Source organism: Paenibacillus sp. J31R98, from assembly GCF_056269245.1.
In genome coordinates this window covers 346,029-461,371 of sequence record NZ_JBWDNO010000003.1, presented here as the reverse complement: position 1 = coordinate 461,371, position 115,343 = coordinate 346,029, and the positions used below count along the sequence as shown (strand labels likewise).

Here is a 115,343-nt window from a genome sequence, read left to right as displayed (position 1 = left end):
CTGGATTTGTTCCTCAGAGCGCTGATCTGCACCTTCATTCGAAGAATCCTTTTCCTCATCCTTCGCTCGCCGCGCCCATTGGCCGGCATTACCGCTAAGCAAATGCAGCTGAAGCACCTCTTGGAACGATAAGCCTTTCTTCTTGCCAACACGCGCCATCGCGCTGCGAATCTGGGCAATGAGCGCCGGATCAAGCGGCACCCATTCGCCGCGGAACCGGACGAGCCGCTCGCCGCGGGCGACAAGCTCGGCGAATTCGTCCTCGGTCAGATCGCTGTCGCCAATCGCAATGCGCCAGTCGAAATCAATGAGCGAATCGAGCCCGAACAGCGAGCCACCGCCGCCGCCCTTGCCGCCCTTCTGTTCACCCTCGCCGGAGCGGACCTTCGCTCGCAGGCGCGGTTTACGCTTGCTGGCTGCTTCCCACCAGCCGGGAAGCAGTACTTGCCAGCCAGCCGCAAGCAGCCGCTGGCTGTCCTCGCTCAAGAACTGCCATGCCTCGGCATCGCTGAGCGGGCTGTTCAACAAATCGCTGCCGCCACCAGCGAGCCGCGCTGCAGGCAAATTCGCCTGCAGCTGCGACAGCCACGCGGCGGAACGCTCATGCACGTGCGCCGACCATGTCGCCGGCCACGAACCAAGCGCTTCGCCGGCGAGCGTCAGCCGCGCCGGCGCAAGCATGGATGGCTCGTGCCGATCCTGCAGCACGAGCTGAAGACGCCAAGCCTCGCTGGCGCCGCCGTCTTCTTCTAGAGCCGGCTCCAGCAGCTGCAGCAGCGGCCGGAACGGCGCCGTGTCCGCCTTCCAGCCGATAGCGACTAGCCATGTGCGCGCGTCCATGCCGGCCGCTGCAATACCGCCGCGCTCCCGCGCGAACAGCAGCGGATAATCGCGGCGCAAATCCGCGGACGCTTCCTCGCTGCCGAAGTAGCGCTCGAACACGGCGGCGGAGTACGCCGCGCGAAGCCCGTCAGCGAAGCTGCCATCTTCTTCGCTGCTGCTGTTCCCGCCATCGTCACTCCAGCTCCCGCCATCATCATGCTCGCTGCCGTAGCCACCGCTACGCTGCCCTGCTATTCCGACCTTGCCGCGCACATCTAGTACCTTGCGCAGCTTCGCAGCCGCAGCGGATTCAAGCGCACTCTCGTCCCAACTCCACGCCAGCTTTCCTTTGCGGTAAGCGGCAAAGCTCGGGACGAAGGAACGCGCGTCGATGCTCGCAGCCACAAGCGGCGCGAGATCCGCGAGTTTCGCCGCGTCGCCATCCCATACCCATTCGATATGCGTGAGCAAATGCCGCTCGGCGAAGAAGGGAATGACCTGCTCTGAAGGGAGGACGACAAGCTCCAGCTCCTGCACTTTCTCGATCTCCAGCTCGGTGCCGTAGAAGGAGGGCTCATGCCAAGCGAACAGCCGCTGCTTCACCACCATGCCAGGCACATACCCGCCTGACGCGTTGGTCCCGTAGATGAGCGCATCGCCATGCTCGGTCAGACTCACTTGAATATTCAACGTGTCCGTATATGAACTCATGGCAGCAGATCTCCTCTCCGCAGTTCTTCCTGCAATGCCCGAAGGCGGCTATGACGGGAGGCGAAGGCCGTAATGAATTGCTCCCAGCGCGGCTCTTGCTTCTGCTTGCGATACAACTTAAGCAATCGCTTCAGCAGCTTCACCGCTGCTTTGTAGCTGTCGCGATTCTTCAGCAGCACGTAGCGCTCCACGGCCTGATGGTAGAAGGGGAGCAGCAGCTCCGGCGCATCCTTCTCAATCGGCTTCAGCATCGTAGCTCGGAAGTCGAGCGGCTCGCGGCCGCTGCTCATATGGTAGTCGATCCACTGGCGCCACTTGCCGTGCGCAACGAGTGCTTCCTCATAGAGCTTGCGCGAATAAGGCAGCATTGACGCAAGCGTCGTCCACATGCGCGGCTCCGCATCCGGCACATGCGTCAGTACGGCACCCCAATAATCGCCATAGGTGCCGTCGAGTTCATCTGTGCGGAAGCTGCCGAGCATCGGGCCGAGCTCTACGAGCCAGTTGGCCAGCCTCGACCAAGCCTGCTCTTGCGAGAGTGCCTCGAACAGCAGCGTAGCCTGTCCTGGCAGCAGCATGCCCGCATCTCGAAGAAGCTTCCATGCTTCCTCATCTTGCTCCAAATATAAGTACATTAAGCTTTGGGCAAACGTCCACGGCAGCTTGGACAGTGCATTGCCCATCTCTGCTTTTGCCGCCTCTAGCTGCCGCAGCTCTTCCTCAATTAACCCGCGCCGCGTCCCAGCGAGATTCGGCTTCAGCCAGTGCCGCCAGCAGGCGTGATACAGCTTGGAGAAGCAGTTCAAGCTCTTATCTTCTTTCAGCATCTGCTCACGCAAGTACGCGAGCGTTTCCGTGATGCGAGGCCATAGCTCCGACTCTTCCGCAATAGAGAGCTTCTGAGCGAATCCGCGCATCGTCACTTCCAGCAGCTCATCCATGGCGAGCTGGGTGTGGTAGCCCATGAACAAGCCCGAATGGCGCCAATCCTCCTGCGCAGGCTTGACCAGCTTCTCCAGCGCAAACAAATGCGCGTGCAGCTCGTACAGCTGATCCATGAGTAGCGATAACGGAGGCTTAAGCTCATGAATCGCCGTCAAAATCTCCCTCGCTTCATGCATAGACCTCGCATGCTGGTTGATCGGCCCGAGCGCACGAGCGAACAACTGATGCCACGCGGATACCTCCATCTTCTCCAATTCATCTGCTGTGACCGATGGTTTGGCAGGTTTCATCGGACCCGCGACATTCTTCCCGCCGCTGCTCGCCTTGCCAGCCGTACTCCCAGCGCGTACCGCCGTAGCCGCATTCACGAGAGCGGGAACTGGCCGCTCTTGCAGCGCAGCATATTGAAGCAGTGCAGCAGTCATATGCTTGCAGCCCTTGCTCGCCGGACAGGTGCAGGAGCGCTGCTCTAGCCCCGGCAGCTCCAACGACACCGAGTAATGCTCGCCGCCTTCAACCACAGCCTTCAACAGATCCGCCTGCGGCATCGTTACGCTAAGGACAGCACCTTGCTTATAATATTGAAATCCTCGTTTTATCGTCAGGTCGTCAAAATATCTCGCAACTTGCTCCAGCAGCAGCTGCCACTGTGCATCGTCAATCGTATATTCCAGATTCATCATCATCGTTCGTCGTATCTCCTATGAGCGATAATTACAGCTTGCTCTCTATTATATCAGCTTTGTGATGGACAGATGGAACTAATGTTCGCCATTTATTGAAATCCGAACGATTGTCCTTTCGTGCTCCTCATAGTTCGGGAATTTTCGTTAAAATCATACAAAAACCATTGACACTGTGTGCATTAACCATTAATCTAGTAAAGGTTTTGCCTAACTAAATAATCTGCCAAGCATGTTCGTATATCCTCAATAATATGGTTTGAGGGTTTCTACAAGGAGCCGAAGAATCCTAACTACGAGCACAGGATACGTCTATACGTGTACCCCTGTGCCCGAGGTTAGGTTTTTTTATTTGGGGGATGCTAATTTTACTTGAATTGGATACAGGAGGCGCATTACTTCAATGGACAAGCTGTTTAAGCTGAAAGAAAGAGGGACGACGGTTGGCACCGAAGTCATTGCCGGCATTACGACGTTCTTGACGATGGTGTACATTGTCATTGTGAACCCGGGCATTCTGAGCGAGGCTGGCATGGATTTTCACGGCGTATTCATAGCGACGGTGCTTGCTAGCGTAACGGCTACGCTTATTATGGGTCTATTCTCGAACTATCCGATTGTACTCGCTCCCGGTATGGGGCTGAACGCTTATTTTGCCTACACGGTCGTTGGCGGAAGCGGATTCTCTTGGCAGGTTGCGCTTGGCGCTGTCTTCATTGGGGGCGTGCTGTTCGTTCTGCTGTCGCTCACTCCATTCCGATATATGCTGCTAGATGCGATTCCATCGAGTCTCAAGCATGCGATTACAGCGGGGATCGGTCTGTTCATTACATTCATCGGCTTGCAAAATGCGAAGGTTATCGTAGCTTCCCCAGCAACGCTGCTTACACTAGGCGATCTTACGGAGCCTATGACACTGCTTACCGTCGTCGGCCTTATCGTATCTCTCATTCTTATGGCATATGGGGTTAAAGGCTTTCTGTTCGTTGGCATGCTCATTACAGCAATAATTGCTTATTTCTCCGGTCAGCTGCATATGCCGGATACTATTGTCTCCCTGCCTAGCGGCTTGAATGCAACGGCGTTCCAGCTTGATATCGGCAGCGTGTTTACGCAAGGCCTGTACTCGGTTATATTCACCTTCCTGCTGATTACGCTATTCGATACGACGGGCACGATGCTCGGCGTTGCAGAGCAGGCGGGGCTGCTCAAGGACAACAAATTCCCACGCTCCCAAGGCGCATTGCTAGCTGATGCTGTGGGCACTTCTGTCGGCGCGCTGCTCGGCACAAGCCCGACTTCGGCTTATATCGAATCGAGCGCAGGGGTAGCGGTTGGCGGACGGACAGGCCTTACGGCTGTCGTTGTCAGCGTGCTGCTTGCCGCAACCTTGTTCTTCTCGCCGATTATTTCTGTGCTGGCGAGCATTCCTGCGATTACGGCTCCGGCGCTTATTATTGTTGGATTCTTGATGCTGAACGTGCTGCGGAAGATTGACTGGAGCGATCTTGAAGAAGCGTTCCCGGCATTCCTGATCGTCGTTCTTATGCCGCTGACCTATAGCATCGCAACAGGCATTGGCATCGGCTTCATCGTCTATCCGGTACTGAAGCTCGTTCGCGGCAAAGCGAGAGACGTGCATCCGATCTTCTATCTGTTCGCCGTCTTGTTCTTTATTCAGATCGTTTTCTTCAGCCATTAATAATTGTAAATAAAGTGTGAGTAAAATTTGTGCAAGATGTATACATTTCCGTGAAAAAATCTAACAATTGCTTGTTATACTGACGAAGCAGCTAAGAAAAGTAACCGCCACGCGGGTTAGAAGTCAGCCAGCATGAACAACGTCGTTGGATGAGGCGAATGGAAAAGTTCAAACAACAAGATCGACACCATCATTCATTCGCCCTATCCATCTGCGTGGCGGTTACAGCATACTGAAGACACCTAGAGGATTTACGAAACTTTCGTCGAATAAACAGTCAAATAACGAATTGACGATAAACCCGAATATACCAAGCAGGTGCCTAACATCATGTTGATTTGGATTGTTATAGTGCTCACTTTCATAAGTTTACTTACAGCGGCTCTCATGTGGAGCCGCTTTTATCACGTTCAGGCCAAGCTCAGATCCATGCAGCTGGAGTATACGGATTTGCTGCGCAGTCAGCAGGGGATTACGTTTAAAGTGAAGAAGATTAACGGGGAATACCGTTACCTAATGTTTGAAGGCAAGCTGTACTACATGCTAGGCCTGACGCAAGCTGATGTCGGCAAGCGAATGGAAGATTTGATTCCGCCGCATCGGCAAGACTATATTCGCGACATCTACGACCGCGCATGGGCGGGAGAGGTCGTGCAGTATGAATCCGGCTTGAATGGGCTTACGTACCTGAACAGTATTACGCCGGTTATCGAGAACGGCGAAACGGTCGAATTGATCGGCGCAGGCAGCGATATTACCGAGCGCAAGAAAGCGGAGCAGGCGCTACTGGAGAGCGAGTCCCGCTACCGCCAGCTGGTTGAGCTGTCTCCGGATGCCATCTTCGTTGTTACGAACCGGCAGATTGTGTTTATGAACAAGAAGGCGATGACGGTGCTCGGCGGTTCCAGCCTGGAAGACTTCTTGGCAAGGCCGATTCACGAGAACGTCCATCGTGAATTTCGGAGCAGAGCAAGGCAGCATCTTCAGCAAGTCCTTGATACGAAGGGTGTGCTAAGCCCATACGAGAGTAGATATATGAAGCTAAGCGGCGAGCCGATCGACGTAGAAGTTACGGCGGCTTATATGTTGTACCAAGACGCACCTTCGGTTATTATTATTTTCCGCGATATTACGGAGCGTAAGGCGGCAGAGCAGCAATTGCAGGAGTCGAATATGCAGCTGATGAAGCTCGTGTCGCTTGATGGTTTGACCGGCATTGCGAACCGCAGATTCTTCGATGAAATGATGGAGAAGGAGTGGGATCTCGCCGTGCAGGGAGGGCTTCCGCTATCGATCATCCTGTGCGACATCGATTATTTTAAAGCGTATAATGATACTTATGGTCATCAAGAAGGCGACAGCTGCTTGAAGCTGACGGCAGATATGCTCGATAAGATAGCCCAGCCGCTGGGCGGATACGCAGCCCGGTATGGCGGGGAAGAATTTATTATTTTGCTGCCAGAGACGGGTGCAGAAGATGCTGCAGGTATCGGCGTCCGGTTGTGCGAGGCAGTGAAGGCGCTTGAGATTCCGCACCGTGCATCACTTGTCAGCCCTGTCGTTACCATTAGTGCAGGCGTAACATCCTTCACGCCATCGGCTGGCGACGAACTGGATATGCTGATTCGGCAGGCGGACACCGCTCTCTATCAGGCTAAGCAATCGGGCCGAAACCGGATGCAATTGTGCGATGTATTATTGATGAAAGAAGGTGTCTAATGGCGAAGCAGAAATTCTATGTCGTCTGGGTCGGACGCAAACCAGGCGTATATACAAGCTGGGCAGATTGCCAGCTGCAGACAAACGGGTTCGACGATGCGAAGTTCAAGTCGTACGAGAGCCGCTCGGCCGCAGAAGAAGCGTATCAGGGCGGCTGGAAGAAGCATTGGGGACAAGGCAGCTCAGGCGCTAGTGCTGGTGCTGGTGCTGGTGGTAGCGGGGGCGGTAATTCGGGCGGCAAGAGCTCCTTCTACAAGCGCAAGTCTCCGTCCGCTGAAGAGATCGGCGAGATTGACTACGACAGCATCTCCGTCGATGTGGGTACGAATGGCAATCCAGGTCCGGTTGAGTACAAAGGCGTTGATACGCAAACCGGCGAAGTGATTTTCGCTGTGGGGCCAATTTCGAAAGGGACGAATAATCTCGGTGAATTCCTCGCTATCGTCCATGGGCTCGCGTATCTGAAGAAGCTTGGCAGCAATAAGACTGTCTACAGCGATTCGGTCAATGCGCTCAAGTGGGTGAGAGAGAAGGGTGTCTCCTCCACGCTCGTCCGCGACGAGTCCACCACCGAAATCTGGCTTATGGTCGATCGCGCCGTCCGCTGGCTGCAAACCAATACGTACTCGAACAAAGTGCTGAAATGGCAAACGAAGCATTGGGGCGAGATTAAAGCGGATTACGGACGAAAGTAGGGCATGGCGATGATGGAAATAACCGAGCAGCAATGGCTGGAGCGGGCAGCTGCTTCGCAGGGCAAGGAGGCGGTGTTCTTCTTTACGCCGCTGTGCGGGACGTGCAAGGTTGGGCTGCGCATGCTCGAGATTGCAGAGGCGACTGGAATTTCGACCCCGGTCTTGTTGATTAATATTAACTACGCGCCGCTATTGCGTGAGAAGTGGAAGGTTGCGAGTGTCCCGTGCTTGGTGCTGACCGAAGCGGGCGAGCCTATTCATATGGAATACGCCATGCAGTCCGTCGATACGCTGTATCGGCTGCTAAAGTGAAGAATGAATTCGAGGATTAAAGAAGGTAAGGTTACGGCTGCTAAGTAATAGCAGCCTTTTTGCGTTTTGGCGGTGAAAAAAAAGAGGCGCACGATGTGCACCTCCCAGATTAAAGTGGCTATTTGGTGTTAAGAGAGCTTAATGATGGTCAGCGCCGCACCAGCGGCTCCACTGATTAATGTTGCGGCTCCCAGCAAGCCGAAGAATTGAAGTGTGATTGTCGTGCCCGCGGTGAGCGACAAGATGACCATATTATTAAATTCTGACAAGGATAGGACTGGCGCGACGATAGAAGGCGTGGACGGAGTACCGTTAATTAGGAGTCGCGTGCTGAGTAGGAGCGCTGCGGTTAGATTAGCCTGGTAGGAGATCATGTACGTACCGGCTGACGGAACGGTAAACGTATCGTTGGCGCCATTTACAGTAATGCCACCGTTTAATAACTGGTTGTTCGGCAAAGGAACGTTGGTGCCGCCTAGAACAACGGCGACAATCCCGCCGCCGGTGTTGGCGGCAAAGCTGTTAATGTTGGTGAAAACCGTGCCAGTAGCGCCTGTTACCCCAGTAACACCAGTGGCCCCAGTGACGCCAGTAGCGCCGGTTGAGCCAGTAGCTCCAGCCGTGCCAGTGCTACCTGTAGCGCCAGTCGCGCCAGTCGCCCCATTAGCACCTGTTGCGCCGGCAGCGGCAAGCAGCAAGTAATCCGCTGAAGATCCCGGTGTACCTGTTGGAGCGGCTATCAAAGCAATATAGGTGCTGCCGCCTGAAGTAACGACTTGACCGGCAGGATAGGTTGGAGCGTTAGCAGGGTTGAATGCTGTGATGCCTTCAAGTCCAACGCCTGTGGCGCCGGTAGCTCCGGTAACGCCAGTAGTACCAGTGGCGCCAGTCGAACCGGTTGTTCCAGTCGAACCGGTGCTACCAGTAGCGCCGGTTGAGCCAGTAGCTCCAGCCGTGCCAGTGCTACCCGTAGCGCCAGTCGCCCCATTAGCACCTGTTGCGCCGGCGGCGGCAAGCAGCAAGTAATCCGCTGAAGATCCCGGTGTACCTGTTGGAGCAGGGACCAAAGCAATATAGGTGCTGCCATCGGAAGTAACGACTTGGCCGGCAGGGTAGGTCGGAGCGTTGGCAGGGTTGAAAGCTGTGATGCCTTCAAGTCCAGCACCTGTGGAGCCGGTCGAACCGGTTACACCAGTAGTACCAGTGGCGCCAGTCGAACCGGTTGTTCCAGTCGAACCGGTGCTACCAGTAGCGCCGGTTGAGCCAGTAGCTCCAGCCGTGCCAGTGCTACCCGTAGCGCCAGTCGCCCCATTAGCACCTGTTGCGCCGGCGGCGGCAAGCAGCAAGTAATCCGCTGAAGATCCCGGTGTACCCGTTGGAGCAGCGATCAAGGCAATATAGGTGCTGCCGCCTGAAGTAACGACTTGACCGGCAGGATAGGTTGGAGCGTTAGCAGGGTTGAATGCTGTGATGCCTTCGAGTCCAGCACCTGTGGAGCCGGTCGAACCAGTTACACCAGTTGCTCCGGTAGCCCCGGCAGCGGACAGTAACAGATAATCCGGAGAAGATCCCGGTGTGCCAGTCGGAGCAGCAATCAAGGCGATGTAAGTGCTGCCGTCTGAAGTAACGACTTGACCGGCAGGGTAAGTCGGAGCATTGGCAGGGTTGAAAGCAGTGATGCCTTCAAGTCCAGTGCCTGTCGCTCCAGTAGCCCCGGTAGCGCCCGTGGCACCTGTAGCACCTGTTAATCCTGTCGTTCCGGAAGCGCCAGTGCTTCCAGTTGTACCGGTATTTCCTGTAGCACCGGTTATTCCAGTCCCCGTAGCACCTGTACTTCCAGTCGCTCCGGCAGCGGACAGCAACAGATAGTCCGGAGAAGATCCCGGCGTGCCAGTCGGAGCAGCGATCAAAGCAATATAGGTGCTGCCTTCGGAAGTAACGACTTGACCGGCAGGGTAGGTCGGAGCATTGGCAGGATTGAAGGCCGTAATGCCTTCAAGTCCAGCGCCAGTCGAGCCCGTAGCCCCTGTAGCGCCAGTGGCACCCGTAGCCCCTGTACTTCCAGTCGCTCCGGCAGCGGACAGTAACAGATAGTCCGGAGAAGATTCAGGTGTGCCAGTTGGAGCAGCAATCAAGGCGATATAAGTGCTGCCGTCTGAAGTAACGACTTGACCAGCAGGGTAGGTCGGAGCGTTGGCAGGATTGAAAGCTGTAATGCCTTCAAGTCCAGCGCCTGTCGAGCCCGTAGCCCCATTAGCGCCCGTAGCTCCAGTTACGCCTGCGTCACCGGTTGAGCCAGTAGCCCCGGTACCTCCAGTAGATCCAGTCGCTCCGGCAGCGGACAGTAATAGATAATCAGGCGAAGTTCCCGGCGTACCAGTTGGAGCATCAATCAAGGCAATATAGGTGCTACCATCGGAAGTAACGACCTGGCCGGCAGGGTAAGTAGGTGCATTGGCTGGGTTAAAGGCAGTGATACCTGTGAGACCTACGCCAGTAGCGCCAGTGTCTCCAGTAGCCCCCGTCGCGCCAGCGCCTGTCGCACCAGTGGCACCCGTAGCCCCATCGGCGCCAGTACTACCAGTTGCTCCGGTCGTTCCAACTCCGGTCGCGCCAGTGGCACCAGTCTCTCCCGTCGAACCAGTAGATCCAGTCGCTCCATCAGCCCCAGTACTGCCCGGTGCTCCGGTCGTTCCAACTCCGGTCGCCCCCGTGGCACCAGTCTCTCCCGTCGAACCAGTCGATCCGGTCGCCCCATCGGCGCCAGTACTGCCCGTTGCTCCGGTCGTTCCAGCACCGGTCGCACCCGTGGCGCCAGGTAATCCCGTTGCCCCAGTCGAGCCAATCGCGCCATCAGCGCCAGGTAATCCCGTTGCTCCGGTCGTTCCAGCTCCAGTAGCGCCCGTGGCACCAGTCTCTCCCGTCGCGCCGGTAGATCCAGTCGCGCCATCAGCGCCAGTGCTTCCCGGTGCTCCTGTCGTACCAACTCCGGTCGCCCCCGTGGCGCCAGTGTCTCCCGTCGCGCCGGTAGAGCCAATCGCGCCATCAGCGCCAGTACTACCCGTAGCTCCGGTCGTTCCAGCTCCAGTAGCGCCCGTGGCGCCAGTCTCGCCGGTCGCCCCAGTCGAACCAGTCGCGCCATCAGCGCCAGTGCTTCCCGCTGCTCCGGTCGTTCCAGCTCCGGTAGCGCCCGTGGCACCAGTCTCTCCCGTCGAACCAGTCGAGCCCGTCGAGCCCGTCGCGCCATCAGCGCCAGTACTGCCCGGTGCTCCTGTCGTACCAACTCCGGTCGCCCCCGTGGCGCCAGTGTCTCCCGTCGCGCCGGTAGAGCCAGTCGCGCCATCAGCGCCAGTGCTACCCGTAGCTCCGGTCGTTCCAGCTCCGGTAGCGCCCGTGGCACCAGTCTCTCCCGTCGAACCAGTCGAGCCCGTCGCGCCATCAGCGCCAGTACTGCCCGGTGCTCCTGTCGTACCAACTCCGGTCGCCCCCGTGGCGCCAGTGTCTCCCGTCGCGCCGGTGTCTCCAGTCGCTCCATCAGCGCCAGTGTTCCCCGTCGCCCCTGTCGTTCCAGCTCCAGTCGCTCCCGTCGAACCCGTCGCCCCTGTTGAACCAGTAGCTCCATCCGATCCCGTGTTGCCTGTTGCTCCAGTTGTCCCTGCTCCCGTTGCGCCAGTCAATCCGGTCGCCCCTGTGGTGCCAGGCACCCCCGTATTACCCGTGGCCCCAGCCGAACCCGTGCCGCCCGTTACCCCAACTCCCGTTGCGCCAGTTGTCCCCGTCGCGCCTCTCAATCCAGTCGCACCCGTGGAACCTGCGGTTCCTGTTGCTCCAGGAGCGCCTGTTGCACCTGTGCTTCCGGCGCCGCCCGTCGAGCCTGTCGAACCATTCGCGCCGGAAGCTGCAATTAGCAGGTAGTCCGGCGATGATCCCGGCGTGCCGCTTGGACTAGCCACCAAAGCAACGTACGTGCTGCCGGCATACGTGACTGACTGCCCCAGAGGGTAAGTCGGCGCACTAGCAGGATTGAAAGTCGTAATGCCTTCGAAGCCGGCTCCTGTCGGACCGATCGGCCCCTGTGCGCCAGCGGAACCCGCGGGTCCAGCTGCCCCGGCTGCCCCGGCCGGCCCGACAGGACCAATCGCCCCAGGAGGTCCGGCTGCGCCAGGCGTCCCCGGGGAACCTGCAGGACCGGCTGGCCCTGGTGGTCCGGGAGGACCGACCGAACCTAACTGGGAGCCAAGCAATGCGAAGATAGCCGCAAGCTGCTGCTCATTCGCGCGGATTAGCGAGACCAGCGCGTCTTTATCAGAAGGCAGTATCGCGAACAGCAGAATGACGCTGCCCAGCAGGTTCAGTAGATCTGTGCTGATTACTGCGGTGCCAAGCGGAGAGAACGGAGAGGATTCCACGAGCGTGATTTCGTTCTCGAGCAGGGCAAGCAGCGCGGCCTGCTCCGAGCGAGTGAAATCAATGTCCAGAACCAGCGCTCGAAGCTCGTACAGCAGTCCGTCCAGCTGCCTGATCCCGCTCGGCGAAGGAGCGGCAAGCACGGAGGACAACAGTCCGGCTAACTGGCCGAGCAGCTGCTTCATTTTGTTCAATTGAGCCTGATTGACCGGGATGGACGAATTGTTGTTCGATGAGCGCGGATTGCGGTTAGACTGTGAATCGGATGAATTACCGTTCTCATTATCGGGCATGTGTCACACTCCTCTAACTGGTTGCTGTCTGTATTGCGGACGGTGCAAGCTCGTTCTCTTGCCAGTCGACAAGATGAGGGACGCCAAGAATGGAATCGTACTGCTCTTGCCAGCCGTATTTGGCTTCAGGGTCGAGCTCAGCGTAGCGCGCTGCCTTGAGCAGTCTATCGGACTCTCTTGCCCAGCCCCAGTGCTTCAACCTCAATGGCGACAGATGAGGCGACGGGTCAAAAATATTATTCGGGAATCGTCCGCAATGCTGCCTTGCTTCATTCCACTGGTAAGGGAAACCGGGCGTGTACCTGGCGAGAAAAGGGCGGTATGTATTATGCGCCTGCCAGTACTGGTCATCGCGGTATTGGCGCTCGTTCCAGAAGTCGTACAGCCTGAACAAATAGCAGCTCGCCAGCGGATTTGCCAGCATTGCAGCGATTTCATGAGCGAATCTGTCTTCAAAATATTCATCTGCATCGAGGTTCAAAATCCATTCCGGACGAAGCTGGACCGTCGCGTCCCACTGCTGTCGCCGCAGCTCGATCTCGTTCGCGAATCGCGAGACTTCGTTGCGCACGTAGAAGAGCGGGATGCCGTCAAGCCGCTCGTGAATAATAGCCGAGGTGGCGTCCGTGCTGCCATCGTCGATGATGACCGCCGCATCGATATACTCGCGGTGCCGCAGCAGCGCCTCGTCCAGATAGCGGCCTTCTTCATTGCGCGCTGTCATAGAGAGCACAAGCTTTGGTCCGGCATTTTTGACGAAGAAGTACGGCACACGGAGGGGCTCTTGTTCTTGAGAGGCTGTGGTGCGGAAGTATTGCAAGGCTTTCGTCAAATCCGTATCGCGATAGATATGGAACGCAGGATAGCGGGTATCGACGGACAACCCGATGCCAAGCGAAGCTGCGCGCACGCAAAAATGCCGATCTTCACCCCACAGGGACAAATTCGGAATGGTTCGAAAAGAAATGGGAGCCACAAGCGCTTCGCGACTAATTAGTGTGCAAGCTCCTAAGCCACCGACGTCATAGACGCCCGGCAAGCGAAGCATCGTAAGAAGCTTTAGCTGCTCTTGCTGCACTTCGGGAGAATCTTTGTCCGTCTGCCACGGCCAGTAATGATCCTTCAGCCATACCTGCGGCAGCTCTGTGCCGCCCGGTTGCCATCGTGTCCAGAAGATCTCAGAGATGATCGATTTTTCCGCTTCCAGAAGCGATTCCACCGTCTCGGGATGGAGCAGCAGATCCGAGTCTACGAGGAATAAAGCGTCGTACTGCTCTTCCCTTGCGATCTGGATGAAGTGGTCCTTCCAAACCGCGACTTTGCCGATGAGTTCATCGTTCCAATAATGCGTGACCTCGTCCCTCTTATAATCAGAAGACGTCTTATTGCCGGCGATGAGCCTGACGGTTGACGAGCCTTGGGCATGAACGGCTTCTGTGAATTGGGTTAACATCACGCTGGCGGCATCTTCGTTGTCATCGATAAATACGTAATCCGCTTGCCAAGTGGTTTGGCGCAGCCTCTCAAGCGACTGAAGGAATAGCGCTAGAATTTCTGGCTTCTGACGAATGGGGCTGCCGATGAGAATGCGCCGAACGCTCAAACACATCACCCTCTCCAAATAATGGAATATTGATCTTTATGAGCCATAGAGTAGTAATATTCGTGGGGTTTATATGGAGAGGAGCGCGTCAATCGTGATTGCGATCAGTTTATGTCTCATTGTAAAAGATGAAGAGGACGTTATTGCCAGATGCTTGGATTCTGTAAAGGAAGCCGTGGATGAAATCGTTATCGTGGATACGGGCTCGACTGATGCTACCAAGGATATTGCAGCGGCGTACACGGATGCGATCTATGATTTCGAGTGGATTGAAGATTTTGCGGCAGCCCGCAATTACGCATTCAGCAAGGCGACCTCAGCTTACATTCTGTGGCTGGATGCCGACGATGTATTACTGGAACAGGATTTGAAGAAGCTGCTCGAGTTGAAAAGCACGCTGTCGCCCGATGTAGACACGGTGTCGATGGAGTATCACCTGGCGAAGGACGAGTATGGCGCTGTGACAAGCTCTCTGAGAAGAAACCGTCTCGTGAAGCGCGAGCGCGGATTCCGCTGGATTGGCGCCGTCCACGAGTACTTGGAGGTGTACGGCGCCTCGTACGCTTCGGACATCGCGGTTACACACGCCAGTCTCCGGCATGACAGCGACCGGAATTTGCGTATCTACGAGCAACGGCTCGCAAGAGGAGAGAAGTTCAGCGCCAGAGACCAGTTCTACTACGCTAATGAGCTGAGCGATCACTCCCGCCACGAGCAAGCGATTATGTATTACAGCCGGTTTCTGCTATCCGGTGAAGGCTGGGTGGAAGACAATATTTCCGCCTGCGGGAAGATAGCGGACAGCTACGCCGCGCTCGGTGCGGACGACTTGTCGCTCGAGTATGCGCTGAGGTCGTTCAAGTACGGGAACCCGCGGCCAGACTTCTGCTGCCGCATCGGCTATTGGCATTTGCAGAAGGGCTCTTATGCAATTGCCGCGTATTGGTACGAATCAGCGCTCAATGCGCCGAAGCCAGAGCAATCCTGGGCGCTGCATAACAATGCGTGCGCAACTTGGCTGCCCCACCTGCAGCTGTGCGTCTGCTATGACAAGCTCGGTGATCTCGCAAGAGCTTTCGTGCACAATGAGCGCGCTCGCGCTTATCGGCCTGCTGACGCCGCAGTCTTACATAACAAAGGCTATTTGGAAGAGGCGTTGAAAGCGAAGGCGAGCGAGATTGCAGAGTATGCTCAGCAAATAGATACGCCAGTTTAATGGTAAAAATATACAATTTCTAAATCATGGTTGACCTTTACATCTTGAAAAGCGTCCCTTCGTACTCGAAGGGACGCTTTATTTTTGCGTGAACCATATATAAATCTAACACTTATAAATAACTTTACTAACGGCTCTATGATAAATTGGTAATATACTGATTCCTCAGACCTACAACTATAGCCGCAGACGTGGTACGAATGGAGGCAAGTTGACGTTGACGTTGACGCCAAGCTTTAAACCCTTCCTGTTTATTCTAATTATCTCGACGGTGCTTGTGGCAGGCATCAGCCTTTATTCCTACTCGCAGTCCAAAGCGATTTTGAAGGAAAGAATGACGCTTGCTACCCAGCAGACGATCATGCAAACGGTTGATGAGCTTAATCTTATGCTTCGCACCTACGAAGACCTCACTTATAACGTGATTACAGACGCCGGAATTTTAAACAATCTTCAAATCTACGGCGACGTGAATGGCGACCAGTTTGATCGCTTTAATGCCGCTAATCAGATCAAGTCGATCCTCTCCGTGCGGTTCTTCAGCAAAGCCGATATTAAAGATGTACATCTATTTCCGATCGATAGTCCGGTTAAAGAGATTTCGACGGTTGGCCCTTCTGAATCAAGGCTTGCCTATGTGAATAGCGATTGGTACAAGCAGGCGAGTACCGGGGATGGACGCAACGTCTGGCTCGAAACAAGACGGACAGGGTTTATGGGAAGCGGGCAGCCTTCCATTGCGATTAGCCGCATTTTAACGCTGCCGACCGGCATGAAGTTTATTCTATTCGTTGAAATCAGCGTACAAGATATCAATAGCACGCTTGCTGAAGCCCATCTTGGCAAAACCGGCGAAATGGTGCTGTTAAATGATGCGAACCAGCTGCTCAGCCTGTCGCGTCAAAGCGTAACCGGCGATAAATACCGGCTTCCTCTGCTTGTGCCGGATAAGGCGGATCACACAAAGTCGAAGTATTTGATGCGGAAAGCTGAAACTCGAATGGACGGCAAACAACAGCTGGTCGTTACTGGCAAGCTGGCCTCGACAGGCTGGACGGTTGCGGCGGTTGTACCGGTGAACGAGCTGATTCAGGATACAGCGAAGCTCCGCAACACCATGCTGTTCAGTATAATTCTCATTGGTATCGCGACATTCCTGATCAATTACTTGTATCAGCGCAGACGAAGCAGTGCGGCGATCCGCTATATGGCCTATCACGATCACTTGACTGATCTGGCGAACCGCAAGCTGTTTAATGAGCTGCTGGATCGAGAAGTTGCCGTATCGAAGCAGCAAGGGATGCGTTTTGCCGTGCTCTTCATCGACTTGGACAGGCTCAAGCTCATTAACGATACGTTCGGGCACGGAGCAGGCGATAAGCTGCTTGTCGAAATTGCAACGAAGCTGAAACGGCAGCTTCCGGCGGCTTATACGGCAGCAAGGTTCGGCGGCGATGAATTTCTCATCTTGATGCCGAACATTAGAGAGCTAGCTCAGGTTGAAGAAGTTATTCGCGAGCTTGCCGCCCTCATCCAGCAGCCGATATTTTATCAGGACAAAGAGCTGTACTGCTCTGCAAGCATCGGCGTCAGCATGTATCCGCAGGATGGCGAAGATGGACAGTCGCTCATCAAGAACGCCGATATGGCGATGTACAGCGTGAAGGAAAGCGGCCGAAGCAGTCACCGCTTCTACGACAGTGCAATGGACAAGAAGTCGTACGGCAAGTTTGAGCTGGAGCGCGATTTGCGCAAAGCGCTGGAACGTGAGCAGCTGCTGCTCGTCTATCAGCCACAGGTTCATCTGGAATCTGGAACAATCGTGGGCGTGGAAGCGCTCGTTCGTTGGCAGCATCATCAGCAGGGAATGATTTCACCGGCTGATTTTGTCCCTATTGCCGAAGAAACTCGCCTCATCATCCCGATCGGCGAATGGATTCTGTACACCGCCTGCAGGCAAAATAAAGCTTGGCAAGATGCTGGTCTGCCTCCGGTTCATGTCTCGGTTAACCTGTCGATTCATCAATTCCAGAGTCCTGGCATCGTTGATAATGTTGCTCGCATCCTGAGCGAGACGGGGCTTGAGCCACAATGGTTGGAGCTCGAGATTACCGAGTCTATCGCGATGCATGATGTAGAGCAAGTTATTCGAACGCTGCAAGGCTTATCGGACTTAGGAGTCAAAATATCCATTGATGATTTTGGCACCGGCTACTCCTCACTCAGTTATTTGAAGAATTTCCCGATTGAACGCCTGAAGGTGGACAAGTCCTTCCTTGATAATATGATTGGAAGTCCGAAGGAAATTGCCATTGTCGGGTCCATTATTGTCATGTCGCACAGCCTTGGCCTTAAAGTAACGGCTGAAGGTGTAGAGAAAGTGGAGCAGGTGCAATTGCTTCGTGAACTGAGCTGTGACGACGCGCAAGGATATTATTTTAGCCGTCCGCTGTTGCCTGACGATTGTGCGAAACGATTAGCCGAGAATGCAATTTATGCGAGCAGGGGGTAGGCGTCAATGGGAGCAACTGCAAGAGGAGGAAAGAAGCTTCTGTATGGTTTGCTAGTGGTGACCGTGATTATGGCGACAGGCTGCAGCGCGCAAGATGCCCAGTCAACGAACGGCAGCACGGGGGGCGATGTCCAGGTGGATAGCGGCAGTGTGGGAGAGGGAGATATAAAGCTGCGAATGATGGAGAGCTTGCCGAATACGCAGCGAACGTTAATCCTGAAGTCGCTCATCTCACAGTTCGAGCAGGAGAATCCAACGATTCAAGTGGAGCTGATCTCACCGCCTTTCGATCAGGCGGATGAGACCATAGAGACGATGCTGTCCACGAAGCAAGATCTTGACGTGGTCGAAGTCCGTGAAGTGAACGTTGCGGACTATGTGAACAAGCATTATGTCGAACCGCTCGATACATACACCGCCAACTGGCAAGATTATGCCACAGTGCAGCAAGCTCCACTTAGCGTAGGGAGCGTGAATGGCAAGTTGTATTTTCTGGCGAATGGACTCTATGAGCGCCAGCTCTACTATCGCAAGGACTGGTTTGAGCAGGCGAATATGAAACCGCCGTCTACCTGGGAGGAGTTCTACAACGCCGCTGTGAAGATGACGGATAGCGTACGTAATCGTTACGGCTACTCCTTCCGCGGCGCAAAGGGTGCAAACGGCGTCTTCGAAAGCATGATTCGAACCTACAACGGAACGGCTACGAATTTGGAGGACGGCGCTTTTCTAGGCAGCGGCGCCACGATCTACTCTTCGCCGGCAGCGGAAGAGGCGCTAACGCTCTATAAGAAACTGTACGAGAACGCTTCGCCGAAGGAATCCGTTTATTGGGGATTTGATCAAGAGGTGAAGTCTTTCACATCCGGACAGACGGCAATGCTGCTGCAGGACAATGATGTCATTCCAACGCTGCAGGCTGAGATGAAGCCAGGCACATGGGCAGCCGTTCCGATGCCGAAAGGTCCGAGCGGCAAGTCGCTGATCACGGTCGGCACTGCAGGTTGGGGGATTCCGTCAGCCTCCTCCCATAAGGACGCGGCATGGAAGCTGATCGCATTCTTGTCGAGCCCAGACCAGAATACGGCATTCTGCAAGAAATACGGGCTAGTGCCGATCCATACGACAGCTGCGATGGACCCTTACTTTATGACGGGCCCTTATAAGACGCTTATTGATATGACTAATGATCCGGATACCTATGTGTTCTATCAAAGACCGATTAAATACCCCGGCAATAGTGAGTGGTCCAAAGTGTCAACGACAACGGAGCAGAAGATGCTGCTTGGCAAAGCCACAGTGAAGGAGACGCTTGCGGAGTGGGATGCGTTCTGGAAGGAACAGCAGCGGTTGATGCAAGGCAAATAAATGGCAGGACATAGAGTTCAGTTGGGCAGTTCTATCCGGAAGGATGGAGCTGCTCTTTTTTGTCGAAAAAGTAGGCATTGACACAATATGGGAAAAGGGAGTAGCATAGGTGCCATGTTCATGCAGTAACCGTTTACATCTTAATGTGATAGGGAGAGAGCAGCGACTTGTATAACTTTAACGGCCTTGATATGGGGATTGGCAACTTAGCACGTTTGTCGAATGCGCAGACAAGATCAATCAGTCCGGAGAACTTTTCAGGGCAACCTGGCAAAGGCGGCATGGCAACAGAAGGAACAGGCGCGAACTGTGCGCGAGACTTAGGCTTAGGCTGGAAGGTATCGCCCTCTGTGGAGATTGAGCCTGGCTCCATCTTGGATATGGCTGAAATTGAAGGTCCTGGCGCAATTCAGCATATTTGGCTGACCTGCTTCCCGGGCTCGTGGCGCAATATGATTATCCGCTTCTACTGGGACCATGAAGAGACGCCTTCGGTTGAAGTGCCGGTTGGGGATTTCTTCTGCAATGGCTGGCAAGAGCGCTGCAATGTGAATTCGTTCCCGATTGCGGTTAATCCGGCAGGCGGGATGAATAGCTATTGGCAGATGCCATTCCGCAAGCATGCTCGCGTAACAATGGAGAATACATCGAAGACCGATAAAGCGGTATTGTACTATCAAGTCGACTATACGCTTACAGAAGTGCCGGAGGATATGGCTTATTTCCACGCACAGTGGAGAAGAAGCAAACCGGTTGCGTATAAAGATGTGCATACTTTAATTGACGGCGTAACAGGCAAAGGCCACTACGTCGGAACATACCTCGCATGGCAGGTGAACAACACCGGCTGGTGGGGCGAGGGCGAGATCAAGTTCTACATGGATGGCGATACCGAGTTCCCGACGATATGCGGCACGGGGACGGAAGACTACTTCGGCGGCGCATGGAACTGGGAGCATCCGCAAGGTCAATACGGTGTGTACTCGACACCGTTCCTCGGCATGCACCAAGTCATTAAGCCAGACGGCTTGTACCGGAGCCAGCAGCGCTTCGGCATGTACCGCTGGCATGTGCAGGACCCGATTCGCTTCGAGAAAGAGCTGCGCGTGACCATTCAAGATCTTGGCTGGCGCTCGGGCGGACGCTACCTGCCGCAACAGAGCGACATCGCATCGACGACGTTCTGGTACCAGGCGGAGCCGCACGCGCCATTCCCGGAACTTCCGGGCAATGATGAGCGTGAAGTGATCTAGGCTTTGGACAAGAGATAAGCGGATCAGCAGATTAATTGGACAAGCAGAGGCAGATAGAGTAGATAGAGCAGGGCCGACTCTTTAGGAAGTCGGCTCTGTTTCGTAGTACATTCTGCGCGGCTTCGGCGCTGGCGGAGTGATGAAGGAAAGAGCAGCTCTCTGGGCGGCGAAAAAGCGGTAATCGCGTGATGAGAGAGGGAAAAGCCTCTCTCAGAGTTCGAAAGCAGCGGAATAGGCGGGTTAGCTGGATCGAGAGAGGTAAAAGCCGCTCTCGTGAGGCGGAACAGCGGAAATAGTGTGATGAGAGAGGGAAAAGCCTCTCTTAGAGTGCGAAAGCGGCGGAATAGGCCGGTTAGCTGGTGTCGAGAGAGGAAAAAGCCTCTCTCAGGAGCCGAAAAAGCGGTAATCGTGTGATGAGAGAGGAAAAAGCCGCTCTCGGTGTGCGAAAACAGCGGTAAAGGCCGTTTAGTTAGATGGGGGCGGTGGTGAGAGCACACATATGTTCTTTCAGCCAACTTTTGGCGCGTTTTGGATGCTGAGAGCACATATGTGTTCTCTCACGCGGGATCAGGAGTAAAATGTGAAGGTTTTCTGGACTGAGAGCACGTATATGTGCTCTCGGCTTCGCTTTGATGTGTTTTCTGCGCTGAGAGCACATATGTGTTCTCGCACGCGGTATCAGGAGTAAAATGTAAGGTTTTTTTGGACTGAGAGCACGTGTATGTGCTCTCAGCTTCGGCTCTCGCGCGAATCGTGCGCTGAGAGCACATATGTGTTCTCTCACGCATGACCTCGAGTAACATGCGAAGGTCTTCCCGACTGAGCACCTACATCGCTTCTCCACTTCTCGCCGTGCATTCACCTAGCCAAGCCGACTCTCTAAGGGTCGGCTCTTTTTCATTACCTACGCAGTCGTTTAACGCCGTTATAGATGGACCACAAACCAACGGCGCAATAGAGCACCGTGCGAACAGTGCTTACAAATGGCGGGATGAACACAATTGTGATACACACCAACCCTAGAAGAATCATGATATACGCGTAGATTTTGATACCCACTTCGAATACACTCCCTTGCTCAATTACGATCTTTAGACGAAACATGCTATGATAAGTTTACCCTAATCCTTGGAAAAGTGGGAGATGTTTCGATGCCTGTACGCCGACGTTCAAAAGGGTTCGTATGGTTCGTATTATTCGTGGTGTATGCGGCGCTCGTGACCGCTTATGTTTGGTACACGTCGCCTAATAATGTGCCTTCTTCGTATGCCGGAACAGCAGCTGATCCGTCTACGTTCTTCTCGAGCAAGCAGCTCGCGGATAGCGCGAAGCTGAACGCGATGCGCAATTGGATTTTCTTCATCAGCGCGCCGTGGGAATGGCTCATCTATGTATTTCTGCTGTTCGGCGGGCTCGCTCGATATTGGCGGGATGCGCTGCAGCGGAGCGGATTGCCGCTTGTCATCAGGTTTCCGCTCTATGTCCTGCTGGTGGAAGCCGCAGCGTTCTTGCTCTACTTGCCGCTGCGAGCGCTTAGCTTTGCCTTGTCCAAGTCCTATGGGATCTCAACACAGCCGTGGCTCGGCTGGCTTCGGGATAAGATCGTTGCCTTCGGCGTCGGCTACCTCACCATGCTCGCTGTTACGGCGGTCGCGTTCTGGATCATGTCGCGCAGAGGCCGCTGGTGGCTGAAGCTGTGGCTGATTTCCGTGCCTTTTACCGTATTCATGATGTACGTGCAGCCGGTTATGATCGACCCGCTTTACAATCACTTCACGCGTCTGTCCGATCCGCAGCTGGAACATAAGATTCTAACGCTCGCTACCAAATCTGACATTCCCGCAAGCCGAGTCTATGAAGTGGATATGTCCGCCAAAACAAACGCAATCAACGCCTACGTCACCGGCATTGGCTCGTCCTTGCGAATCGTGCTGTGGGATACGACGCTGAAGCAGCTGAATGAGCAAGAGATTCTGCTCATCATGGCGCATGAGATGGGGCATTATGCGATGCACCATCTCGAATGGAGCGCACTCGGCGCGGTCGGCTCGTCGCTGGTGATGATTGTCATTGGCGGCTGGATCTACATCTGGTCGATCCGCCGCTTCGGGGACCGGCTCGGTATTCGCAGCCGCTCGGATATGAACGCGCTGCCACTGCTGCTGCTCATCGTATCGCTGCTGTCGTTCGCATCGCTTCCGCTGAGCAACTATGTGTCTCGCCAAGCGGAAGCGGCGGCGGATGCGTATGCGATGAAGCTGCTGAACACCGCCGATGGGTCCATCTCGATGCAGCAGAAGACTGCGCTCGTTACGCTGAGCGACATGAATCCGCCGCTGCTCGTTCACTGGTTCCGCGATACGCATCCGAGCGATATGCAGCGAATTATCGCGGCGATGGAGTTCGCGAAGACGCATCCTGGCAAAGGAGCAACTGCAGGTGAATAGCGTAGCTGCGAGAGGGGAAATATCGCTGTATCTACTCAGCGGACTTGCAACGGCACCGCTGTTTATGGAGAGCTTCCGCGCCGCCTTGCATGGCTTGCTGGAGCGGGAAGGGTACGAGGTGACGGCATCGGAGATGCTGTCCCCGTATGGGGATTGGTTCCGCAAGGTCGTGCCGCAGATTTGGGAGATTGGCCGAGATATGCGGCTGAATCCGCGCAAGACGCGGCGCTCGATTGGCGGCAGGCGCGCAGTGGCGGCAATTGGCGAGAGCAGACGCCGCCTCGGGTTCCCTGCGTCAGGCGGCGAAGGCCGAACGATTATCGTCGGCCACAGCGGCGGCGGTGTCGCAGCCGTGCATGCTGCGATGCAGCTGATAGAGCAGGACGGTGGCGACGCGCGAAGTCCGCTCGTCGTCATGATCGGTTCGCCGCGCTGCCGCATTCCGGCGCAGCTGCGCCAGTCGGTGTTGTACGTCTATGCGACTCCGGCGGAGGCTAGAGCTGGAGCGGCTGGCGAGCAGATTGCGGATGCGATCTGCAAGCTAGGCTCCTTCGGCGGCTGGGGTGGTGGCCGCAGGGATCATGCAGGAGCTGGTGGCGTTCGCCGTCGTTCGCTGCTTGGCTGGAACGATAACAAGCACGGTCCGGATGGCGCTTGCGGTGTGCCGATTATGGGGAAGCATGCAGATTACTTTCGCGAGCAGGCTCCGTACGTCAACGGAATGGGGCTCTCGAACCAGTGGCTGACGCTGCATGCGGTGTGGGAATGGCTGCGACATAAAATATAACTTGCCGCTGGCTAGTAATTTTGCTATTTTGCATAGTAGTAGATGAAGCCATTATTGGTAAGCCGATTAGGAGGATTTGGGGAGCATGTTGATTGGAGCAGTAGAAGCGGGTGGAACAAAGTTCGTTTGTGGAATTGGAAGCGAGGACGGCGTTATTCAAGATCGGGTGAGCTTCCCGACAGAGCAGCCGGAGAAGACGATTGCTAATGTCATTAACTATTTCCGTGATAAAAAGGTTGAAGCCATCGGTATCGGCTCGTTCGGACCGATTAACATTGATCCGTCAAGCCCGCAGTACGGCTATGTGACGACAACGCCTAAGCCGGGCTGGGGCAACTATCCCGTGTTGCCGGAGCTGCGCAAAGTATTCGACGTGCCGTTCGGCTGGGATACGGATGTTAACGCGGCGGCTCTTGGTGAAGCAACTTGGGGCGCGGCGGCAGGACTCGATAGCTGCTTGTACTACACAGTCGGTACCGGTATCGGCGTAGGCGTCTATGCAGAGGGCAAAATGGTGCATGGTCTCGTACATCCGGAAGGCGGGCATGTGCTGACACGCCGTCATCCGGAAGATACGTTCGAAGGCTTCTGCCCGTATCACGGCGACTGCTTGGAAGGCATGGCGGCTGGACCTGCGCTTGAGCGCAGATGGAAAGTGAAAGGCAGCGAGCTTGGCGTCGATCACCCGGCTTGGGAGATGGAAGCATTCTATCTCGGACAAGCGGTTGCGAACGCGATTCTGCTATTGTCGCCGAAGAAGATCATTCTTGGCGGCGGCGTGATGCACCAAGAGCAGCTATTCCCGCTCATCCACGCGGAAGTGCGCAACAACTTGAAGGGCTACGTCAGCGCTGAAGCTGTGCTGGACGGCATCAGCAGCTACATCGTGCCGCCAGGCCTCGGCGATAATGCCGGCTTGTGCGGTTCGCTCGCGCTCGGGCTGCGTGCTCTGCAAGAAGCGAAGTAAATAATTAAGGCTATAAATAAAATGAAGATGACTTCTGTTTATAACAGGAGTCATCTTTTTTTATTTGGAGCTTGCCGATACTGCTTCGGGCTGACGCCATAATACGCTGTGAAATGGCGCGTGAACGGGTGAATGGACGGGTAGCCGAGCTTGTCGGCAATGGCGGTCACGCTGAGATCGCTCTCTTGCAGCAGGTGCATAGCGCGTTTCATCCACAGCCGGTGCTGATAGGTTTTCGGCGTCATGCCTGTCTCGCGCAAGAATAACTCGTGAAAATAAGTCCGCTTCAAGCCGCAAAGCGTCCACCACTGCTCGACCGTCTCGCGCCGCTCCGGATTCATCTCGAGCTGCTCTAACAGTCGCACGATTCGATAGTCGCGCGGCTGGCGAGTACGGCAAGCATTATGCCAACTGAGCATCCACGCGTACAGCAGGCTGTTGACCGTTTCACTGCGATAGTGGAGCAGCTCATTGTACAGCTTCACGATATGAAGGAAGGCATCGTACAGATGCGGGTATGGCTGCAGCGAGAAGACGCCTGGCAGTGAATCCAGCTCGTCGCATGGCTCTGACGCCGGTTGTTCATGCAGCCGGAACGGCTGCGGTGCATAAATAAAAGTGCGATGAAGCGAGATCGGCTCACGGTTATCCCACATATCGCAATACAGGTTATGAGATGCAAGTGGATGCTCCGGCGATATGTGGAACGCGTGCGGTTGACCGGGACGTAGAAAGATGAGCGTCCGCTTCTCGATGGGATACCGTACACCCTCGATTTCCATTTCGCCAGGTCCGTCTGTGAAGAGATGGAAGGCGTAGACGCTGCACACGCGCAGCCCTTCATTCGAACTGCCATCGTATAAGTAAGGCATGGAATCGCCGACGAATGGCGTCAGCTCCGCTAAAGTTCTCATATCGTAATCCTCCATAATTAGGGCAATGTTACCGGATGAATCGTCAACTTTTTGGATGGGTGAACAAATACGAAATATAGGGTCCATGATACGATAAATTCATAAGGAAAAGAAGAACCGCAGTGAAATTCGATAGTCCGCATTAGAATCAGAGCGGATCAATCAGCAACAAGTGATTCATTCATCCCTACGCCAAGAAGGAGCTTCCTAATGATTATTACAAAAGTTGAGACATTCGTGCTTCATGTGCCGATTACGCCGCCAATTACCGATGCGATTAACGTTGCCACGCACTGGGGGCTGTCCGGTGTACGCATTTATACGGATGAGGGTATCACGGGCTACGGATATACAGGCACATGCGCGCATGGGGACGATATGATCGTTGATACCATTGAGCGCTATTACGCACCGGAGTTAATTGGGAAAGACCCGTTCATGGTCAAAGAGTTATGGGATACGATGCGCTTCGGCAAGATGCACTGGATCGGACGTGCAGGCATTACCCATATGGCGCTGGCTGCTGTTGATATTGCGCTGTGGGACATTATGTCCAAGGCGGCGAACAAGCCGCTGTGGCAGTACCTCGGCGGACATAAGAGCAAAGGGATCAAAGCCTACAATACGAACGGCGGCTGGCTTAACTGGTCGAAGGATCGGCTGCTTAAGGATGTAACGGATATTGTGGAGCAGGGCTTTACCGGCGTCAAAATCAAAGTCGGCAAGCCGGACCCGCGCGAGGACTATGACCGTGTCAAAGCGGTGCGCCAAGCGATCGGCGATGACGTCATCTTCATGATCGACGTGAATCAGCAGTGGAACATCAATACCGCGATGACATGGGGCAAGCGGCTGGAAGAGTTCGACTTGTTCTGGCTGGAGGAACCGCTGAACCCGGACGATATTATGGGGCATAAGAAGCTTGCCGACGAGCTGAATGTGCCGATTGCGCTTGGCGAGCATGTCTATACGAAGTATGCGTTCCGCGATTACATTCATCAAGGAGCGCTTGAATATTGCCAAGTTGACGTCACCCGGGTCGCAGGCGTTACAGAGTGGCTGCAAGTAGCAGGTCTTGCTGCTGCATACGATGTGCCGGTCTGCCCGCATGTCGGCGATATGGGGCAGATCCATCAGCATCTGGTGGCGGCGACTCCCGGCGCGATTATGCTGGAGTACATTCCTTGGATTCGCCATATCTTCGAGGAGCCGGCAACGGTGAAGAACGGCCTCTATATATTGCCGCAAATGCCGGGGGCATCAACGACGATTATTCCAAAATATTTTGACGAATACAGGGTGCGATAGGAGGAGAACGATTCGATGAAGCTTCGATATGAGGGACCGGCACCGGGCTGGAAGCAAGGGCTGCCGCTCGGCAATGGCCGGCTGGGTGCAGTCGTCTATGGCGACGGCGCGAGCGAGACATGGTGTATCACGGAATTGACCTACTGGTCGGGCAAACAGGAGTCTCCGGTGACGGCGTCGCAGGGGAAGAGCGATGTAGCTGCCATGCGGGAGCTGTTCTACGCGGGCAATTACACAGAAGGCGAAGAGATGGCAAGCCGACTGCTGCAGGCAGAGAAGCGCAATTTCGGCACGAACCTGTCGCTATGCGATGTGAGCTTGTCGTTCGAAGGTGGCTATCAGGGAGACACGATGACCCGGGAGCTGAATTTGGAAGAGGCTGTTTTTCGCGCAGTAAGTGCGTCAGGCGGGGATTCACGCTTCATCCGTGAAACAATTGCTTCGCATCCGAGCAATGTCATCGCTTCACATATTCGGCGCGAAGGCGAAAGCGAAGGAGCGGATGGCATCTCCTTCACGCTTCGGCTCGAAGGACGGACAGAACGGTTCGAGGTTCGCGCGGCAGGGGGCGATATGCTTGCATTCGAGAGCCAAGCCATCGAAACGATGCATAGCGACGGTACTTGCGGTGTGCGGTGCCACGGAGCGGTTCATGTCGTCGCGGCAGGCGGAGCGGTAGCCGTGCAGGACGGTGCTATAGTTGTGGATGGCGCCGATGAGGCTTGGATTTATTTTGCAGCGGAGACGGATTACCGCCGTGAAGATGCTGCCTGGGAGCAGGAAGCTGCAAGCCGGGTGAAGCAGGCCGCCGAGCAGGGTTATGCTTCAATTCGCGAGGCGCATATTGCCGATCACCGGCAATTGTACGGAAGAGTTGAAGTCGACTTCGGCGATTCCGGCGCTTCGGTATTGCCAATCGATGAGCGGGTTCGGCTGCTCCGAGCCGGCGGTGACGATCCGCAGCTGTTCGCGCTGTTCTTCCAATACGGCCGGTATTTGATGATTGCCGGATCACGTGGCGATTCGCCGCTTCCGATGCATTTGCAAGGGATATGGAATGACGGCGAAGCGAACCGGATGGCATGGAGCTGCGATTATCATCTCGATGTGAACAGCGAGATGAATTACTATCCGACAGAAGCGGCTAATCTGGCGGAATGCCATCTGCCTCTCATGCGCTACATTGAGCAGCTGGCGGAAGCGGGGCGGGAAACAGCGCGCAGCTACTATGGCTGCGATGGATGGACAGCTCATGTATTCTCGAACGCATGGGGATTCACGGAGCCGGGCTGGCATTATTCGTGGGGACTTAATGTAACGGGCGGCTTATGGATTGCGAATCAGCTGCGTGAGCATTATGAGTATGGACGAAGCGATTCCTTCTTGCGGCAGACAGCCTATCCGGTGCTGATGGAAGCAGCACTGTTCTTCCTCGATTACATGACGGTACATCCGAAGTACGGCTTTCTAGTGACAGGTCCGTCGAACTCACCTGAGAATAGCTTCTACGCCAACGGTTCACAGGATCGTTCCTACGCGCTGTCGATGGGGCCGACAATGGATCAGTCGCTCGTACGCGATCTATTCGCTTTCTGCGTGGAAGCAAGCGAACGCCTTGGCGTAGATGAACCGCTTCGCGAGCGTCTACGACAGGCGATCGAGCTGCTGCCGCCGCTGCAAATTGGCGGCAATGGCCAGCTGCAGGAGTGGCTGGAGGATTACGGCGAGGCGCAGCCTGACCATCGCCATCTCTCGCATCTGTACGCGTTGTATCCGGGCAATCAGATTACGCCGCAAGGAACGCCTGAGCTGAGCGAAGCGGCAAGACGTACGCTTACGATGCGGATGCGCGGCGAAGGACTCGAAGATGTGGAGTTTACGCTTGCGTTGTTCGCGGCTAACTTCGCAAGGCTGCATGATGGGAATCGTGCGTACGATCAGCTCGTGTACCTCATCGGAGAGCTGTGCTTTGACAATTTGCTCACGTACTCCAAGGCGGGCATTGCCGGAGCCGAGACGAATATTTTCGTAGCGGACGGCAACTTCGGCGCAGCTGCGGCAGTTACGGAGATGCTTCTGCAAAGCCATGCGGATGAAATTCACTTGCTCCCGGCGTTACCGCAACAATGGCATACAGGTCGCATAACCGGACTCCGCGCCAGAGGTAATGCCGAGGTTGATATCGTATGGCTGAATGGCGAGCTGAGCGAAGCAACGATTCGTGCGCATGCACAGCTAACGACAGTGGTGCGGTACGGTGAACGCATCGTGCCGATAACGCTTGCTGCTGGCGATAGCTGCCGGCTTGAGCGCAGCGCGTTCGCCGCAGAGAAGCAGATCGGGTAGATTCACAGGAGGCAACCGCAGCGATGGATGCTAGCGGTTGCCTTTCCTTTTTGGTGTATTACATTCCGCGAAAGCAGAGGCTATAATGAGTGTGAGATACGGAAAAAGCGGGGGGACGACATGTGAACAGGCATTCCAGAATTTTTCGCAGCTTCTTGATTTCATATATCGTGATCCTCATTATTCCGAGTCTCGCGGGTTACATGTCTTATCGGACATCCATTGCCGTGACGCAATCCATCTCCATTGAGAATAGCGTAACTCTGCTTCAGAAGAGCCAGCAAATGCTGGAACGGCGAATGGCCGAGGTAGAAGGCTTCACGAGACAGCTCGCGCTCAATCAGGACCTGTACGTACTGATGAACCAAAAGAAGCGCAGCGGCAGCGACGACGGCAATGTATACGACATTTGGAAAATCATGAAAGAGGTTATGGTCTTCAGCCAAACGAATGATTTTCTGAAAAACTATTATATCTATCTGCGCAATTACAATGTTGTGCTGACGCCGGGATCCGCTTATTTCAGACCGGAGCATTACTACGATAGCGCGCACTATACCAATATGAATATGCTGCAGTGGAAGAGCCTCATTATGGATAATACGCACAGCCGCGAAGTGCTGCCGCTGAAGCCATTCTCTTTGAACGGGAATCAGACTTCCGCCATCTCCTATATGCAATCGCTTCCACTGGACAGCTTTGGCGAACAAGCGCCGGCTACGGTCGTCGTCCTCATCGATCAGAAGACGATAGCAAGTCTCTTATCCGGGGTACAGGAGCGCTATGGCGGCTGGACTTATGTCAGCAATGCACAAGGTGATGCTATCAGCATGCTTGGCATCGAAGAGAAAGATGCATCCGCGATGAATGCGGACCACGTGTTCAATAAGGACAAGCAGAGCCAATTCTACAAGAATGATCTTGTTATTACGATTCGTTCTGCTTCTACCGGATGGATATATCGGGCAGGTATTCCCCGTTCGGCGCTGATGGAGAATGCGAACTATATTAAGTACATCTCTTGGTCCGTTACCGGCGCCGCGCTCATTATCGGCTTGGTTGTAGGTTGGTTTCTGTCACACCGCAACAGCGCGCCGATCAATCGGCTGCTCGGGGTCATGCGGGAGCAGTTTGGCAAGGACGAGCCTATTGGCCGCAACGAATATGACTTCCTCCAAGGGAATATCTCGACCATTATTACGAGCAATCGAGTGCTGGAAGAAGAGCTCAAGCGGCAGCTGCCACTTATACGCGATGCATTCCTGAAGCGGCTGATTGCGGGCGAGTTCCAGACGCAGGAAGAGATTCAGGCCGCTGCCTCACAGGCGGATATGGGCTTGTCGCTTCGCGAAGGCTACGTCGGCATTCTCCACATTCACGGGTATGCGGGACTCGATTCAGTCGAGATCTTGAACGAGCTGAGCGCGGCAAGATTATTGCTAAAGCAAAGCTTGCGGGACGTCGACAGCCGGATTCTCATGACGGATCTGGGCTCGGATCGCGTCGTTGCGATATTCCCGGCTGCTCAAGAGAAAATGGACGATCTGGCGAGCCGGACGAATATTGAGCAGATGCTGGAGCCATTCGCGGCATTGATGTTCAGCGAATACAAAATTACCGTGACAGGCTCATTCGGCGATCCGTTCGCCTCCGACATGGAAGTGAGCCGTTCGTACGAGCAGGCAAAGGAAACGATGGGCTACGCCGATTATATGCAGCGCAAAGGTTTTCTCTGGTACGCCAACATACGCCAGGAAAGCGCGACCTATTATTACCCGCTCGATATGGAGCTGCGCCTCATTAGTACCGTTCGCGCCGGGGAAGAGGCAGAGGCGAAGCGTATTGTGGAGTCGGTCATGCAGCAAAATACGGAAGATCGCGAGCTGTCGCCGGAGATGGCGAACCAGCTGATCGTCGAGCTGAAGGGGACGCTGCTGAAGCTGCTTGATCAGAAGGCGTTCGCCGAGTCTGAACAATTCGAGGAAGTGAAGAACCGCGTGCTGGAAATTCAGTTAACGGGCACCATTGAAGCGGTTCGGAGCGAGCTCGATCGGATCATTGAAGCGATGTGCGGCATGATTACGAGCAAGAAGAACGATCTGCATATTAAGACGGTTGAGCAAATCAAACAATTTATCGCGGCGCAATATGGGGATTCGGAGCTGACGCTTTACCGCATTGCGGAGCAGGCGGAACGGCCGGAGAAATATATTTCGCAGCTGTTCAAAGAAGTGACGGGCACGAATTTATCTGATCATCTGGAGAAGGTGCGGATGGACCGTGCAGCAGAGCTGCTGCAGGATAAGTCGTTTACGGTGGACGAAATCGCGCTGCAGGTTGGCTACAACAGCTCGCATTCTTTCCGCCGCGCCTTCAAGCGTGTTATGGGTGTAGCTCCGAGCGCATACCGGCAATCATTAGACTAAGAGCACGAAGGGAGCGAGCATGCTGATGAAGCTTCGCCTGATCATATGGATGCTCATGAGCGGCATGCTGCTTGGCGCATGCTCCTCGCAGGCTCCGAAGCAGCAGACGCCGCAGCAAGCAAGCACGAACATTACGGTTTTTGCACAGCAGGACAGCGGGCAGAATTTGCAGACCAACGCATTCTCGGCCTATCTCGAACGAAAGTACGACGTTCATTTCAATTGGGAGACGATTCCCTATGAAGGAGCGAAGGAGAAGCGGCAAATTTCGCTTGCGAGCGGCAGCTATGCCGATACGTATATACTTACCGCTTACATCGATCAATTCACCAAGGCGGAGGTGCTGCGCTACGGCAAGCAGGGGATATTCCTGCCGCTGAACGATCTGATCGACAAGTACGCGCCTCATATTAAAGCAGCGTTCAAGCAGAATGCAGCGCTAAAGGAGCTTAATGTCGCGCCGGATGGCAACATCTATGGACTCGTCAGCTATAGCGAATGCTTCCACTGCTCCTATCCGAACAAAATGTGGCTCAACAAGGTATGGCTGGACAAGCTGAACCTGACGATGCCGAAGACGCTGGACGAATTCAAGCAGGTGCTTCAAGCGTTCAAGACAGAGGACCCGAACGGAAACGGTCTTGCGGACGAAATTCCGCTAAGCGGCTCGACCGAGAACTTCGGCGTTCATCTTATTCCGTTTCTGATGAACGGATTTATATATGACGATGACCGCAATTATCTGGCCTTGTCCGGCGGAAGAGTCGATACGGTAGCGAACAAGCAGGCATGGAAGGAAGGGCTCGCTTATATTAAGTCGCTCTATGATGACGGTCTAATTGACCCAGGCGCCTTCACGCAGAATTCGGAAGCCTATAAACGGCTTGGAGATAATGAAGCAGACGTCATTCTCGGAGCAGGTGCTGCGATGCATCCGGATATCTTCGCTTCGGATGCGACGGGGAGCAATCGTTCGCGCAACTACGCGCCTGTGCCGCCACTGAAGGGGCCTCATGCTGCTTACGCCGTTCATGATGAAGGCGGCATAAGTCCCGGGGCTAAGTTTGTCATTACGAATAAGGCAACACGGGAAGCGCAAATTGCCCTTATCCGAATGGTTGACTATATGTACACGCCAGAGGGACAGCTTCACGCGGAGTCTGGTGACGAGGGCGTCGGCTGGCGCAAGCCTCTGCCAGGCGAGCTCGCGCTTAACAAGGAAGCCGTCCCAGTGAAGGCCGGCATTCCGTCAACTCCAGGCAAGCCGAACAATTCCGGCTGGATCGGCACGGCTCATTTCTACATGCCGAAGTCATATCGGGACACCTGGGTGCAGGATACCGATATGTACGCGCCGAACGGCTATGAGCGAAGGCTGCAGGCAGCCACGGAGTTGTACGCCGGCAAGGAGCCGAAGGAGCTGTTCCCGGCGTGGGCGATATGGGTGAACGAGGCCGATGCACAGCGGGCAAGCGTGCTGGAGACGAATTTGAAGAACTATATCGATCAGAACACGCTTGAATTCATTACCGGCTCGAAGAGCCTGAGCACCGATTGGGACAGCTATGTTAGAGGGCTGAGCGAAATGGGGCTGTCCGATTATTTAGCCATCATGCAGCAAGGCTATGATGATTATTTGCATAACCGTACCCAATAAATGAGAATCCCGAGCCGCAAGCGGCGGCCGGGGTTCTTTTTTTGGCCTATATAGCGGAAAATGGCCGTTCTGCGGGCAATTGTCCGCCTCAAAACGGGGCAAATGTACGCCAAAAACCGCAAGTGTACCTATGCCGGGAGCAGCCCAAACCACTATGATCGGTCATGTGGTAAGCGTTATCATACAGCGCTTAAAGGCATCTGGGAGGGATTGGATTGAACGTGGAAATCGCAGTTGAACAACAGACAGGGGCGGCATTAAAGAGAAAGAAAAGAAGCCTGTCCAGCGCAGCGGCGAGAAGCTTTGCGAAGCATTGGCAGCTCTACTTGGTCGTCATACCGCCGCTATTGTACTTTATTATTTTCAAGTATTATCCGATGCTGAATGCGGTTCTGGCCTTCAAGGACTATAACGTCATTAAAGGCATTTGGGGCAGCCAATGGGTCGGCATGAAGAACTTTAAGCTGTTCTTCGATAACCCGATCTTCTGGGACTTGATCAGAAACACCATATATCTGAGCGGTTATCTGCTGCTCGCGGGATTTCCGATTCCGATTGCACTTGCTCTTATGCTGAATGAAGTGCGCAGCGGCAGGTTCAAGCGGTTCGTGCAGCTCGTGACGTTCGCGCCTTATTTCATCTCGACTGTCGTGATGGTGTCGATCATTATGCTGTTTCTGGCGCCGCGGCTCGGATTCGTCAATGTGCTGATGAATCATCTAGGCATGGACTCCATTAACTTCCTCGGTGTGCCGGACATGTTCAGATCGATCTATGTATGGTCGGATATTTGGCAGACGGCAGGCTATTCCGCCGTTATTTATTTGGCAGCGCTTGCAGGCATTGACCCTACCTTGTACGAGGCGGCGAAGGTAGACGGCGCGTCTCGGTTTCAGAAAATATGGCATGTAGATTTACCCGGAATTCTTCCTACGATCACCATCGTCCTCATTCTGAATGTGGGCAACATTATGGCGGTCGGCTTTGAGAAGGTGTATTTGCTGCAAAATCCGCTTAATCTCGTGAATTCCGAAATTATTTCAACGTACGTGTACAGCATCGGCTTGCTGAACGCCAACTACAGCTTCGCAACGGCGGTCGGCCTGTTCAACTCGGTGATCAATCTGGTGCTGCTCGTGATGGTCAACGGTTTGGCCAAACGGTTCTCGAATAACAGTCTGTGGTAGAAGGAGCTAGAAACGTATGTCTTCAATGAGAACAACGATAAGAGAATCGGCTGGCGATAGGCTGTTCATGATCGTCATCTATACAATACTGACTCTGGTGCTGATTGCCGTCATCTATCCGCTTATATATATCGTGAGCAGCTCGATCAGCAGCCCGGCGGCGGTCACTTCCGGCAAGGTGTGGCTGTGGCCCGTGGACATTTCGTTCAAAGGCTTCGAGACGCTGCTTCATACTCCGCAAATCGTGACAGGGTACGGCAATTCGCTGTTCTATACGGCGGCAGGCACGTTCATCAGCGTGGCGCTTACCGTCATGATTGCATATCCCCTGTCTCGCAAAACCTTCTTCGGGCGTAGCGGGATCATGATGATTATTACGTTTACGATGATTTTCAGCGGCGGGCTTATTCCGACTTATATGGTTGTCAGAGCGCTGCATCTGATTGATACGCGCTGGGCGCTGCTCATTCCGAACGCCATCTGGGTATGGCAGGTCATTATTGCGAGATCGTTCTTCATGTCATCGATTCCGGAAGAGCTGATTGAAGCGAGTGAAATTGATGGCTGCAGCGATTTGCGCTTCATGCGCAGCGTCGTTATTCCGCTGTCCAAACCGATCATCGCGGTGCTCGTGCTCATGTATGCGGTCGGGCAATGGAATGCGTACTTCGATGCGCTCATCTACTTGAAATCCGCTAACCTGTTCCCGCTGCAGCTCATTCTGCGCAGCATTATTATTCAGAACAACAGCTCCGGCGTCATGGACGCGATGAAGTTGGTGGAGCGTCAGCAGCTTGCTGAATTGCTCAAATATGCGCTTATCGTCGTAGCTACGCTTCCGGTGCTGATTATTTATCCATTCGTACAGAGGTTCTTCGTGCAAGGGATGCTCGTCGGGTCTGTAAAAGGATAAGGGCGCCCGTCTGTCGGATGTTTCTTGAGAGGGGAGATAGGTATGTAGTGTGGGGGTTAAGCAGCACTTCTAACTAACGATAAAAAAAGGGAGCGATTAAAGTTGAAAAAGAGAATGGGAAGCATCGCCGCAACACTCGTCACCTTCAGTATGATATTGGCTGCATGCGGAAGCAACAATGCAGCGAACTCGAACAATACGGCATCCAATGATGGAGCGACCGGGACGAATACAGAGGCATCATCGAACAGCGGAGGCAATGCGGAAGCTTCAAGCGAACCGGTTCCTGTTAAAGTGTTTACGATTCAAGAAACAGGGATCGACCTGCCTACCAATAAATTCACAGCATTTGTAGAAGACAAATTCAAGATGAAAATCGACTGGGAGCTGAATCCATCAGATGGCGCCAAAGAGAAGCGCCAAATCTCGCTCGCGAGCGGCGATTACCCAGATGCTTATATGCTGCCAGCTTATATCGATCAATTCTCACAGGCGGATGTGCTGAAGTATGGCAAACAGGGCGTTCTGCAGCCGCTGAATGATCTGATTGACCAATATGCGCCGAACATCAAAGCTGCGCTGGAGTCAGACCCAGAAATGAAAGCGTTTAATACAGCACCGGACGGCAATATCTATGGCCTTGTCGCATATTCGCAGTGCTTCCACTGCTCGTATCCGAATAAAATGTGGCTGAACACAAAGTGGCTCGATAAGCTTGGCTTGCAAATGCCGAAGACGACGGAAGACTTCAAGAAGGTGCTGGAAGCGTTCAAGACGAAGGATCCGAACGGCAACGGCAAAGCGGATGAAGTGCCGCTGAGCGGTTCGATCGAAGACTTCGGCGTACGCGTGATTCCGTTCCTGATGAACGGCTTCGTATACGACGATGATCGCAATTACTTGAACCTGAGCGGAGGTAAGGTAGAATCGGCCGCAGTTAAGCCGGAATGGAAAGAAGGGCTTGCATACATCAAATCGCTGTATGACGAGAAGCTGATCGATCCGGGTGCATTCACGCAGAATGCGGAGGCGTTCAAAAAAATCGGTGAGAATGGTGCTGCACAAATTCTCGGCGCAGGCGCGGGCATGCACCCTGCGATCTTCGTCAATATCGACAAAGGCAACAAATACTCAGCCGATTATAATCCAGTTCCACCGCTCCAAGGACCACATGCTCAATTTGCTACGCATGATGGCGGCGGCGTAGCGCCTGGCGCGAAGTTCGTCATTACGAACAAAGCAAGCAAAGAAGCGCAAATTGCTTTAATTAAGCTGGTTGATTATATGTTCACGCCAGAAGGCCAAACGAATGGCGCATCAGGTATGGAGGGCATCGATTGGGAGAAAGCTGGCCCGAATGATGTAGCGCTTGGCGAAGGCGTGAAGGCAGCATTCAAGCCAATTCCGGCGAAGGAAGGCGATGCTCCTCACAATGCAGGCTGGAGCGGCGTTGCCCACTTCTATATGCCAAAAGCTTACCGCGACAGCTTCGTATCGGCGACGGATATCTATGATGCATCAGGCTACGAGCGCCGTCTGTACAACGCAACGTTGTTGTATCAAGGCAAGGAGCCGCAAGAGCTGTTCCCAGCTTGGTCGGTATGGATTGATCCGTCTGACATGGATGAAGCAAGCATGCTGCAAACGAATATCAAAAACTACATCGAGCAGAATGCGCTTCAGTTCATTACAGGCAACAAGGATCTGAGCAAGGACTGGGATGCGTATGTGCAAGGCTTGAAAGACTTGAAGCTGGACCGTTACCTTGAAATTCTACAAAAAGCGTACGATTCTTCCAACAAATAAGCAGCATGGAAGTGCTGGGCGCTCTGGTTAGCCAGAGCGTCTTTTGCTTGCCTGTGAGGCAGGGGTTGGTAACGACGGGAACAGTTGAGATCGTAACTGAAAGGGCAATTAACACGAAGGGAAGTGAAGCTGTTGCTGGATGCTAGACATATTGCGATGCGATCGGGTCTGCCGCGACTTGCAGCCAAGCTGCTTCGGGGCGGCGAAGTGATTACGGTTGCTTATTTGGGCGGTTCAATCACGGAAGGAGCAGGTGCTTCCCGGCAGGACGAGACGAGCTGGCGAGCACTTACCGGTCAGTATTTGGTCGAACAATACCCTCATTCCTCGTTTACTTTCATCAACGCAGGAGTTGGCGGTACGAACTCAACCTTGGGGGCTCATCGCCTGCATGCGCATGTGCTGAGTCAGGGCAAGATCGACCTGTTGTTCGTAGAGTTTAGCGTCAATGATGGGGAGGACCGAGAAGAGTCCATCCGAGGAATGGAAGGGATCGTACGGCAGTGCCGTCGCCACTCTCCTTGGACGGAGCTATGCTTTGTATATACGGCAGCGGACAAAAACCTGTCGGACACGCTGCCGTTTAATATCGCGGTACATGAGGAAGTCGCAGCGTATTACAATATCCCATCGGTTAACTTTGCCGGTGGCGTTCAGGATCGAATTAATGCCGGAGTTGTTACATGGGAAGCGCTGGCGCCTGACCGTGTCCATCCGAATGACGAAGGGTATGCATTATATGCGTCCTATGTACAGGCGTTTCTGGAACAAGCGGTTCGTGCTGCAGGTGCAGGAGATACGGCTTCGAATGGACTGGATCTACTGGAACAGTCGTATTCTCGCCCGCTGGACGAAGGGAATTATGAGTTCGCTATGATGTTCGATTGCGATACTACTGACATTGACATTGCATCCCGTGAATTCGTTCAGCAAGAGCTTGGTGAAGATGAGCCGCTCATGAACTGGCGTTATGGGACGGGACATCTCGCAGCGAAGGGGAACGAGGGTGAGCAGCTGTCTTTTGCCGTGGAGGGGCGCATTGCGGGTATTGTGCTGCTGCATGGGCCGGACAGCGGCATCCTGGAATATTCGCTGGATAACGGCAAGAGCTTCACCGTCGTTAACGTATTCGACGAATGGTGCCTGCTCGCGTATCGGCCGATTCTGGTAGTGTTTCCGGCTCAGCAAGACCGCTCCTTGCAGCAAGTCCTTATCCGCTGCACGGGCAGGAAGGACGAGCGGAGCAAAGGCGCGGGAATTCGGGTGCTGAAGCTAATGAGCTCTTAATTCGAAAGAAGCCTCCTTCCCATGAGTGGGAAAGGAGGCTTTGTTGTGAGTCATAAGAGCCATTCGACGCTAAATAGCGTGCGTGGCAACCATTAGCGCGTGCGATGGAGCCCAGCGGTTCAGCGGTTCAATGTACCACTATTGCACATGCCTACTCCGTCAGCGACCGCACATACCGCAGCGCTGCGCCTGAGAGCTCATCCCACTGAGCTGCATGGGCATTCGGCACGCGAAGCCAGCCCCTCATCTGCTTGCCCGGGGACGGCTCGAACGTTGCTGCGCCTTCGAGCGCAGCGGCATGGTTGCCCTCCGGCAGCTTGAATACCATGTCATCCTTATAGAACATGGCGAATGCCTTCTTGTTGATCTTCAAACATTTGGCGCCAAACATGCTGCCCTTCACGACACCGTCCGTGTGGCCGAGGTGGTCGCCGATTTCTTGATAACGCTGCTCATGCTGTGACATCCTTAGAAAGCAGCCTCCTCATTGTACGTTACGGCTTGCTAACAAGCTGCTTGCCGCTGTAGTTCTGGATAGTAACCGTATAGCCTTGCGGTACAGTTAGCCGGTAGTTCAGCTCATCCCCTTCGATGCACCAATCCAGCTCAATCGGACCGTCAGCCGTCGGTTGCTTACCGCTGCACCACGCAAGGCCTGTATCCATGAAGGCAATCGCCAGCGACCGCGCGTTCCGGTCGACCGAAACAATGCCGAGCGCATCTCGGTAGAGGCTGCGGACGACATGCGAAGCAAAGCCGTGATTGCAGCTTGCGCTCGTCCGGTTATGCTCCCACAACGTGCCCGTACGCTCTGCCATGACGCTGAAGAACGCCTTAATCTCCGCAAGCAGCTGCTTCGCAAGACCAAGCTGCGATAGCATCTCCATCCGCAGGTAATAGCCGATGAACGCGTTCGCCGGATGTATCCCGCTAATATCGGCGAGAAGAGGCTCGCCAGCGCTGCGAATCGGACTGAAATCATGCACGAGGCTCATGTACCAGTCGCTTTGCTCCTGCGGATCGGAAATGCCGAAGAAAGCGGCGTAATACTGGCACACCTCGGAGCGGTTGTCCGTCACCTCAAGCACACCGTCCGCGTCCTCCATCGCTTGATCTACGTAGAACGAGCCGTCGTAAGACAGCTCTCTTATCATCTGTTTCACCACTGCCGCATCATCGTGATACGACTCTTCGCCATATAGCCTCGCAGCAGCTTCAAGCGCCCCCGCATACAGCATATTGCTCGGGAAATTAATGCCCTTAACGAAGTCATTCGCCTTCGACCATTCAATAAACACCCAGCTCTCGAGATTCTCGAGCAGCCCGAATTCATTGCGGAAGCCTTCAAAATACCGAAGAAGCGCTTCAACCCTTGGCTGCAGCGAAGCAATAAGCTGCTCATCGCCACCGCGTGCCTGGAACTCCTCGAGCTGAATAATGAACCAGAGCGCCCAGTTCGGAATGAACGTCCCGTCATTATGATCCGCAGGATAGCACATCGGCAGCATCCCTTCAGGCAGATGCTCGAACCGTTCCGGGAGCAGGAAGTTCTCGAAGAAGTTGTGTTCAAGGATGTTACCGCCGGTCAGATCGGCCTCGACTCGCGCGGCGAAGAAGCTGTCGCACAGCCAGCCCGCGCGTTCGCGGGAAGGGCAATCCGTGAAGTTGTCGACGGCATTCTGCCGGAACGATTCGCGTGCAGCCTCGAAGATCGCGCCGAGCGACTCATCTGAGCAGCTGAATCCGGCGCGGTCCGCATCGGGATTGGCATACTCCCGTATGGTGAAGGCCGTAACGGCACAGCTGCCTTCGAGCGCAATCGCCTTCAGATACTTCAACGTGTATGGCTCGATGGTTTCGAAATCATAAGCACCTGGCTCGCACTCCAAATAAATGACATTCGAGCATTCAAGGCGCTGATGATCAACATCGCCATCTGTCAGAATTTCATCGAAGGTCAGTGCAATTCGTGAAGGCGTATCACACCGGAAGGCCATTCCGATGAATCCGGTACGGTTGCAGTCGAACTCGACTATGGCAGCACCAAGCGGCTGCAGTTGCAGCTCATTCAACAGCTTCGGCTCGCCATGCTCCTGCCAGCTTGTAAGCAATTGACCAAGCTCATCCGTCGGCAGCAGCTCCAGCTGATCGACTGTGAAGCCTTTCAGCATCGGCCCGATATCGCTAATCGCGCGGTCCCGCCAAGGCTCTACAGCCTCAGCGCGCTGTGTAACCGTCCCTCGCGCCACGACGGAGACAGGCGTTACCATACCAAACGCAGGCTTGCTCACGCCGCGAAGCAGCAATAGCTTCGCTTCCGCAACGGCAGCATCAGCCGCCGGAGCTGGAGTCGCCGCGCCGTTCACGCGCCACCCGTGCACATCCGGCGTCAGCCGGTAAGCTTCCATGAATGGACGCTGGAAGCTGTAGCGCTGCACCTTCTGCACCCGCTCGGGAAGCACGAACGTCTCGAATCCGCTGACGTTCTCATTCTCGTTTCCTTGTCCACTCCCGCCGCATCCGGTCGCCGCAACAACTACGCCATTCACCTCAACCTCCGCTTGCACGAACGAAGGCTGATCCAGCGTATAGAAGCTGTTCACATTGTAGCCTGCGACTTCAATGGCGATGATGCTCGGTTGTCCGGTCGCATCTACGTCATTAACAACGTTCCACTCATCGACGCGGTAATAACCATGCGGACCTGCCGCTGGTCCATGTCCTACGAAGACGCCATTCACATAAACGCGGTATCGCGCAGAGGCGGTGATTCGAACGAGGCAGCTGTCCGGCAGTTTGCCGTCAATGTCCATCAACTGCGCTCGGAAGCCTCCGGTTATATTCATAGCCGTCTCTAATCCAGCTGGCCAGATCGGCTGAGCTTTAACAAATTTCAATTTATGGTCCCTCCTATGAAACTATATACTCGGCCTGGTGCCGCCACCGCAGCTTGCGCGGATGATCAGCTCCGACGGGATAACGATATTTTGCGCGCCGCGGTCCTTCTTGCGGGCGAGCAGCTTATGAAGCAGCTTCGCGCCTTCCTTGCCAATCTCGTACAGGTTGGTTGTCGCCGAAGTAATGCCATACTTCTCCGCCAGCTCGGAATCCTCGAAGCTGACGAGCGCGATATCGCCCGGAATGGACAAGCCTTGCTCGCGGGCGTATTCAATGACGCCGACCGCTTGAATATCGCGTCCGGAGATAATGGCCGTCGGCGGATCTTTCAGCGCCATGAATGCAGCTGCAGCATGGTAGCCGCTTCGTTCCTTCTCATCGCCTATGAACACGTAGTCTTCGCGGAAGCGAATGCCTGCTTCTTCAAGCGCATCGCGATATCCTTCCAGCCGATCCTCGCAGACGAGATACTTCAGCGGGCCCGGACTAATGAAGGCAATGCGGGTATGCCCAAGCTGAAGCATATGCTGCGCATTGCGGAAAGCAATGTCATAATTGTCGACGTCAACGGAGTTCACTTGATTCTTCAGCCCGTTGCTGCCAATAATCACGACGGGAAAATGATGCTCGGACAGCTCTTCAATCACCGATGAATCATGATTCGGCAAACAGATCAGCACGCCGTCCATGGCACGCTCGCGCATAAGCTTGATCAGCTTAGGGGTCTTAGCTTTATGGCCAATATTGTCCCAGGAAATAAGCAGGTTGTAGTCTTTCTGGTCGAGCACCTCGCCGATGCCCTGCAGAAGATGCGAGAAGACGCTGTTCTCAGCGAAGGAGAAGAAGTTCGAAGCGGGATGAGGCGTGAACAAGCAAATATTGTTCGTCTTGCGGGTGACAAGTCCGCGGGCGGCAGAATTCGGCTGATAGTTCAGCCGTTTGATCACTTCGAATATGCGATCCTTCGTTTCCTTCGCGACGGGAGCAGTCCCGTTGAAGGCGAATGAGACGGTCGAGATGGATACGCCGGCTTCCCGCGCAATATCTTTAATCGTGACGCTGCGGCCATCTTTATTCATCGAACGCACCCTCTAAAAACGTTTTATATCGTAAACGTAGCACGACTCCCATTTTCCGTCAATTAACCTAGAGCATATGCGCGAAATATAATAAAAACGTTTTTGTATAGAGAACAGCTTCTCTCTTATCAGTTCGCCGCGGTCAGGGTATACTCGAATGGAATCCATGACTGTTCTAGGGGGTTTAGGCCATGAAGGAGAAGAAGATCACACATGCCATTCCATTCGGCTTCGAGCCTTCGAAGACGGCGGCGGGCAAAGGGACGCTGATCTATTACGATACGTTCGAGCATACATCGGATGCGGAGCTGGACTTCGCGGCACAGCTTACCGGTCAACGGGCTTTTGTCAGACTTGTCCTGTATCCGCTGCATGAGGAAACGGTCAGAAGGATGACCAAGGAGCCGGTTCGTGCGTATCACAAGCGGCTCGATCAGTTGCATGAGTGGAAGCGCGAGCACAGCAGCGGGGGAAACGGCATTGTCATTGAGGGCTTCGAGGGCAAACGAAAGAAGTATACACCCATCGATACCGCACTGCGCCATCTGACACAGACATATCCATCGCCGCATTTTGTATACATGACGCCAGAAACGGCGAATTTGTTCGCATCGTTCGATTCCTTCGAGGAGTGGATCGTGAAGCTGCGGCTGCTGCTGCCGATGGAGCCAAGCACGCTGCATCCGAGACTCGTGGAGTACCGAGGACGCTGGGATGTTGCATCTACATAACGAAATAAAAAACCGACTCGCCCGCAACGGGTAAAGTCGGTTTTGTTATGCTGCGGTCCGGTGAGGCTGGGCAGCGGGCTGACTGTGGCTGTTGCCATCGACGATCGCGCGAAGCTCCTTCAATAGCTCGTTTAGTTCCTGGCGAAGCTCGCTCAGCTCGGCGCTGCATCTTGCTTGCAGCTTATCCAGCTCTTTGGGCGAAAGCCGGTCTTGCTTGATTTGATAAATCAGCTTGTTCGTCATCGTTTCGCTGTCGCACAGACGGTTGGCATATACAATGGCAGGTGTTTGGATCATGATTGCATTTCACACTCCCTTCTCTTAGCTGACCTCAGTGTAACAGCCAAGTATTAACGGGACGTTCGGGAAGTGTGAAACAAGTATTAAATCCCGTTATTTCATTTCGAGCAGGAACCGTGCATCGCCGATTAACATGTAAGTGACGATAGGCGAGGGACCGTCGCTCAGAATGAAGCTGATTCCGTAATCGTAAGGTATGCGGGTAGCCAGGGACGGAAGTTCGTTTAGCAGCTTTAACCCTGTTTCACTCTCCGCAAAAAAGTACGTCCAGAACGAACGGTCGACTGCCGTCGGTTTGCCGTAGAGTCGCTCTAGCACCTTGGAACTGCTCTGCATCGTAATGCCGCGCTTTGTTCGGAAGAGATGAGCGGGGTCTTCCCGCAGCTTGATGCCGACTGCCTTCGTGCCGCGATAAAAGACGGACATACTGTCATACTCATGGACGGGCAGCGATATCGTATAGCTATCGAAGCTTCCGAGCAGCTTGTCCACGTCTTTCATCTCCATGCCGAGCCGGACAGTACGGCCAAGCTCGTCCGTTACGGCAAGATCGTCCCGCACGAATGGCGCTGGCGTTAGCGGGAGCCCTTCGGTGCTGTTTGCCAGTTGGATTTTCCGAGCTATGCTCCGTTGGTAAGATGTCTGGAACATCACTTCCGAGCTAACTTCCCCGAATGCATTCACCGATACAATGACGTCATAAACATCGGAGCGTCCCTCAGCGGCCGCCAACTCCTTCGTTGATCGCAGCTGCTTGAACCGATACGAATTCGCTTGATACCTGTAGATGCGGTCGCTGCCTTGAGTGATAGACGGTTCCCCGAGCACCATCGCTGCTTGCTCCCAGCTCTGACCAGGCTTCACTCGCTTGAGGAGAGCGCCTTCCATACCGGGATCGATCATCGCGGCTCTTCCATCTGCATAGCCGATTGTAACGTCTTCACCGTAGCGGTAATAGTCGCTGCTTAACGTCTTGATGACTTGCGGCTTGCCGAGCCTGAGCTCGACTTCGCTCTTGGTCATGCCAAGCTGCAAACGGGCGACGCGGCCGTTGCCCGGAATGTAAACAGTGAGCGGCGAGTAGTTCAGACTGCCATCTGACGCGGCTTTGAGTAACGGTGCGCCGTAGACTTCAGGTGCTGCTGTGCCGCCGATAGTCCCTATTAGTGCGAGTGCCAGCATGTAGATGGCGGTAAGGCGCAGATTTCGATTCAATTGACACCCCTCCAGTCGGTTAGAAATAACAGATCTAGGAAATTTTATAACAGAACTGAGGCGCTTGACTAGCGGTTATTAGTCCTGCAACTTATGAATCAGCTCCATCGTCGTAAGAAGTAAGAGAGAATCCTGATTAAGGGCAGGGTACTACAAGAACGGGGTGAATGGATGATGAAGAAAGTAATGAACATGCTCACGGCTGCTGCGCTCCTGGCCGGCACGTTAATTAGCGGGTTGGCTGCACCAGCCGGCGCATCGGCGGAATCTGCGGCTGCGGCACCTGTCGGATGCCGGACAGATGACCACGGGCTGAAGCTTGTGGCGATGAAGGATACGGGCAATGCCCATCTGCAAGCGGTTCAATTTCTAGGTGCGAACATCGGGCGTGCGGCTGGGAACGGGTTCATGATCGGTACGTCGGACGGCGGTTGTCACTGGCAGTCGATCTATAATACAGGCAAGCTGAGCTTCAGCCAGATGCAATTCCTGAGCAACTCGGTCGGTTATGTGCTGGCGAAGACGAGCGCGGAGAAGCAGAACACGCTGCTGAAGACGACGAACGGCGGAACGAGCTACACATGGGTGCGAACAGGGCAGTATGGCTTCGACCGCATTCAGTTTCTGAATGAGAATGTCGGCTACGGATTTACGCGCCAATTTACGTTCAAGACGAAGAATGGCGGGAAGAGCTGGACGAAGGTAGCAACGCCGCCGAACACGCGGTATGTCCAGTTCATGACGCAGGATAAAGCGTGGGCGATTATTGTCAAAGCGACCGGAGGCTATGAAGTGATAAAGACGACGGATGGCGGAAAATCGTGGGTCAATTCGCTTGCCGTCAAGTCATCGGTGAATTACGGCGGCGCAATCTACGGAACGGATAGCTCTGATGTGTGGGTCGTGCTGTACGGCGATTCCGGCATGTCGCAGACCTCGTACTCCGTCTTCCATACGACGGATGCAGGCGCGCATTGGAAACAGATGATCTCGAATACGACGGCAGGGGGCGGACCGGCCCCGGGTCCTGCTGTGCCTGTAGGCAAGTTGCCTGGACCGGCGGGTAGACCGACGGATATGGTGGTTATCGGGCACTCGGCAGCCTATATGGTTGCTGGGAGCGGTGCGCTGGATCAGGTTCAGTTCGGCCGTTCCGTTGATGACGGCAAGACATGGAAGAACCTGCCGAGCGGCGTTCCGGGGTATGAAGCGAAGCTGTCCTTCGTCTCACCGGCAAGCGGTTATATGGCCGTGACGAGTTCATCGGGCTCCGGCGTGTATAAAACGATCAATAACGGCACGAAGTGGACGAAGCTGTTCGGGCTGCCTGACGCAAATTAACGTTCACAGCGATGGGTTCGATGTTATAATGGTGGAAAAAAAAGGCGGTGGCAAGTGATTATGCTGCAGCATGAAGGCATCCATCATGTAAGCATCATTGTAACGGATATCGATCGGTCCAAAGCGTTCTATCGCGAGGTGATCGGGCTGGAGGAGATCCAGCGTCCGGCGTTTGATTTTGCAGGCGCGTGGTATGCAATTGGCGCAGGCGGACAGCAGCTGCATCTCATCATGCACGATGGCGAGACGAAGCGTACCGGCGGCATCGACACGCGCGATGGGCATTTTGCGATTCGCGTCGCCGACTTCGACGCCACGATCGATTGGCTGACGAAGTGCGACATTCCGCACAGGTCGAACCGGAACAGCATCACAGGCTTCGCGCAGATATTCATTATGGACCCTGACCATAATGTGATCGAGCTGAATGCGGCGCGGGATTGATGCGAGTGGCCAAGATCCTAGGGTGATCGCGCTAACGCACCGAGAGCACGCGATTCACGCCTGCCTATCGGCCTAACGGAACGTACAACGCTTATTCGCCATTTTTTCTCGGATCTGGCGCGCTAACGGACCACAGAGAAGCTATTGCTCCGATATTGCCCCTAAATGGGCTAATTTGCAGGCAATAAAGGTTCCTGTGATCCGTTACATTCTCAGAGCCGCCGAAAATGTCTGAATAACGCGTCTCCGTACCGTTAGTAAAGACGAGTTGAAAGCTTATAAAAAAAACCGTATCCCCAACGCCAACGGGGATACGGTTTTTTGCGCGTTATGCGGGACCGAGCATGAGCAGCTCGCGGATTTCCGACTCGCTCAAGGCGGACAGCGCCTCCTCGCCAGGCTGGATGACCTCGTTGATGAGGTCCTTCTTGCGCTGCTGGAGCTCGAACATTTTGTCTTCGACGGTGCCTCGGCTGACGAGCCGGATCACCTGCACGACGTTCTTCTGGCCGATCCGGTATGCCCGGTCGGCGGCCTGCTGCTCGACGGCGGGGTTCCACCACAGGTCGTACAGAATGACCGTGTCGGCACCGGTCAGGTTAAGGCCGACGCCGCCGGCTTTGAGCGAGATGAGGAACAGCTCCCGCTCGCCATCGTTGAAGCGGGCGCTTAGCTCGGCGCGTTCAGCTGATGGGGTGCTGCCGTCGAGATAGAAGAACGGCACGCCGCGCTCCGTCAGCTCTCGGCGAATGATGCCGAGCATCTGCGTGAACTGGGAGAAGACGAGCATCCGCTTGCCGGCGCTGCGGCATTCGTCAATCAGCTCAAGCAGCTGCTCGAACTTGGCGGAGCTGCCGTCGTAGTCTTCGACGAACAGCGCGGGGTGACAGCACAATTGGCGCAGACGTGTCAGTCCGGCCAAGATGCGAATCCGATTGCGCTGGAACGTATCTTTGTCCAGATGCTTCAGCGTCTCATGCCGCAGCTTCGCAAGGTACGCGGCATACAGCTTCTTCTGCTCCGGCAGCAGCTCGGCGGCGAGCTGCGTCTCGATCTTCTCCGGCAGCTCCTTCAGCACGTCGGTCTTCAACCTGCGCAGCAGGAAGGGGCGCGCGCGCTTCGCAATCGCCTCGCGCGTCAGCTCTGCGAAGTCCTTCCGCTTCGGGAACAGCCCCGGGCAGACGGCATCGAAGATGCTCCACAGCTCATCAAGCCGATTCTCGATCGGCGTGCCCGTCAGCGCGAAGCGGTAGCGAGCCTCAAGCAGCTTCACGGTCTGCGCCGTCTGTGTCGTATAGTTCTTGAACGCCTGCGCTTCATCGAGAATAAGCGTGTGGAACGATTGTCCCACGTACAGCTCGGCATCCCGGCGCAGCAGCGGGTACGAAGTGATAATGACGTCGGCGTCCGATGCCGCGCCCTTCACGATTCGGCTGCGTTCCGTCTTCGTGCCATCGGCGATGACAGCGCGAAGCTGCGGCGCGAACCGGCGCAGCTCGTGGAGCCAATTGTACGTGACCGAAGCAGGCGCGACGATGATGGCAGGGAGCCGGTGTTCACGGATCTCCGGCAGCTGAGACACGAGGAACGCGATAGCCTGCACGGTTTTGCCAAGGCCCATATCGTCCGCCAGTATGCCGCCAAAATGATAATGCGAGAGCGTGCGCATCCATTGATAACCGTAAACTTGATAGTCCCGCAGCACATTCGCTAAGCTGTCCGGCACGGGGAAGTCTAGATTGTCCGGGCTTCGCAGGTTGTCGAGCAGCCGACGGAACGACTTGTCCATCGTGATTGTCTTGCTGCTTCGATGCTGCTCCATGAGATGCAGACCGCGCAGCATAGGAACGTGAATGCCTGCCGCCATGAGATCCTTCACTGTAAACTTAGCTTCGTTAAATAACCGGATCATTTCTTGCAGCTCGGCGGTTTCGAGCGGCATCAGCGAGCCGTTCGGCAGCCTGTGATAGCGGCGCTTCTCCTCCATCGACTGAAGGAGGCGCTTGATCTCCGTCTCGGGTATGCCGGCGATGTCGAACTCGAATTCGAGCCAGTGTGTCCGCTCATTCATCTTAATGTGTACCTTCGGCGGCGGACCGCCCGTATGAATTCTCGTCCTGACGGCTGAAGTGGCATGCACCGTCAGCAGCTTCTCGAGCTGAGGGACGATATGGTACAGAAACTGATACTCCGTTTCTTCATCCTCCATGAAATATCCGGCTTCCGTCTTCGCGAACCCGGCTTCCTCCATGAGCGTGAGAATACGCCGTTCCCGCTCGCCGTCACGCACGAGAATAAGACCGCCGCGGCGCTGGATATCTGCAGTCGCTTCGAGCGGATTAATGATCAGCTCGCCGTAATGGAATTCGAGCCCTGCCAGCAGCCGATCTCGAATGCGGTCGAGATACAGCCGGGCTTTCAGCGGTCGGTGGGTGACACGGTTCTCGACCGCTTCCGCGATATGAACGCTGCCAAGCTTCAGCAGGCCGGGGACGACGCGCTCCATGAACGGCTCGATTTGTTCAGATCGGATCGCGACATGATCGCGCGCGCCGGACTCCTCGAGCAATTGCTGCAGCTCGAGGAGTCTGCGGCAGCCATCCGGCGGCAGCGGCACAAGCTTACCGCCGTCTGCGATGACAAGGCCGTAGTCCTCCATAATCGTCATTCGATTAAGGCCGTTAACCTCCAGCTGATAGCTGTTATCTAATCCCATGTCCTTGTCGGACGCGTTAGCCTCTTGACCGAGCTTGAACTGCAGGGGTAGCCGCTCCTCTGAGATCGCGAGACCTTCATACTGCGCACCGTTCTGTTCGAACATCACCGAAGGCGCCTTCGTCAGCGCCGGAAGCAGTGCTTCCCAAGCATAGGGCGGGATGAGCAGCATCCGTTCCCCGCTCATCGGACTTGCGTGCATCGTATACGCGCTTGTCGTCTCGCGGTACATGCTTTCCTGGCGATGAATGGCGAGCAATTGCTTCATAACCTCATAATCCGCAGGATGGAAGCTGTGCTGCACCGGATCGTAGGTGAACGCCTTCGATAGCGGATAGGCTTCGCCCCGCTCAATATGCGCGAGGAAGTCGCGAATCTGCTGCACGATCAGCGGGCGATTCAAGCCCGCCTTCATCTCGATGCCGAAGAGCCGCTTCACGCTTCCTTTGCCGTAAGCGAACGGCTTGCAGATGAAGGTCACGTCAAGCAGCGTGCGGGACTCGACGATCGCGCGCGAACCGATAGGCAGCCGCGGCTGCTTGTGCGCGAACAGCCCGAGCAGGCTGGCGGCGAGCTCGCCATCAACGGCTCGCTCGGCTCGCTCCTGCGACGAAGCGGCTCTGCCTTCAGCGCGGCTAGGCGAGCGTCCCGCATGCTGCGCATCGTGCAGCTGGAGCAGCACGGCTGCGATATGAGAGCAGTACTTGTCGTACGAGGATAACGTCGGGCAGCTGCATGCTGCAGCGACATCGCCGTCCTCGTCGATTCGCACGCTTACGTCGAAGCGCTCATGCAGCTTAACGACTGCTTCACAGTGCGACCCGTCCGGTTCATAGCGCGTAATCGCCACTTTGCCGCTGCGAAAGGCGGCTTCGCCTTTCTTATACGAAAGCTGTCCGCACATCGATAGGATTGCGGATAGCGATAATGGATTGCTCACGGGCGCAAATTCCTTTCTTCTCTTCCTTGAAACACATGTGCATTTATTATACCGTCCGCTTGCCAATGTTCGCGAGCGGCGATTAACGGCGGTCTAATTACCGGTACCGCTGGCGAAAAGCTTTCGGGCGCGTCCCCGTATGTTTGCCGAAGCAGCGGACGAAGTACGGAAAGGTGAGAAAGCCGGTCTCCTCGGCAATGGCGCCGATTGGCTCGTTCGTATGAATCAGCAGGTGCTTCGCTTGTTCAATGCGGTAGCGGGTCAAGTATTCGAGCGGCGTGCAGCCGAACGCCTTCTTCATGCACAGCGCAATATAGTTAGCGTGAAAATGCAGCCGTTCCGATAGCTCCTTATAGCTGATCGGTTCCCGGTAATGAAGGCGCAGGAACGCGGCTGCTTCGTCGGCTAACGCCAAATGAGCATCTCGCGCCGCTTCGACGCCTTCCTCCTGCAGCTGGAGCAGCAGGTCTAAGAAGATGCCTTGCTGGCGGAATCGGCTGGATGCCGCTGGCTCACTCTGCAAGGCGATGAGCTGGCGCAGCCAGCTATAAACCGTCTCCGGCGTGCGAAGCTCGCCGATCCGCGGAATATGATAGACGAAAGCTTCGATCTGCATGTACGGTTCCGTGCTGGCCGGCGACGGGAAGGGCACTTGTTCGTTCACTTCGCTCCAGCTGCCAAACGTCTGAAAGTGCAGCCAATAGAAATGCGTTTCTTCCGTGCACGGGATCGGCGAGCGGTGGAAGCGATCCGGACGAAGAAAAGCATAATGACCGGCAGGGATGGTGAGCGACAGTCCTTCTTCCTCCATGTATAGACAGCCCTTCGTGACAATGAGCAGGTCGAATACGCCAATGCTGGAACGTTCGGCATGCCTGACTCCTGGGGGATAGCTATCTTCCCCGCAAGTAATATGGTGAGGCATAGGCGGAGAGGTGAATCGGAACATTGATGATAGCTCCTTCACGGGTTGTATTGCTTTTATAATAAGTGATTTTGACGTATTGTTCTAGATCACATCCTGCTTCTTAATGTTGTAATTGGACAATTACTTGTTGTGTTCGGGTATCGGCTGTCTGCTAGCCTCCATGCTATATTCGGATGGAAGGATTACAGATTTCGATGAGCAAAGGGAGACATACGACAATGGAATCGACGATGAGGAAGCTAATTGATACCGCGTTCCAGGCACTGCCGCTTGGTGCGATTAAACCGGCAGGCTGGCTGCAGAATCAGCTCCGCATTCAAGCTGACGGACTGACAGGCCATCTTGAGGAGCATTGGGGCGACGTCGGACCTGACAACGGCTGGATCGGCGGAAGCGGCGAGAGCTGGGAGCGCGGTCCATACTATCTGGACGGGATGCTGCCGCTTGCTTACTTGCTAGAGGATGAGAAGCTGATTGCCAAGGCAAAGCGCTGGATAGAATGGTCGCTTGCGAGCCAGAGGGAAGACGGCTCCTTCGGACCTGTTGGCACGATTCAGTCGGTTAATCAAGATATAAACAAGAAGCATGACTGGTGGCATTACATGATCATGCTGAAGGTGATGACGCAGTACAAGGAAGCGACGAACGATCCGCGTGTCGTGCCGTTCTTGACCAAGTTCTTCGGCTATGTCCACGGGAAGATCGAAGCGATGCCGCTTGAAGGCTGGGCGAAGGCGCGCGGGGCTGAGATGCTGCTGTGCATTCAGTGGCTATTCCGGGAAACAGGTGAAGCATGGCTGCTCGAGCTGGCGGACATTATCGCAGAGCAGACGAATGATTGGACGGATATTTTTCACGACTTCCCGTATTGGCGCAAGGTCGAAGAATGGGACTGGACGACGCATGTCGTCAACGTGGCGATGGGCATTAAGACGCCGGGTATCCGATATGAGCTGAGCGGCGCAGAAGTGGAGCGTGCTGCTGTGCATCGCGGCATCGACAGTTTAATGACGTATCACGGGCAAGCACATGGCATGTTCTCCGGAGACGAGTGGCTGTCCGGCACGCATCCAAGCCAAGGCGTCGAGCTATGCGCCGTCGTTGAATATATGTACTCCATGGAGAATCTGACGCGCGTGTTCGGCGAAGGACGGTTCGGGGACATTCTCGAAAAGGTTGCGTTCAACGCGCTGCCTGCGACGATCTCGAAAGATTGGTGCGCGCATCAGTACGACCAGCAAGTGAATCAGATTGTCTGCAACGTAGCTCCGCGCAACTGGAGCAACGGTGATGAAGCGAATCTGTTCGGTCTTGAGCCGAACTTCGGCTGTTGCACGGCGAACATGCATCAAGGCTGGCCGAAGCTGGCTTCGCATCTGTGGATGAGCGACAACCGCGGCGGTCTGGCGGCTGTGTCATATGCGCCATGCACGGTGCAGGCTCCGGTCGGCAACGGAGCTTCCGCTACGATAACCGTCGGCGGCGAATATCCGTTCCGCGACACGGTTACGATTGATGTGGCGCTCGATTGCCAGAGCGCAGCCTTCGCGATCTCGCTGCGTATCCCGGCGTGGTGCGATACGCCAAGCTTGACGATTAACGGAGTTAAGCAAGAGCTTAATGTCGTTAACGGCTATTCGCGCGTGGAGCGGGAGTGGGTAAGCGGCGAGGAGCTTGTGTTGACGCTGCCGATGGAGGTTCGCACGGTATCTCGCAATCTGTATGCGATTAGCGTCGAGCGTGGACCGCTCGTGTACGCGCTGCCGATTCAGGAGAACTGGCAGCTGCTGACGAAGCGGGAGAAGTTCCACGATTGGGAAGTCTACCCGGGTACGCCTTGGAAATACGGCCTCTTGGCAGATAACAAGTATGAAGTGAGCCTGTCCGATGTTCCGTACCAGCCGTTCGATGCGGAACATGCGCCGGTTCGCCTCAAGGCGACGGGGCAGCTGGTCCGCGAGTGGAAGATGGAGGGCAACAATGCAGGTACGCCGCCGATCTATCCGAAGACGGCGAATCAAGAGTTCGCCGAACTGACGCTCGTGCCGTATGGCAGCGCGCGCCTGCGCATCGGCGAGTTCCCGCTCATCGGCGAGCGGGAGAAGGCTTGGAAGAAGCACATATAATCGCATGATTCAAGGCGGTGGAATATGTCTATTATTTTTCTTTCGGTTGATTTACAGAACGACTTCGGGGCGGTTGGCGGCGCCATGTATCAACCGCGACCATGCGTGCCATTCATCCAGAACACCTTGCTACCTTTTGTACGCGACCAAGAATGCTCCATTGTTGAGATTATCTCTGACTATCGTATAAGCCAAGATGTTGAGGGGAATTCCGCCTGCTGCATTCCAGGAAAGTGGGGCTTCGAATCCATCATCCCCTCCGACATGAAACACCAGTCTGTGTGGGTGAAATCCGAGCCGTCGCCAGCTTGGATTCGTGAAGGTGGCGGTAAAGCGGATTCCGTTCCGGGTGTTCCTTTTGCCTCGCCGGCTGGCTTCAGTCAATGGTTGCTCGATACAATCGGACCGCCAAGCTCTGATCTGGAGATCGTTGTGATTGGGCTGGTGCTCGAAGTCTGCGTTCTAAGCACGCTTCAAGAACTCAAGTACCGTGGTTATCGAGCAAAGGTGTTATTCGAAGGAGTAGACACGTATTCCGGAAGTTTGGAACAGAAACAGGTGCTATTCGAAACTCTCTTCCCGTATTGGGCTGAGCCAATATATTGGGAAGAGATGCAGAGAATGAACGACTAGAGAACAAACCACAAATAAACCGCCCATCGGGGCGGTTTATTTGTGGTTGCCCTAAAAAGCTTCGACATTCTGAGAATGCTAAATCTGCATTCTCAAAGCCGCAATCGGCAGCTGAGCTGCATCCCCGTCTGAGGCGCAATCGGTCGATTTCATAGCTGAGAGTTCGAAAATTGCACTCTCAGAGCAAAAATCAGCCGATTTCATTGCTGAGAGTTCGAAAATTGCACTCTCAGCCTCGCCAAGCTGTCAGTATGGGCAACATCCCCGTCTGAGAGATCGAAAATTGCACTCTCAGAGTGAAAATCGGTCGATTTCATAGCTGAGAGATCGAAAATTGTACTCTCAGCTTCGCACGCTACCGATCCCTATCTGAGATCCTCATCGAGAAAGTCGCCTGTACACTAACAGTTGTCACGAAAGCCAGTCGCTACAGATAAACGGTAACCGTGTTTTCTACTTGCAAACATGTCTCCGTTTCAGCCGCACAAGCCCGTGCTGCAGCACATTGTTGCCGGTTTGCGGCGTTAGAGTCGGCTGCTCGCCAAGGCCGGTTACGTTAAGGATGACGTTCCGGTTCACGCTGCGGCGGCTGATGCGAACCTCGTATTTGAACTGCACATTCGAGACGTCGGCATAGACGAAGTTCGACGTGCCGGGAGCAAGTGATACGAGGCAGGTGGTCGTATTGCAAGGCGATAGCGTAAGCGGGACGGGCAGTCCGCTGGACCAGTCTATGACTTGCACCCTCATCTCTCTCGCGATCGTTGTGCCGAGGTTGACCAGATCGATCAGGGCGAAATTCGTTCCCGGATTGCGCCGGAGAATGCCTGTGGAGAATACAGCTCGCACCGGTTTCCTTTTGCAGCCTGCACAGCCTTTGGTCATCTTGCTTACGCTAGTTGTCGCTCTTGCCATATGAATCTACCAGCCTCCCTTAATAGCGGCATGCTGCCGCACACTCGTACTATTACATGCGGTGGGGAGCAGTTTGGCACGGGTTAATTGCCTCTTCATGCATGAAATGAGTGGAAACGTCCACAATATAAGGGGCTTTCCATTACTGACGGTTCAAACAAAGGAGAAGAACGACAACTATGCGAAATCGTTGCATCAAAGTGATACTGCTCTGCCTGGCGTTAACCTTATGTCTGGCTCCGGCTGGTGTACAAGCAAGGACGCTCGACCACTCTCACGGTCACAATAATTGCTGGACGCAGTCGATGTGGCAGCTTAAGGACAACTTGAGAAGACTGTGGACAGATCACGCGATCTACACGCAATCCTACATTGTCAGCGCAACTTCGAATTTACCTGACAAAGACAAGGTGCTTGAGCGTCTGCTCCGCAACCAGCAGGACATTGGCAACGCGATCAAGCCTTATTACGGCGAGGCTGCCGGGGACAAGCTGGCAGCGCTGCTGCGGGAGCATATTCAGCTAGCGGGACAAATCACAGGCGCAGCCATTAGCGGCAATCAAGCGGACTTGGCGAAGTTCAATAAGGAGTGGTACCGGAATGCCGATGATATCGCCAAATTCTTGAGCGGTGCGAATCCGAACCTTTCCTACAACGACTTGAAGTCGATGTTAGACCGCCATCTGGAATTTGTAGCTGCGCTGCTAACCGCACGGCTGACGAAGAATTGGGATGCTCAGATCAAGGCGTTCGACGATGGACTGACACATCTCTATATGCTGTCGGATACGCTGGCAAGCGGAATTATCAAGCAGTTCCCAGACAAGTTTAAGTAGCTAATCGATTTAGAAGAGCCGCCGGCTAGGAATAGCCGACGGTTTTTTTTATTTATGGCAAGAAACATCAAGAACTAGCGGACCTTCGTACGGTACAATGAAGCTAGCAATTGAGGGGAGTCACATGTTTCCATGAGAGAGGATTACTTGAAGCAGATTCAAATGACCATTGATTACGTGGAAGCGCATATCGCGGAGGAGCTATCACTTTCGCATCTTGCCCGAATCGCGATGCTGTCCGACTTTCATTTTCATCGCGTCTTTCTGTCGATGGCTGGCGAGACGGTAATGGATTATGTGCGCAAACGGCGTCTGGCGAAATCAGCCTATCAAGTAGCCCACACGGATGCAAGACTGCTCGACATTGCGCTCGCACACGGGTTTCAGAATCATGAAACGTTCACGCGCGCATTCAAGCGGATGTTTGATCTAACGCCTGCGGATTATCGCAAACAAGGGATCAAGCCTACCGCTTATTCGAGGCTGAACGTCCTGCAAGGCAAATTTAATCCTTATTTGGGAGGCATTCGAATGGATTACCGTTTAGTGACGAAACCTGCTTTCAAAGTCATTGGCTTCGAGCTTCATACATCCACGCGCGATGGCGAGAACCAACGTCAAATTCCGGCGTTCTGGACAGATTATTTGAACAGCGGAAGGGGCAGCCGGATTCCGAATCGCATTCATAAGGACAGCCGGGTAGAACTCGGACTCTGCTATGACTTCGATATGGAGTCGAACAAGTTCAAATATATGATTGGCATGGAAGTGGATACATTCGAAGGAGCCAATGACAGCGAGTTGGTTTGCCGTGAATTCGGTGCTGCCGAATATGCCGTGTTCACGACGCCGCTCGTGACTCCGGACCAGTTCTCCAACTCGATTCAGAGCACTTGGGGTGCAATCTTCAGCGAGTGGTTCCCGCATTCAGGCTACGAGCATGCAGGCACAACGGAGTTCGAGCTGTACGATTCGCGCAGCAATTCAAACCCCGGCGGCTTGCAGATGGATATCTATGTTCCGGTGAAACGTAAAGAAGCGTAAGCGTAATGGTAAGGGTCAAAGCATCAGATCCGCGCCGAGAAGAGAGGACATGCGTGCTGCCTTAGGCGGTACGCTTTTTTTTATGCGCTTTTCTTTTTTCGCCTGAATCCGCACTTTGCGAAAATTGTGGAGTAGCAGAGCCGCTTACTGGGGGAAAAAGGGTAACTGCTAGAAAAAATCCCGTTGAGCTGCGCTTTTTTCGCGTATATTCTTGTCTACATATCGTAGGAAGGGAGCGAGCAGATTGCATTCATTTTCAATAGAAAAATCTGGTTTCGTTTACGATGGCGAGCCTGTAAAGCTGCTCTCCGGGGCGATGCATTATTTTCGAACCGTGCCGGCCTATTGGCGGGATCGGTTGCTCAAGCTGAAGGCTTGCGGACTGAATACGGTGGAGACATACATCCCCTGGAACATTCATGAGCCGAAGGAAGGCGAATTTCATTTCGAGGGTATGGCTGACGCTGTCGCCTTTGTGGAGCTCGCAGGCAGTCTGGGGCTTCATGTCATCGTTCGGCCAAGTCCATATATCTGTGCAGAGTGGGAATTCGGCGGTTTGCCGGCATGGCTGCTGGCAAATCCTTATATACAGCTGAGATGCAGCCACCCGGCGTTTCTCGCCAAGGTAGATGCGTATTACGATGAGCTGATTCCGCGGCTTAAGCCGCTCTTGTGCACGAACGGCGGTCCGATTATCGCCGTGCAGGTTGAGAATGAATACGGCAGCTATGGCAATGATGCGAAGTACTTGGAGCATCTGAAGGACGGACTCATTAAGCGCGGCATCAATGTGCCTCTATTCACTTCTGACGGCCCGACCGATGCGCTGCTGCAAGGCGGGTCTGTGCCTGGCGTGCTGTCGACCGTCAATTTCGGCTCGGGTCCTGCGTCCGCATTCGCTAAGCTGAGAGAATATCAGCCGGACGGACCGCTCATGTGCATGGAGTTCTGGAACGGCTGGTTCGACCATTGGGGCAAACCCCATCATACGCGAGGCGCGCTCGATGCGGCTGAAGTGCTGGATGACATGCTGAAGCTAGGAGCTTCCGTTAACTTCTATATGTTCCACGGCGGCACGAACTTTGGCTTCTATAACGGGGCGAACTGCCAGGAGCCGGATCGTTACGAGCCGACCATTACGAGCTACGATTATGATGCGATGCTTGATGAGACAGGCGATCCGACGGATAAATATTTTGCAGCGCGGCAAGTGATTGCCCGTTACTTCCCTTTAGGGGAGCTGGAGCTGCCTCCGCCCCTGCCGAAGCAAGCCTACGGCCAAGTCAAGTTAACAGAACAAGCAAATTTGTTCGAGCAATTGCATGTGTTGTCAGCGCCGATGCAATCCGTTACGCCGCTTCCGATGGAAAGATTGGGCCAGCAACACGGCTTTATTCTCTATTCCACGCGGATTTCTGGACCACGTCCGGCAGAGCAGCTCTTTTTGCATGATGTGAGAGACAGAGCGCTTGTTTTCTTGGATGGCGTTTATCAAGGCATTATCGAACGCGCTCCGGTTCCGCAATCTTTGACGATTGGCGTGCCTGAAGGCGGGGCGAGGCTTGACATTCTAGTAGAAAATATGGGAAGAATCAACTATGGTCCTTTCCTGAAAGATCATAAAGGCATTACGGAAGGGGTAAGGCTCGGCTTCCAATTCCTGTTCGATTGGACGATCCGGCCGCTGCCGCTTGAGGATTTGTCGCAACTCTCCTTTGCAAGAAGAAGCTCCGAAGATGTAACGGGGCCGAAATTTTACAAGGGGACGCTGCATGTGGAGGGCGCTCCGGCTGATACGTTCCTCGACATGCAAGGCTGGACGAAGGGCGTTGTCTTCCTGAACGGTTTCAACCTCGGTCGTTACTGGAACAGAGGACCCCAGCGTACTTTATACGTGCCTGCGCCGCTGCTTCGCGAGGGCGACAATGAACTTGTTATTTTTGAACTGCACGGAACAGAGCAAGATGTGATTTGGTGTACGGACTCGCCGATTCTAGGGTAGCCTCCCGACTGGATCCGGATTCAACAAATCTAAGAAACGAAGGTGTTTACATTGCAATTGACTACATCCATTCAAGACGTGCTGGCAAAAGCAGAAAAAGAGCTTGCGCCGTATCCGAAGCTTGCACATATGTTCAAGCAGTGCTTCCCAAATACGCTCGAGACGACAACGCGGCTGAAGGAAGACGGTTCGACTTTCGTTATTACAGGTGATATCCCGGCGATGTGGCTGCGGGATTCCAGCGCTCAGGTTCGTCCTTACATTCAGCTGGCAACCGAGGATGAAGAACTCGGCAACATCATTGAAGGGCTGCTCAAGCGGCAGTTCACCAGCATCCTGATGGACCCTTATGCCAATGCGTTCAATGAAGAAGCAAACAACAACCGCTGGGAAGACGATATTACCGAGCTGCCGGAGCCGAATCCATGGGTTTGGGAGCGCAAATATGAGATCGATTCGCTCTGCTACCCGATCCAGATTGCGTATCTGTTCTGGAAGCAGACCGGCCGTACTGCCGCGTTTGATGCCACTTTCCGTGAGGCAGCGCAGCGAATCGTTGAGCTGTGGCGCGTGGAACAACATCATATGGAGAAGTCCCCGTATCGCTTCACTCGCACATCGGGCCCGGTGAGCGACACGATCCACAATAACGGTATGGGTGAACCCGTTTCCTATACAGGCATGACTTGGTCCGGCTTCCGGCCGAGCGACGATGCATGCGCATACGGCTACTTGGTGCCAGCGAATATGTTCGCAAGCGTTGTGCTCGGCTACTTGGCGGAGATCGCAGTAGATGTGCTGTCTGATGACAAGCTGAAGAGTGACGCACTGGCGCTGAAAGCGGATATCGACAAAGGGATCGAAACCTACGGCATCTACAAGCATCCGGTCTACGGCGATATCTACGCATATGAGACAGACGGCCGCGGCAATTACACGCTTATGGATGATGCGAATGTGCCAAGCTTGCTATCCATCCCATACCTGGGCTACACGGCGAAGGAAGATCCGATCTATCAGAACACGCGCCGGTTTATTTTGAGCCCGGACAACCCGTATTATTACGAAGGCCGTATTGCCCGGGGAATTGGAAGCCCGCATACGCCGCCGCGTTATATTTGGCATATCAGTCTCGTGATGCAGGCGCTGACATCGACGGATGAAGAGGAAGTTGCCGAGTTGGTACGGCTGCTTATTGCAACGGACGGAGAAACCGGCTTCATGCATGAAGGATTCGATGTGGATGATCCGACCCAGTTTACAAGATCGTGGTTCGCATGGGCGAATACGCTGTTCGGCGAGTTGATCTTGAAGCTGATGCAAGAGAACAAGCTGCATAAGATACTGGCCTAACGGGCTAAGTACTTTGATGCTAATATAATTTGCTTAACTTATCGAGGAGGCTAACTAGATGAGCGAGACCGTACATGAAGTTGAAAATGGCGTGCATAATTACAGCAGTGAAGAGGAGTGGGTGAAGCCGGATAATCCAGTAACATTGGAGCGGCTGGAATGGTTCCAAGACCAGAAGCTTGCCTTGATGATGCACTGGGGACCATACTCCCAGATTGGCATGGTAGAATCGTGGATTCTTAGCGATGACGATGGCGATTGGTCTAGGCACGATGTGGATTGGACGACGGATTACGAGCAGATGAAGCGGGAATATTTCGACTTGAACAAGACGTTCAACCCGTTCCGCTTCGAGCCGGAGAAATGGGCGGAAGCAGCCGCGGATGCCGGCTTCAAATATCTGATCTTCACCACGAAGCATCACGACGGCTTCTGCATGTGGGACACGAAGACGACCGAATACCGGATTACCGGCAAGGATACGCCTTTCCACGCGCACAAGAACGCCGATGTCGTAGGGAAAGTCTTCGATGCGTTCCGTGATAAAGGAATCGCAATTGCGTCCTACTTCTCGAAGGCGGACTGGCACACGCCGTATTATTGGGCACCGGGCATGGAGCGAGGCAACCATACATGGCGCGGGCCTTCCTATAGTCCGGAGGAGAATCCGGAGCTGTGGGAGAAATTCGTCCAGTTCACGCATGAGCAGATCAACGAATTGCTGACGCGCTATGGCCGGATTGATGTGCTGTGGCTAGATGCTGGCTGGGTTCGTGAAGGCGGCAAGGTCAGCCAGGATATTCGCTTGGGTGAAGTTGTCGAGCGCGCGAGAAAGACGACGCAGCCATGGCTGTTGTCGGCTGACCGTACGGTTGGCGGCGCGTACGAGAACTATGTGACCCCGGAGCAGACGATTCCGACTCGTCCTTTGAACGTGCCATGGGAGAGCTGCATTACAATCGGCACCTCGTTCTCGTTCAAATTCGAGGACAAGTACAAGACAGCTCGTCAGCTTGTGCACATTCTGATGGAAGTTGTCGCGAAGGGCGGTAACCTTGCGCTTAATGTTGGACCGCAACCGGACGGACGCTTGCCGGCAGGGGCGCTTAAGAGCATGAAGGACCTTGGCGAATGGATGAAAGTTTACGGCGAAGCGGTATATGGCACACGGATTTGCGCGCCATATTATACCGGTCAATGCGCGTTCACGCGCAAAGGCGACACGGTATACTGCACGTATCTATACGCGAGCGAGAATGCGGAGCTGAAAGCAGAGATCCGTCTTCCATACAGCGAGCCAATCACAGGTATCGAGCTGCTTGCATCGGATGAGCCGATTAGCTACTCGCAAGACAGCGAAGGCGTTACGATTCAGCTTCCGGCAAGCGAGATTCAAGGCAAAGCGCCGATTGCGCACGTGTTCCGAATTTCGACAAAATAAACAACAAGCTGGATTTACATGGCATTCATTCGACAAATCATGTAAAATAATTGTCTTAGACGACCAAAACACGGGAAAAGATAAAGGAGGAGTGGAGTCACATGAACAGCAGCTGGTTCCGCAAATTGCTTCTCTCTTATCTTCCCGTGTTTTTTGTCGTGGTCACGATTCTGTTCTTCGTCTTCTTCCAATCGCTCAATGAACAGAACCGCAAAGAAGCGATTAGAGCTAATGAGTTTCTGACGCAGCAGGTTGTTCTGTTTACAGATAATTCGCTGAAGACGTTGAACTATCAAGTGCTGCGCGACACGCTTACAGCCGATGAGATTCGGCTCTTCTTCGCTACGAATAACAACGATGTATATCGCAATATCGAAGCGACGAAGATCGTGGACGATTGGAAGCTCAATAATTCGATCATCGATTCGGTCTATTTAATCCGGTTAAGAGATAACTTCGTTCTCGGCAGCGGCTCGGGAGAAGCTGCTGAATTCGAGGATCAGCCATTCATTCAGACGTACATCAGTAAGAAGGCGACGGCCGGCAAATGGACGGGGAAGCGAAGCTTCCGTCCGTATGAGTCAGAGAAGCCGACGGATGTCATTACGCTGGTGCAAGGCTATCCGCATTTCTCAACGACCAAATTAGGATATATTGTCGTCAATGTCAGCTTATCCAAGCTGCAGAAGTCGATTACGCCGATGTATAATCCGAAGCTTACCTATGTGCGAGTTACCGATGAACAAGGCGCCACGCTAATGACAGACTCTGGGGCGGTTGGTGCGAAGAGCGTCTTATCTCACTATATATCCCCTTATACGGGCTGGGTCGTGAAGAGTGGACCATCTGGGAAGGCACTGGCCAACGTCGCACTTAATTTTTATAACATCTGGGTCATGATTGCCTTTGGGGCGGTTCTGCTTGGCGTTCTCTGGGTTGTTCATGTTACCCGCCGCAATTATAAACCGATTAGCCAGCTTGTCTCGCTCATTCGGACCAGCGCTTTAATCAATCCGTATAATGGGCAGCCCGGCCGCAATGAGTTCGGCTTTATTCAAGGTGCACTGGAGCAGCTGCTGGAAGAGACATCGAAGTCGATGCAGCAGAACCAAGAGGCTATTATTCTTCGCAAGAAGCATCGGTTTCAAGAAGCGGCCCTCGGGCTTGTCCCGATTCGTGAATCGGAGTGGATGGCGGATCTGCTTGCCTTGCAGGTGAGTCCGGCTGGTACGCACGCATTCGTGCTTGTTATCGAGATTGATCGCTATCACCAGTTTACCGAAGCCTATCACCATCAAGATCAATCCATACTGAAGTTCGTCTTATCCAGCGTGACCGGGGAAATGGCAGGTCTTCGGGATGCGACGACTTGGGCGGAATGGGTAACGGACCGTAAGTTATCCGCCATTATTTGGGTACCGGATGACGCTGACGGCGAAGAGCTGAGCGGGGAGATTGGGGAACAAATCGTGCAGTGGGTACAGAGCAATCTAAGCTTCACGGTTACGATTGGCGTTCACGGCATGGCTGCGAGTTTGGAAGAAATCCGCCGCTCCCATGAGATCGCCGGCAACCTGCTTCAGTACAAGGCTGTACTTGGCACGGGGAGGCTGCTTCGTCCGGCACAGCTGGAAGGCTCCGAGCTTCGCGTGCATGATTATTTCGGAACGATTCATGCGTTATCGCAGTCGATCCGGCTCTCAGACGGGGCATGGCAGAAGCACATCGAAGAACTGTTCAACCAGATCCAAGATTCGATCTCATCGCGGAAGGAAATCGAGAGCTTCCTGCAATTTCTCCACCAGCAGTTGAACCGGGTATTCCTCGAGCTGTCCAAAGATTATCGCAGCGTGTGGAAAGACACCGGAGCGGAGCTGCTCGAACTCGGACGAAACTGGGAGACGTTAGAGGAGATAAGAGAAGGTTTCCTACGCATCTTCGAAGAGATGGCAAGCAAGCTGCAGTCATTGAAGGATTCACAGCGGACGCGTGCCGTCATTAGTGATATTCGGGCTTTTATTGAAGAGAACTATCATAATCCAGAGCTGTCGCTCGATTACTTAAGCGATCAATTTAATATTCATGCCAAGAACATCAGCAAGCTGTTCAAGGAAGAGTACGGCTACAACTTCGTTGATTTTCTAATTGGGCTGCGAATGGACAAGGCGAAGCAACTGCTGCTCACGACGGAACGATCGCTGCAGGAAATAAGCACAGAGGTCGGCTACTTCAACTACAATTCCTTTAATCGCGCATTCAAGAACATCGCAGGCGTTTCGCCAAGCGATTATCGCAAACAGCAGACAAGCTAGCATCGATCGGACTACACATATTTCTACTTCGAACCTTGGGAACATGCCAGCAACAGCAGGCATTCCCAAGGTTTTTTTGTTGCTTTAGCGTATTCGGAGAAAAACTCGTGCTGTAGAAAAAAGAGGAGTACACATCTTTCGGGTCCCACAAAGCTTGATTTGACGCCATTTGCGAAAATCGTGGATTTACGGAATCTTACGAATTGCTGCTATTCCAATGGACGGGCTAGAATCGAGCTACACAAGAACGAAACTGACAGAAGGGGGTTATGCCGATGGTTCAGACATGGACCCGAGTAAAGCAAAGCTGGGAGCTATATCTCCTCGTCCTGCTTCCGGTGCTTTATCTTATTATTTTCAAATATATCCCGATGTTCGGGGTAATCATCGCGTTCAAAGATTTTAACGTCATTAAAGGCATCATGGGCAGCCCGTGGGTAGGCTTCAAGCATTTCGAGAATTTGTTCCACTCACCGAACTTCCCACTGCTCATTAAGAACACGCTGCTCATCAGCTTCTATTCCTTACTAGCAGGCTTCCCGGTACCGATTCTGCTGGCGCTCGCACTGAATGAAGTGCGAACAGGCTTCTTCAAGAGATCGGTCCAAATGATTACCTACGCACCGCACTTTATTTCGACAGTAGTAATGGTATCCATCATCATCTTAATGCTTTCGCCGCATGTTGGCGTCGTGGATCGTCTCTTTAGTTTCTTTGGCTTCGAGAATGTCAACTTCTTGGGTGAGCCTGCGCTATTCAAGTCCATCTATGTCTGGTCCGGCGTATGGCAGGAGATGGGGTATGCGTCCATCATTTATATCGCAGCGCTCTCAAGCGTCGATCCATCGCTCTATGAAGCAGCACGTATAGATGGTGCCTCCAGATTCAAGAAGATCATCCATATCGATCTACCGACATTGATTCCAATTACCGTTACGCTGCTCATCTTAAGCCTTGGTAACGTGATGGCGGTCGGATTCGAGAAAATCTATTTGATGCAAAATCCGCTTAACATGAGCACTTCCGAGGTTATTTCCACTTATGTGTACAAGGTGGGTCTGCTCGGGGCGAACTTCAGCTTCTCCTCTGCTGTCGGTTTGTTCAACTCGGTCATCAACTTGATTTTGCTCGTCATTGTCAATGCAATTGCGCGTAGAGTTTCGGAAAACAGTTTGTGGTAGAAAGGCGGACAACATGATCATTCAACAAAAAATCAGAGAACCGATCGGCGATCGTGCCCTGCTTGGCGTCGTCTATACGCTGCTTGCCCTGCTGACACTGACGGTACTTTACCCATTGGTATACATTTTAAGCTCGTCTTTCAGCTCGCCTGATGCGGTCGTGTCCGGACAGGTCTGGCTGTTCCCCGTGGAATTCTCCTTACGGGCGTACAAGTCGATCTTCCAAAGCACGCAGCTGATGTTAGGGTTCTACAACAGCATTATCTATACGATAGTCGGTACGTTCATCAACGTTGCATTCACCGTATTAATGGCATTCCCGCTCTCGCAGCGGACGATGCCAGGCCGCAAGTACATCATGATTCTGATGATGATTACGATGTTTTTTAGCGGCGGACTCATACCAACTTACCTTTTGGTGAAAAATTTACACATGCTGGATACGCGCTGGGCGCTTTGGCTTCCAGGGGCGTTCTCGATCTTCCAGGTCATTATTGCAAGAACCTTCTTCATGTCTTCCATTCCGAATGAGCTGCAGGAAGCTTCGCAAATTGACGGCTGCCGGGATATCCGCTACTTATGGAGCGTCGCGCTGCCGCTATCCAAGCCGATTATTGCGGTTATGACGCTTATGTATGCGGTTGGGCACTGGAATGCGTACTTTGATGCGCTGATCTATCTGCGGTCGGAGAATCTCTTCCCGCTGCAATACGTACTGCGTAATCTGCTCATTCTGAATGCGGCAGACCCTCAGATGCTGGCGAACACCGCCCAAGGCTTGCGAGACAAGGGCTTCGAACAAGTACTGAAATATGCGCTCATCGTCGTCGCCTGCGTACCGGTACTCATTATGTATCCGTTCGTGCAGAGACACTTTGTTAAAGGGGTTATGATTGGTTCTTTGAAGGGCTAATTATCATAGCAGCTGATGTGAATTCTGGCTGGAGGTGAGGCGGCAGGGCGAAGCGTCTGTATTAGCAAGTTGATTGCAACATGAAGCAGGGGGAACTGTCTGAGGGTGACTTCAAGGCAGGTGCAGCAAACTTTAGACCAATCACAAGGGGGAACCGCTTTGAAAAAGTCAATCTTGGTATCTTTAATGCTTATACTAATCAGCAGCATCGTACTGTCCGCTTGCGGCAGCAGCAGCAACAACAAAGGAAACACAGCCTCTTCGAACACAGAGAACAGCACCAACGCAGGAGCATCGAACGGTGCGGCTGAGACGCCTTCTGAGCCGGTAGATCTTGGCTTCTTCGCTCCACAAGGCAAAGCGCCATTGGAAGATAACGATTATACAAAGTATATTGAGAAGAAGTTCAATGTAAAAATTAAGTGGGATCTTGCGCCAACAGACGCGCTGGTTGACCGCAGACAGCTGCTGCTTGCGAGCGGCGACTATCCGGAAGTGTTCCTGGAAGGGAAATTCACGACTTCGGATTTGACGACTTACGGCAAGCAAGGCGTGCTCATTCCGCTTAACGATCTGATCGACAAGTACGCGCCGAACATTAAGGCTATGATGGAGAAGAAGCCTTATATGAAAGAAGCGATGACAGCGCCAGACGGCAACATCTACGGCATTCCTCGTCTCAATGAGTGCTACCACTGCACATTCTCGCAGAAGTATTGGATCAACCAAGCTTGGCTGGACAAGCTCGGCCTGAAAGTACCTACAACGACTGATGAACTGTATACAGTGCTTAAAGCATTCAAGACACAAGATCCTAACGGCAACGGCAAAGCAGACGAAATTCCGCTTACTGGCGCACCGAACAAGTATGTTTGGAACGGCAACATCGATGCTTACCTGATGAACTCCTTTATTTATAACGATAACGACAAGTATTTGACTGTAACAGACGGCAAGGTTGATTTTGCTGCGAACAAGCCGCAGTGGAAAGAAGGTCTTGCTTACATGCACAAGCTGTACAGCGAAGGCTTGATCGACAAAGCGGCATTCACGCAGAATGACCAAGCGGTTGGCCAGCTCGGCCAGCGTGAAGGCGACGAAATCGTCGGTTCCATCACGACAGCGCTTGTCAGCTACCTTGTAAAAACGTTTGAAGATAAAGACGAGCGTCAGAAGCACTGGGTTATCGTACCTCCGCTCAAAGGACCAGATGGCGTACAGCTAGCCGGCATGTCCCAAGGCATCAGCGAGTTCCCATTCACAATTACGAATAAAGCAAGCGAAGCGCAACAAATCGCAGCAATCAAAATCGCAGATTACGCTTATAGCGAAGAAGGCGCGCTTCTCAGCGAATACGGCATGAATGAAGGCATCGGCTGGAAGAAAGCTGATGCTGGCGAATTGAATATTTCCGGCCAGCCAGCCAAATACAGCTTCTCCAACCTGAAGGCGGCTGATCCGAATGTCGTTCGCAATGACAGCTGGACGCTGCTTGGACCAAAAGATCTGTCGAAAGAATTCCGCGACCTGTTCGCAACAGCTCAAGATCCGTTGACTGGCGCAGGCTACGAGAAGCGTCTTGCTGACGCAACAGCAACTTATGCACCATTTGCTCCGAAGGAAACATATCCGTCCGGCGCTTACGTGAAACCGGAAGATACAGATACAATTGCGCAGCTGGCGACATCCATCAAGGATTATGTAAGCTCCAACATGGCGCAGTTCATTATCGGCGATAAGGACGTTGAGAAAGACTGGGATAGCTATGTGAAAGGGTTCGACGGTCTGAACCTTGCACAATACATCCAGATCTATCAGTCCGCTATCGAGAAGAAGTAATTATAGAAATGCGAATAGCAGGAAGTATGCCTCTCGGGCATACTTCCTTCTGTCATTATCTTGGGGAAGAATGGGGAGAATGATTATGCGATATAAGGATGCGGCGCAACCCATTGCAGAACGGGTGAAGGATCTGCTGGCGAGGATGACGACGGAAGAGAAGATCGGTCAGCTGACACAGCCTTTCGGTTGGAAGACGTACGAGAAGAGGGAGGATGGCACCATTGCGCTAAACGCTGAGTTTCAAGAACAGGTTCGCAAGGGTGGCATCGGTTCGCTTTATGGTACGCTTCGTGCCGATCCTTGGACGGAGGTGACGCTTGAGAACGGGCTGTCTCCGGCTGATGGAGCACGTGCAGTCAACGAAATTCAACGTTTCGTGATGGAGGAGTCACGGCTTGGCATCCCGATTCTGTTCGGAGAAGAGTGCTCGCACGGCCATATGGCAATTGGCGCGACGGTATTCCCGATTCCGCTGCTAATTGGCAGCACGTGGAATGTGCCGCTCTACGAAGAGATGTGCCGCGCGGTTGCGCTTGAGACGCGCAGCCAAGGCGGGGCGGCGACTTACTCGCCGGTACTCGACGTCGTTCGCGATCCGCGCTGGGGACGTACCGAGGAGTGCTTCGGCGAGGATCCTTACTTGATTGGCGAGCTGGCAACAGCTTCCGTGCAAGGGCTGCAAGGGGATTCACTGGACGGGGAAGGCAGCTTGATTGCGACCTTGAAGCATTTTGTGGCGTATGGCGCTTCGGAAGGCGGACGCAACGCCGGTCCTGCGCATATTGGCAAGCGGGAGCTGCATGAGGTCGACTTGTACCCGTTCCGCAAAGGCGTGGAAGCAGGAGCGATGTCGATTATGCCGGCGTACAACGAGATCGACGGCGTGCCGTGCACTTCGAATGAAGAGCTGCTGAATGGCGTGCTGCGCGAGGAATGGGGCTTCGACGGATTCATCATTACGGACTGCGGCGCTATCAATATGCTGGCATGGGGTCATGATGTCGCGAAGGATGGCGCAGAAGCTTCTGCAATATCGCTTAAGGCAGGCATTGATATGGAGATGTCCGGGGCGATGTTCGGCGTGCATTTGCAGGAGGCGCTCCACCAAGGCATAATTGCAGAAGAGGACTTGGACCGCGCAGCTGGCCGAGTGCTGGGAGCGAAGTTCAAGCTCGGCTTGTTCGATCGCCCTTATGTGGACCCTGCTGCAGCGGAGCGCATTATCGGCAGCAAGGAGCACCGCCAATTGGCGCGGGAGATTGCGCGTCAAGGTATCGTGCTGCTGAAGAACGAGGCAGGTACGCTTCCGCTCTCGAAAGCGGGAACTGGCAAGATTGCTGTCATCGGACCCAATGCGGACAATATCTACAATCAGCTGGGCGATTACACGTCTCCGCAGCCGCGCGAGAACGTCGTTACGCTGCTGGGCGGGATTCGGGAGACGCTTGGCAATGGCGAGGCGGATCGCGTGCTGTATGCGCCGGGCTGCCGCATTCAAGGCGATTCCCGTGAAGGCTTCGCTTCTGCACTCTCTGCTGCGGAGCAGGCGGATGTGGTGGTGCTCGCGCTTGGCGGGTCCAGCGCGCGCGACTTTGGCGAAGGGACGATCGACCTGCGTACAGGTGCATCGGTTGTATCGGGTCTCGCGCAGAGCGAGATGGAGTGCGGGGAAGGGATTGACCGCACGGGTCTTCATCTAATGGGCGTACAGCTGGAGCTGGCGCAGGCCATTCATAAGCTCGGCAAGCGGCTCATCGTTGTGTATATTAACGGCCGTCCAATTGTAGAGCCGTGGATTGAAGAGCATGCCGACGCCATTGTTGAAGCTTGGTATCCAGGCCAAGAGGGCGGCGCAGCGCTAGCAGATATTCTGTTCGGGGATGTGAACCCATCCGGCAGACTGACGATCTCTGTGCCGAAGCACGTCGGCCAGCTTCCGGTGTATTATTATGGCAAGCGCAGCAGAGGCAAGCGTTACCTGGAGATGGATGTGAAGCCGCGCTATCCGTTCGGCTACGGGCTGAGCTATACGACTTTCGAGTACAGCAGCTTGACTCTGTCGTCGGAGCAGATTGCAGCGGACGGCGAGACGGTCGCGACGGTGAAGGTAACGAATACTGGTACAGTAGCAGGTACTGAGGTTGTTCAGCTGTATGTTGGTGATAAAGTGAGTTCGATCACGCGTCCAGCGAAGGAGCTTAAGGGCTTCGCTCGCGTAGCGCTTGAGCCGGGAGAGACTCGTGAGGTCAGCTTTACGATTGGCAGGGAACAGCTGCAAATGCTGGATCGGCAGCTTAAGCCGGTTGTCGAACCGGGAGAATTTGAGATTATGGTTGGAAGGCACGTAGAAGACGTAATAGGAGCAACGCTTGTCGTTAGCACAGAAGAGGTGTAAGGAATGTATCGTATTCATCGTTTTATTCGGAATTTATCGGAACGCCAGTGGGCGGAGCAGGTGCCGCTTCTGGATTGGAACATGCGCAAGGTAAATTATATTCTGCCAGGGCAGTATGAACCGCTTGAAGGCAGCGAAGAGACAAGCTTGCTGAGCGATATGAAGCTCGACGGCAAGCATGGCATTACTTATTTTCTAACGAAGAAAATAACGATTCCTGCCGAGTGGGAGCACGGAACGGCTGGTTTAACGGTTAGCGGCGGCGGGGAAGGGCTGCTGCGCGTGAACGGCGACTCCTATCAGGGGCTGGATCGTAATCATAATTTTGTACCGTTGTATCTGGACGGAGTAGGCCATACGCCTCTGCTTGAGATTGAGCTGTATGATCCGATTCCCGAGCCGTTCGATCCGCTGAACAATCAGGAGACGAAGGCTCAGCCTATCACGCAGTATGACATTACGCTTGTTCGTGTGAATAAGCCCGTGCAGAGCTTGCTGCGCAGTGTGCAGGCTGTATATGAAACGATGCGACTGCTGCCGGAATCGGATGCGGATCCTGCTCGCCAGCAGATGCTGGATCTGTTGTATGCGACGATGGGAGAAGCGGAAAGTTTGACAGAAGCGCAGTGGCGAGATGGAGAGCGAATTGCGGAGATCGAGCAGTCGCTTGCTGAGCGCGTGCGTGGACAGTTCCCTGCGGGTCCATTGCAAGGGAAGATGCATATGGTCGGCCAGTCGCATATTGATATTGCGTGGCTGTGGCCTGTCCGCGAGACAGTTCGCAAAGTGAGCCGTACGTTCTCGACGATGACGTCGCTGATGGAGGAGTATCCGGACTTCGTTTATTCGCAGAGCCAGCCGCTGCTGTATGCTTTTGTGAAGGAACAGGACCCTGCCCTCTATGCCAAAATCAAACGTGCGATCGCAGAGGACCGCTGGGAGCTCGTCGGCGGCATGTGGATCGAGCCGGATCTGAACATCCCGAGCGGGGAGTCGCTCGTTCGTCAATTACTGCATGGTCAGCTCTTCTACGACGAGGAGTTCGGCAAGCGTGCTACGATTGAATGGCTGCCGGATACGTTCGGCTATAGCGCATCGCTGCCGCAGATTCTGAAGCTTGCGGGAATCGACTATTTCATGACAACGAAGCTCAACTGGAACGACACGAACAAGTTCCCTCATGAGCTGTTCCGCTGGGTCGGCATCGATGGAACCCCGATCGTTTCTTACTTGAATCACGGCGTTAATGAGCATACACGGCCTAAAGATGTGAAGGAACATTGGGAAGCTTACCGCCAGAAGGATAAGCTGGACGAGCTGATGCTTCTTTACGGTCATGGTGACGGTGGCGGCGGCGTAACGCGCGAGATGGTGGAATTCGTGCATCGCACTGATCTGATGCCGGGTCTTCCGGTAAGCCGCTTCAGTACGGCAAGCGCGTTCTTCGAGTCCGTCTCGCATGTAGCGGATACACTGCCGGAGTGGCATGGCGACCTCTATCTGGAGCTGCACCGGGGAACGCTGACGACGCATGGACGGAACAAGCGGTATAACCGTAAAGCTGAGGTGCTGTACCGGAACGCTGAGATCTGGGGCACGTTCGCCAAATTGTATGCGGGAGCGTCTGGGGATGCGGCTCTTGAAGCGCTGAACAAGGGCTGGAAGCTAATGCTGCTGAACCAGTTCCACGACATTATTCCGGGAACGGCGATTACGGAATCTTACGTAACCTCTACTGCTGAGTATGAAGAGGTCTTCGCGCTTGGTAATCAAGAGCTTGACCGTGCACTTCGTGCGATTGCTGGCCAGGTTTCATCTGCTTCGGTATCTGGCTCTGTTGAAGGTACGCCGTATGTCGTGTTCAACAGCCTCGGCTGGGAGCGGGATGAGACGGTTCTGATCCAAGGCGGTCTGGAGCTGGCAGGCAAGAATGCGTTCGATGAAGCGGGCAATCCGCTCAAGTCGGATTGGATCGCAGGAGCGGATGGAGTTAAGCCGGCATTGGCGGTTGCTGTAACGGGCATTCCAGCCTTCGGCTATAAGACGATCTGGTTGAAGGAAGCGGCAGGTACTGGTGTCGGTGCTGATGCTGGTCGTGAAGGGCATTCGGATATGGCGGTTTGGGAAACGCCGCACTATAAGCTGGAATTCAACGAGCGCGGTGAGATCACTCGTTTGTTCGATAAAGCGGCGGAGCGCGAGGTTCTGCCGGAAGGCGCGAAGGCGAACGAGCTTCAATTCTTCCATGACAGACCGCTGTATTGGGATGCATGGGATATTGATGCGAAGTATGAGCAGAATCGTGCGGGAGAGGCTGAGCTTCTGAATCGGAAGGTCGTTGTATCCGGCGAAGCGCTTGATATTCTTCGCTTCGAATGGCGCTTGAACGAGTCGCACATTACGCAGGATCTGATCCTGTATCATCATGAGAAGCGGATCGATTTCAAGACGCGAGTACAGTGGCATGAGAGTCATAAGTTATTGAAAGTTGCATTCCCTGTCGATGTTCTGGCGACGAAGGCGACTTATGAAATTCCGTTCGGTGCCTTGGATCGTCCGACGCATCGGAATACAAGCTGGGAGCAGGCGCAGTATGAAGTGTGCAGCCATCGCTGGGCAGACGTATCAGAAGGCGGCTATGGTGTCAGCCTCCTGAATGATTGCAAGTACGGCTATGACGTTAAGGACAGCGTGCTGCGCTTGTCGTTGCTGCGTGCGCCGAAATGGCCGGATGCGACAGCTGACCAAGGCGAGCACGAGTTCACATACTCGCTCCTGCCGCATGCTGGCGACTGGCGCTCGGCAGATGTCGTTCGCCGGGCAGCCGAGCTGAACAGCCCGACGGTTGCAGTTGCAAGCGAAGGCGCGACCGGTGCGAGCGGAAGTTCGCTGCCATCGGCACAAGCGATGCTGCAGCTGGACAGCCGCACGGTTATTCTCGATACCGTGAAGCAAGAGGAGCGCGGAGCAGGTACCATTATGCGCTTCTACGAATCGACGGGCAGCCGCGATCGGATTACGTTGCGCCTGCCTGCATCTACGAAGCGGGCGAGCATCGTCAACTTGCTGGAAGAAGAGCTCGAACCGTGTAGCATCAGCGCGGGCGGAACGATCACGTTGTCGTTCAAGCCGTTTGAGATCAAGTCGATTAAGGTGGAATAGCTGCAAGCAGCAAAGAACCTCCAGCACCGCGAGTGATTCGCGGCTGCTGGAGGTTCTTTTTTTTGCATAAGGGCTAACGAACCGTATCCCCGGCAATGCTTGCGGCTCGGAACAGTCCATGCCGCGCAGCCGAGCGGAGATTCTCTATCGCCGCCGAATCTCAAAAAACTCGCAAGCCGAGCGGTCGTGATACGCCACATCGCTAACGCTGGATTGGCTAACGACGGTGTTCTCGTCGAAGCGGATAATGACGCCGTCCGAATCGACGATATGATCGTCTTTGAAGACACGAAGCCGGAACTGGCGCTCCATCGCCTCGGTGAAATCTTCATCCGTCACTAAACGGCGGTACAAGGCCATAATCGCCACTCCTTCCTCATCCTCTATAGATTACGTTCGAAATGATACTCCATCTCGCCGGCCATCGCTGCCGGGGTGTCGCCCGTCACGCGAAAATCATGCGTATACAGCTGCTCGAAATCGCCGAAGTCGACCTGCTTATAAAACTCGTAGCAAGGGAAGCCGTCGTGGCTGCCTCGCACCTCAACTTTGCCGTCTTCGCCATGCACCGTGATATGCAGCTCATAATCTACCGTCGGAGCTTCCGCGCGAAGCGGATTGGCTGCGCTCGCCTTCATGACGAATGAGCAGGACATCGCTTCCCAAGCTTCGGCTTCTACCGTAACACCGTCCGTCGGCGCTTTGCCTTGCTTCATCTGCGATACGCCGCCAGGCATCGTCTGCCGCAAAGTGGTGTAGCCTGTATTCGCGAACGTGAACAGCTTGCGCTTCACAAAGTCAACGACGACCTCCTGTTCCACGCGGGAACGTCCCGTATTGACCGTCGCTGGCGAGAATTCGCGCGCGTCACCTGCATATTCATTTATGATGCCGGTTTCCGGATCTGTCGCGGCCGGAAGCCACTGCAGCCCTCCAATAAATACACTGCCGCGGATTTTTACAATCGTAGCCATCTGTTTAACATCGCCTCTCCCTACCACATCTGCTTCGCCTATTCTAACATAGAACAGCACTTTACATAAATTCCCGAGCATAGTGAAATCCTACTACTACAGGCAAAACCAAGCATGAAGGTAGGGAATTGACGATGACGATGCGAAATCGACGCGCCTTGTTCAGCATAACCATGGCAGCCGTGCTTGCGGTGGCGGTGGTGCTGCTGTCTAGTTCTTCTGCAAGCGCAGTTGGTGCGCCACATGGCGGGCCGTATCATTTTGGATTCAAGAGAAGCGTTGGTGGTGCGCTGCCCTCCATTAAGGAGGAGGGATTTCAGCCTGTCCTTGAGCAGCATGGAGCGATCTTTCTAGGCGATACGAAGCAGAAGGAGCTGTACTTGACCTTCGACAATGGCTACGAGAACGGTTATACGAGCCGGATTCTTGATGTCCTCAAGGAGAAAAGCGTTCCGGCCATCTTCTTCGTGACCGGTCATTATGTGAAGGACAAGCCAGAGCTCGTGAAGCGAATGGCGGTGGAAGGGCATCTGATTGGCAACCATTCCTGGAGCCATCCGGACATGAGCGTCATCTCCAGCAGCCAAATCCATACGGAGCTTGCGAAAGTGAAGACGGCGGTTGCCGAACTGACCGGACAGCAGGAGATGGCGTATCTGCGCCCGCCGAGAGGGATATTCAACAGCCGGGTGCTGGCTGTGAGCAAGGAGCAGGGGTATACGAGCGTGTTCTGGTCGGTCGCTTACCGGGACTGGGAGCCGAATGCGCAGAAGGGTTGGCGCTATGCGTATGACAACGTGATGAAGCAGCTGCACCCTGGCGCGGTCATTCTGCTGCATTCGGTATCGAAGGACAACACAGAAGCACTCGGACAGATTATCGATGCAGCCAGGCAGCAGGGGTATACGTTTAAGCCGCTGAACGAGCTGGCGACGAAGAGCTATTAATACGTAGCGGCGCACGACAAAATGAAGAAGCCCGGTTCCCTCCTCAAGGGTAACCGGGCTTTGCTGTGACTAGAACCAGACAAATAACGATCGGAACAAGCCGCGTTTGCGAGATGGCAGTTCGGTTGAGGAGGCTGCCGTTTCAGCAGCTGCGACGGCAAGCTCGGACATAACCGATGCTGGCCTTCGGGACATCTCGAGCGATACGGCAAGCTGCTCGACCATTCGGCGCAGCTCGTCGAGCTCCGCGCGGTGCTGCAGCACTTGGGCGGCGACGACTTCGTCGGCCTTCTGCTCCAGCCTGCGCTCGACGGAGCGAATGCGCGCCAGCAGATCGCTCTCCTCGGTAGACGCCGCAGAAGCTGCGACTTCCAGCATTGCTTCGTTGTAGGGCTGCTGTGCTGCCTGCTCCGGTACTGGCCTATGATCTGGCAGTACGATTTGATCCATCGTCTCTCCGTTCTCGAGCGCGGCCTTGATGAGACCGAGCATGGCGAGATCCTGCTGCGTGAAGATATAGTGTCCGAAGCGGTCCTTTTGGAAGTAGTGCGGGAAGTGGGAAGCCCAGCGTTTGACCGTTGTTTGGCTCACGTTCAGCGACTCAGCTGCATCCTTGCTTTTAACAAGTTCCATCATTCCAATCACTCCGTTCAGATGTGTTATATACCCAGATATTCGCGCTCCAGAAGCCTGTCCCTGCACGGGTGACAAAGGAAGTGTTCATTCGCTAAACAAAGTGGTTTTGCGCTAGTTATCGCGCAGAATCAGGACCGGAGCAGGAGAACACATCGTAATGGCGAATGTAAATAATGGTAATAGTTGGTGATAGTAGGCAATATGATTACTCTGGATGAAAGGAGGGTATGCGTATGATGTCACGATTGACTAGAAGCTCTATGCAAGGTCTACACTATAAACAACGGCGGTTGTTTGTATGGAGCTTCGCAAGATCTACCGCCTAGTTTGTAGGATAGACTTTGCTACCTTAAAGAATTTATTTTAAGGAGCAGAGCGAATATGAAATATACGAACGCAGATGTTATTTTCCCGGCAGAATTGTTGAGGGAAATACAGAAGTATGTGAGCGGCGGCATGGTATACATACCAACGCCTGAAGGCTCGAAGAAGCAATGGGGAGAAAATTCCGGCAGCAAGCAGATGCTTATACGCAGAAACGCAGAAATTCGCGAACGGTTTTCCGCTGGCATGACCATCGACGAGCTTTCGTCGCGCTATTGTCTCTCATGCGATAGCATCAAAAAAATTGTCTATAACCGGAGTAAACCGGCAAAAGTCGCATCGGACTAGTGGATGCGACTTTTTTTATACCCCAAACGACTCTAATTGTTTGTTATATATAACCGGATGGAGCCATCCTCTATAATGACCTTATTCATATGAATAAATGAACGAAGAGGGGGCAACGCCATGCCGAAATCAACTCGCGGAAAAGCACTTTGGAACACCCCGTCCCACGCGCGAGGAACTTGTCCTGCATGTGGAACGACGAGAATCAAGCTGCTATACTCCCGGTCCAGAACAGACGGGAAGATTATAAAAGTATGCAAGCTTTGCCGCAATGCGTCACAAGCGAGGCTGGACGGTATTTCGTCCTAAGGAGCTGCTTATAGCAATAAAGAAGCGGCGCAGGATTCACTCCTGCGCCGCTCTTTGCTGCTTCATTATGGCTGCTTGCTCTCGCTCACGTTCGCGCTATCTGATGCCGCCGCATCAACCGCCGCTTTATCCGCGTCCTCCGAGCCGCTCGCGCTTGCGACCGGTACATTCGCACTGCTGCTGCCTGCCAGCGAATTGACATCAATAAATGGTGTCGCGCCGCCTGTTACACTTGGCAGTCTGCCGTCCCATTTATCGACCGCCATCTCCTGCACCTCGATCTGCTTCAGCGAGATAAGCTCAGGCGTTACTTCCTGCTTCTTCAGCTTGAGCGACTCCGCTTCCGCCTGCGCCTGAGCGATCTTCTGCTTCGCTTCAATCTGCACGCGCTTGAGATCGTTCTCCGCCTTCAGCGCTTGCTGCTGCGCCACTTGCTTCGCCTCAATCGACTGGTTGAACGCATCAGAGAACTTGAAATTCACGATGTTAATATCGGCGACGATGAGGTTGTATTTGCCGAGCCGCGTCGTCAAATGCTCCCTCACTTCGGCTGCAACGATGTCGCGCTTGGCTATCAGGTCTTCCGCTGGATAACGCGCCGTTACTTCTTTCACAATTTCTTGTATCGCCGGATTCACGATAACGTTATCGAAGGAGCCGCCGACGTTGTTCATCAGCTTATAGGCTGCTGCTTTATCAACGGAATAGTTGACGGCAACATGCGTGGATACCGGCTGAAGGTCTTTGGAAGAAGCCGAAGTATCGGTCTCTGCCTTGGTCACCTGCACGTTCACTTGAATGATGCTCTGCACGAACGGGATTTTCATATGAATGCCAGGCGCCAGTATGTTATCATTCAGTTTGCCGAACGTTTTGTACAAGCCGACGTTGCCGTACTGGACGGTGGCAAAGCCGTTGAAAGCGATAATGAGGCCGACGACGATAAGAGCCGAGAGCCAGATATACGGCTTAAAGTTCACTTTCTTCGTATTCGGTTCGACGACATGCATGCATGAACCCCTCCACAATCGTTTTTTTGAAACGAGCTGCTACTCATAGGTATGCGTTTGATAAGGATACATACGGATTTTCGGGGCAATGGTAACAATAGATTCAACATAAAAAGAAGGAGGCTTGGACCATGGAGCATACAGCACAGGAAGTGGCGGAGTGGATGATTAAGGAGCTGCAATCGGTGGGCATTCTGCGCCAGGAGCAGGCTGTAGCGCATATTAAAGGGCAGTACGGCGAGCATTTCATCTACGTGAATGAGAACGGCAATGAGTCAATCGACAAGGAAGTAAAGAAGGCATTCAAAAAGCTGCACGGCGGGCGTGCAGCTTGGGAGCGGGACGGGTTTTTCTGGGCTTGGACGTAAGTCCGCTGGGGCTAGATACGAGACATTTCTGCTTATGTGGGGTTTAGACGTTGTAGTCGATTTTGCCATCAGCCAGAATCGTTAGTTTCGCATCGGCGTTGTTATATTCGACGAGTCCGTGTGTAGAATAATACCATGTCTTCTTGTCGACAGCGCCGCTCTCAATCACGAAGATATTCAGCTCATCGTTGTGCCGGCAAATATCATCCGCAATGGCGGTATCAGCCAGATCGATGGTCAGCCTCCAGCCTTCGCGATCGCTCGCAGGGGTAATGGCAAAGCTCACCTCATGCTTCTTCGAATCGAGAAATAATCGGCCGCCAACAGTGTGGCGAATGTACAAATGATCCATAACGATCCCTCCTTGACATGCTAACTATAGCACATTATTATACTTACATAAAGTAAGTAGGTATACAAAATTTTAATGAGATAAAGGAGTGTCCTACCTTATGATTACGACATATCCGGCTTCATCGCGGTATTCGGGTGATATCGGCTGGCTTCAGTTTAATTTTAGTTTCTCTTTCGCGGATTATTACGATCCGAACAACATGAATTTTGGTCCGCTGCGGGTATTTAACGAGGACTATATTCAGCCAGGCAAAGGATTCGGCACACATCCGCACCGCGATATGGAGATCGTGACCGTCGTAATCAGCGGCGAGCTGGCGCATGAGGACAATACGGGCGGCAAAGAAGTTCTGCGCGTAGGCGAGGTGCAGCGGATGACGGCCGGAACAGGCATCCTGCATTCCGAGGTCAATTCGTCGAGCACGGAAGTGGCGAACATTATGCAGCTGTGGTTCCTCCCAGAGGCGAAGGGGCTTACGCCATCTTATGAGCAGAAGCCATTCGATCAGAACGCGATGGTCAATGCGCTGTTGCCAATCGTGTCGCAGAGCATCAAGGGCGAGTCGATTACGTCGATCCATCAGGATCTAACAATCTATCTGTCCAAGCCGGAAGCGGGCAAGACGGTTACCTTTAACCAAGCCCCTGATCGCAAAATCTATCTGTTCGTCATTGAAGGCGACATTACGCTTAACGGCGCTAACCATCTGAACCGCAGCGATGCGGCGCGTATCACGGATGTGACCGAGCTTACGATCACGTCGGAGAACGGCGGGAAGTTCATGCTGATTGATTTGCCGGGTATTGATTTATAAGTAGTGGTTGGAGGTACAGCCCCATGGTTTGGGGGCTGTGCCTTTTTTGATCCAAGGGCATTTCGAGGGGTTCATCTATTGCTCTTCGATGAACAAGAAGTAACCGTCTGATTTCTTCAGTATTAGCTTCTGTTCTGAATCTTCATGGGGCATTTGATAAATTTCGAATTTTAGATTGGTCCACGTTGTAACTGAACCAATTTTGTTTCCTACATCCCCATTATACTTTGAATCTATGGTGTAAATTTTTTTATGAAATACATATCGGGTTTCCCCTTGGGAGAGAATGGGCTGCTTCTTAGAACTGTTCGTTCCTGAACAAGCTGGCAGGAGCAGAGAACTGGCTAATAAAAGGATGAAAATTCCTTTTAACATGACTGACCTCCATATTGAGAAATGGACCGATGATGGTTTCGCTTATAACATCGACAAAAGCGCTATTCGTTGTGAATTGCCACCACCGGAGCTGCATAAGTCACGCCGATGCCGTCAACAATAAAGAGTATCTATCACTCTAGTAAACGGAGGGGATTCTCTATGAATTACAGACCGGCAGAGCTGGACGGCCAGGCGCTTGCGCGGCTGCAGCAGCTTGAAGCAGAGCTGAGACAGCTGACCTCGGACAACAATCTCGTTATTGTTGCCTATCAAGGTTCCGCGGAGCGGTTCGAGTCACAGGGCGAGCAATAGATTGAGAAGGAAATTTGGAGCACGGGCTTCGCTGAGGCGGGGACGTGCTCTTTTTTTTGTGAGATAGCAGGTATACAAGGGCCGCCAGGTGGGAGAATCCAGGTTAGTTAGTTGAATTTCGGAGCCGAGAGCACAAATGTGTGCTCTCAGCCAACATTCGGTGGATTTTGGATGCTGAGAGCACGTATACGTTCTCTCAGCGAGAGAAACAAGGTTAGTTAGTTGAACTTCGGAGCCGAGAGCACAAATGTGTGCTCTCAGCCAACATTCGGCGGATTTTGGACGCTGAGAGCACGCATGCGTTCTCTCAGCGAAAGAATCCAGGTTAGCTCCAGCAACTTTGGAGCCAGGCGCATATACGGGTCATCCTAAATTACGGATTGACAAAACTTGTCTATATCCCTTAGTGTTGGGGCATAATCGAGGCGATGAGAGGCGATTTACATGGTAAAATTGCTAATCGTAGAAGATGAGAAAGAGATTCGCGAAGGGCTTGCCGCTTGGGGCTGGGAATCGGTCGGCATCGAAGTCACCGGCACTTGCGCACATGGTTTGGAAGCGCTTCAATTTATTTCGGAGCGACCGGTCGATATTGTGCTGACCGACATTCGCATGCCGTTCATGGACGGCATCGAGCTGATGGAGGTGCTGCACCGGCAGTATCCGTTCATTCATGTTGTTATCTTATCCGGGCATAGCGATTTCGCGTATGCGCAGCGGGCGATCCAGCACGGCGCGGTCGATTATTTGCTCAAGCCGGTCCAATTCACCCAGCTGGCGCATACGTTCGAGCAGCTGGTCCTTCGCCTGCGCGAGAAGAAGCAGGCGGAGCACCGCGAGCTCGTGCTGCAGCGCAAAGCGGCGCAGCTGACGATGGTGCTGCGCGAACGCTTCCTGCACCGGCTCGTTCAAGGGCCTATGAAGGCGGACGAGCTGGAGCATGGAGCCTCCGAAGGCGAAGTGCTGCTGCATAGCGAGTGGTACGCCGCAGCGGTTGTCCGGCTGGACCGGCTGCAGGGAAGCAGAATCAGCCTGCCCGAACGGGAGGCGAAGCTGCTCGCGTTCTCGCTCGATAACATTATTACAGAGCTATGGGATGCCAAGGAGCTTGGCTACCATCTAGTCGAGCCAGGTGGCGGCAGCTTCATGCTGATTGCCGTTCACCGCGAGGCAGCGGAGCAATTCGAGTTCATTCCGGAGCTGCTTGTGAAATACACCGGATTGTTCAAGTCCACCTTCTCGCTTGGCATCGGCCCGCTCGTGCAAAGCCCGGAGGAACTGTATCGCTCATTCCTCTCCGCGCAGCAGACACTTGCCCGTAGCGCCGAATCGGGGTCTATCTGCTACGGTGCTGCCGTACTACAAGTGGAGGAAGGGGATATCCCCCGTGACGCTTCAGCCGCCTATTCCATCCAGACAGAGCCGCATTCGCACAGCGGGGAAGCGAGGCAGGACCAGCTGGCTCTTCTGCAAGCTAAGCAATTCATTCAAGACAACTACAGCCGCAGCATTACGCTCAAAGAAGTGGCGGACCACGTCTATCTATCACAGAGCCATCTGTCCTTGCTCTTTAAGGAGCGGGGAGAAACCTACCTCAAGTTCCTCACCTCCATTCGCATGAAGAAAGCCACCGAGCTGCTCGTTACGACCCACATGAAAATCTACGAAATAGTCGAGTTAGTCGGTTACTCGGACGCTGCGTATTTCACGGAAATCTGCAAGAAGCATACCGGCAAAACACCGAATGAGCTCCGCGGCAAAGCAGGCGGCAAGCTCGGGAGGAATAGCGAATGAGCTGGATGCGGAGCAAGCTAAGTCCGACGGTCGGCCGGATCGTGATCCTATCGGTGCTGCTGACGCTCGCTTGCCAGGTCGCGCTTGTCTATATCGGCCTGACGTACGCGAGCTCGATCGGCAAGACCATCAATGCCAAACGGGTCGAGGGCGTTCTCGATCAGTTCCAGAAAAATATGCAATACCAGCTGAGTGACGTGAACAATCTGCTCCTGCTGCTTCAAACGCCGGAATTTAACGATTTTTTCAAGAATCAGATGATGCTTCGGGACGAATTCACCGTTGCCCGCGAGAAGCAGAAGCTGCTCAGCAAGCTGAACGGCCTTCGCTTGTCTCCATCGCTCATAAGCTCCATCTACTTCATCGGTGCCGATACCAACCAACAGTCCCTTCACAAAATAACGACGTCCTCCCGTTTCGACGAGCTGCCGAATCTCCAAACCGAGGTGCTGCGCAGCTCCGGACTTGAAGAGATGTTCTTGCCGTCCCACGACCAATTTACGGTGTATAGCAAGGATGACTTCTCCCGCCACTTTCACACGGACAACAAGCTGCTGACACCAGAGAATATTAAAGGCTTGAATCTGTTTATCCGCAGCATTCAAGATCATCTCGTCATTACGAACGGGAACGAGAATGGAGTTTTCATCTTCATTGTGCTGGATGACCGTTTCTTCGAACAGGCGCTGCCGCTGAAGAAGATCGAGCATACGCAGTTCTCTCTTGTGGGGCCGGATAATCGGGTGCTCTGGTCTACTGCAGAGGGCCAGCTAAAGCAAACGATCGCAAGCGGCGATTCCGCGAAGAGCGTCAGCAATATCGCCTACACCAACAGCGTCAAGGAACTGTTCCCGTTCAAGCTAAGAATCGTCTATTCCGAGGAAGCGAACTCCCACCTCTCGTTTCGATCGAGACTCATGATGAGCATGATCGGCGTGGCGCTGATAACTCTGCTCATGACGTTATTAATCAGTCTTTTTTACTTGAAGAAAGTATTTAAGCCATTCCGAATCATTTCGCGCAAAATCAAAAATCAGCCGATTAGCCAAGAGGATGATCTGGTCCTTCGCTCCTTGCCAGACAATATTGTCCGCAAAGGGTTTCACTCCATCTCCATTCGGAACAAGCTCATTCTGGTCTTGTTCTTGGCGGTCAGCCTGCCGGCGATTACGGACGGGGTCTTGTACGCGCGTTTTCTGTCCCACAACGTGAAGAGCGAGATGGTGGAGTCGGTGGAGGAGATCGGCAACTTCTCGGTGGTCAGCATTCGCAACCGTGTGCGCTCGATGGAGACGATGATGAATGAGATTGCGGTGAGCCAGAACTTCCGGGATTATTTTCTGAAAGCGAAGAACCCCGTCATTAACGAGAACGGAAGCAGTTACAGATTCAATCTGTCCGTCTTCCCGGGTCTCGACGATGTGGCTTATTTCGTGCTGCTGGACGAGAACGGCAACTGCATCTACTCTTCGGTCTACTCGAATAACCGGGAATTCTTCAATATGGACGATAACTATTTGCTGGCCGATCAGGAAGGGCCGTATTGGATATCCGGGTTCAAGGATGTGTTTCATCGCAGCTCCACCGCCGTCGTGAAGCGCATTGATCCAATCGATCTATCGGGCAATACGTATCTGCTCTTGGTGCCGAAGGAATCCGTATTCAAAAATGTCGAGTCGGGGTTCACCGATGCGTACTATGCGATTCAAGATGAGAAAGGGAAGCTGATCTACCAATCGCTGCAGAGGAGCGACATGTCGCAGACGGATCTGCTGCGGTTCTCGGAGCAGATTCCGGAGAAGAACTGGCACCTTACAGTCGATTATATGTTCGGGGAGGTGCTGGAGAAGAACAGCGTCTACCAGGAACAGTTTCTGCTGAGCATCGTCATCGAATTTATGGCTTCAATCGCTGTCGCTTTCTTCATTGCGAACCTGTTGTTTAAGCCGATTAAGGAATTGCGCGATGCGATGGAGCGTGCCGGCGCCGGCCGTATGGCGAATCAGGTCCCTTCGGCAGAGAGCAATGAGATTGGCGATATCATCCGCAGCTATAACAGCATGATCGCGAGGCTCGATCAGACTGTGCGGGAGAACATGAGCATCATGGAGGAGAACGCGGCTACGAAGATTCGCGAGAATCACCTCATTGCGATGAAAAAGCATGCGGAGCTCGAGATGCTGCAGGCGCAGATCAATCCGCATTTTCTGTACAACACGCTCGAGACCATTAACATGCAGAGCATGAAGAATGGCAACAACGACATCAGCACCATCGTCGGCTCGCTCGCAGACCTCCTTCGTTACAGCATCTCCAAAGGAGCAGATACGTCGCTGCTTGCGCAGGAGATGAATCACGCGATGAACTATTCGACCATTCAGCTGATCCGCTTCGGGCATAGCTTTACGGTGGAATGGGATATTCCGGAGGAGCTGGGTCAAGTCCGTGTGCTGCGATTTATTTTGCAGCCGCTCATTGAGAACGCCATTAAGCATGGCTTTGCCGGCTGGGAATCAGGCGGGATCATTCGCGTCAGCGCTTCGATGCAGGGAGAATGGCTGCAGCTCACCATAAGCGACAACGGTGTCGGGATGGATAAGAAGACGCTCGCCCGGATGCAGGCTGAGCTTGCGCGGGATATGGACACATGGCGAAGCGAGCGCGACGAGGGCGGAATCGGGCTCAGCAATGTCTATCACAGGCTGAAGCTGTTCTATAAGGATCAGATGTCGATGAACATTACGAGCGGGCTGATGAAAGGGACGGTTATTGAGATGGCTTTTGTCCCTGAGAAATGAGGAGGTTTACCATAGAAATCGGAGATTTACCCCATACAAGCGCTTACATCGCGGATGCTATCCTTGATTACAGGAAGTGAATACACACTTTCAACATGACCTTAGGGGGAAGTCGAATGAGGAAGCTGGCATCATTGTTGGCCATCTCGGCTATGTTAACAGCTACGCTATCGGCGTGCGGAAGCGACAATAATGGCTCATCCGGCAACACGAACACGGGTAGCTCAAACACCAATGCGAATGCATCCACGAATACATCGAACAATTCTTCCAGCAACACCTCTTCAAATGCAGCAGCGGATAATACGGCTAACAGCGGCAACAACGCAGCAGCCGCAGACTCCGGCGAAGTAGTGACGATTCGTACAAGCATTACGGAAGGCGAATTGTCGAAGGATCAGATTGCCGAGTTCGAAGCCGCACATCCGAACATCAAGGTCGAAGTCGACAATGTCGATGCTACGAAGCTGGCTGCAGAGCTGGCGACCGGCGACGCACCTGATATTATCCGAATCAGCGGCGCGTTCGAAGTATCGAACTATGTCATCAAGGGGCTTGCGCTGGATCTGACCCCTTATATTGACTCCAGCACGGTCATTAACAAGGACGATCTCGTTCCGATTGCGGACGTATTCCGTTTCGATGGTAAAACGATCGGCCAAGGTCCGATCTACGGCCTGCCAAAAGACTGGTCCAACGACTTCGCGCTCTTCTATAACAAGAAGGTGTTCGATGCCGCGGGTGTAGAGGTTCCGGATGCTAGCAAGCCGCTCACATGGCCGGAAGTCATGGATCTGGCGAAGAAGCTGACGAAGAAGGAAGGCGGCAAAGTGACGCAGTATGGTCTTGCCGCTACGGAGTGGGGCTTAACGGAGCCGAACTTCAACCAAATGCTGCAATACCTGCTCAGCTCCGGCGCTTCGATCAGCTCCGCAGACAATGCAACGATGGACTTCAACCAGCCAGCAGTCAAAGACTATATCAATATGTGGACAGATGCCGTGAAGAGCAACGTCGGTCCGAACTCGGTCAACAACGATCAGACGAACGGCGGCACGCTGTTCCTGGATGACAAGGCCGGCCTCTTGATTGACGGCTACTGGTATAGCGGCGTTATTCGCGGCAACGAGAAGGCGAAAGCGCATCTCGACGACTTCGGCATGCTGCCTACGCCAATCGCTCCGGGAGGCACTCGCGTAGCTCCGACAGGCGGTGCAACAGGCGCAATTATCTACTCGGGCTCGAAGCATCCGAAGGAAGCATGGACATTCTTCGAATGGTTCTTCGGCGGCAAACCGGCGGATGACCGTGCGAAAACAGGCTGGGGTCTTCCAATCTTCAAGAGCAAGATGGCACTGCTTCCGCAAGAGACGAACTTCGATAAGCAAACGTATGGCGTGCTTCAAGATGAGCTGAACTACTCCAAGCAGTACCTCCAAGTGAATCCGTACCTTGGCGGCGGCGGCTGGGCGATCTTCAGTAAATATGTCACACCGATCTTCTTCGGCAAGTCTACGGTAGATGACGCGGTCGCAGGCATGACCAAGGATGCGAACGTGGCGGTCACCGAAGCGAAGAGCGCCATCGGCCAATAGCACGGATTCGGGGAGAGTCGTTAACGCCGAGCTCTCCCCTCTTCTGTTCAATTCGTAATTCGTAATGTCTCTTTCGATAGAGGAGTGGAATCGTAATGAAAGAGAAGAATCGACGCATCGTCGCGTTCTACCTCATGATCTCGCCATGGTTTCTTGTCTTCCTTATATTCGGCCTGTTCCCGATGCTGTACGGCTTGTATCTCAGCTTCACGAACTACTACGGCTTCAATATGCACAAGCTGAAGTGGGTCGGCTTGCATCAATATCAGACGCTGCTCACAGACAGCGATGCGGTTCATGCGATGGGCAGGACGCTCATCGTGACAGCGCTCAATGTTCCGCTCAGTACGATCATAGGGCTTGGCCTTGCATTGCTGCTGAACAGACGGCTAAGAGGCGCAAGCATCTACCGGACGATCTTCTATTTGCCTTCGATTGTGCCGGTCGTCTCGAGCGTGCTGATGTGGAAGTTCATGTTTTCGAGCAACGACGGTATTCTGAATGGCATTTTGGAGTTTCTGCATATACCGGCGGTCAACTGGATGGGCTACGATCATGCAAGGTTATCGCTGCTCATTATGCTGCTATGGGGAGCGGGGGGCGGCGTTCTCGTTAACCTCGCTGGACTCAAAGGAATTCCGCGCGATCTGTATGAGGCAGCCTCCATCGATGGCGCTTCGTCCTTCCAGGGTCTGAGGCGGATTACACTGCCGCTGATGACGCCGATTATTTTCTTCAACGTCGTGCTCGGCATTATCGGATCTCTGCAGATCTACTTGCAGCCAATCATGCTCACGCCAGGCGGAAGGCTGATGGATCGCCCGATCGACCCGAATTATCTGTACGTCGTTCATGCGTTCCAGCAAATCTTCAGCTTTCAACGGTTCGCTTACGGGATGGCGTTGCTGTGGGTCATGTTCATTGTTATTCTCGTGCTTGCGCTGGTTGTCTTCCGAACAAGCAGGTACTGGGTCTACTACGAGACGGACCAGGAGGGATAATCATGCCAACGACAGGTTCTTCACGCATAGGTTCGTTTCTGCTTTATGCGTTGTTAGTCGCATGCTCCATTGTGTTCCTGCTGCCTCTATATCTCGCGCTTGTTAATTCGCTTGAGAACTGGTACTCGGTGCCGAGGATGATTCCTGAGGTATTCAAGTGGGACAACTACAAATTCGCCACGCAGATGCTGGACTTCTGGCATTATTTTGGCAACTCGCTCATCCTGTGCGGAATTAGCGTGTTCACCTCGACATTCGTCAGCGGCCTTGTCGGTTATGCATTCGCCCGTCTGCAAGCGCCGGGACGCAGCGCGTTGTTCATGATCGTGCTCTCGACCATGATGCTGCCGGGGATCGTCACACAGATTCCGCAGTATATTCTGTTCTACAAGTTCGGATTGATCAATACGTACCTTCCGTGGATTATCGGGGGACTTGGCGGCAACGCCTTCTTCATCTTCCTCTATCGGCAATTCTTCGCGACCATTCCGAAGGAGCTGGAGGAGGCGGCGCGCATCGATGGCTGCTCAATCTTCCGCACGTACTGGAACATGTTCATTCCGCTGTCGCTTCCGGTTGTTGCGACGGTGTCGATCTTTAACTTCCAAGGCTCGTGGAGCGACTTCATCACGCCTTTCTTCTTCCTGAAGCAGGCCAAATATCCGCTCGCGACCGCGCTTACGACGATCAATTACACCGAAGGCGGATCCAATCAGATCATCCAGCAGGTGTCCGTGGCGGCAGGGGTTATCTTCATGATCCCGATTCTGATCACGTTCTTCATCGGGCAGCGGTTTATTGTGGATGGGATTGTGACGACTGGGGTGAAAGGGTGAGTGGGACTGTAACGGTTGCCACAGTGCTTATTCGCGTAAATAGGACCTGTTCTAAAATGTAACGGTTGTCAGAGTGCTTATTGGTCTCAAATCAATTGATTTCGCCGCCAATATTGCCAAATAGCCGTTCTGACAACCGTTAGAGTTGGAAATGGGGTTGCTGAGGCAGAATAGCGTTCGTGGCAACCGTTAACGTAGCCGACGAAGTGTTTAAACTCACGGTGCTATCGCTTTTACGACAATCTAGGAACTGCCTGGAATAGGCAGTTCTTTTTTTGTTTTTCGGTGGTGGTGGCGGGGATGGAGATGGGGAGAGCGGGAGAAGCCTCTCTCGAGAGACAAGCTACCGAAAGACCCCGCTCGTATGGTGCGAAGAGAGGAAAAAGCCTCTCTCAGCCCGTAGAAACGCGCGGATTTGCTGTTGAGAGAGGGAAAAGCCTCTCTCGAGAGGCAAGCCGCCTAAAGTCTGCCCTCAAAAAAACCGAGAGATCCAAAAGATCTCTCGGCCTCAAACTTACCGCAAATCCCACCAAAGACGCCTCCACGCTCGAAGAGCCGATTTTCGACTCCCGACGCCAGTCCTCGTCCCGCCTCTTGCCCCGTCCCAAGTTCCGTCCTCGCCCGTCCCACGTTCCGTCCCACGTTCCGTCCTCGTCCCGTCCCTTGCCCCATCCCTCGCCCCATCACACCCGGCAAATCTCCTTCGGGCAATTCTCGCAGAAGCACAGGTTACGCAAATAATCGAGTTTTTCGATGACAAGGTACCCGTTTTCACTTGAGATGACCTCTTCCTTCCTCAGATCGCTCAGCAGCCGATTGACACTCTCGCGCGTTGTGCCGATCATATCGCCGAGCTCCGTGTTGGTCAGCTTCTTAGTAATCTTGACGCGCCCATCCGTCTCCACGCCATAGGTGTTGCCAAGTCGAATGAGCAGCGAGCATAATGCGCCCGTCTTCCCGAACAAGATCAAATCGCGGATGCGCGTCTGCGTCAGCCTGTGCATCAGTCCCATCCACTTCATAAACTCCACGGCAAAATCCCCATGCTGCGACAGCAGTGCCTCCAGCGCTTTGCGCGGAATCGCCCCGACCACCGCATTCTCCTGCGCCTCTGCGCCGAAGGAGTGGGCTGACTCGTGAAACGGATCGACCTGGCCGAATAAATCCCCCTGTTGGTGCAAATAGATGGTCAGCTGTTTCCCTTCGTCGGTTGCTTTTGTAATCCGCACACTGCCGTTAATAAGGAAGTACAGCTTATCGGCCGGATCTCCCTCCCTGTATACATAGGAGCCTGCAGCAACTTTGCTCTCCTGCATAACGGCTTGCAGTTTGGCAAGCTGTCCGTTTGAGAAGCACGCCGTGTTCGGCGTTCCAACGCTTTGTCCGTTCGCCAAGCCAAGCCCTCCCTTCCCGTAAACGCTTTGCCTAGATCATACCTTAGTTTGCACCAAAACGATGTGATGAAAGTCACACCAACCGATACATTTATATCCAATTAATAAAATGGTTGAAAAGTTATGAACATTATTTGACGGCGAAGCAGAATGTGACGGAAATCACATGCGACCCATTCGGAAGCGGCTAAGATGGTGCCAGAATCATTAAGAGCAATACGCACGATGAGGAGTGGGGTCAAATGAAGGTTAAACGCGGGCTGCGCCGCACCATCAAGCTGCTGCTGCCAACGATTATGGCTTCTCTGCTGCTTTCCAGCTGCAAGGGGCACATGATTGTGTTGGACCCAAAGGGGCCAACAGGCGCAATCGAGCTGCGGCTGATTACGATATCGGCGATTCTATGTGCCGTAGTGGCGATTCCGGTGCTTGCGCTGCTGGTCTATATCGTCTACCGCTACCGGGACAGACCGGACAACAAAGCGCCTTATGCACCGGAATGGGCAGACAGCAAGGTGCTTGAGGTCATCTGGTGGGGAATCCCGATTGTTATTATCGGCATCTTGAGCGTATTCACGGCAAAAGGGGTTTACTCGCTCACGAAACCTGCCGTACAGAACGCTTCGCCAGTTACCATTCAAGTCACGTCTCTGAACTGGAAATGGCTATTTACATATCCGGAACAGAACATCGCGACCGTGAATTATTGCGAAATTCCGGCAGGGGTACCCATCCAATTTATTCTAACCTCGGATGCACCGATGAACTCGTTCTGGGTTCCGCAGCTCGGTGGTCAGGAATATACGATGCCTGGCATGGCGATGCGATTATGGCTGCAGGCTGACAAGGCTGGCGAGTACTTCGGCTCGGGAGCGAACTTCACGGGTGCAGGCTTCGCCCATATGCAGTTCAAAGTCATTGCCAAGCCGCAAGCGGACTTCAACAGCTGGGCGAAGCAAGTGAAACAAAGCGAGCAGGTCCTGACGAAGGAGGGCTATGATCAGCTCGTGAAGCCGGGGCTGTCGAAGGAGCAGACGTATGCTTCGTATCCACCTAGCCTGTTCGACGACATCGTGAACAAGAACGGCGGCATGTATGCCGATATGCACCATGCCGAAAAAGACGGCGATGCGATGTCCGGGATGCAGATGAATCACTAGATAATAGAAAGAAGGGAATTCCATGCTGGATCGGTTCAATTTGCTACCCTCCGGATTTTTTGTAACCGGCGATCCGATGATTTATATCGCAGATGCGGCGATCGTGCTTACAATGGTGGCGATCTTAGTTGCGCTTACGTATTTACGCAGATGGAAATGGCTGTGGCGGGAGTGGATTACGACGGTCGATCATAAACGGATCGGCATCATGTACTTGATCTGCTCGCTTCTGATGCTTGCAAGGGGCGGCGTCGATGCGCTTCTCATGCGGGCACAGCTCGCGCTGCCCAATCTGCATTTTCTCGAATCCGAGCACTATAACGAGATATTCACGACGCATGGCACGATCATGATTCTGTTCATGGCGATGCCAATGATGTTCGCCTTATTCAACATCGCCGTACCGCTGCAACTCGGCGCACGGGACGTCGCCTATCCGTATCTTAACGCCATTAGTTTCTGGCTGTTCTTCTTCGGCGCGATGCTCTTCAACCTATCGTTTGTCATCGGCGGTTCCGCGAATGCGGGATGGCTGGCTTATCCGCCGCTGTCGGAGCTGAACTTCAGTCCGGGTCCAGGCGAGAACTTCTATATATGGGGCATTCAAATTTCCGGTATTGGAAGCTTGGCTACCGGGATCAACTTTATTGCGACGATTACCAAGATGCGTACCAAAGGCATGAGCTGGATGAAAATGCCGCTATTCAGCTGGTCCGTCCTTGCTAGCTGCATCACGATCATCATTGCTTTCCCGGTGCTGACCGTTACGCTTGCTTTGCTGTTCCTGGATCGTTTTGCAGGGGGACACTTCTTCACGATGCTGCATGGCGGCAACCCGATGATGTACGTGAACCTGATCTGGATGTGGGGTCACCCCGAGGTGTACATCGTAGTGCTTCCGGCGTTCGGGATCTATTCGGAAGTTGTGAGCACCTTCTCGCGCAAACGAATCTTCGGCTATAAGTCGATGGTGTTCTCGATGATGATTATAAGCGTGCTCTCGTATTTCACTTGGGTGCATCACTTCTTCACGATGGGCGCCGGAGCGGACGTGAATACAGTCTTCGCGATTACCACGATGGCGATCGGGATACCGACCGGTGTCAAAGTGTTCAACTGGCTCTTCACGATGTACCGTGGCCGAATTCGAATTACGCAGCCGATGCTGTGGACGCTCGCTTTTGTCCCGTGCTTTGTCATCGGGGGGGCAACTGGCGTCATGCTGGCTGTAGCGCCGGCCGACTATCAATATCACAATAGTTATTTCTTGATTGCGCACTTTCATCAGGTGCTGATCGGCGGTGTCGTATTCGGCTATCTGGCAGGCATTTATTACTGGTGGCCGAAGATGTTCGGGTTCAAGCTGAACGAGCGCCTCGGCAAATGGGCATTCTGGCTGTGGAATATCGGCTTCTATATTTGCTTCATGCCGCAATACGCACTCGGTTTCATGGGCATGACACGTCGCGTGTATACATACGGCTGGGATATGGGCTGGGCACCGATGAACGTCATCTCCAGCGTCGGCGCAGTTCTGATGGCTGTCGGATTCCTATTCCAAGGCTGGCAAATTATTTATAGCATTAAACATGGAGAACGCGATAAGACAGGCGATCCGTGGGATGCGCGCACCTTGGAATGGTCTATTCCATCGCCTGCGCCGCTGTACAATTTCGCCATTGCGCCGGAAGTGAAGGAGCAAGATGATTGGTGGCGGAGAAAGCAGAAGGCTGCGCAGTCCAAGCAGACGGAAGAAGCGGTCCAGTACGAACCGATTCATATGCCGAAGAATTCTGGTATCCCGTTCTGGATGGGACTTAGCTGGTTTGTCGCTGGCTTCGGCTTTACATTCAGTTGGATCTGGATGGCGGCGCTTGGCTTAATCGGCGTCGTGACATGCTTGCTTGCACGCTCCTTCAGCCGCGATACGGACTATTACATCTCCGCCCAAGAAGTCCGGCAAACGGAAGCGTTGTTCGGAAGGGGTGTCTAATAATGAATCATGCTATCAACCGGCATCATAAGAAACATTTTCATAAGCAGCAGCATGGGCATCATGAGCAGCACGAGCAGCATGGACATAGCGATCAACATGCAATCAATGTGCTGGGGTTCTGGCTCTTTATCGTAACAGACTGCCTGCTGTTCGGTACCTTATTCGCCGTGTTCGCCGTGCTTCGCTATCACACGGACGGCGGGCCTAGCGGCGGCAGCTTATTCGAAATTCATGGTTTTGCAGCGGAGACGTTCATCCTGCTAACGAGCAGCTTTACAAGCGGTCTGGCCGCAATCTTCATGCAGAAGAAGCATGTGAAGGGAGCCATCAGCCTGCTGGCTGTGACGGTGCTGCTCGGAGCGGCATTTATCGGGCTTGAAGTCCATGAGTTCGCCGCAATGGTGTCCGAAGGGGCAACCTTCACACGCAGCGCATACTGGTCGGCGTTCTTCACCCTTGTTGGGACGCATGGTGTGCATGTAAGCCTCGGCATCGGCTGGATGCTGGCGCTTATGGTGCAGCTGGCTAGATATGGCGCGGATGAGCGCAACAGCCGCAAGCTGTTTATGATCGGACTCTACTGGCACTTCTTGGACGTCGTATGGATCTTTATTTTCACATTCGTATATTTGATAGGGGTGTATTAGGATGGCACCAACCACATCTCAGCCCCATGCTTCGGTCAAATCCTACGTCATTGGATATGGCGTTTCGCTAGCGTTGACCATCATTCCGCTGGTGATGCTGTCTACTCACAGTGCAAGCGGCCCGTTGTTTATAACGAGTATCGGCCTTATGGCGGTTCTGCAGCTTCTTGTGCAGCTGTTCTTCTTCATGCACATCAGAGACGGGGAGAAGCCGGCTTACAACGTATGGGCGCTTGCGCTTGGCGCGATTGTCGTCTTGACGATCGTTGGCGCGTCTATATGGATCATGTCGTTCAACGCACAGGTTCAGTAACAAAGGAGAGGATTGCATATGATACGGCAAATTAAGCGGGAGAAGCTCGGAAAGAACCTTATCCGCTTGGGATGGCTCGCCGTCCTTGTCGTCTACATCGTGAATCTATCCGGATTTGTCGATACGCTGACCGGCTCAGTTACCGGCTGCGGCAAGAGCTGGCCGCTCTGCAACGGCTCGATTAAGCCTTGGACATGGGATAGTCATGCTTGGGTCGAATTCGGCCATCGGACGCTCGTTTTCTCGATGACGGTCATGGTCATTGCTCTATCTGTACTCGCATGGCGACTATACGGATACAATCGGTTCGTTCGTCTCTGGGTTCGTCTGGCGATTCTGGGCATTGGGTTAGAGTCATTCTTAGGAGCGCTCAGCGTATTCGACTTCAACCCGCCTGCGCTTATGGCTGCGCATATGGGCATTGCGCTGCTGTCATTCGGTGCGCTGCTCGCCCTAACGGTAACGCTCCAGCAAATTCGCCTCGGTGACCAGACGTTAACAGAGGCGATCCCGGATCGAACGAGAAACTGGGCTAGGCTCCTTCTGATCTACCTTTATGTCGATATTTACGTCGGCGCCTACGTGTCCAGCTCAGGGGCTGGCGGTTGGTTCCGTGGTCTGCTGCTGCCCAAAGAATCGTATTCGGAAGCAGGCCAATCGTTCATTGTTGATATCATCCACCGATCGCTGGCAATCGGACTCGTTATCATCGCGGCACGGCTTGTTCAGCTGTCGTATGCAAACAGGCGGCAGAGACCCGGATACTATGTTGGCAGTGTAGGCGTTAGCGTATTGGTGGTTTTGCAGGCGTTAAGCGGAATCTATATGGTGCATTCCCACTTGAGCTTTGTCTCGGTACTGCTGCATGTGGCGAATGTGTCCCTCATGTACGGCCTTATCGTCTTCTTATGCGTGCAAGGCATCCGTGTTACGGCGAGCGAGCAGCTAAGAGTGCGAACACGCGAGCTTTCTATCTCTATGCGTCAAGTGATGGCAATTATTGACCAACAGAGGGATTAACGCAACATCCGCTTCCTGCCAGCGTAAACTGTGATAATTATCACTGCGATCGTACGATTCATGTGGTTTAATAAGCGGTGTAGGTGTAGACATGAATCATATTCGTCAATTCGTCTGGAAGGGGACTGAAGATGCGAACAATTACTTGCGAGCATTGCGGTAAAATGAACGGTCATGGCGAGGTAGGTCAAAGCTGGATCTGCGAAGACTGCAAAGTAGGCGAGCTCGGCTTCGATTCGCCAGGCAAGCTTGCGGAAGAGGAAGAAACGGATTCATAGACAAATGGATAGCGAACGCTAGTGATATATGGATGGATGAAGAATGAAGGAACTGCCTGGGTGGGCAATTCCTTTTTTTATTGGTGATTTTACGCCGAGAGAACATATACGTGCTCTCAGCAACGATAACGCGCGAGCCATTCTCTCACCGTTCGACAACACCATCGCAGGAACTGCCAAACAAGCAGTTCCTTTTCTATTTTATCTAGTTCCCTAGAACCAGATAATTGGTATAAAATAGAGAGATAGGTTAGTGGAGTATAAGGAGCTGCGAGGATGAAAATCAAATCGGGGATGATCACCCAAACGTTTCAGAGGTTCGGAGAAGACAAGGAAGAATATTCGAAGGTGCTGTTCCTTGTCCTCTATTTATTTGCCATTACTTCGGCTTCAACGATTGGGCGAACTGCGGCGGATGCGCTGTTTTTATCCCACTTTGGCGCCTCGCAGCTGTCGTTCATGTATGTGCCTCAATCGGCGGCGCTTATACTGGTCGGATTTCTATTTCAACGAATCAGTCCTCGGTTCCGAATGGACCAGATGCTGTATGTGCTGATTCCGGCTCTCTCCTCGCTTGTGCTCCTCTCCAGACTCGGTGTCGGGCTGGATTTCAAGTGGGTATATCCAGTCATCTACGTCGGCTATGACGTATTCAACTTCCTCATGGTCGTCTGCTTCTGGCAATTTGCAACCTCCGTGCTCGATCAACGTAAAGTGAAACGAACGATCGGACTGGTCGGCAGCGGAGGCTTGATCGGGAGCATTGTCAGCGGCTTCGGGCTGAAGGCGGTCGCCCCGCTTGTGGGCACCTCGAATCTCATCTTCTTCTACGCAGGGATGCAGCTAATCGCTCTGATAGCGGTTATGCAGCTGACTCGGCGCTCGGATGTGAGCGTATTCGCAGTACGCAAGCTGCAGCCTGGCGCTCAGTCGAAGAAGAAGCAGATTGCAAAAGACAACAAAGGCGGCATGTTCCACCACGTACCGCATCTGAAATATGTCGCGATTATGTCTGCGGCACTCGTCATTACACTGACGCTTATTGATTATCAGTTCAAAGTCATTCTGAAGGGCACGCTGTCCAATGACGAGCTCGCCGGCTTCATGGGTAGCTTTTACGGCTATTCGGGCCTCCTTGCTCTATTCGTCCAGCTGTTCATCGCGGGCAAGCTACTGACGCGCTTCGGCGTTATGGCGGCGATACTCGTGTTCCCGATTGCCTTGTTCACAGGAAGCCTCGGCGTGCTGCTCATGCCAGTGCTTGCAATGGTCGTCATCGTGAAGGGCAGCGACAAGGTGCTCGGCGATACGATCAATTCCTCGGTCAATCAGCTGATTATGTTTCCCGTTCCTCCAGAATGGCGCAACCAGGCAAAAAGCTTCCTCGACGGCATTGTCCGCAACGGGGCCAAGGGGCTAGCCGCGATTGGCCTTATCGGGCTGTCACAGCTGCTGACGACACCGCAGTTCAGCTATGTCATTCTTGCTCTGCTGATCGTATGCATCTTTGCGGCGGTGAAGGTGAAAGGGGCTTACTTGCAGGCACTCTTGTCGACGCTGAAGACGAGAGGGCATGATCTGCACGAGGGGCAGCTCGACCTGATGGACCCTGCCAGTCTCGCTGTATTGACAGGAACGCTGACGCATCCCGAGAAGGGGCAAGTGCTGTACGCGCTGAGGATTTTGCAAGAGTTGGACGGGTTTGACCTGATGCCGCATATGGAAGGACTGCTTCAGCATCCGGCGCAGGAAGTGCGCGTGGAGGCGCTTCGATATATGGAGCGGGTTCGTCCGGCAGGGCAGGAAGAGACACTGCTTGCAAAGATGCAGGTGGGACATAGCCTGGTGCAGGCAGGCGCAGTGTTGGCATTGTCCGCATATGCGAAGGAAGAGTATTTGGATGAGATTACAGCGCGGTTGACCGCGGAAGACATGGATTTGAAATCCGCTGCCATTGCCGGCCTCATTAAGTATTACGGCATCGAGGGGATGTTCCGTGCCGTCGGCACGCTCAAGCAGCTGATGGAGAGCTCGCATGAGGACGAGCGGACGAAGATGGCGATTCTGTTCGGTCAGATCGGTATCCGTGAGTTCTACAAGCCGCTCATTCCGCTGCTGAGAGACGATTCGGCGCAAGTGCGCAAGTATGCGGTGCAGTCGGCTGCGCTGCTTGGCGTGACGGAGCTTGTGGCGCACATTGTGCCGCTCCTGTCGCATAATGAGACGAGAGAGCCTGCGGTAGAGGCGCTTGCGGCTTATGAGGAGAAAGTGATTTTGCCGCTGCTAGCGCCGTATTTCGAGATGGAATCCATTGTGCTCTACTTGCCAAAAGTATTCGAACGAATTAGCGGACAAGCGGCTTTCGACGTATTGGTTGAGCGGTACCCGGCATCGGGCTTCGAGCTGCGGGACAAGCTGCTTGAGGCAATGGCGCGTATGCGCAAGGGCATCTCATATATCGATGCGAAGCGGATTGAGATGCATATTCATTTGGAGCTTGATCTGTACTGGAAGTTTACTGCTTATCAGCGGGATATGGGAGCGGCTGAAGGTTACAGCGAGGTCGCCGAAGCCATTGAGCAATCGCGTCTTGCGATGATCAAGCGAATCTTCCAGCTGCTTGGCTTTATGTATGATGCAAGTACGATTAGCGCCGTGTATGTGAACTGGTCTGAAGGGCAGGCGCGCCAGCAGGCGAATGCGGCGGAAGTCATCGACCAGCTCGTTCAGGGCAACCTGCGGATGGAGCTGGCGAAGCTGATGGCCGCGCCGCTGATTATTGCGCCAAGTGCAGGAGGGGCTGGAGCGGGAGCTTCGCGCGAGCAGTCTCTGCCGAACCTGGCATGGCTTTACGATCAGGGCGACGAGTGGCTGTGTCAGGTCATTCAATTCGCTGCAGCTAGGCGAGGCGAGCGGATTGCCGGCGGGATGGCGACCGGTGCTGAAGACGCAAGCGATGCGGCTTCTGTTGCGCAGATGGATGAAGCGTGGCTCAGCGATCAGATGGAACGCATCGAAATGCTGAAGAATGTTTCTCTATTCGAAGGGCTGACGGGCAGAGAGTTGGCGGCTTTCGCGCTGCGGATGGAGCAGCTTAGCTACCCGCAGGGCAGCATCGTGTTCCAACAAGGCGATCCTGGCGATGCGCTCTATATCATTCGCAGCGGCAAGACGGCCGTGTACCAAGGCCGCGAGAAGGTGAACGAGCGAATCGCGGGCGAGACGTTCGGACAGACAGCGATTCTGACGCACCGATTGCGCACTGCGACGGTTGTGGCTGAAGAAGAGCTTGTGCTCTTGCGGCTTGATTCAGCCGCCTTCTACGATGTCATGTTCGACCGCACGGGCATCGCGCTTGAGATGATGCGTCTGCTTTCGCGGCGTCTGCGCTCGAAGCTGGCGCGCACGGCGGCAGCTCCTGCTTCGCAAGAGGAGCAGGAGGTGGCGGCAGCAGTGGAATCGGCAGAGACGGAAGCGTCCAATGCGCATCTCATGCAAAGTGAAACGATTTTGCGGCGGGTTCTCATTCTGCAGAAGATTGATCTGTTCGCGCGCTTGTCGCAGGAGGATGTCATTAAGCTCGCCCAGGTTGTGGAAGAAGTGGAATATGCAGCGGGTGAATCCGTCTGCCGAGTTGATGATTACGGCGATACGTTGTACGGTATTATAGAAGGAAGCATTCGTATTCATAAAGGCAGCGAGACGTTCGCGACGCTTGGCGAAGGCGAGTATTTCGGCGAGATGGCGGTTATCGACAGCGGTCTTCGCTCGGCAGACTGTACGGCGGTAGGCCGGGCGGTCGTGCTGCAGCTGCACCGCGATCAAGTTTTTGCACTATGCTTCCAGAATATCGACGTACTAAGAAGCATGATGCAAGTGCTTGCGGACCGTCTGCGGGGCATGCTGTAAGCCGGCTGCCAGGTGACTGACTGCTTGCTTTTAAAGGAATGGGGTTATAAGGTGAAACGGGTATTGAAGTTGGTTGTCCTGTTATGTGGTTTGGCGGTGCTGCTCGCGGCATGCGGAGGGAAGACGGAGACGCCGCTGTCGGTCAGCGATAAGGTGAGCTCAACCGACCTGAGCGCGGAGAAAGGCGATGCGGCGGAGCTCGGCATGACCGAGAAAGAGCTTGTGGACAAGCTGGGCAAGCCGGAGCGGACGATAAACGATGGAAGAACGTTCTTATTCATGTACGATAATTATCAGTATACGACGCTCGATAATAAGGTGCTCGGATACTCAATCGGGCCGGGAATTGCAACGGCAAAAGGCGTGAAGCTCGGCGACTCGAAGGAGCAAGTGCTGGAACAGTATGGAAATGCGTACTACACGCTTGGCGAGTCAGTCGGGTATATCGATAAGACGAAGCGGCTGTCGCTTGATTTTAAGCTGAAGGATGATAAAGTGGTTGCCATCAATCTGGCGTCGCTTGAGCTATACGAATAAGACAGCAAACGGCAAAGCCCACCTCTGGAGTGATCCTGTGGTGGGCTTTGTTATGTTATCGGACGCTAACTCCCTGTGCGCGGAGATCCAACAAATACGGCCGCGGGGGGTGCGGGTGATCCATCGGCGGACGCAGCTCTGTGTTATAGGATGCGGGCTTGAGATTCAGCTGCTGAAATAACCGGCTCCACATCCGCTCTTCGTTTGGAGTGGTCAATCGAGGCAGGAAACCGGCATTCAGATAGCTTTTGATCGCAGGGAGGTTGTAGCTGTCGACTTGGAGCAGTGCGGCTTGCTGGCCTCTACTCGCGATAATTTCGCAAAGATGCTGCACCATGGAGGCGGAAAGACTTTTACCTCGATGAGAAGGGATGACGCCTACGAAAATAATAAAGCCATTGCTCTCACCCCAGCGCCAGTGCTGGCTCCACGCGGTTGCTGTACCGCAAGGCATGCCAGCTTCATCGAACAGGATATGTACACGCTCGGGTAGATACGAGTAGTTGTCGACCATGATATGCTCGAACGTCCCCGTCTGATAGTTTCCGAACGCGGCGTCCATCACCTTTTCCCACAGATGTCCCTCTTCACGCGTTATAGCACGAAATATATAGCCAGCAGGGAGGGCAGTTGCCCGATGTGCCCCCTCAGTCACGCTTATCTCCATCGTTAGATTCATTCGTCTGTCGCCTCTCATTCGTGTATACTATTAACTAAATTCTACCAAGTTTGTGGTATGGAAGATAGGGAACGGATGTATGAATCCAATTTAAGCATGTTAAGGAGTGGCATTGTGGAAGACACGTTGAGCAAGCAAATGGAATTTCTAGTCGAAATTGATAAGCTGAAGGTAGTGGAGCGCAAAGCGAAAATTATGAGCGGCGATCGACTCGAAAATGACGCCGAGCATACATGGCACCTCGCAATGATGGCGCTAATTCTGCAAGGTCACGCCAATGCGGAAGTGGATCTGCTGAAAGTGCTGCGGATGCTGCTCGTGCATGATTTGGTTGAGATCGATGCTGGAGATACGTTTGCGTACGATACGAAGGGTCATGAGGATAAGTATGAGCGGGAGATGAATGCGGCGAAGCGGATTTTTGGACTGCTGCCAGAAGCGCAGGCGGCGGAGCTGATGGAACTGTGGCTGGAGTTTGAACGTAAGGAGAGTCAGGAAGCGAAATTCGCCAGCGCGCTCGATCGGCTGCAGCCGCTCATTCACAATCATCACAACGATGGCGATACGTGGCAGAAGTACGGGATTACGAGCAGTCAGGTGCTAAATCGGAATCGGGAGATTGCTGACGCTTCGGATAAACTGTGGGATTACGCGCAGGAGCTGGTGCGGAAGTCAGTTGGATTCAGGGATTTTGAGAGAATCGTAACGGACAGGAGTGGTGGGGATGCAGTTGAAGCCGCATAAAACGCTGCTTACTTTCATTGTGATCTGTGTGCTGCAACTAACGCTGTCGGTCACTCGGCTACTTACGACGAATCAGCAATGGATGCCGGCCTTTATTGGTTTTATTTATTTTCTCGTAAGCCTTGTATTCTTGGGGATGCTCGTCGTGCTGCTGATCGACTTGGTGACGGAAGCGCGGAGAACGATCCATGGCCGGATTATTAACAAAGAAGGCAAGATCATTCATGTATTGCGCGACGATGGGAAGCTGAAGCGGTATCGAATCATCGTGCCCGAAGTGCTCGAGTCGCTGCGAGCTGAACATAGGGTCGAGATTGTGAGTACGAATTTGGCGAACATACCGAGTCGGATTACGGTTGTTGAGTGACGGGGGTCGAGTGTCCGCGCGAAAATGGAGCTGAGAGAAACCATATGTTCTCTCAGCTCCAGAACTAAACTCGAAAAGCTGGTGAGAGTACATATACGTTCTCTCGGGGAAAATTGGACTCGCTCACCGCGCGAAAATGGAGCTGAGAGAACCGATATGTTCTCTCAGCTCCAGAACTAACTCGAAAAAATGGTGAGAGAACATATTCGTTCTCTCGGGTCAAATCGGACTTGCTCACCGCGCGAAAATGGAGCTGAGAGAACCCATATGTTCTCTCAGCTCCAGAACTAACTCGAAAAACGGGTGAGAGAACATATACGTTCTCTCGGGGGAAATTGGACTCGCTCACCGCGCGAAAATGGAGCTGAGAGAACCCATATGTTCTCTCAGCACCAAAACTAACTCAAAAAACGGGTGAGAGAACATATATGTTCTCTCGGGGCAGTGCACCTCGGCTCGCTGGACGAGGACTGTATGCAAAGAGGGAAAAAAAGCCTCTTTCAGGAATCAAAACTGCCCGCACAGCGGTCTGTTTCCCGCGAAGAGAGGGAAAACCCGCTCTCGCGCGGTGACAATGCGGGAAAGGCACCCTGAGAGAGGGGAAAACCTCTCTCAGGGTGCAAAATCGACAGCGAAGCCGCGTATCTCCCGCGAAGAGAGGGAAAACCCGCTCTCGCGCCGCGAAAACGCGGGAACAGCACCCCGAGAGAGGGAAAAGCCTCTCTCAGGGTGCAAAATCAGCCGCGAAGCCGCGTATCTCCCCCCAAGAGAGGAAATCCCCTCTCTCAGGGTCGCCCAATCGCGGCGGTCGCACCGCATCAAACAACCAAAAAAGCCGAGAGATCAACTACCTGATCTCTCGGCTTTTTTTTCACATCCTCTACCCCATGTCCACATAAAGCGGACCATAGGTCGCTTCACTGCCGCCAGCGACAAGGCGCAGCTCCAGCGTGTCGCCGTCCGCGAGCGGCCCGACGCCTGCTGGCGTGCCGGTGTAGATAACGTCACCGGCGCCGAGGCCCATGTTCGAGCCGATGAAGTCGACCAGCTGCTGCAGCGGGAAGATCATATCCTTCGGGCAGCCCTGCTGCACGACTTCATCATTCTTAACGAGGCTGAAATTTAATGCCTCGAATGCTGCTGCTCCGCCGAATGGCGAGAACTCCGTCAGAACCGCGGAGCCGACGAACCCTTTGGCAAGCAGCCAAGGGTGGCGTTTCTCCTTCAGCTTCGACTGCACATCGCGCGCCGTCAAGTCGATGCCGAGGGCGATGCCGTCGATGAGCTCGTCCACCTTCATGCCAGGGCGATAGCTCGTGCCCACGCGCACAACGACCTCCAGCTCATAATGAATTTCGCCGATCGAGCCCGGCAGCGCAAGCTTGCCGCTTGCCGGATGCAGCGCGTGCGTCGGCTTCGAGAAGATCATCGGCTCCTCCGGTACATCGTTGCCAAGCTCCTTGGCATGAAGGGCATAGTTGCGTCCTACACAGTAAATGTTACGAATCGAATCCATTGCTGGCATGTTCCAATTTCCTCCAAATAGGTTGATAAATTATATATTTATCATAGCACGAGCATCATTTTTAATTATAGAAATTTATATGTTACCTATGTATTAATTTCTTTAATGTCTTTCGCGAAACGTAAGATTTTGCCGCAAAAGACGACGACAGCCGTGTACGCTTTAATCATGCCGATCTTGAAAACGCAAACCTTAATCCCTAATTTCACGCATTGTTGACAAAGGCGTAGTGCATGATAATAAGCGTATATCAACCCGAGGGGGAATAGAGAAATGGCTAGCAAAGCAATGAAAACAACAGCAGTTGCGGTTACAGCAGCAGCATTGCTTCTTGGCGCAACAGCTTGCGGAAGCAAAAACGACAACACAAACAATTCTGCAAACAATTCGGCAAATACAGGTACTAACGCTGGTACAAACACACCAGCAGCTGAGAACGTAACAATCACGTTCCAAAACATCTACCCAGATCCAGAAACACCTTCGTACAAAATGCTTCACACAATCGTTGATCAATATCAAAAGGACCACCCGAACGTTAAGATCGAGCTGGACTCCCTGAACACGGACCAACAAAAACTGAAGCTGAAAACACAAGCAGCTTCCAAAGAAGTACCGGACATCACAATCGTGAACCCGTCCGCACAAATGAAGCCATATGTTGACGCTGGTCTATTGGCGCCGCTGAACGACATGCTCGATCAGAATGGCCTGAAAGACACGTTCCAAAAAGGTCTTCTTGATTCCTACAGCTTCAACAACAACGTATACGCATTGCCAGACGGCAACAACATCGAAGTTGTTTACTACAATAAAGACCTGTTCACGCAAGCGGGCATTACAGCTCCACCAACAACATTCGAAGATCTCGTAGCTGATGTTAAAGCGCTCAAAGCGAAGAACATCACGCCAATCGCGATCGGTGAGAAAGACTCCTGGACAGGTTCGTTCTTGTTCATGAACGTTCTTCTTCGCACAAACGGCGGCCCAGGCTTCCTGAGCGACGTTATTGCTGGCAAGAAAACATTCAACGATCCAGCGTTCACTGACGCAGTATCGAGCTTCCAAGATCTGATTCAAGCGAAAGCATTCCCAGACGGCGCAACTTCCCTTGACTACAACACGGGCGGTAACCTCTTCAAAACAGGTAAAGCGGCTATGTACATCATGGGTACATGGGAAACTGGCGCAATCGACGCTTCATCTGTAGCTGGTAAAGTAGGCGTGTTCAAATTCCCTACAGTTAAAGGCAAAGGCGATCCAGACCAATACATGCTTGCTCCAGGTTCCGCATTCGCGATCTCCGCGAACAGCAAGCACCTGAAAGAAACAAAAGACTTCTTGAACTACTTCATGACAGAAATGCCTAAGAAGCAGTTCGAACTGAAAAACGCTGTAGGTAGCGGTCAAATCATGAGCGGCGACTTCAAAGCAGCTGGCTACTCCGATCTTGCAATCGCAGTACTTGACCTGTTCAAGAACGTTAAAGGCGGCGACCTTGCATTCGATAACACAATGAAGCCAGCAATTGCACAAGCTCACTTGAGCAGCATCCAAAACATGTTCGTGCAAAAGGTTGACCCAGCGAACGTTGCGAATGAGCACCAATCGGCGTACGACTCTAACAAGTAAGCATTAGAATAACTAACAGTCGTTTGCGGGTGGAGGCACTTAGCTGATCTCCATCCGCATTCGGCTTTCTTTACAATTTATAACGACTCAGGAGGCAACCCACGTGAATGTTTTAAAAGTCCCGGCCCGTACAATTGCTGTTTTCGTCCTGCCGTGTCTGATTCTCTACATCGGCCTCGTGTTCGTACCAATCCTTGTAGCTGTTTATGACAGCTTGCTGGACTGGGATAGCATCAATAAGGCGAAATTTATCGGGCTCGATAATTTTAAAACGATGCTGTTCCACGACACGAACTTCTGGCCTTCCGTGCGTCACACGCTTGGTTATGCAGTATTCTCTATGTTGGAAATTCCAGTTTGTTTGTTTGTTGCGGCACTTATGAACCGCTATGTGCGTAAAGCAAATACGCTTGTATCGATTTACTTCGTACCTGTTATTCTGTCGGTCGTTATCATCGGCCAACTTTGGAAAACGATCTACAACCCGACTGAAATGGGCGGTATGCTCAATGGTATTCTGACATCGATCGGATTGGAAAGCTGGACACGCAGCTGGCTGACAGAACCTAAGATCGCGATGTACTGCTTGTACTTTGTATCCCTTTGGCAATATTTCGGCTATCACTTACTCATTCAATACACAGGCGTGCAGAACATTCCGACGGAAGTGTATGAAGCGGCGAAGATTGATGGTGCAGAAGGCTTTAAGGCTGACTGGTATATTACTTACCCAATGGTTATCCCGATCTTCAAAATCTCGATCGTCCTTGCGTTCATCGGTTCCTTGCAGTCGTTTGACCTGGTATGGGTTATGACAGGCGGCGGCCCGGCACACGCGACAGATACGATCTCTACACATATGTACACCCAGTCATTCCTATCCTTAAAGTATGGATACGGAAGCGCACTTGCAACATCTCTCGTGTTTATCTGCTTGGTATTCACTGTTTTCATCAATTTCGTCTTCAAAAAAGTTGAAGCGAAGTACACCTAGAAGGGAGAACAATACATCATGGCAAGTTTTAAAAAAGGGCTCGTGTATCTGCTTCTCTCGATCCTTGTCGTTACGCAAATTTACCCATTGTTTTGGCTAGTGATGTACTCACTCAAAACGAACGAAGAGATTCTCGGCTCTAACTTCTTCTCGCTGCCGAGCTCTCCGCAATGGGCTAACTATAAAGCCGCATATAAGGGCGGGCATTACTTGCAATACCTCGGCAACAGCGTCTTGGTCACAACCGTTACGCTGCTGTGCGTAATCATTCTAAGCGCAATGGTTGCTTACGCGATTTCCCGGTTCAGATGGAAGCTTGGTCCGGTTGTCACGCTCGTGTTCTTGCTCGGGATGATGATTCCGATGCAGGCGACATTGCTGCCGCTGATGGTTATGTTCAAGCACATGCACATCCTGAACACGCGCTGGTCGCTGATTCTGCCTTACATTACGTTCTCCACGCCGATTGCTGTCTTTATCCTTAGCGGATTTATGCGTGGCATTCCAGCGGAGATTGAAGAATCGGCATTCATGGACGGCGCTAGCGTATACCGGATATTCCGCAGCATCATCCTGCCGATCTCGGTACCGCCGATTATGACCGTATGTATTCTGACGTTCATTACGATCTGGAACGAGTACATCATGGCAGCGACATTTATTTCCAAAGAAGCGTTGAAAACTCTACCTTTCGGTGTATATACTTTTGTCAGCCAATACAACGTTAACTATGGCGCAATTGGTGCTTTCCTTATCCTCGGCGCATTGCCGGTGCTGCTTGTGTACTTCATCCTTTCGGAGCGTATTACGAAGGGTATGGTTGCAGGTGCGGTTAAAGGATAAGCGTAAAGCCCGAAGGAGAGGGCGATTACGATCGTGTCACGCGGATTTCATTCCATTCAATATCGGCTGTTCGTGCTGTTTCTTATCAGCATGTCAGCTATCGTACTGATTGTCAGTATCTTGTATTACAATCGGACAACGGTACAATTTCAAGAGAAGGTAAGCGGCCTGTCCAAGCAGAACGTCTCGCAGACGGCAGGTCTCTTCGATCTTCTTCTGAAAGGCTATGACAGCATGTCCAAGTCTGTCATCGGCAATAATGATTTTTCCCGGATTATGAGTACGCCTTCAGTCGACAGCCCTGCTGTCGATTATTTTAATGAGAAGGCGATTACGAACATTCTCGGTGCTGTCTTCCTCTCGCAGGAAGATCTGATTGGTATTCATGTCCTGACGGATAAAGGGAAAGTATACAATTACGGCAATTATGCCAATGTCATCGACCCCGACTACACCAATGCTCACTGGTATCAAGAGATTCAGGGGTCCAGCGGCAGCATGGTTTGGCTCGGGGTTTATAAGCATTCCATTATCGATCAGGTCGAGAACCGCTCCGTGTTTGCGTTCGGCCGCAGGATTTATGACCTTAACAATCACCGCCAAGTGGGCGTTGTCCTCTTCGAGACAAGTTCGCAGGCGATTGTAAATGCAATGGAGAACTTGAAGCTCGGCATACATAGCGAGGTATATCTGATGTCGGGCGATGGGGAAGTGATCTCGTCGACGTCCCAGACCTGGGATAATCAATGGATGTCGACACTGCCGCGGCCTAAAGGGGGCGTGCCTGTCGTAGTCGAGAGTGCGGGGAATCTTATTGTGGCTTCGCAGCTGCCTTTTGCCGATTGGACCGTGCTTAGCGTGACGCCGGAGCGTGACTTGAACGTCGAGCTTGCCGAGACGAAGCGTTTCCTCATCTATGTAGGTGTAGCGTTGGTACTCGTGGCGATTCTCGTTGCGACGATTTTCTCAAGGACGATCTCTTCGCCGCTCAAGCGCCTTATCTCGGAGATGAAACAGGTCGAGATCGGGAACTTCCGCGGGTCTCTCAATGTAACCTCGTACCAGGAAATTAATATACTTGTCGCGTCGTTTAATCAGATGGTGAATCAGATAGCAGAGCTGATCGAGCGGGTGAAGATATCATCGGTCAGCGAGAAGAATGCAGAGCTGCAAGCGCTGCAATCGCAAGTAAATCCGCATTTTCTGTACAATACGCTTGATATGATTTATTGGATGCTCGACGAGAAAGGGCATGACCGGCTTGGGGAAGTGGTTCTGTCGCTGTCCAGACTGTTTCGTTATAGCAGCCACTGGGATCAAGGCGTGGCAGTTAGCCTTCGCGAGGAGATTGAACAGACGCAGCATTATTTAACCATTATTGTCACGCGTCTTGAAGGAAGGCTGACAGTCGATATCGACGTTGATGAGGCATGGATGAACGTGCCGCTGCCGAAGATGACGCTGCAGCCTGTCATCGAGAACGCTGTAAAGTACGGCTTGGAGCCGCTGCTCAACTGGGAAGGGAAGCTGCGGGTTTATATTGAAGCGGATGAGCGCAAGCTGCGCATTATGGTGAAGGATAACGGAATTGGCATCGATGCCGCGAAATTAGAACGGATTAATACATTACTTGATAAGCCTGAAGAAGCAGCGAAGGATGAGGAAAGGCTGGAAGGATTCCGGCAGGAAGGCGGCATTGGGCTTGTTAATTTGCAGCGGCGTATTCGCCATATGTACGGTGAAGCGTACGGGCTTGAGCTGCGAAGCGAGCCGAATGAAGGCACCACGGTCATCATAACCGTTCCTTGTCATTAGATGTAAGGCGTTCGGAGGCAGGAAGGAGGAGCTGCATATGGCAGTGAACATCCTCATTACAGATGACGAGAGTGTCATTCGCGAAGGTGTGAAACGAACCATTAAGCGGGCATTCCCCGATTACAATGTGCATTTGGCAGCCTCTGCGGAGGATGCAGTGCAAGTGCTGGAGAGTCAGCCAATTGATATCGTGCTGACTGATATTCTGATGCCAGGTATCGATGGACTTGAGTTCATGAAGATGTCCCGGCGTAAATATCCGCACGTGAAGTGGGTCGTGATATCGGCGCATTCGGAGTTTTCATACGCGCAGAAAGCTGTGCGGCTAGGAGCTCGCGATTATTTGCTGAAGCCGATCGGCAAGCAGCGCCTGGAGGAATTGATTGAACAGCTCGCTGAAGAGGCGAAGGAAGAGACGACTTCCTCCAAGGAAGGCGAACTGTTGAAGACGAACCTGAAGTACTTGCGCGAAGCAGTGTTCCAGCGCCTTGCTTCCGGCCTTGCGCTGGGCAATCTCGACATTGCTCCGCTCATTGAGCGCTATCCCGAGTTTCGCCTCGTTATGGTGCGAATCGAAGAAGCAGTGAAGAACGTTCAGCTGGAGCATTTTATTATCGAGAATGTCCTGTCTGAGCTGATTGATCTGCATGGGCAGGGCTTCGTTGTCAGCTTTGACCGGCAGAGCTTGCTTGGCCTTGTGCAGCTTAAGACCAACAAGACGGATGAGGGGCTGGCACAGGATCTGCACAAGCATCTCAGCCATTATTTGAAGCTGCCCTTCCACATTACGTTCTCAGAAGCGATCAAGGAGTTCAACCGCATTCCCGAAGAAGTGCGGCGTCTTCGCCAAGCGCCATCGCCTACAGCAAGCGACCGGCCGGAAGGCAGCGGCGATAAGGCGATTGAAGTCTCCCTGCAATACCTGAAGGCGCATTACAATGAGGAGCTGTCGCTGGAGAAGGTGGCGTCAGTCGTCTTCCTTAATCCGATCTACTTCAGCCAGCTGTTCAAGCAGAAGACAGGCCAAGGCTACAAGGATTATGTCATCAGCTTGCGCATTGAACAGGCGAAGGAGCTGCTGCAGCAATCGGGCCTGAAGCTCGCCGAGATTGCCGAGCGGATCGGGTACGCCGATGTGCGTCACTTCACGCAAGTGTTCCGGCGCAAAATGAATGTAACGCCAACCGAATACCGCCAGCAGATTGCGGCGGAACGTTGAATCATAGAGTGACAAGTGGGGAGCTTAGGTCCCCATCTGTCACTCTTCTTCGTCTTCTACAGCGACGCCGAGCTGGCGGTTCTTCTCCTTGAATCGCGAGTTGTGGGAAGAGACATAGGCGGTTTTGTCCGCCTCCGGATCGAGATATACCTTGACGCTGTTCGTGGCGTTCACAGCATCGGTGAACGTGCCAGCGATCAGATGAACCTTGCTGTCATGCATGACGAAGTCGCCTGCGGCGAATACGCCCGGCAGATTCGTCTCCATTTTGGAGCTGACAGGGACATTCCACTCGTCCATCGCAAGGCCCCAATCCCGAACGGGGCCGAAGTTATAACGCAAGCCATGGTTGACGATTACAGCTTCGACAGAGAGTTGCTCCGTCTCCCCCGTCTCCATATGCGCGATGCTGACTCGGTCAATCGCCGTCCCATTGCTGCTATGCAGCGCTTGCACGGCATACGGTGTTCGAACGCTCGCCGAGGATTCCTTCATCCGCGTCACATTGCGCTCGTGACCGCCGAACTGGTCACGCCTGTGAACGACGGTCAGGCTCGCTGCAATCGGCTCGATCATATTCGCCCAGTCAACCGCAGAATCACCGCCCCCGGATATAAGCACATGCTTGCCTCTGAACTCCTCCAGCGACTGTACCGTGTAGTGCAGGTTCGTTACCTCAAACCGGTCCGCGCCTTCAATATCCAGCTTCGCGAGCTCTAAGATGCCATAACCGATAGCGAGTACGACCGTGCGTGTCCAGTGCTTCTCGCCACTCGCCGAAGTGAGCAGCAGCGAACCATCCTCCTGCCGATCCATTCCTACGATCTGCTGACCGAGCACAACAGTTGGCTCGAACGTCATTGCCTGGGTAATGAGCTGTTCGATAAGCTTCTCCCCCAGCGTGGGAGTCAGTCCGCCAACGTCCCAAATCATTTTCTCCGGATAAATGAGAATCCGTCCGCCAAGCTCTTCGCGCGCCTCGATAACCTTCGTCTTCAGCTCGCGCATTCCGCTATAGAAAGCTGAATAAAGCCCGGCCGGGCCACCTCCGATAATGGTGACATCATATAATTCCAATTGCTCGCTCACACTCGTAATCATTGTTCGTGTAACCTGCTTTCCTGTGGATTCGCACATTTCCTTTTTATGCTAAATGAGATTCATTCTCAAAAAGAGGTTGACAAAGGCTGTGTCGCGGAGTTAAAGTTTGTAGTGCCTTGAAACTGATAATCATTATCAATACAACTATCATACAACGAAAGTGAGAGAAAAGAGAAATGAACAAATTGTTAATTCCGATCGTTCTCCTGTTCGTCCTGGTGCTAAGCGCTTGCGGCAGCAATGGTGGCAACAATAATGCAGGGAATGCGAACTCGTCCGCTAATACGTCGGCGAATGCAGGCGGCAATGCAGCGGCGAATAGTTCGACTGAAGATAATGCTGCCGCCAATGCACCAGCGGAATCCGGCACGATTACTTATCAATCCGAAGCGGGTCCTGTGGAAGTGCCTGCGAGCCCGCAGCGAGTTATCGTGCTGGCTGGTTTTGCCGGCGATATCATCAAGCTTGGGGTGCCTATTGTCGGTGTGGACTCTTGGTCGAAGGCGAACCCGAACTTCCAAGACCAGTTGAAGGATGCGGCTGAAGTTTCGGATGAAGACGTGGAGAAGATTCTGGAGCTGAAGCCAGACCTGATCATCGGCATGGACGACGTGAAGAACCTGGACAAGCTGAAGAAGATCGCTCCGACGGTTGTTTACACGTACAACAAAGTCGACTATCTGACGCAGTACCTGGAGATCGGCAAGCTGCTGAACAAGGAGAAGGACGCGCAAGCTTGGATTGATGATTTCAAAGCGCGCGCTACTAAAGCGGGCGAAGAGATTAAAGCGAAGAACGGTGCGGATAAGACGGTTTCCGTTATCGAGTCATACGATAAGCAATTGTATGTGTACGGCGACGCATGGGGCCGCGGAACGGAAATCATTTATCAAGCGATGGGTCTCGCAATGCCGAAGAAGGTGAAAGAAATGACGCAGAAGGAAGGCTACTATGCGGTATCCACGGAAGTGCTGCCTGACTTCATGGGCGACTATGTCATCTTCAGCAAAGACTCCGCTGCTGACAACTCGTTCCAGAAGACAGAGACGTACAAGAACACGACTGCGGCGAAGAACAACCATGTGATAGAGGTAGATTCGAAGGGCTTCTACTTTAACGATGCGCTAACGCTGGACTATCAGCTTGATGTGATTACTAAAGGCTTGCTCGGCCAATAAACAAGAGGGTAGAGGAATTCTCTTTCGGGAGCAGTTCCTCTTCCTTGTTTAAAAAAGGAATGTGTGAGACGAATGATGAATGTGGATGTGGATGTGGATGTAGGTGTGGAAATCAAACGTCCAAGTCTGGCGAATACAACCGCTAAGATGATTCTAGGCATTGCCGCGCTAGTCGCCATGTTTGCGGCGGCTATGCTCTTCGGCGCTGCGGATACATCGCTGAGCGATCTGTGGCATGTGTTCTTCTCGCAGCAGAAGAGCGATACGATTACGATGCTGCGCGAGATCCGGCTGCCTCGCGAGGTGGCGGGCATTCTCGTTGGCTCGGCGCTCGCTGTATCGGGTACGCTGATGCAGGGGCTGACCCGCAATCCGCTCGCTGACCCTGGCTTGCTCGGCTTAACGGCAGGCGCGAACTGCGCGCTTGCGCTGACAATAACGATGCTGCCGGGAACGGGGTATTTTGGCATCATGGTGGCGTGCTTCATCGGTGCTGCAGCAGGGACGGTTATTGTGCTAGGGCTTGGTGCGGTGAAGAAAGGCGGCCTGTCTCCGCTTCGGCTCGTGCTCGCAGGATCAGCGATATCAGCGTTTCTGTACGCGGTATCGGACGGCGCGGGATTGATTTTTAAAGTATCCAAAGATGTCACGATGTGGACCGCTGGCGGCTTGATCGGGACGACATGGGGGCAAATTCAAGCGATCTCGCCGTTCATTATTGGAGGCATCGTCATTGCGGTGCTGCTGTCTCGGCAGGTGACGATCCTGAGCCTCAATGAAGATGTTGCGGTCGGACTTGGGCTGCGGACGGTGTATGTGAAGATCATCCTGTACACGGTCCTTACACTGCTGGCAGGCGCTGCGGTTGCCCTCGTCGGCAATATGGCGTTCATCGGGCTCATGATCCCTCATATCGTACGCGCGATGTTCGGCATCGATTACCGCAAGGTGATTCCGATGTCCGCGATCTGGGGCGCCATCTTTATGCTGCTGGCGGATACGCTGGGGCGTACGATGAATGCGCCGTATGAGACGCCTGTGGTGGCGATTATTGCGACGATCGGTTTACCGTTCTTCCTGTTCATCGTACGTAAAGGAGTGAAGCTTACGTCATGATGCCCGGTTCAATGTCCCTCCTCGCTCGCAAACAGCGCATGGTTGTGGCTGTCTTACTTCTGTTCATTCTGCTCACGGTTGTCATCAGCTTAGGGCTGGGTGCTTCCTCGTTGTCTTATAATCGGCTGCTCCCGACGCTGCTTGGGAACGGCGACTTTAAAGAAGAGTTCGTACTGTATTCGCTGCGATTGCCGCGTATTCTGGTGACGCTGCTCTCCGGTATGGCGCTCGCGCTGTCCGGGGCGATTCTGCAAGGCATTACGCGCAATGATTTGGCTGACCCTGGCGTCGTGGGCATTAACTCAGGCGCCGGCTTCGCTATCGCGGTGTTCTTCTTGTACGTGCCGATAGATACGGGGTCGTTCGCTTATATGCTTCCTGCGGTCGGCTTTGCCGGAGCATTCTTGACGGCTGGCATTATCTATTTGTTCGCGTACAGCAAGCGGGAGGGGCTGCAGCCGGTCAAGCTCGTGCTTGTAGGCGTCGGTTTCTCGCTCGCTTTGTCGGGGGCGATGGTTGTTATCATCTCATCGGCGGACCGGATCAAAGTCGACTTCATTGCTAAGTGGCTTGCGGGCAATATATGGGGCACCGACTGGCCATTCTTCTGGGCGCTGCTTCCGTGGCTCGCATTGCTGATTCCGTATGCGATGTACAAGGCGAGCGCCATGAACTTGCTGGCGCTGAATGAATCGTCAGCGATCGGCTCGGGGCTCGCGGTCAATCGCGAGCGGATCGTGCTCTTGCTTGTAGCGGTCGCGCTCGCTTCAGCAGCCGTCTCGGTGACAGGCGGCATCGCCTTCGTTGGCCTGATGGCGCCGCATATCGCGAAGGCGCTGGTAGGCACGCGGCACCAATTGTTCGTGCCGGTGTCCATCCTCATGGGCGGCTGGCTGCTGCTGCTCGCCGACACGATTGGCCGCAACATCGCTGATCCAGCCGGTGTCCCGGCAGGGATCATGATCGCGTTCATCGGCGGGCCGTATTTCTTGTATTTGCTTCTGCGGAAGTAAGGAAAGCGGTGCGGGAAGTGCGAGGCGTGTGAGAGTAGTGGGAGTCTTGTGCGAAACTTGTGCGAGACAAGTGCGCGGAACGTGGGGCGGCTGAGCTGAGAGAACCTATATGTGCTCTCAGAGGCTGGCTGCTGCGGAATGGAAGCCTAGCGAACACATAGGTGCTCTCAGTAGCGAAATTGGCCGTAAAGGATATGATTACGAGGCTGAGAGAACGTATACGTTCTCTCAGCTTGCGATATGCGGTAAAAACAAAGCCGAGAGAGCATATATGCTCTCTCGGCTTTTTAATTCCACTACTCGATCCCGCCACCCTCATTCTGGAGAGTAAGGGGAACCTTTGCAAACTGGACCAAAGGATGCGTAGTTATTGATGTTAGCGAGCCCTACCCTTGCGGGAAGAATTGCGGCAAGTAGTCGCGGTTCGCCTCGAGCATCTCATCCAGAAGCTTAATGGCAGTACCTACATTCGGGACGAGCGGGTGGTGGACCATCGCTTGCAGCGCGATGCCGCGGTCACCGGTTACGGCAGCGTCAATCGTCAGCTGCTCGTACGTTTTCACTGCATGGATGAGCCCCTTTACATGCTCTGGCACGTTCGTAAGCGGCAACGGCAGAGGGCCATTCTTCGTGACGACGCAATTCACTTCGATGGATGCGTCCTTCGGCAGGAAGTCTAGCGTGCCGTTGTTCGCCACATTAAGTGTTTGAATGTCATTGGTGCCATTGTACAGCGAGCGCATTAAGTTCACCGCAGCCTCTGAGTAGAACGCGCCGCCGCGCTGCTCTAGCTGCTTCGGTTTCTCGCTCAGCTCTGGATCGCTATATAGCTGGAACAGCTCGTCTTCGACGCGCTTCACCACCGCAGCGCGATTGCCGTCACGCGCGAAGGACTCTTGCTGCTCGGCAAGCATTTCATTCGTCATATAGAAATACTTCAAATAATACGAGGGCAGCGCGCCGAGCGAGCGGAGGAAGGCGGCATCCCAGCCCTGCGACGGCACATTCTTGCCGCTGAAGCCTTCCGTATTGCCAAGCAGCTCCGGAAGCTTCGACTCTCCATCAATATCAACTCGCGTTATCCAGTGCAGATGATTAAGTCCGACGAACTCCGTATAGATGCGATCAGGGGCAACTTCATACGCGCCTTTCAGCCATTTTTGCAATCCGATTGGAGAATTGCACAGCCCCACGCTGCGCACGTTCGAATGCTTATGAATCGCCTCCGTCACGATGCCCGCCGGGTTCGTGAAGTTCAGCAGCCACGCTTCCGGTGCGAGCTCCTCAATATCGCGGCAAATATCGAGCAGCACTGGAATCGTCCGCAGCGCCTTCATCATGCCGCCGGGACCGGTCGTTTCTTGCCCGATGACGCCATATTTCAGCGGAATGGACTCGTCGCGGCCGCGTGCTTCCAGCATGCCGACACGCATCTGCGTGCTGACGAAATTAGCGCCTTGAATCGCCAAGCGGCGGTCCGTCGTCAGATGCACCTCGATTGGTAGTCCCGAGCGCTCGACCATTCTACGGGCCAAATTGCCGACAATGTTCAGCTTGTGAAGCCCAGCTTCAATGTCCACCAACCATAGCTCGCGAACAGGCAACTCATGATGATACTGGATAAACCCTTCCACCAATTCCGGCGTGTAGGAGGAGCCTCCACCGATTACAACTACTTTTAATCCGTTTGCCACAACCACTCACATCCCTTTCTTAAACCGTTATATGATCAAAATCCCCCAGAGCACGCATATGCGCATACACGTCCTCGTTAATCGTCAATCCGTCTTCTTCCATCGCTGCCCATACGGCCCCGAAGACCGGGTCAACCGTTAGCGTTACAATTCGAGCGCTCGGCGCAGCCTCAAGGACAATCTGCTCCAATGCACCTCGAATCCAACCGCCGCGGTCGCCGCGTGTCACCAGACTGCCTGTCAGCACGACGTCGAACGCGTCGCCGCCCATCCCTAGCCGCCGTGCAACAGCTGCAGCAGATTTTCCAAGCTCTTCGCCTTGGCGCTGCAGAATCGCA

At 53.6% G+C, this 115,343-nt stretch carries 89 protein-coding genes and 1 riboswitch (2 of these 90 cut by a window edge); of the genes, 63 read left to right on the top strand and 26 right to left on the bottom strand.

What is annotated here, in order from left to right; translation table 11 throughout:
* Both AC0YNX_RS15670 and AC0YNX_RS15665 read right to left on the bottom strand, forming a co-directional pair.
* Positions 1-1,533: the 5' portion of a DEAD/DEAH box helicase gene (locus AC0YNX_RS15670; protein ID WP_475816607.1), read on the bottom strand. It extends 1,593 nt beyond the left edge of the window; the window shows 1,533 of its 3,126 coding nt (coding positions 1-1,533); its start codon is at positions 1,531-1,533; its stop codon lies off the left edge, out of view.
* Positions 1,530-3,164 carry an SWIM zinc finger family protein gene (locus AC0YNX_RS15665; RefSeq protein ID WP_475816606.1) on the bottom strand — a complete coding sequence of 545 codons (1,635 nt, stop codon included), beginning with the start codon at positions 3,162-3,164 and terminating at the stop codon, positions 1,530-1,532. Before AC0YNX_RS15665 ends, AC0YNX_RS15670 begins: the two co-directional genes overlap by 4 nt.
* A 213-nt stretch (positions 3,165-3,377) precedes the next feature.
* Positions 3,378-3,477, top strand: a riboswitch (purine riboswitch).
* A gap of 87 nt (positions 3,478-3,564) precedes the next feature.
* Here AC0YNX_RS15665 and AC0YNX_RS15660 point away from each other — a divergent pair.
* The 4 genes from AC0YNX_RS15660 (at position 3,565) to AC0YNX_RS15645 (ending at position 7,589) form a co-directional block, all read left to right on the top strand.
* Entirely contained in the window at positions 3,565-4,863 is a 1,299-nt protein-coding gene (locus tag AC0YNX_RS15660; protein WP_475816605.1) for an NCS2 family permease, read from the top strand.
* 429 nt (positions 4,864-5,292) lie between these two features.
* Positions 5,293-6,582: a sensor domain-containing diguanylate cyclase gene (locus tag AC0YNX_RS15655; protein WP_475816604.1), complete on the top strand. Its 1,290-nt coding sequence runs from the start codon at positions 5,293-5,295 to the stop codon at positions 6,580-6,582.
* Positions 6,582-7,277 carry a ribonuclease H gene (gene rnhA / locus AC0YNX_RS15650; protein WP_475816603.1) on the top strand — a complete coding sequence of 232 codons (696 nt, stop codon included), beginning with the start codon at positions 6,582-6,584 and terminating at the stop codon, positions 7,275-7,277. The genes AC0YNX_RS15655 and rnhA overlap by 1 nt, the downstream gene beginning before the upstream one ends.
* A gap of 3 nt (positions 7,278-7,280) precedes the next feature.
* On the top strand, positions 7,281-7,589 hold the full coding sequence (locus AC0YNX_RS15645) for a thioredoxin family protein (RefSeq protein ID WP_475816602.1): 309 nt from the start codon (positions 7,281-7,283) through the stop codon (positions 7,587-7,589).
* A gap of 128 nt (positions 7,590-7,717) precedes the next feature.
* Here the strand turns inward: AC0YNX_RS15645 and AC0YNX_RS15640 are convergent, their stop codons facing one another.
* Together AC0YNX_RS15640 and AC0YNX_RS15635 are read right to left on the bottom strand one after the other, a co-directional pair.
* Positions 7,718-12,289 carry a BclA C-terminal domain-containing protein gene (locus AC0YNX_RS15640; protein ID WP_475816601.1) on the bottom strand — a complete coding sequence of 1,524 codons (4,572 nt, stop codon included), beginning with the start codon at positions 12,287-12,289 and terminating at the stop codon, positions 7,718-7,720.
* A gap of 13 nt (positions 12,290-12,302) precedes the next feature.
* Positions 12,303-13,892 carry a glycosyltransferase gene (locus AC0YNX_RS15635; protein ID WP_475816600.1) on the bottom strand — a complete coding sequence of 530 codons (1,590 nt, stop codon included), beginning with the start codon at positions 13,890-13,892 and terminating at the stop codon, positions 12,303-12,305.
* 94 nt (positions 13,893-13,986) lie between these two features.
* Between AC0YNX_RS15635 and AC0YNX_RS15630 the strand changes: the two genes are divergently transcribed.
* From AC0YNX_RS15630 to AC0YNX_RS15615, 4 genes are all read left to right on the top strand, one after another.
* Positions 13,987-15,108 carry a glycosyltransferase gene (locus tag AC0YNX_RS15630; RefSeq protein WP_475816599.1) on the top strand — a complete coding sequence of 374 codons (1,122 nt, stop codon included), beginning with the start codon at positions 13,987-13,989 and terminating at the stop codon, positions 15,106-15,108.
* 217 nt (positions 15,109-15,325) lie between these two features.
* Positions 15,326-17,620 (top strand): bifunctional diguanylate cyclase/phosphodiesterase, encoded by a 2,295-nt coding sequence (locus AC0YNX_RS15625; RefSeq protein ID WP_475816598.1) that lies wholly within the window; start codon positions 15,326-15,328, stop codon positions 17,618-17,620.
* Between the two features lie 6 nt (positions 17,621-17,626).
* Positions 17,627-18,988 (top strand): ABC transporter substrate-binding protein, encoded by a 1,362-nt coding sequence (locus tag AC0YNX_RS15620; protein ID WP_475816597.1) that lies wholly within the window; start codon positions 17,627-17,629, stop codon positions 18,986-18,988.
* Positions 18,989-19,155: 167 nt separating this feature from the next.
* Positions 19,156-20,241, top strand: coding sequence for a glycoside hydrolase family 172 protein (locus AC0YNX_RS15615; protein ID WP_475816596.1), 1,086 nt, complete (start codon positions 19,156-19,158; stop codon positions 20,239-20,241).
* A gap of 900 nt (positions 20,242-21,141) precedes the next feature.
* Here AC0YNX_RS15615 and AC0YNX_RS15610 read toward each other — a convergent pair.
* Positions 21,142-21,300, bottom strand: coding sequence for a hypothetical protein (locus AC0YNX_RS15610; protein ID WP_475816595.1), 159 nt, complete (start codon positions 21,298-21,300; stop codon positions 21,142-21,144).
* A 92-nt stretch (positions 21,301-21,392) separates the two neighbouring features.
* Here AC0YNX_RS15610 and AC0YNX_RS15605 point away from each other — a divergent pair, with 92 nt between their 5' ends.
* The 3 genes from AC0YNX_RS15605 to AC0YNX_RS15595 all read left to right on the top strand — a co-directional run bounded on the left by AC0YNX_RS15605 (position 21,393) and on the right by AC0YNX_RS15595 (position 24,442).
* A complete protein-coding gene (locus AC0YNX_RS15605) occupies positions 21,393-22,688 on the top strand; it encodes a M48 family metallopeptidase (protein WP_475816594.1) in 1,296 nt (431 codons plus the stop codon).
* Positions 22,681-23,475: a hypothetical protein gene (locus AC0YNX_RS15600; protein ID WP_475816593.1), complete on the top strand. Its 795-nt coding sequence runs from the start codon at positions 22,681-22,683 to the stop codon at positions 23,473-23,475. The genes AC0YNX_RS15605 and AC0YNX_RS15600 overlap by 8 nt, the downstream gene beginning before the upstream one ends.
* A gap of 85 nt (positions 23,476-23,560) precedes the next feature.
* Positions 23,561-24,442: an ROK family protein gene (locus AC0YNX_RS15595; protein ID WP_475816592.1), complete on the top strand. Its 882-nt coding sequence runs from the start codon at positions 23,561-23,563 to the stop codon at positions 24,440-24,442.
* 50 nt (positions 24,443-24,492) lie between these two features.
* On the opposite strand, the gene AC0YNX_RS15590 is transcribed toward AC0YNX_RS15595, so the two are convergent.
* A complete protein-coding gene (locus AC0YNX_RS15590; protein WP_475816591.1) occupies positions 24,493-25,356 on the bottom strand; it encodes a helix-turn-helix domain-containing protein in 864 nt (287 codons plus the stop codon).
* 210 nt (positions 25,357-25,566) lie between these two features.
* On the opposite strand from AC0YNX_RS15590, the gene AC0YNX_RS15585 reads away from it, so the two are divergent.
* The 8 genes from AC0YNX_RS15585 (at position 25,567) to AC0YNX_RS15550 (ending at position 38,286) form a co-directional block, all read left to right on the top strand.
* The gene (locus AC0YNX_RS15585) at positions 25,567-26,664 is read left to right on the top strand and encodes a mandelate racemase/muconate lactonizing enzyme family protein (protein WP_475816590.1); all 1,098 of its coding nucleotides are present in this window, start codon (positions 25,567-25,569) and stop codon (positions 26,662-26,664) included.
* A gap of 15 nt (positions 26,665-26,679) precedes the next feature.
* Positions 26,680-29,010, top strand: a complete 2,331-nt coding sequence (locus tag AC0YNX_RS15580; protein WP_475816589.1) for a glycoside hydrolase family 95 protein — start codon at positions 26,680-26,682, stop codon at positions 29,008-29,010.
* A gap of 155 nt (positions 29,011-29,165) precedes the next feature.
* Complete coding sequence (locus AC0YNX_RS15575) at positions 29,166-31,436, top strand: helix-turn-helix domain-containing protein (protein ID WP_475816588.1); 2,271 nt, start codon at positions 29,166-29,168, stop codon at positions 31,434-31,436.
* Between the two features lie 25 nt (positions 31,437-31,461).
* Positions 31,462-33,093, top strand: a complete 1,632-nt coding sequence (locus AC0YNX_RS15570; protein ID WP_475816587.1) for an extracellular solute-binding protein — start codon at positions 31,462-31,464, stop codon at positions 33,091-33,093.
* Between the two features lie 278 nt (positions 33,094-33,371).
* On the top strand, positions 33,372-34,280 hold the full coding sequence (locus tag AC0YNX_RS15565) for an ABC transporter permease (RefSeq protein WP_475816777.1): 909 nt from the start codon (positions 33,372-33,374) through the stop codon (positions 34,278-34,280).
* Positions 34,281-34,296: 16 nt separating this feature from the next.
* Positions 34,297-35,193, top strand: coding sequence for a carbohydrate ABC transporter permease (locus AC0YNX_RS15560; protein WP_475816586.1), 897 nt, complete (start codon positions 34,297-34,299; stop codon positions 35,191-35,193).
* Positions 35,194-35,295: 102 nt separating this feature from the next.
* Entirely contained in the window at positions 35,296-36,999 is a 1,704-nt protein-coding gene (locus tag AC0YNX_RS15555) for a type 2 periplasmic-binding domain-containing protein (RefSeq protein WP_475816585.1), read from the top strand.
* Positions 37,000-37,122: 123 nt separating this feature from the next.
* Positions 37,123-38,286 (top strand): SGNH/GDSL hydrolase family protein, encoded by a 1,164-nt coding sequence (locus AC0YNX_RS15550; RefSeq protein ID WP_475816584.1) that lies wholly within the window; start codon positions 37,123-37,125, stop codon positions 38,284-38,286.
* A 151-nt stretch (positions 38,287-38,437) separates the two neighbouring features.
* Here the strand turns inward: AC0YNX_RS15550 and AC0YNX_RS15545 are convergent, their stop codons facing one another.
* Genes AC0YNX_RS15545 through AC0YNX_RS15535 form a run of 3 tightly spaced genes read right to left on the bottom strand, consistent with a single transcriptional unit; the run spans position 38,438 to position 42,263 of the window.
* Complete coding sequence (locus AC0YNX_RS15545) at positions 38,438-38,752, bottom strand: hypothetical protein (RefSeq protein ID WP_475816583.1); 315 nt, start codon at positions 38,750-38,752, stop codon at positions 38,438-38,440.
* A 28-nt stretch (positions 38,753-38,780) separates the two neighbouring features.
* Positions 38,781-41,183: an alpha-L-rhamnosidase-related protein gene (locus AC0YNX_RS15540; protein WP_475816582.1), complete on the bottom strand. Its 2,403-nt coding sequence runs from the start codon at positions 41,181-41,183 to the stop codon at positions 38,781-38,783.
* Between the two features lie 21 nt (positions 41,184-41,204).
* Positions 41,205-42,263 carry a LacI family DNA-binding transcriptional regulator gene (locus tag AC0YNX_RS15535; RefSeq protein ID WP_475816581.1) on the bottom strand — a complete coding sequence of 353 codons (1,059 nt, stop codon included), beginning with the start codon at positions 42,261-42,263 and terminating at the stop codon, positions 41,205-41,207.
* Positions 42,264-42,454: 191 nt separating this feature from the next.
* Between AC0YNX_RS15535 and AC0YNX_RS15530 the strand changes: the two genes are divergently transcribed.
* Positions 42,455-42,994 (top strand): hypothetical protein, encoded by a 540-nt coding sequence (locus AC0YNX_RS15530; protein ID WP_475816580.1) that lies wholly within the window; start codon positions 42,455-42,457, stop codon positions 42,992-42,994.
* Positions 42,995-43,039: 45 nt separating this feature from the next.
* Here AC0YNX_RS15530 and AC0YNX_RS15525 read toward each other — a convergent pair whose 3' ends face one another.
* Both AC0YNX_RS15525 and AC0YNX_RS15520 read right to left on the bottom strand, forming a co-directional pair.
* On the bottom strand, positions 43,040-43,291 hold the full coding sequence (locus AC0YNX_RS15525) for a hypothetical protein (protein ID WP_475816579.1): 252 nt from the start codon (positions 43,289-43,291) through the stop codon (positions 43,040-43,042).
* Positions 43,292-43,387: 96 nt separating this feature from the next.
* Positions 43,388-44,509: a hypothetical protein gene (locus AC0YNX_RS15520; protein ID WP_475816578.1), complete on the bottom strand. Its 1,122-nt coding sequence runs from the start codon at positions 44,507-44,509 to the stop codon at positions 43,388-43,390.
* Between the two features lie 171 nt (positions 44,510-44,680).
* On the opposite strand from AC0YNX_RS15520, the gene AC0YNX_RS15515 reads away from it, so the two are divergent.
* Both AC0YNX_RS15515 and AC0YNX_RS15510 read left to right on the top strand, forming a co-directional pair.
* The gene (locus AC0YNX_RS15515) at positions 44,681-45,850 is read left to right on the top strand and encodes a WD40/YVTN/BNR-like repeat-containing protein (RefSeq protein ID WP_475816577.1); all 1,170 of its coding nucleotides are present in this window, start codon (positions 44,681-44,683) and stop codon (positions 45,848-45,850) included.
* 60 nt (positions 45,851-45,910) lie between these two features.
* Positions 45,911-46,294: a VOC family protein gene (locus tag AC0YNX_RS15510; protein ID WP_475816776.1), complete on the top strand. Its 384-nt coding sequence runs from the start codon at positions 45,911-45,913 to the stop codon at positions 46,292-46,294.
* A 328-nt stretch (positions 46,295-46,622) separates the two neighbouring features.
* On the opposite strand, the gene AC0YNX_RS15505 is transcribed toward AC0YNX_RS15510, so the two are convergent.
* Positions 46,623-49,949: a DEAD/DEAH box helicase gene (locus tag AC0YNX_RS15505; RefSeq protein ID WP_475816576.1), complete on the bottom strand. Its 3,327-nt coding sequence runs from the start codon at positions 49,947-49,949 to the stop codon at positions 46,623-46,625.
* A gap of 97 nt (positions 49,950-50,046) precedes the next feature.
* The gene (locus AC0YNX_RS15500; protein ID WP_475816575.1) at positions 50,047-50,898 is read right to left on the bottom strand and encodes a helix-turn-helix domain-containing protein; all 852 of its coding nucleotides are present in this window, start codon (positions 50,896-50,898) and stop codon (positions 50,047-50,049) included.
* A 152-nt stretch (positions 50,899-51,050) separates the two neighbouring features.
* Between AC0YNX_RS15500 and AC0YNX_RS15495 the strand changes: the two genes are divergently transcribed.
* Entirely contained in the window at positions 51,051-53,003 is a 1,953-nt protein-coding gene (locus AC0YNX_RS15495; RefSeq protein ID WP_475816574.1) for a beta-L-arabinofuranosidase domain-containing protein, read from the top strand.
* A 24-nt stretch (positions 53,004-53,027) separates the two neighbouring features.
* Complete coding sequence (locus AC0YNX_RS15490; RefSeq protein WP_475816573.1) at positions 53,028-53,636, top strand: hypothetical protein; 609 nt, start codon at positions 53,028-53,030, stop codon at positions 53,634-53,636.
* A 453-nt stretch (positions 53,637-54,089) separates the two neighbouring features.
* On the opposite strand, the gene AC0YNX_RS15485 is transcribed toward AC0YNX_RS15490, so the two are convergent.
* On the bottom strand, positions 54,090-54,551 hold the full coding sequence (locus tag AC0YNX_RS15485; protein WP_475816572.1) for a hypothetical protein: 462 nt from the start codon (positions 54,549-54,551) through the stop codon (positions 54,090-54,092).
* Positions 54,552-54,730: 179 nt separating this feature from the next.
* Here AC0YNX_RS15485 and AC0YNX_RS15480 point away from each other — a divergent pair, with 179 nt between their 5' ends.
* The 11 genes from AC0YNX_RS15480 to AC0YNX_RS15430 all read left to right on the top strand — a co-directional run bounded on the left by AC0YNX_RS15480 (position 54,731) and on the right by AC0YNX_RS15430 (position 73,032).
* Positions 54,731-55,387: a glycosyltransferase gene (locus tag AC0YNX_RS15480; RefSeq protein WP_475816571.1), complete on the top strand. Its 657-nt coding sequence runs from the start codon at positions 54,731-54,733 to the stop codon at positions 55,385-55,387.
* A 132-nt stretch (positions 55,388-55,519) separates the two neighbouring features.
* Positions 55,520-56,431, top strand: a complete 912-nt coding sequence (locus AC0YNX_RS15475) for a GyrI-like domain-containing protein (protein ID WP_475816570.1) — start codon at positions 55,520-55,522, stop codon at positions 56,429-56,431.
* Between the two features lie 244 nt (positions 56,432-56,675).
* Positions 56,676-58,433 carry a glycoside hydrolase family 35 protein gene (locus AC0YNX_RS15470; protein WP_475816569.1) on the top strand — a complete coding sequence of 586 codons (1,758 nt, stop codon included), beginning with the start codon at positions 56,676-56,678 and terminating at the stop codon, positions 58,431-58,433.
* 51 nt (positions 58,434-58,484) lie between these two features.
* A complete protein-coding gene (locus AC0YNX_RS15465) occupies positions 58,485-59,786 on the top strand; it encodes a glycoside hydrolase family 125 protein (RefSeq protein WP_475816775.1) in 1,302 nt (433 codons plus the stop codon).
* 58 nt (positions 59,787-59,844) lie between these two features.
* Positions 59,845-61,227 carry an alpha-L-fucosidase gene (locus tag AC0YNX_RS15460; protein WP_475816568.1) on the top strand — a complete coding sequence of 461 codons (1,383 nt, stop codon included), beginning with the start codon at positions 59,845-59,847 and terminating at the stop codon, positions 61,225-61,227.
* 101 nt (positions 61,228-61,328) lie between these two features.
* Positions 61,329-63,539 carry a helix-turn-helix domain-containing protein gene (locus AC0YNX_RS15455; RefSeq protein WP_475816567.1) on the top strand — a complete coding sequence of 737 codons (2,211 nt, stop codon included), beginning with the start codon at positions 61,329-61,331 and terminating at the stop codon, positions 63,537-63,539.
* 275 nt (positions 63,540-63,814) lie between these two features.
* Positions 63,815-64,720, top strand: a complete 906-nt coding sequence (locus AC0YNX_RS15450; protein ID WP_475816566.1) for an ABC transporter permease — start codon at positions 63,815-63,817, stop codon at positions 64,718-64,720.
* Between the two features lie 13 nt (positions 64,721-64,733).
* A complete protein-coding gene (locus AC0YNX_RS15445; protein ID WP_475816565.1) occupies positions 64,734-65,633 on the top strand; it encodes a carbohydrate ABC transporter permease in 900 nt (299 codons plus the stop codon).
* A 186-nt stretch (positions 65,634-65,819) separates the two neighbouring features.
* Positions 65,820-67,472: a type 2 periplasmic-binding domain-containing protein gene (locus tag AC0YNX_RS15440; RefSeq protein ID WP_475816564.1), complete on the top strand. Its 1,653-nt coding sequence runs from the start codon at positions 65,820-65,822 to the stop codon at positions 67,470-67,472.
* An 85-nt stretch (positions 67,473-67,557) separates the two neighbouring features.
* Positions 67,558-69,870 (top strand): glycoside hydrolase family 3 N-terminal domain-containing protein, encoded by a 2,313-nt coding sequence (locus AC0YNX_RS15435; RefSeq protein WP_475816774.1) that lies wholly within the window; start codon positions 67,558-67,560, stop codon positions 69,868-69,870.
* 3 nt (positions 69,871-69,873) lie between these two features.
* The gene (locus tag AC0YNX_RS15430) at positions 69,874-73,032 is read left to right on the top strand and encodes an alpha-mannosidase (protein WP_475816563.1); all 3,159 of its coding nucleotides are present in this window, start codon (positions 69,874-69,876) and stop codon (positions 73,030-73,032) included.
* A 144-nt stretch (positions 73,033-73,176) separates the two neighbouring features.
* On the opposite strand, the gene AC0YNX_RS15425 is transcribed toward AC0YNX_RS15430, so the two are convergent.
* Positions 73,177-73,392, bottom strand: a complete 216-nt coding sequence (locus AC0YNX_RS15425) for a hypothetical protein (RefSeq protein ID WP_475816562.1) — start codon at positions 73,390-73,392, stop codon at positions 73,177-73,179.
* A 23-nt stretch (positions 73,393-73,415) separates the two neighbouring features.
* Positions 73,416-74,006 carry a DUF3238 domain-containing protein gene (locus AC0YNX_RS15420; RefSeq protein ID WP_475816561.1) on the bottom strand — a complete coding sequence of 197 codons (591 nt, stop codon included), beginning with the start codon at positions 74,004-74,006 and terminating at the stop codon, positions 73,416-73,418.
* A 140-nt stretch (positions 74,007-74,146) separates the two neighbouring features.
* On the opposite strand from AC0YNX_RS15420, the gene pdaA reads away from it, so the two are divergent.
* Positions 74,147-74,953, top strand: a complete 807-nt coding sequence (pdaA, locus tag AC0YNX_RS15415; RefSeq protein WP_475816560.1) for a delta-lactam-biosynthetic de-N-acetylase — start codon at positions 74,147-74,149, stop codon at positions 74,951-74,953.
* A gap of 69 nt (positions 74,954-75,022) precedes the next feature.
* On the opposite strand, the gene AC0YNX_RS15410 is transcribed toward pdaA, so the two are convergent.
* A complete protein-coding gene (locus tag AC0YNX_RS15410; protein WP_475816559.1) occupies positions 75,023-75,589 on the bottom strand; it encodes a MerR family transcriptional regulator in 567 nt (188 codons plus the stop codon).
* A 381-nt stretch (positions 75,590-75,970) separates the two neighbouring features.
* Here AC0YNX_RS15410 and AC0YNX_RS15405 point away from each other — a divergent pair, with 381 nt between their 5' ends.
* The gene (locus AC0YNX_RS15405) at positions 75,971-76,261 is read left to right on the top strand and encodes a CD3324 family protein (RefSeq protein WP_475816558.1); all 291 of its coding nucleotides are present in this window, start codon (positions 75,971-75,973) and stop codon (positions 76,259-76,261) included.
* Between the two features lie 374 nt (positions 76,262-76,635).
* Here the strand turns inward: AC0YNX_RS15405 and AC0YNX_RS15400 are convergent, their stop codons facing one another.
* A complete protein-coding gene (locus tag AC0YNX_RS15400; protein ID WP_475816557.1) occupies positions 76,636-77,580 on the bottom strand; it encodes a prohibitin family protein in 945 nt (314 codons plus the stop codon).
* Positions 77,581-77,711: 131 nt separating this feature from the next.
* On the opposite strand from AC0YNX_RS15400, the gene AC0YNX_RS15395 reads away from it, so the two are divergent.
* On the top strand, positions 77,712-77,948 hold the full coding sequence (locus AC0YNX_RS15395; protein ID WP_475816556.1) for a DUF6953 family protein: 237 nt from the start codon (positions 77,712-77,714) through the stop codon (positions 77,946-77,948).
* A gap of 43 nt (positions 77,949-77,991) precedes the next feature.
* Here AC0YNX_RS15395 and AC0YNX_RS15390 read toward each other — a convergent pair whose 3' ends face one another.
* Positions 77,992-78,300, bottom strand: a complete 309-nt coding sequence (locus AC0YNX_RS15390; RefSeq protein ID WP_475816555.1) for a hypothetical protein — start codon at positions 78,298-78,300, stop codon at positions 77,992-77,994.
* A gap of 100 nt (positions 78,301-78,400) precedes the next feature.
* Here AC0YNX_RS15390 and AC0YNX_RS15385 point away from each other — a divergent pair, with 100 nt between their 5' ends.
* Positions 78,401-79,117: a pirin family protein gene (locus tag AC0YNX_RS15385; protein ID WP_475816554.1), complete on the top strand. Its 717-nt coding sequence runs from the start codon at positions 78,401-78,403 to the stop codon at positions 79,115-79,117.
* Positions 79,118-79,192: 75 nt separating this feature from the next.
* Here AC0YNX_RS15385 and AC0YNX_RS15380 read toward each other — a convergent pair whose 3' ends face one another.
* The gene (locus AC0YNX_RS15380) at positions 79,193-79,492 is read right to left on the bottom strand and encodes a hypothetical protein (protein WP_475816553.1); all 300 of its coding nucleotides are present in this window, start codon (positions 79,490-79,492) and stop codon (positions 79,193-79,195) included.
* Between the two features lie 162 nt (positions 79,493-79,654).
* On the opposite strand from AC0YNX_RS15380, the gene AC0YNX_RS15375 reads away from it, so the two are divergent.
* The 6 genes from AC0YNX_RS15375 (at position 79,655) to AC0YNX_RS15350 (ending at position 87,831) form a co-directional block, all read left to right on the top strand.
* Positions 79,655-79,807, top strand: a complete 153-nt coding sequence (locus AC0YNX_RS15375) for a hypothetical protein (protein WP_475816552.1) — start codon at positions 79,655-79,657, stop codon at positions 79,805-79,807.
* A gap of 444 nt (positions 79,808-80,251) precedes the next feature.
* Positions 80,252-81,601: a response regulator gene (locus AC0YNX_RS15370; RefSeq protein WP_475816551.1), complete on the top strand. Its 1,350-nt coding sequence runs from the start codon at positions 80,252-80,254 to the stop codon at positions 81,599-81,601.
* The gene (locus tag AC0YNX_RS15365) at positions 81,598-84,399 is read left to right on the top strand and encodes a sensor histidine kinase (RefSeq protein ID WP_475816550.1); all 2,802 of its coding nucleotides are present in this window, start codon (positions 81,598-81,600) and stop codon (positions 84,397-84,399) included. Before AC0YNX_RS15370 ends, AC0YNX_RS15365 begins: the two co-directional genes overlap by 4 nt.
* Before the next feature lie 116 nt (positions 84,400-84,515).
* On the top strand, positions 84,516-85,994 hold the full coding sequence (locus AC0YNX_RS15360; RefSeq protein WP_475816549.1) for an ABC transporter substrate-binding protein: 1,479 nt from the start codon (positions 84,516-84,518) through the stop codon (positions 85,992-85,994).
* Between the two features lie 95 nt (positions 85,995-86,089).
* Complete coding sequence (locus AC0YNX_RS15355; protein ID WP_475816548.1) at positions 86,090-86,995, top strand: carbohydrate ABC transporter permease; 906 nt, start codon at positions 86,090-86,092, stop codon at positions 86,993-86,995.
* Between the two features lie 2 nt (positions 86,996-86,997).
* Positions 86,998-87,831: a carbohydrate ABC transporter permease gene (locus tag AC0YNX_RS15350; RefSeq protein WP_475816547.1), complete on the top strand. Its 834-nt coding sequence runs from the start codon at positions 86,998-87,000 to the stop codon at positions 87,829-87,831.
* Between the two features lie 683 nt (positions 87,832-88,514).
* On the opposite strand, the gene AC0YNX_RS15345 is transcribed toward AC0YNX_RS15350, so the two are convergent.
* Positions 88,515-89,225: a Crp/Fnr family transcriptional regulator gene (locus AC0YNX_RS15345; protein ID WP_475816546.1), complete on the bottom strand. Its 711-nt coding sequence runs from the start codon at positions 89,223-89,225 to the stop codon at positions 88,515-88,517.
* Between the two features lie 242 nt (positions 89,226-89,467).
* Between AC0YNX_RS15345 and AC0YNX_RS15340 the strand changes: the two genes are divergently transcribed.
* The 8 genes from AC0YNX_RS15340 to AC0YNX_RS15305 all read left to right on the top strand — a co-directional run bounded on the left by AC0YNX_RS15340 (position 89,468) and on the right by AC0YNX_RS15305 (position 99,085).
* Complete coding sequence (locus tag AC0YNX_RS15340) at positions 89,468-90,385, top strand: ubiquinol oxidase subunit II (RefSeq protein WP_475816545.1); 918 nt, start codon at positions 89,468-89,470, stop codon at positions 90,383-90,385.
* A 22-nt stretch (positions 90,386-90,407) separates the two neighbouring features.
* Positions 90,408-92,378 carry a cbb3-type cytochrome c oxidase subunit I gene (locus AC0YNX_RS15335; protein ID WP_475816544.1) on the top strand — a complete coding sequence of 657 codons (1,971 nt, stop codon included), beginning with the start codon at positions 90,408-90,410 and terminating at the stop codon, positions 92,376-92,378.
* A 2-nt stretch (positions 92,379-92,380) separates the two neighbouring features.
* On the top strand, positions 92,381-93,028 hold the full coding sequence (locus AC0YNX_RS15330) for a cytochrome (ubi)quinol oxidase subunit III (RefSeq protein ID WP_475816543.1): 648 nt from the start codon (positions 92,381-92,383) through the stop codon (positions 93,026-93,028).
* 1 nt (position 93,029) lies between these two features.
* The gene (locus AC0YNX_RS15325) at positions 93,030-93,341 is read left to right on the top strand and encodes a cytochrome o ubiquinol oxidase subunit IV (protein ID WP_475816542.1); all 312 of its coding nucleotides are present in this window, start codon (positions 93,030-93,032) and stop codon (positions 93,339-93,341) included.
* A gap of 18 nt (positions 93,342-93,359) precedes the next feature.
* On the top strand, positions 93,360-94,361 hold the full coding sequence (locus tag AC0YNX_RS15320; protein ID WP_475816541.1) for a COX15/CtaA family protein: 1,002 nt from the start codon (positions 93,360-93,362) through the stop codon (positions 94,359-94,361).
* A gap of 131 nt (positions 94,362-94,492) precedes the next feature.
* Positions 94,493-94,639 carry a hypothetical protein gene (locus AC0YNX_RS15315; protein WP_475816540.1) on the top strand — a complete coding sequence of 49 codons (147 nt, stop codon included), beginning with the start codon at positions 94,493-94,495 and terminating at the stop codon, positions 94,637-94,639.
* 276 nt (positions 94,640-94,915) lie between these two features.
* A complete protein-coding gene (locus AC0YNX_RS15310; RefSeq protein WP_475816539.1) occupies positions 94,916-98,548 on the top strand; it encodes an Npt1/Npt2 family nucleotide transporter in 3,633 nt (1,210 codons plus the stop codon).
* Positions 98,549-98,599: 51 nt separating this feature from the next.
* Positions 98,600-99,085, top strand: a complete 486-nt coding sequence (locus tag AC0YNX_RS15305; RefSeq protein ID WP_475816538.1) for a hypothetical protein — start codon at positions 98,600-98,602, stop codon at positions 99,083-99,085.
* A gap of 55 nt (positions 99,086-99,140) precedes the next feature.
* Here AC0YNX_RS15305 and AC0YNX_RS15300 read toward each other — a convergent pair whose 3' ends face one another.
* A complete protein-coding gene (locus AC0YNX_RS15300; RefSeq protein ID WP_475816537.1) occupies positions 99,141-99,764 on the bottom strand; it encodes a GNAT family N-acetyltransferase in 624 nt (207 codons plus the stop codon).
* Positions 99,765-99,878: 114 nt separating this feature from the next.
* Between AC0YNX_RS15300 and AC0YNX_RS15295 the strand changes: the two genes are divergently transcribed.
* Both AC0YNX_RS15295 and AC0YNX_RS15290 read left to right on the top strand, forming a co-directional pair.
* Positions 99,879-100,508 carry an HD domain-containing protein gene (locus tag AC0YNX_RS15295; protein ID WP_475816536.1) on the top strand — a complete coding sequence of 210 codons (630 nt, stop codon included), beginning with the start codon at positions 99,879-99,881 and terminating at the stop codon, positions 100,506-100,508.
* Positions 100,489-100,875 carry a hypothetical protein gene (locus AC0YNX_RS15290; protein WP_475816535.1) on the top strand — a complete coding sequence of 129 codons (387 nt, stop codon included), beginning with the start codon at positions 100,489-100,491 and terminating at the stop codon, positions 100,873-100,875. The genes AC0YNX_RS15295 and AC0YNX_RS15290 overlap by 20 nt, the downstream gene beginning before the upstream one ends.
* Before the next feature lie 880 nt (positions 100,876-101,755).
* On the opposite strand, the gene AC0YNX_RS15285 is transcribed toward AC0YNX_RS15290, so the two are convergent.
* Positions 101,756-102,391 (bottom strand): fumarylacetoacetate hydrolase family protein, encoded by a 636-nt coding sequence (locus tag AC0YNX_RS15285; RefSeq protein WP_475816773.1) that lies wholly within the window; start codon positions 102,389-102,391, stop codon positions 101,756-101,758.
* Between the two features lie 282 nt (positions 102,392-102,673).
* Here AC0YNX_RS15285 and AC0YNX_RS15280 point away from each other — a divergent pair, with 282 nt between their 5' ends.
* The 5 genes from AC0YNX_RS15280 to AC0YNX_RS15260 all read left to right on the top strand — a co-directional run bounded on the left by AC0YNX_RS15280 (position 102,674) and on the right by AC0YNX_RS15260 (position 108,903).
* Positions 102,674-104,032: an extracellular solute-binding protein gene (locus tag AC0YNX_RS15280; protein WP_475816534.1), complete on the top strand. Its 1,359-nt coding sequence runs from the start codon at positions 102,674-102,676 to the stop codon at positions 104,030-104,032.
* 103 nt (positions 104,033-104,135) lie between these two features.
* Entirely contained in the window at positions 104,136-105,026 is an 891-nt protein-coding gene (locus AC0YNX_RS15275; protein ID WP_475816533.1) for a carbohydrate ABC transporter permease, read from the top strand.
* 18 nt (positions 105,027-105,044) lie between these two features.
* Positions 105,045-105,869, top strand: coding sequence for a carbohydrate ABC transporter permease (locus AC0YNX_RS15270; RefSeq protein WP_475816532.1), 825 nt, complete (start codon positions 105,045-105,047; stop codon positions 105,867-105,869).
* Positions 105,870-105,902: 33 nt separating this feature from the next.
* Positions 105,903-107,684 (top strand): sensor histidine kinase, encoded by a 1,782-nt coding sequence (locus tag AC0YNX_RS15265; RefSeq protein WP_475816531.1) that lies wholly within the window; start codon positions 105,903-105,905, stop codon positions 107,682-107,684.
* 43 nt (positions 107,685-107,727) lie between these two features.
* Entirely contained in the window at positions 107,728-108,903 is a 1,176-nt protein-coding gene (locus AC0YNX_RS15260; RefSeq protein WP_475816772.1) for a response regulator, read from the top strand.
* 39 nt (positions 108,904-108,942) lie between these two features.
* Here AC0YNX_RS15260 and AC0YNX_RS15255 read toward each other — a convergent pair whose 3' ends face one another.
* Entirely contained in the window at positions 108,943-109,992 is a 1,050-nt protein-coding gene (locus tag AC0YNX_RS15255) for an NAD(P)/FAD-dependent oxidoreductase (protein WP_475816771.1), read from the bottom strand.
* A gap of 188 nt (positions 109,993-110,180) precedes the next feature.
* On the opposite strand from AC0YNX_RS15255, the gene AC0YNX_RS15250 reads away from it, so the two are divergent.
* From AC0YNX_RS15250 to AC0YNX_RS15240, 3 genes are all read left to right on the top strand, one after another.
* Positions 110,181-111,182: an iron-hydroxamate ABC transporter substrate-binding protein gene (locus AC0YNX_RS15250; protein WP_475816530.1), complete on the top strand. Its 1,002-nt coding sequence runs from the start codon at positions 110,181-110,183 to the stop codon at positions 111,180-111,182.
* Positions 111,183-111,329: 147 nt separating this feature from the next.
* Positions 111,330-112,298, top strand: coding sequence for a FecCD family ABC transporter permease (locus tag AC0YNX_RS15245; RefSeq protein WP_475816770.1), 969 nt, complete (start codon positions 111,330-111,332; stop codon positions 112,296-112,298).
* On the top strand, positions 112,295-113,311 hold the full coding sequence (locus AC0YNX_RS15240) for a FecCD family ABC transporter permease (RefSeq protein ID WP_475816529.1): 1,017 nt from the start codon (positions 112,295-112,297) through the stop codon (positions 113,309-113,311). Before AC0YNX_RS15245 ends, AC0YNX_RS15240 begins: the two co-directional genes overlap by 4 nt.
* Before the next feature lie 386 nt (positions 113,312-113,697).
* Here AC0YNX_RS15240 and AC0YNX_RS15235 read toward each other — a convergent pair whose 3' ends face one another.
* Both AC0YNX_RS15235 and AC0YNX_RS15230 read right to left on the bottom strand, forming a co-directional pair.
* The gene (locus AC0YNX_RS15235; protein WP_475816528.1) at positions 113,698-115,005 is read right to left on the bottom strand and encodes a 6-phospho-beta-glucosidase; all 1,308 of its coding nucleotides are present in this window, start codon (positions 115,003-115,005) and stop codon (positions 113,698-113,700) included.
* Positions 115,006-115,024: 19 nt separating this feature from the next.
* Positions 115,025-115,343, bottom strand: the 3' end of a protein-coding gene (locus AC0YNX_RS15230; protein WP_475816527.1) for an N-acetylglucosamine kinase. Its footprint extends 665 nt past the window's final position; 319 of the gene's 984 nt are visible here — the last part of the coding sequence; its start codon lies beyond the right edge, outside the window; it ends in the stop codon at positions 115,025-115,027.

Coding starts and splice junctions, on each gene's coding strand:
- AC0YNX_RS15530 (WP_475816580.1), top strand. CDS start 42,455: ATGAAGGAGAAGAAGATCACACATGCCATTCCATTCGGCTTCGAGCCT.
- AC0YNX_RS15430 (WP_475816563.1), top strand. CDS start 69,874: ATGTATCGTATTCATCGTTTTATTCGGAATTTATCGGAACGCCAGTGG.
- AC0YNX_RS15525 (WP_475816579.1), bottom strand. CDS start 43,291: ATGATCCAAACACCTGCCATTGTATATGCCAACCGTCTGTGCGACAGC.
- AC0YNX_RS15365 (WP_475816550.1), top strand. CDS start 81,598: ATGAGCTGGATGCGGAGCAAGCTAAGTCCGACGGTCGGCCGGATCGTG.
- AC0YNX_RS15310 (WP_475816539.1), top strand. CDS start 94,916: ATGAAAATCAAATCGGGGATGATCACCCAAACGTTTCAGAGGTTCGGA.
- AC0YNX_RS15665 (WP_475816606.1), bottom strand. CDS start 3,164: ATGATGATGAATCTGGAATATACGATTGACGATGCACAGTGGCAGCTG.
- AC0YNX_RS15395 (WP_475816556.1), top strand. CDS start 77,712: ATGGAGCATACAGCACAGGAAGTGGCGGAGTGGATGATTAAGGAGCTG.
- AC0YNX_RS15390 (WP_475816555.1), bottom strand. CDS start 78,300: ATGGATCATTTGTACATTCGCCACACTGTTGGCGGCCGATTATTTCTC.
- AC0YNX_RS15595 (WP_475816592.1), top strand. CDS start 23,561: ATGTTGATTGGAGCAGTAGAAGCGGGTGGAACAAAGTTCGTTTGTGGA.
- AC0YNX_RS15360 (WP_475816549.1), top strand. CDS start 84,516: ATGAGGAAGCTGGCATCATTGTTGGCCATCTCGGCTATGTTAACAGCT.
- AC0YNX_RS15510 (WP_475816776.1), top strand. CDS start 45,911: ATGCTGCAGCATGAAGGCATCCATCATGTAAGCATCATTGTAACGGAT.
- AC0YNX_RS15440 (WP_475816564.1), top strand. CDS start 65,820: ATGCTTATACTAATCAGCAGCATCGTACTGTCCGCTTGCGGCAGCAGC.
- AC0YNX_RS15280 (WP_475816534.1), top strand. CDS start 102,674: ATGGCTAGCAAAGCAATGAAAACAACAGCAGTTGCGGTTACAGCAGCA.
- AC0YNX_RS15250 (WP_475816530.1), top strand. CDS start 110,181: ATGAACAAATTGTTAATTCCGATCGTTCTCCTGTTCGTCCTGGTGCTA.
- AC0YNX_RS15375 (WP_475816552.1), top strand. CDS start 79,655: ATGAATTACAGACCGGCAGAGCTGGACGGCCAGGCGCTTGCGCGGCTG.
- AC0YNX_RS15515 (WP_475816577.1), top strand. CDS start 44,681: ATGATGAAGAAAGTAATGAACATGCTCACGGCTGCTGCGCTCCTGGCC.
- pdaA (WP_475816560.1), top strand. CDS start 74,147: ATGCGAAATCGACGCGCCTTGTTCAGCATAACCATGGCAGCCGTGCTT.
- AC0YNX_RS15285 (WP_475816773.1), bottom strand. CDS start 102,391: ATGGATTCGATTCGTAACATTTACTGTGTAGGACGCAACTATGCCCTT.
- AC0YNX_RS15605 (WP_475816594.1), top strand. CDS start 21,393: ATGCCTGTACGCCGACGTTCAAAAGGGTTCGTATGGTTCGTATTATTC.
- AC0YNX_RS15500 (WP_475816575.1), bottom strand. CDS start 50,898: ATGTTCCGATTCACCTCTCCGCCTATGCCTCACCATATTACTTGCGGG.
- AC0YNX_RS15480 (WP_475816571.1), top strand. CDS start 54,731: ATGCGAAATCGTTGCATCAAAGTGATACTGCTCTGCCTGGCGTTAACC.
- AC0YNX_RS15490 (WP_475816573.1), top strand. CDS start 53,028: ATGTCTATTATTTTTCTTTCGGTTGATTTACAGAACGACTTCGGGGCG.
- AC0YNX_RS15560 (WP_475816586.1), top strand. CDS start 34,297: ATGTCTTCAATGAGAACAACGATAAGAGAATCGGCTGGCGATAGGCTG.
- AC0YNX_RS15460 (WP_475816568.1), top strand. CDS start 59,845: ATGAGCGAGACCGTACATGAAGTTGAAAATGGCGTGCATAATTACAGC.
- AC0YNX_RS15640 (WP_475816601.1), bottom strand. CDS start 12,289: ATGCCCGATAATGAGAACGGTAATTCATCCGATTCACAGTCTAACCGC.
- AC0YNX_RS15445 (WP_475816565.1), top strand. CDS start 64,734: ATGATCATTCAACAAAAAATCAGAGAACCGATCGGCGATCGTGCCCTG.
- AC0YNX_RS15535 (WP_475816581.1), bottom strand. CDS start 42,263: ATGAATAAAGATGGCCGCAGCGTCACGATTAAAGATATTGCGCGGGAA.
- AC0YNX_RS15425 (WP_475816562.1), bottom strand. CDS start 73,392: ATGGCCTTGTACCGCCGTTTAGTGACGGATGAAGATTTCACCGAGGCG.
- AC0YNX_RS15570 (WP_475816587.1), top strand. CDS start 31,462: ATGAAGCTTCGCCTGATCATATGGATGCTCATGAGCGGCATGCTGCTT.
- AC0YNX_RS15290 (WP_475816535.1), top strand. CDS start 100,489: ATGCAGTTGAAGCCGCATAAAACGCTGCTTACTTTCATTGTGATCTGT.
- AC0YNX_RS15405 (WP_475816558.1), top strand. CDS start 75,971: ATGAAATATACGAACGCAGATGTTATTTTCCCGGCAGAATTGTTGAGG.
- AC0YNX_RS15330 (WP_475816543.1), top strand. CDS start 92,381: ATGAATCATGCTATCAACCGGCATCATAAGAAACATTTTCATAAGCAG.
- AC0YNX_RS15420 (WP_475816561.1), bottom strand. CDS start 74,006: ATGGCTACGATTGTAAAAATCCGCGGCAGTGTATTTATTGGAGGGCTG.
- AC0YNX_RS15485 (WP_475816572.1), bottom strand. CDS start 54,551: ATGGCAAGAGCGACAACTAGCGTAAGCAAGATGACCAAAGGCTGTGCA.
- AC0YNX_RS15455 (WP_475816567.1), top strand. CDS start 61,329: ATGAACAGCAGCTGGTTCCGCAAATTGCTTCTCTCTTATCTTCCCGTG.
- AC0YNX_RS15380 (WP_475816553.1), bottom strand. CDS start 79,492: ATGTTAAAAGGAATTTTCATCCTTTTATTAGCCAGTTCTCTGCTCCTG.
- AC0YNX_RS15400 (WP_475816557.1), bottom strand. CDS start 77,580: ATGCATGTCGTCGAACCGAATACGAAGAAAGTGAACTTTAAGCCGTAT.
- AC0YNX_RS15495 (WP_475816574.1), top strand. CDS start 51,051: ATGGAAGGATTACAGATTTCGATGAGCAAAGGGAGACATACGACAATG.
- AC0YNX_RS15370 (WP_475816551.1), top strand. CDS start 80,252: ATGGTAAAATTGCTAATCGTAGAAGATGAGAAAGAGATTCGCGAAGGG.
- AC0YNX_RS15270 (WP_475816532.1), top strand. CDS start 105,045: ATGGCAAGTTTTAAAAAAGGGCTCGTGTATCTGCTTCTCTCGATCCTT.
- AC0YNX_RS15350 (WP_475816547.1), top strand. CDS start 86,998: ATGCCAACGACAGGTTCTTCACGCATAGGTTCGTTTCTGCTTTATGCG.
- AC0YNX_RS15645 (WP_475816602.1), top strand. CDS start 7,281: ATGGCGATGATGGAAATAACCGAGCAGCAATGGCTGGAGCGGGCAGCT.
- AC0YNX_RS15300 (WP_475816537.1), bottom strand. CDS start 99,764: ATGAATCTAACGATGGAGATAAGCGTGACTGAGGGGGCACATCGGGCA.
- AC0YNX_RS15590 (WP_475816591.1), bottom strand. CDS start 25,356: ATGAGAACTTTAGCGGAGCTGACGCCATTCGTCGGCGATTCCATGCCT.
- AC0YNX_RS15655 (WP_475816604.1), top strand. CDS start 5,293: ATGCAGCTGGAGTATACGGATTTGCTGCGCAGTCAGCAGGGGATTACG.
- AC0YNX_RS15325 (WP_475816542.1), top strand. CDS start 93,030: ATGGCACCAACCACATCTCAGCCCCATGCTTCGGTCAAATCCTACGTC.
- AC0YNX_RS15340 (WP_475816545.1), top strand. CDS start 89,468: ATGAAGGTTAAACGCGGGCTGCGCCGCACCATCAAGCTGCTGCTGCCA.
- AC0YNX_RS15580 (WP_475816589.1), top strand. CDS start 26,680: ATGAAGCTTCGATATGAGGGACCGGCACCGGGCTGGAAGCAAGGGCTG.
- AC0YNX_RS15385 (WP_475816554.1), top strand. CDS start 78,401: ATGATTACGACATATCCGGCTTCATCGCGGTATTCGGGTGATATCGGC.
- AC0YNX_RS15355 (WP_475816548.1), top strand. CDS start 86,090: ATGAAAGAGAAGAATCGACGCATCGTCGCGTTCTACCTCATGATCTCG.
- AC0YNX_RS15545 (WP_475816583.1), bottom strand. CDS start 38,752: ATGTCACAGCATGAGCAGCGTTATCAAGAAATCGGCGACCACCTCGGC.
- rnhA (WP_475816603.1), top strand. CDS start 6,582: ATGGCGAAGCAGAAATTCTATGTCGTCTGGGTCGGACGCAAACCAGGC.
- AC0YNX_RS15450 (WP_475816566.1), top strand. CDS start 63,815: ATGGTTCAGACATGGACCCGAGTAAAGCAAAGCTGGGAGCTATATCTC.
- AC0YNX_RS15585 (WP_475816590.1), top strand. CDS start 25,567: ATGATTATTACAAAAGTTGAGACATTCGTGCTTCATGTGCCGATTACG.
- AC0YNX_RS15620 (WP_475816597.1), top strand. CDS start 17,627: ATGGGAGCAACTGCAAGAGGAGGAAAGAAGCTTCTGTATGGTTTGCTA.
- AC0YNX_RS15245 (WP_475816770.1), top strand. CDS start 111,330: ATGATTCTAGGCATTGCCGCGCTAGTCGCCATGTTTGCGGCGGCTATG.
- AC0YNX_RS15410 (WP_475816559.1), bottom strand. CDS start 75,589: ATGATGGAACTTGTTAAAAGCAAGGATGCAGCTGAGTCGCTGAACGTG.
- AC0YNX_RS15320 (WP_475816541.1), top strand. CDS start 93,360: ATGATACGGCAAATTAAGCGGGAGAAGCTCGGAAAGAACCTTATCCGC.
- AC0YNX_RS15660 (WP_475816605.1), top strand. CDS start 3,565: ATGGACAAGCTGTTTAAGCTGAAAGAAAGAGGGACGACGGTTGGCACC.
- AC0YNX_RS15315 (WP_475816540.1), top strand. CDS start 94,493: ATGCGAACAATTACTTGCGAGCATTGCGGTAAAATGAACGGTCATGGC.
- AC0YNX_RS15435 (WP_475816774.1), top strand. CDS start 67,558: ATGCGATATAAGGATGCGGCGCAACCCATTGCAGAACGGGTGAAGGAT.
- AC0YNX_RS15335 (WP_475816544.1), top strand. CDS start 90,408: ATGCTGGATCGGTTCAATTTGCTACCCTCCGGATTTTTTGTAACCGGC.
- AC0YNX_RS15475 (WP_475816570.1), top strand. CDS start 55,520: ATGAGAGAGGATTACTTGAAGCAGATTCAAATGACCATTGATTACGTG.
- AC0YNX_RS15240 (WP_475816529.1), top strand. CDS start 112,295: ATGATGCCCGGTTCAATGTCCCTCCTCGCTCGCAAACAGCGCATGGTT.